The organism is Candidatus Saccharibacteria bacterium oral taxon 955 (assembly GCA_010202265.1).
Lineage (GTDB): Bacteria > Patescibacteriota > Saccharimonadia > Saccharimonadales > Saccharimonadaceae > Saccharimonas.
This window is the reverse complement of sequence record CP047918.1, coordinates 1-115,343: the sequence shown is the minus strand read 5'-3', so window position 1 is coordinate 115,343 and position 115,343 is coordinate 1. Positions and strand designations below refer to the sequence as shown.

Below are 115,343 nucleotides of genomic sequence, written 5' to 3'. Positions count from 1 at the left end.
AACATAACGCTTGTTCTTATCATTTTCTGGCAATGGTACGTTGTTTTTACCACAATATATATGAAGTTCCTCAATGCTCATTGACTCAAATTTCGTACGACGCTCATCATTTTTAGCACCAGGAGGAAACTGATATTCATACACTACAGAATTAATATACAAACCCGTCCCACCCACGAGAAATGGTATATGATTACGCGATCGAATTTCTCTTATTTTTTTCATGGTATAAGCCTGAAACTCTGCGACCGTAAACCTTTGGCCAGGATCAACCAAATCGATACCCCAATGTGCGACGCCCTCCATCTCCGCCTCTAGAGGTTTCGCCGTTCCGATAGTAAGACCACGAAAGATAGCCCTGGAGTCTGCGGAAATGATCTCACCGCCGAACTTTTTTGCTAACTTTATCGCGAGGCTAGTCTTACCACTAGCGGTTGGACCAGCGATTACGACAAGAGGAGGTTCGGTCGCCATCTCCGCCTCTCAAAGTCTGATACTCGCCATTTTTCATCACACATAATCCCATCCTGCTCCAGCAGCTGCTTCTGAACACCCTGCCCGCCCGGAAAACCAATCGCCAACCCGCCTCTTGAATTAACCAGCCTATGCCAGGGCAACTCTACTGGTCCGCCGTGTGCAATATCACCCACACGCCGCGCCGCATGCGGGCATCCAACCATAGCCGCCAAGTCACCGTAAGTCGTCACTTTATCATCCGGCAACTGTGCCATAAGGAAGTATATCTTGTCCCTCAATTTAAATCCCCCTTATATAATCAGCCAGTCTTTCAATCGCAATCTGCTCTTCGCCCCCACGCGTACGGACACTGACAACACGCGCCTGTTTGTCTTTTGGTCCAACAATAATTTGTGTTGGTATTTTTACAGCAATCGCCTCACGAATCTTCTTACCAATAGACTCATTTCGTAAATCTGTAGTAAATCTTACTTCGTTATATTTTACCGGACTCATAAGCACTACCTCTGATAAAATAGTTGTTATTTCATCTACATAGTCAAAGACTGTGTTATTTATCGTCAAGATGCGCACCTGTTCTGGGGCCGCCCAGAATGGGAACCAGCCACCCGTATGCTCAATAAATACACTCAAAAAACGCTCAATCGAACCAAGCAAGGCACAATGAATCATTACAGGTGTTGTAAAGCTACCATCGCTCTCAGCATACTCCAGACCAAACCGCTGCGGCTGCACGAAGTCTAACTGCACTGTTGCAACCTGATGCTCGCGACCAATTGCATCGGTTGCCATAAAATCAATTTTTGGCCCATAAAAGGCTGCTTCACCCGCTTGCTCAAAATACTCTAAACCGACTTTTTCGACTGCCGTCTTTAGTTGACTTTGAGCCGAAGTCCACAGGTCCAGATCACCAAGATATGCGTCAGAATCGTCACGATAGCTCAGACGAACTCGCAGCTTCATATCAATAGTGCCGTATAGTTCCTGTGCGGCGGCTAGCAAATTATTGATCTCTTGTTCAATTTGGTCTGGACGACAAAAGACATGGCTGTCGTCCTGAGTCAACGATCGCACACGATTAAGCCCACCAAGCTCACCTGTCTTTTCATCACGATAATCAGTCGTCGTCTCCAAATAGCGCACCGGCATATCACGGTAACTACGCGGTTGCGAGGCAAAAATCTGTGTATGATGTGGGCAATTCATCGGCTTTAATGCCATTTCATCGCTAGTCTCCTGGCTTTTCACCAAAAACAGCTCTTCACCAAATTTTGCCCAATGTCCAGAGGTCTCATACAAATCTTTTTTAGTAATATGTGGCGTCCAGACCTTCTCGAAACCAAACTTCTGACGAAGTTGGTTGGAATATTGTGCTACAATGTCACGCAAAACAGTGCCACGTGGCGTAAACAGCGGCAGACCAACTCCAACCAGTTGCGAAGTAGTATAAAGATCAAGCTCTCGGCCAAGCTTACGGTGATCACGCTGCTTGGCTAACTCCAGTCGCTCCAGATACTTATCTAATTCTTCTTGACTAGCAAACGCCACGCCATACAGGCGCTGCATCTGCGGATTGTTCTCATTGCCACGCCAATAAGCACCCGCCACTCGCATCAACTTAAAAGCACCGACCTCTCTGGTGTTGGCCACGTGCGGGCCACGGCATAAATCACGAAAATCACCATTTGTGTAAAATGACACCTCGCTAAGTATACCATCACCCTCAGATATAGTGCCCATTTCGGCAGCATCCAAATCTTTGGCGACCGTAGTGCCAGCACGCTTAAGGTCATTTAGTAGCTCAGATTTATATGGCTGACCAGCCTGCTCTGCCCATGCAATCGCCTCATCAATCGGACATTTCTCACAAACAAAATCTTGCCCCTCGGCGATAATTCTCCGCATAGTTTTTTCAATTTTGCCAAAATTTTGTTCGCTGATTTTAGTATCACCAAGATCAATGTCATAATAAAATCCGTTTTCAACTACTGGTCCTACGCCAAATTTAGCCTCTGGCCACAGCCGTCGCACCGCTGCCGCCATAACGTGCGCCAAACTGTGACGCATTGCATATAATTGCTCGTCGCTCATGCTAATTCTCCTCCTTTACCAATGTGCCATTTTTACGAACGTACTTTCTTTCTCTGTTCTTCTCTATCTTAGCAACCAGCTCATTCTCCAGATCAACATTAAGCATCTTTGCTAATCCAAATAGATAAATCATGATATCGGCAATCTCCTCACCTAGGTCGGACTTCTTTTTACGCCAAGCATCAAAAGCCTCAGATACCTCACCCGTTAAAAGCATAAACTCAAGTGGAATATCTGTGGTATTAAAGCCTTTAGAAGCCTTGTTTGCCATAATCTCCTCTTGTAAGCGCTTAACGTCGAGCATATTATGTCTCCTCTTTGTAAATAATAAAAGCACGCATATTCGTAATACTTACGTGCGTGCCTCGGGCCTAATTAAATAGGCGGTTCCACCTTGGCTATTACTCTTATCCCAAGCAGTTAGCGTGTGCTCGCGACCGCAACCACGAAGCTCCGGGGGCGGTTAATCCCCATCACAGCTCTACTACATAGTAAACAATCGCCTCTGTTATTGCAATATCATACCCCGTTTGGTATGATGAGGTAGCCTAAATGGGGGCGATTAGCTCATTTGGCTAGAGCGCCACATTGACGTTGTGGAGGTGATAGGTTCGAATCCTATATCGCCCACCAAGCAAAGAAAGATCCGCTACGAGGGTCTTTTTTTGTACCGTCACCTCTGTTTGCGAGAGTTCTACCGGCTTTTCCACATGGTTTTTCAATAATTTTTCTGCAATCTTATTCATCTCATGATATAGTCCCCTACTACGGTCAGCATTGACAAATAATAGCGTTTGTGCTATTATGTGAACATGAGTAAAAGCACTCACAGCACAGCAAGAACCCGTAAGCCGTCAGCTCTTGAACGTTTTGGTCTGGCATTTGAGTATGACGTTACGTGGTCTCAAGCGCGTAAGTCTGTAAGAGAACGAACTATATAGCCATCCTTACTAGTCAAGAATAATGCTGTCTCCTATTTTTTGGAGACAGTTTTTTTAGCTTTTCTGTCGGCCTTGACCTTAGCCTTTGAGGCTAGCGTTGCCTTGTCAGTAACGTCAAACTTATCAAGGTAACGACCCAGCATTAGATGAGTCTGAGCGTTAAAAGCAGCTAGAGAGCTATAGCATATGGAAGTAACTGGCATCAAGAACCACTGGAGCACCATCCATACGGTTCGACGACGCTTATATCGAGTGGGGCGTGGTGGCAATAGCCTAAGCATTAGAAGGATTGTGATAAATATGCCTATCATCGCTACCTGCTGAATAGAGCTAACAACATTTGGCAATGAATGTGCAGTAATGTTTCTGGAGGCCTCTGGATTTATAATAAGTGGCACCCAACCCCCAAAGGTAATCAAAATGGCCATAGCTGCAAGCGTCACGTGGCTATCTACCAGCCGCATAAATCGAGCAAATCCCTCCCAAAACGGAACATTTCGCCGCTTCGTAAAGAGTCGCGTCGCGACATATGGTATATCTGAGACTCCATACGCCCATCTACGCAACTGCTTGAACTGGGTAATCAACGTCTTTTTGAGGGTATCCGCCATTACAGCATCCTGGTAGATGGGGACATGGATTGGCAGCACGCTGTAGTTGCCATTAAAACAAAAGTAACTCCTCCAATACTGGTGCCCGTCCTCAACAATACTACGCCTACTCCAAAAATCCATCTCTATAAGCGCATCGAGGGGCTGACTGTGGGCAGCAAAATTACGAAGCGTATGCGGACGCATACTGGAGATAATCGTCCAAAATGAATTACCTGTCGCAATCACACGCATTGGTGCAGGCGCATCCCATATATTACCAAGATACAAAGCGACGGGCTGATAAGAAAGATGTTTGCGATCAGGCTGTGCAATATACTCATATGCAACATAGTCAAAGTATGTCGGATGGGGCCGATTGTCGCTATCGAGAGTCGTAATGATCACACGGCTTGACTCAATCCCTTTAGCCCTACACCAACGAGAGAGCTCACGAGCTGCGTAAGTAATATTCGGTCCCTTTCCAACGACTTCATCCTTGAGGTCTTTTGGATGTTTCACGATTTGGAAAGTGTAAAATGTGTCAGCATACTCAGCCTGAAGCCGTTTAGCCGTCTCCTCGATAACAGCGCCGCCTCGCTCTTCGTATGCGAGATAGAGTATGATACGCGAATTATCATAGGTCGTATTTTTTACCGATTCTATAGTTGGTTGGATCACATCATAGGCCTCATTGTAGGCCGCAATAATAACTGCGTGATACAGCTCAGATGGTTTAGGATAACTTGCAGGACTAGCGGTAATTAGACGCAGATTCTCCTGATGCTGACGATAACCAAATTCTGTCGATTCAGCAGTTTGTAATCTAGAATAAGACTTCGTAGGGTTCTCGAGGTCTGTTAAGCGACCCCTCCAATCTATCTTCTGAGCCTTCACCAGATACGAATGCCCTCTAATAGTATGATAGGCTATACCAATCGACTTTACGAACGTCGTAATTATAAGCATGAGCAGATATATTGCTGCCCAAAGCGGATTCAATACAGATAAAATTACAAGAACCCTATCATCCCGTAGCTGATAATCGCTGGGATAATCTCAAAAAACGATACAATCGGCCCCGCCTACCGAGCGGAAGCTCAAGGTCTATCATGCGGCACGCCCAAGTGACATTACGGCAAGCGCATAGACTAATGCGACAATCAAGATGCCCATACCCAGCCAGCCAACAAGCATAGCCGTCTGACGACGATTAATATTAAACAATTTCAACATCAGAACTATGTGGCCCACAGCGACGACTACACCAAAAAGCACAAAAGTAAGCATATACTGCCAATGATCCTTATAAAAATGCGCCTCACCAAAAGCCGAGTAGCGCGTATATACCATGACGTCACTCTGGCGAATATTTAGCCCAACAACGAGACAGTATAATACACCCACCAGAACAATAACACTCATCAACACGAGCAGAGGGCGGTCAGTAAGTACCTTTTTAATCGATAGCTTTGTAGGCTCTTTATCCATATCAGTTCTCTTGGAGCCGCCTGCCGGGATTGAACCGGCGACCTACACGTTACGAATGTGTCGCTCTACCAACTGAGCTAAGGCGGCGCGTTTATATCTAGTAAAAGACACCCCCAATTATACCACTCACCTCGAGTAAATAAAACTCCTGGACCTGTTGATTATCTTTTAAAAAACTGCTAATATACGTGAAGCGTAGGCGCTCGTAGTGAAGCTGGTCTATCACGCCTCCCTGTCACGGAGGAGATCGCCGGTTCGAATCCGGTCGGGCGCGCCAAAATAAATTACTCACCAATCGGTGGGTTATTTATTTTAGTAATGTATCCCAATAGATCATGAAATGGTCAAGCCACACCAAGCCTACTGCTTAGATACAACTGATATGTACTCGTTAATCTTACCGGCTGACTTAAGCTTAGCAAAATCGCTATTAAATTTAGTTAGTGGTATATGTAGAAAAGCAAAGTTTACCTGAGTGTCTGATTTATCAATAACTGTAACGAAGTAGTAGCCATCATCGGTCGTGCTCTTAAGCGCCCCTGATGTTGCTCCTTTTTCTAATTTTGCAGCCTCCGACACTCTAAGCCCACCATATCTACTAGTTTTGTCTACCATACCACTTTGACCCACCACTAATTTTGCGCCTTTCATCCCCTTCATTTCTTCTGCCATCTTGGCAAAATCAGCCTTAGTAGATTCTAAAAGTTCAGTGGCCTTTTTTACTTGTGACGAGGCATCTTCATCAATAGCAAAAGCCACCTTATTCTTAAGGATTCCATTGCCTACAGAAAGACGATAATCAGGAACAGTCTGATCGTAGAGCATCTTTATAGAAGCGTCGTAGGTATCTTGCGAAACACGACCGTTAGCGGTATTTCTCTCTTGGTCAATAAAGTTATCAATATCGGCATCAGACACTGAAATATTATGCTTACGCGCAAGCTGCCGCGCATAAGCAACCTGTTCAGCTTTTTCCAATGATTGACGTTTTATATAGTCAAGTTGCGTTTTTCCATCCTTTGTATCTAATTTCACCTCTCCGTATTTTGAAAGATAATACTCCGACCCCCTGTACTGAACAAGATAGTCTCGATACGGAACATATTCGCCGTCTACCGACGCAACCGGCACTGGTAAAATACGCGTAATCCTATACATAAATGCGCTGGAGTTTTGCACCAGATAGAGTTGCCACCACCCAATAACCGCTAAAAGGACTAGAGCCGCAAGCGTCACCAATATAGCATTAATCACAAGACGATGCCTGGCATACTGAACTGGGTACTTAAACTTTCGTCCACCCGCCAGGATTCTCTCGCGGTGCTCAGCTACCGTTTCATTTATTATCCGAGACGGCGCCTCTTTCTCTTCTTTTTGCTTTCGACCCAATCTTTTAATTAATAATTTCTTTTTCATATAGCTCTTCCTGCGGCGCGTCTTTTGATGCATTGTGTACCGCATCTTGCAGTTTGTTATATATCTCACTCGGATGTTCGACCATGCGAATAATTAGGTCGCCGACAAATGTCTGGATTACGATTGTCCCAAACTTAAATACCTCACCACTAAATCCTGGGATATTATAGCTTATGTTTTGTATCTTTTCTAGACGCAGCTCAACCACGTCAGTCCCAAATAGACCCTTTTGTGTCACTTGTCGAATACGCTCTGTTGTCACAATATAAATCGTAAAATACCACATAATAAAGTGGTAAGAGAACAGCAACAAGCCAATAATAAGCCCGACAACCGGAATAAGGAATAACTCTAGTTTTGTCTGCCAAATAAGTGGCGGAATTGATCCAACAGCCAATGGTATAAGAAGTGAATAAAATCCCTTTCGCATCGCAATGATATGCCTACGAAAGACAAAGAGCAATTCTTCACCTTCATGTTGCCCCTTGAAATATTCTTTTACTTCAGCGTTTCTCATATTTCAACTTGGTACCCTGGGCAGGAGTCGAACCTGCAACCTTTTCCTTAGGACGGAACTGCTCTATCCAATTGAGCTACCAAGGCGCACCCTCGTCTCCCAGTATAACATAACAACCTCTGTTATCGGGTGAACTTTTCATTTAGGGTTGAGTAGTCATAGAGCTCATCGTCGCTAAACCAGTGATTAATCTCCTGCTCAGCCTCTTCTGGGTCGCCACTAGCGTGGATCAAATTTGGAATCCCCTTGCTCTCACCATCTGCATACCCAAAACTCATGTGAGAGTAGTCACCTCGTATAGTACCTGGTTGAGCACTTTTTGGCTCTGTAGTCCCTACGAGTTTTCGTACAAGCTCAACCGCCTCAACCCCCTCTAGTACCATTGCAATAACTGGCCCCTGAACCATCATTTTTAGAGTTACGTCAAACTTTTCTTGCCCACGACGAGTAATCATCTTGCCAATCTCTTCATAATGACGATAATAATGCTCTTTTGTTGGCGCGATCATCTTTGTTGCGATAATCTTTAGTCCAACTCGTTCAAACCGCGTAAGGATTTCCCCCACAATACCTCGCTGCACTGCATCCGGCTTAAAGACGATAAGGGTTTTTTCTACTTCGCATGTCATATATGACGCTCCTTTTGTTGCTCAATATTGTCATTGTACCAGAGTATGAACTATCAATATAGTGCACACATTTTTTGTCCATCTCCAGCCTATAAAAAAACCCATTTGCACGCTATCATAGAGGTATGGATATGTCGGAACTTATTATCGACTTTGTTGAGCACCTCGAGGTAGAGCAGGGTCGTTCTAGCAAGACGGCTGAAAACTACCGTCGTTACCTCGAGCGCTTTCTGGAATTTGCTGGAACCGATTTAACCGTAGATAAAATCACCCCCGAGCTCGTCAGAAAATTTCGCCTATGGCTAAACCGACAAGAAACCGATAGAGGAGATACGCTTACTACATTAACTCAAAGCTATCACCTAATCGCACTGAGAGGCTTCCTCAACTATTTAAGCAAACGTGAAATCATCAGCATGGCGCCAAATAAAATTGAGCTCCCCAAGATCCATCGTAAGCAGGTTACCTTCCTCCACGTAGATGAAATAGAGAGACTCACTGGAGCTATCCCAAATGATGATACTCTAGCTCATTTGAGAGACCGCGCTATAGTCGAATTACTATTTTCGAGTGGACTGCGCGTTTCAGAGCTAGCCGGCCTTGATAGAGACCATATCAACACAAAACGCCGAGAATTTACCGTGAGAGGCAAGGGTCAAAAAGATCGACCCGTATTTATTACTCAAACGGCAGCTGATCATATAGAAGCTTATCTATCCAAACGCCAGGACTCTCTTTCGCCACTATTCTTAAACCACAGTCGCAACAGCAGTATCGATACGTCCGGAAACTTCCGTAGACTATCGCCAAGAAGCATCCAGAGGATGGTAGAAAAATATGCTAAACTCGCAGGCATAACAAAACACGTCAGTCCCCATACGATGAGGCATAGCTTTGCCACAGACCTACTTATGAACGGTGCGGACATACGTAGTGTGCAAAATATGCTAGGCCACGCAGATATCAGCACTACCCAGGTTTATACTCATGTCACTGACGCTCATCTACGCGATGTATACAACCAGTTCCATTCAGACACAGCCACCGCCGACTAGTCTATGGTTGGTCATGATTGCAACCCGATCGATAATCCGCAACAGACGTGGTTACACTAAAGTTTTTACACAGGTTTTTTGTTATATCAACAGTAGCCCGTGGATAGATGTCAGCCGTCGACATAAACTCTGTGCGTACCTTAACTCGCCTGAATACATTTGAAGCTCGTCCTGTAGAGTCAATGATTGGTTGGACTCCGTCAAAGTTTGCGTTTATCAGTTGCACCTTATAGTCAGTGTCGCCATACATTGGAGAGATGCGCAGATAGGCAGTCTTCCCTGTTGTGACACCGTTAGGCTCTATCTGGTTCAATAACGATATCCTGGTTGAGCATACATAGAGAGCGGTAGGATCACACTTGACTTGCTGTAGCTCCGCAGTGGAGCTTGATTCACGCGCATCAAGAGAGAAGCTTAATGAATTAGATCCTGTTGTTGATGGAATCAAGAATAGGGTTCTACTACTAGTATCGGCGTCAAAGTCATCTACCTTAAAATTATGAATATCTCGCTGAATTAACTGCACTCGCAAAAGTGGAGGTGTTTGCTTTGCTGGATCGTTCCATCCACCATTTCCTGATAGCGGTGGAAGTAGTTTGTTTGATCGCAGGTTAACGGCACCTAATATGTCAGATTTTTGATACCAAGATACAGTTATCTCCGAGAATACAGCATCTGATTTGAGGGGTATTACCTCTGACTTATCAACCTGCACCTTACCAAGATAGTCAGGAGACTTTTGGTTTACGGTTACGCATGTATACGCCTGATCAAACCCTCCGCCAGCACCGCCCGATGTCTGCTTCAGCTTCACTTCGTAAGGCGACCCTGCTGGTGTACTAGCAACAACCCCCGCATCACTGACTGTTGTGCATTTTCCGCTATTCATAGCATTACACGCCGCACTTCCTGGCCCGGCTTCTAGACAAGCCTGAAGCACTCGTTTACCGTCCTCGACACCGGCAAGAGCTGAATCGTAGGCCCCTCTAGATAGTTCGCTATCAGTACTTCGATTTTGATCCTGGACAACAAGCCTCATGAAGCCAACCGTCACCGTTAGCAACAATAATACGCTAAATATTACAATAACTATCGCCGTTGCACCTCTTTCGTGGTATCGATTGCTATTCATGCTATGCGCTCCCTCCGACGCGTACTATCATATCAAAATCATTGACACTACAGTAATTAAAGTCAGACATTGCCGTACCGTTTGGCTTACACTGAACGTATCCGCCAGATGAGTCAAGCTGAGTTGTGTTTTTACCACTCGTACCAATCGTCATTTTTATCGAGTATAGACCATATTCTCCTGAATGAGCGACCGGACTAAAACTAACTGAATACGGAGCAACCTCCCTCCCCCCGACGGATAGTAGCTCAGTTGCTGTCATACTGCCCGGAATAACATTTGGGTATCGAAGAGTTGCGGCATCTTTTGCACACATTGTCGCCCCAGGGTCAACTACACGAGCCAGCCGTACAGGAGTTGCAGAACTTCCGGAACCAAATGTTATAACTGTATTAGCTGGCGCGGCCTCGCTATTAAGAAGGTCTGCCGTATTCCAAACGTATGAGACCGAGCCGAGACAAACTCGCCCACTCGTAGCAGAGCCTGCTCCTACAGTTATCTGCTGAGATATGATCGCTGCATCCGTTGCAAGCATATCTCGGCGCATCATATCCTCAATGTCACGCCAAGATTGATTCATCGCCTTGAGTGTTGAGCCCTTTACATACATATTCCCTGCTGTTAGTGTCAGCGTAATTATCGCAATGAGAAGTATCGCCAAAAATGCCAGCGCTATACTGAGCTCAATAATTGTAAAGCCTTGAGAACATTTATTTTTCATACAACCTCACAATCGTGCCCATTGTCATAGGCCTATCCATACCAACCGCACCCCAGCACGCGTGAATATAAAAATCATATGCTGTTATACCATTGGCCCCCTCCTCAGACTTAACCGCCTGCACCCACACCGCGTCGGACTTGGCGTTCGCATAATCAATCCGTGCATACGTGGTCGGGCTCCTAAATACCGTACTGTCTATACTACGCCTGGTAAAGGTTGTTGTGGTGGGGTCAGCACCAGGCGTTGGCTGAATAAAAAAGCCCTTGGATAGTTTTGAATCGGTTGGCACTGTCGGACACTCTCCCCCAAGATCCAAGCTCGCCGGTGATGTCGTCAGATTAGCTGGGTTAATTACCGACGCCCACGCCGTATTCTGTGTGTCGTGTACATACCGTAACATCTCAGCCTGCGTATCAATCTGTTGCCGTACGAGAGTAGACTCAAGATTGCGCTGAGTAATTGCAACGCCACTAGAAAGAATACTCATCGCTCCAACTGCCGCAAGAGTAAAAATTGCAAATGCCAACATCATTTCGATTATCGTGTCACCCCTCTGAGCACACCTCATTACACGCACTCCCCCGATCCTAGCATGCGAACCGCTGACGCATTTGCAGCACCTTTTTCAATCAGAATACCCATAGGACTGATACCCATGTTGATAATCCCTGCTGGATCTATACATAGCTTCAGATCTGCCTCGACCATACTATTTACATTAATAACCGCCTGAGTATTCGACGTATAGTAGGTGTGTACCCGACCAGATATTGGCGAACGAGCAATAAGCATAGTCAGCGCAAACGTGTTGACGTCCCCAGTTGGTGTTTTCAACTTAACATCAGACTCACCAGCTAAATCATAGGATGACACCTGATCACCCATTACTATACTAGCATCAGCAAAAACCTGTTTTGCAGGCTTTTGGTCTTCGTTAGGAAACTGGATAGGATCAGCAACATCGCGTCGCGCAATTGCTGGAAAACTATTAATCCTCTGGTGCTTAGCTCCGCTCAGATCGGTGTAGACCTCCGCCCTGAGAACTCGTCCAAGTATAAAGCAGTTACTAGTTGCTCGTCCGCTTCCGTTATCATCAAGCTTAACACCCCCGCTTGAACACGTATTGGTACTACTACGGTCGTTCTGTATAGCAGAAGTTAGTGAGTACTGCCCCTGAAAGTAGTCATGCACTTGATCGACCGCTGTATGATATTGCTCGTTGCGTAGCGCGGTTCCAATATTAACAAGTACGACAGCGACGACGAGACCGGTTATCGCTAACACAAGCATCGTCTCAATAATAGTAAACCCACGCCAGGTACCGTTCATATCTATCTGTGATTATAGCATAAGCCGTATCAGAGAAGTACTGCTTGTGTGAAAAAACCAGTTAATTACACCGCTACCCCACATCATCACTATAAATGTGGCCGCTATCAAGAATGGACCAAACGGAACGCGTGCATGACGACCTATTCGCTTTGCTGCCATAAGTGGTATCATCATGCAGCAGCCCAATACATTGGCTAGAAAGAGCGTAAGAAATGCCAACTCCCACTTGCCCAGAAAGAGTGCCAGCCCGAATCCAAGGATGCCGTCTCCAACCCCCACCCATCCAAATAGTGAGAATAACAAATATAGCCCTGAAAGCAATAAAAGCCCCCCTCCAGCAGACATAATGTTTATACCATGCTGTAAGCTAGCAATACAAAAGAACACAGCTCCAACGACAATCAGACTTATATTAAGCGAAAATGGCAGAAGCGACCACTTCGCGTCATAGATCAATAGAATAGTCATGAATACAAGCGCTATCAACCAGATCGAGAATAATCCAACATCAGCAACCGTCAAAAACTTATATGGCCAGTAGAAAAATGACAAGACAAATGCAGCCGCCAACCCAACCTCAGCCAAAAGCTCAGCTACACCTATAGGCTTTCGACAGTATCGACATTTTCCGCCCACCAAAATCCAACCCAAGATTGGCAAAAGATCGTACCAGGTAAGCTGGTGGTGACAATACAGACACTCTGAACGATCTCGGGAGACGGGTCGCAACAAGCCTTTTAGACGTTGATACTCTGACTCGTCTACAACCTCCCCATCTCTACGATCCACCTCCAGCTGACGAGCTCGTAACCGCCACACCTGAGCACAAGCAAAACTCCCAAAAAGAGATCCAAGTACCACAAGAACGATTGCGATAATTATACTCATCTATTTATGATATCAACCACAAGCATAAAAGAAAACCTCCACACTATTAGCGTGGAGGCTTTATAGAGTTAGTGACAAGTTTTTTAGCTTGCTTGACAGAAGAATGCCTGACCATTCTCCATCTGAACAACTGCCGCTGACTGGCGACTATTCGATTGTGGACCGAACGCTGTACTATCGGCGTTACAGCCATTCTTGGTGCTGAGAATAATAGTACTTGTAGTTGCGCCACCCGTCTGACCTGCACCGATTGCAGTATCCGTAATATCAACATCTGTCGTTGCGAGCTGGATCTTACCGTTAACGACGTTTGCATCTAGATACTTGGAGAACGCCTCTTCATCAGACGCCTTTGGACTCTGACCACGATGATTACTTTGCCATGTTGTTACAGCAGAAACGACTTTCTGCAGCTCTTGCTTGCGAGCCGCGTCACGCTGATTGCGCTGAAGGGCTGGGAGCGCAATAAAGACCATCAGGAATATCAGCGCTGCGATAGCAAGCACGAGAACAACCTCAATGATCGTAAACCCTTTTTGCTTAAGTTCCTGTTTGCTCATTATTGAAATTCCACCTTCCTTACATTTAGAGCTAACTACTTCTGTTTCATCATACCGCACATGCTTGCCGTATGTCCAGTGATTTTAGCGAATACCACCCACCAAGCTATATATAGGAAACAGGATTGCTCCCACCATACCGCCAGCGAATACCGCAAGAACCACCATCAGGACCGGTTCTATCGCCGTCGATATCGCCTTGATCTCCTCGTCAAGCTCATCTTCATACACTTGGGCCGTTTTGCCCATCATTTCGTCGATCTTACCCGACTGCTCGCCAATTTTAATCATCTGCGGCACCATCGGTAGAATATAGTCCTCAGGCTTAAGCGCAACCGAAAGAGCTTTCCCTCCTTTGACTTTTTCGGCCGCCCGATCAATACTCTTGCTGATTATGGTATTATTAACGCTCTCGCTACTAATTCTCATCATATCTAGCATCGCCACACCAGTAGAAAGTAGAGTTTGACCAGTGCGTGTAAATCGTGCCATATAGAGCTTACGAAACATACCATTAAACAGTGGTATATTTAGCTTTACCGTATCCTTTAGTTTGATCCCCGGCTCTGTCTTAAGATACTGACGGAGGAAATAACCACCAATTCCGAGACCAATGATCACGGCCCACCAGTAGCTTATCAAAAAACCAGCGACGCTAATCATCACCTGCGTCAGCATAGGTAATGTTTTGTGCATATCCTTATACAGCTTATCAACCTGCGGAACAACAGCGATAAGCATAAAAATCATCACTCCTACGATAACAAGAAGAACTATCATTGGGTAAACCATCGCTCCGCGAATCTTGCTCATCATCGCAGCGTCCTTCTCTTTCTGTGCAGCAACACGCTTGAGAGCCTCGTCTAGTGTCCCAGACGTCTCTCCGGCTGCAACAAGCGCTAAGACGACCTTGTCGAAGACATCAGGGTGCTTGCCAAAAGAATCAGAAAGAGTATGTCCGCCCTCTACCTCAGCAATAATCTCCTCAACCACTTGTTGCATCTTCTTGTTTGCTGTCTGCTCCAGAACTGTATGAAGACTCTGAGCCAACGGCAACCCTGCCCCAATCAACGTCGCCATCTGACGCAAGAACACAACCTTATCTTTGGTGGTAATTCGATTCGTGAGACGATTAAAGAAAGAGGCGTCTTCGTTAATTTCCCTAATATCCAGAGGCATCAGACCCTGTTCAATTAACACCTTTGCCGCCGATGATTCGCTATCGGCCTGCACCATTGATTTGACTGTCTCGTTGCTTGATTTATCTCGCGCTTCGTACGTAAACTTCTTCATACACCTATCCTCGCATCAATCGCTCAAACTCGGTCAAATCTACAGCAAACTCACGTGCGTTGTCATAGGTAATTGTTCCACTCTGTACGAGACTTACAAGTGTACGATCCATCGTCTGCATACCCTGATCAGCGCCTGTCTGAATAATCGCGTCAAGTTGGTGACTCTTCCCCTCACGGATCACATTTCTAACCGCAGGGTTAGCTATTAGGATTTCTGCCGCCACCACACGACCACCGCCAATAGCCGGCACAAGTCGCTGACTACAGATTGCCATCAAAATGTTAGCAAGCTGAGCACGGATCTGTGGCTGTTGATGCGGCGGAAATACGTCGATCATGCGGTCGATACTTTGCGCGGCAGAGTTAGTATGAAGCGTTGCAAACACGAGGTGTCCCGTCTCGGCAATCGTAATTGCTGCGCTGATCGTTTCAAGGTCACGCATCTCTCCGATCAGGACGACGTCAGGGTCTTGACGAAGGCTCGATCGAAGTGCTGCCGAAAAACTATAGGTATCATAATGCACCTCACGCTGAACTACCACTGATTTTTTTGATTTATGAGTAAACTCAATTGGATCCTCAATCGTAATTATATGTTGTGATTTTTCGGTATTAATCTTGTCCACGAGAGCGGCCAATGTTGTTGATTTACCGCTACCAGTCGGTCCGGTCACAAGAACTAAGCCACGTGGAAATTCAGCAAACGTCATCACAACAGGTGGCATACCCAATTCTGTCACCGACTTAATTTCATTTGGTATCAGGCGGAGTGCCGCCGCAAGATTACCTCGCTCGTGAAAAGCATTAACACGAAACCGGCCCAACGTTCCAAATGCAAAGCTAAAGTCAAACTCCTTGTCCTTTAGCAAGATCTGTTGTTGATCTTGGTCAAGAATAGCAAATATAAGCGTCTCAACCTGCTGTTCATCGAGCGGGTTGAACCCAACAACAGGCGTCAGCGTGCCATCGACACGGAGCATAGGCGGCAACCCAACCTGAATATGCAGGTCAGACGCACGCTTCTTGACGACTTCTTCTAGTAATACTTCGATTCTGAGCTGTTGTGGTTCCATGCCTTCCCCTTTTTCTTATGCCGTATCCGACGTTACGCGGTTAACCTCTTCGAGTGTAGTAATACCCTGAAGCGCTTTGAGATACCCATCCTGGCGCATCGTGATCATTCCCTGCTCGATCGCCTTGCGCTGAATCTCAGCACTAGTAGCGTGCGCAACGATCAAGGATTGGATCTCTTCGGTTACGTCCATGACCTCATAGAGTCCAGCGCGACCACTATATCCACGAGGCGTTGATGGAGTATCGTGACCCTTGACTAAAGTATAAGCGGTTTGCCCAGCAAGTGGCAAGTCCTTGTACCCCAGATCCGCCGAGACTTTTGCCACCTCTTCCTTAGTTTTTGGCAATAGATGACCGACTGTATCGAGAATGCTCTTTGTCTCAAGAGGCGTAGACCAGTACGTGTCACGCCTTGGTGCAACACGCCGAACCAACCTCTGGCCAATTATTGTATTTACTGTGCTAGCTATCAAAAACGGCTCTATCTCCATATCAAGTAGACGAGGTAACACTCCTGCTGCAGAGTTAGTGTGGAGCGTGCTGAACACTAGATGTCCAGTCAGAGCCGCCTGAACACCAAGGTTTGCCGTCTCTGCATCACGCATCTCCCCCACCATCACCACATCTGGGTCTTGACGAAGAATTGAGCGAAGTCCAGTGGCAAAAGTTAATCCAACCTCTGCGTTCACCTGGATCTGATTTACTCCATCCATCTTATATTCTACTGGATCTTCTAGGGTAACAATATTAACCGTATCGTCCTTTATCTCCTTGATGAGCGCATACAGACTAGTTGACTTACCGCTACCAGTTGGTCCGCTAGTCAAAATCATACCATTTGGCCTCTGGATACCCTTACGAATCGTCCGTAACGCCCTACCCGCATAACCCATTTGCTCAAGATCAAAAGTGTTGCCACTCTTATCCAAGAGGCGGATCACAACCTGCTCACCCCATACAACAGGACTAACCGCGACACGGAGATCAACCTCTTTTGCACTAACCTTAACGGCGAATTGCCCGTCCTGCGGAACACGGTGCTCGTCGATCTTGAGATTCGAGAGGATTTTAATACGGCTCACCAGCGCAGGCTCAATACTCTTTGGCAGCTGCATCACTTCACGAAGTACACCATCAATACGACAGCGTATCTTGAGTGCTTTTTCAAGCGGCTCAATATGGATATCGCTTGCACGCGACTTAACCGCATATTCGAGAATCGTGCTCAACGCCCGACTAATCGGCGAATCCTGAACGATCGTCTTGATATCGCTACTTTCAGATTTAATATCTTCTTGGGAAGCCTTTGCTGCAACATCGACGCTCGAAAGATCGGTCTTGTACTGATCGAGGACGTGTCGTACACCCGCCTCAGATGCCATAAACACCTTGAGCGGTCGCTGGATACGATTTGCTAGGTAATCAACCGCTTGGACATTGTTGGCATCGATCATCGCCACCGCAAGACGATTCTGCACCTCGGCGAGAGGCACCGCCATAAAACGCTCTGCTATATCAGACGGCAACAATGAGAGAATAGACTGATCAACGATTGTATTAGTAAGGTTGACATACGGAACACCAGACACCTGTGCGATACCATGCGTCAGCAGCTCATTATCGATTGTACCATCGTTAGTTAGTGTGGTGAGGAGTGGCGTTCCTTCCTTTTTTGAGAGTTCTGTAGCCTGCTTGATGGCATCAGCACTGACCAAACCCTCCTCTTGGAGGAGGGCGATGAGCTTTTGCTGAATACCATCGGTCATTAATGCCACAAGAGCACTCTCCTACTGGGCCGCCTGACCGCCACCAACTACCGTTTGAACCGTCGGGTTTATCGCATCACTTCGAAACACCGTCTTATCAGGCTCGTCAACTTTTGAATCGATCGGCTCTGCCGTCTTCACCTGCTGACCCTTTTCAGGCGGCTTGAGAAAGCTCAATTGGTTTGCGATAGCAAACGACAGCATAACTGACACACTAGCAATAAGGACGATCATTGCGATATCACTCTTTTTCATTATCGACCCCCTTTCTGAGCTGGAACTGTTTTTTGTCCCAGACTGACTTCTTTTGCAGGCTGATAGTATGCGTGACCCTTGATCGTTGCAAGGTATCGATCATCACCTCGCTCAATTACAACACTGTCGATATCAATCACACGTATAGACTTTTCAAAACGAACTAACATCTCCTTTATGGTGTTAGCTTTACTAGCTGACACCTGAAGATCAAAATTGATCTTACCACGATCCTTCGTGTCGGCATTATCCTCTGACTTTTCACCCTCAGGATCAACAGTCAATGACTCAACCGACAGGCCATCAATACCACTGAGCAAGCTTTGTTGCAGTGATGCGCCAAGTGCAAGCGGGTTTCTGTCGGCAGGAAGTGCGTCCAGTACAACCTGAAGAGCGTTCTCATCGCTATTTGCCTTTATGGAATTGAGAGAGGCGTTCGTCTCGAGCACTCCAACATTAGAAGTTAGCTCTTTAGCAACTTTATTATTTTTAGCAAGCGTATCGGCTGTCTTTGTCATCTCACCGACAACACGGCCCTTAAACTCTATCTGCCTAGCAAGAAATATTGCCACAACCGCACAGACCCCAACAACAGCAGACATCGCTGCAATCCAAATGAACATTGCTCGGCTTGAGTCGGAGATTGCCTTACGCTTAGGGCTCAAGATCTGTGACGGCATTACTTATCCTCCTTTTGCGATGTTGCTGGTGCACTAAACAGCGTATCAGGAACCCTAGATTTAGAGTCAGTCACATCAATTTTCGCATCTGGTGTTTTAATTTGTACATCTGACATCGTATTGTCGAACAGCCCCTCTGGATAGTTAAATACTATCGTGAAGCGAACCACTCGCTGTCCATCTGCGTCAAGTCCGTAGCTTGTATCCTGCAAAGTAACCTTGTCTGTAAGTGCCTGCTCTGACGGAGATACCCCCGTCTGCTGAGTCGGTCGTGATATTACCTTTGTATTAAGGATTGTTTTCCGTAGCACCTCAGTAGCTGTATAGCCTCCAGCCGTGGACCCCTCAAGCGTCAGACGGTGCTCAGCCGGATCGAGAGTTACCTTTGATAACTTTACGCTATTTGGTGCTGGTGGATTTATAGCTGCAATCGCGTCAAGCAACCTTGAGTTGATTGATTTCTTGTCATTAACTCCTGAAATTTGCTTTAGCTGATTCTGAATAGTCAGAGCAGCGTTGATATCTTTTGTCGCCGCTAGCTGCTTATACTCCCTATCGATACGCCCAGACGTTGCTGCTTCGTATACGGCCTGAGAGCCAAGAATAATCGCAAGCGCGAGCACGATACCGCCTGCCGCCATACCGGTAATAATAGAGCACGATATTGTGATATTGCGCATACGCTGTGCGCGAATCATCTCCTGCTTTACATCAGGAACAAGATTAATCTGAATCATTATTCCACACTCCTTTTTGCAAGACCAATTACGGTCGCAAACTCAGTGGCTACTGGACTAAGCTGCTTCCTATCGTTTTCAGACATCTGAATACTCTGCCATGGATCAGCTACGTGGACTGGCTTGCTGACTTTACCAGCTAGATAACTGTCAAATTGCGGTATCGTAGCAGCAAACCCCGCCAAAAATACACCGTCAATCGAGACACTTGGGTAGCGCGTCTCAAAGAACTTAATCGATTTTGTAATCTCGGCAGCAAAACTATCAAGTGTCGTCTCTAATGCACGCAGAACCTGCCCTTCTAGGCGATCTGAGGCTAAACCAAACTTTAGGATAAACTGACGCGCCTGATCTTCCTGAACGTTGAGGTTCGAAACCGTAGCCTTGACTAGCGAGTTGATTCCCGTTGGGATTGTACGGATAAGACGTGGCGAGTCTCCGTAGACGATCGCTATATCCGTTGACGACTCACCCATATCAAGTTGCAGTACAGCGCCGGCCATACCAGGAGACGTAAGTGCGCGCACCATTGCGATGGGATCTGGCTCTGCGGCAATAACATTAAACCCAAGCGCCTCAACTAACTCAAGCCTTTCCTCGCTGTATGTCCTAGAGACACTCGAGAGTAGCACCTCCTGCTGATTTTGGGCCCGTAGAGAACCTCCAAGCAATGCCCAATCTACCTTAGCGTCTTCGATCGACATAGGGATGTACTGTTCGATCTGGTACTTCATGGTTGCCCTCAGCTCAGCATCCGACGCCATAGGAACGTCAATAATCGTGGTGAAAGTCTTGCTTGACGGAAGACCAATTACTACGTTTTTTGACTTAATACCACTCTGACCAACAGCAGTCATGATCACTTCACCGACCTTACGTCGTGCCTCTTCGGAGTCGCTACTCGTAAGTTTACTATCTATAGGGGCATAGCCGTAGTGGTCGAGTGCCCACCCATTACCAGCTTTTTTGAGCTGCACGACACGGATCGCGTTCGTCCCGATGTCCAGTGCAAAGAAGTCGCCCATCCCTTTGAATATATTCATACTGCTTACCAGTATACATAAGCGCTATCAATATACGCAAGTGTTTTATAGCTAATAGCGTGGAGGAAGCTCTGTTATATACGCCGTTTGCCAAGCACCCCGTTTACGCACCAATTGATTTGCCCAAACATAACTCGAAGGGCGAAGCGTCATCCTCTCTGCCGCATCTTTACTCGTCGAATTATAGTACGTTCGATTCAGACGTAAGCGTGACGCCATTACCGGTCCGTTGGTCTTTAGCTGCTTGTTACACTGACTGACCGTGAGCGGAGGCGCGATATTACATGTCGCCAACTCCCCTCGAGCGATCATCCATGCGTCAACTCGCTGAACTGGCTCTGAGACTGTTATATTATTAGCGACTATTACCAGCTGAGGGATTTCGTTATCACCCTGGAGCGGATCTTGACTATAGACCATGTCTTTATCAATAGTTACGTTACCTGTAGTGTAAATTACTGTCGACCGCCTATAACTACCAATATCATGCTGTGGTGTATTGAGACGATTTCCTCCTATGCATGTATACGAGCCGAGTGCAGAGAGTGTAACATTTTGCGCACCCAAATTACACTGTTCAATAATATTTTTATTTGCTGGAGATGTAAAAAACTCCGCAGCTTTCGGTATCTTACCTACCGAACCAAAACACCCAAAACTCGGAGCACATGTCGGGGCAGTTGAGAAACTATTTGCAAAGGTTAGTCCGCTCCACGTTGACTGTGCAGCAGATGAGCCGTTAATAGCACCCGCAGCCGAAGAAAAACTATCGACTGCGCCAGGAGCAATTACACCATACTCACCCGTTGAGCCGCCAGCCGTTGACACCGATCCAACAATCTTCGACCGCGCATCGGCAGTATTAAAGAACCCGGAACCTACACGAGCATCATTCCCGATAACGTGCACCAACGGTATACGCTCGACACGCACGCAGTCCACTGAGCTGTGCTTCCATGTTGGATTTGCCGTTGAGCCTTTTTCGACAGACGTTACATAGCATACACGGGTACCCGCTGGGACATCTGGAGCGATCGTATTTGAAAGCACTTCAAGAGGAGTTGAACCAATATTAAATTGTGTTGAGCCGCTCTTAATAGTCGTACACGACCCAGGTTTTTCGCCAGTAATTTGTGTACACGGCTCGTCTGGAGACCCACCCATCGAGTAATTAGTTCCTGGCGCGACGTCAAAACGAGTTACGCGCCAATTAATTGAATCATCTGTTGCCGTAGGTCCAGCATTTTGCACCGAAGGCGTAACTGTAATTGCACTGCCAGACCCTTCTGGTACCGCATTCGGCGTAACAGCAATCCTCGGTGTCAGTGTAAAATTCTGTTTTAGAACAATCTTGATCTTTAGGTCGACTGAGTTAGTTGCGCATCGATTGATGTTTAGGTTACTTTTTGCCGCAGTTACGTCAGGGACTGTCCAGTCACACTTCTTCGTGGCCGCCCATTCATTGGCGCTATGATACCCAGAATAGCTCTTATAGTACATGCGTACTACGATCTGCCCTGATCGTGTAATTGGACCATCTGGGACATATCTGATCCTAGATGGTGTCGAGAGCCAATAGCGTGTTGAATCCTGACGAAGTGAAAATAAGTGTGAGCCAATGCCCCCTTCTATTCTTCCGCCATAAGTCGTCTGGCTCCTATCGATATCCAGGCCAACAATATACCGCCTAACAAACGTCTTTGACGGGTACATACAGCCTGACCCTAACCTATTTGGCCTACGGTCATTTGCATCACTGGCTGAACTTACCCAGCGCGACGAGTCATTAACTAGCCGAGAGCCAGTGATACTCGACGAACACCCTAGGTCACTAGCCACCAATGGCCCACAAAGAAACGTAACATTGTTAATCTGTAGAGGAATCTGAGAAGTACCATAGTCTACTGTCAGCGGAGTTGAGGCGTTGCCATAGCCGTCTCGTGAAAGCCACATACTTATAACATAGCTAGCCGCCCTGTTGATTTGAGTACGCAAGTTGTTTTCTCCGCGACCACGAAATGTTGCGTTTGGATAATTAGAAAGATGGCTACGACACCCCTGATCCCAGTTAACTGCTGTCTGAACACCATTTTCCAATGCACCCTCTACCTGAGCCGTAGAGAGTGCAGATATTGTTGCCGGTACAACGACAGCAGATGTGGCGCTAAGTGCGACAACTATTACAAACCTTCTAAATATAGAGTGCGTCATGGAGCTTCCTTGTCAACATCATCTAGGTCGTAACCGGTTGATTTAACACTGGTCTGAGATGATTGCTGCAACCTGACCGTCTCGCGAAGATCAGAAACATTTAGGGCCGGCGGTTTAAACAAGAGGCTGTACCTGCCACCTGCCGTCTGAAGTGCCTGGATACGATTTACTGCCCCTGCCGCTAAATCCAACTGCCCTGTCGCAATATAATATCGTGCGAGGATATACATACAGTTCTGGTCGTTCTCATGGCCTGATTTACCTTTAATTTCTGTCGATACCGCCCGCAGTACGTCGGCATTATACGGCTCGATCGCCGAGGAGGCTAGCTTTATTTGATCATTAGAGCAAACCGTAGCGAGTTGAATCTTTTCCGGCGTACTAGGCTCTTTAGTCTCGCTGCTCGACATTGGTTGGCGAAAAAATAAATACCAGACAAGACCCGCAACTACCACAAGCACCACAATCAGTGCTGATAATATTATGCCAACTCGTTTCTTTTTCATGTCTATAATTAGCATAAGCGACAATCCATCGATTGTAAAGTAACAGCTCCACTCTAGCGCGGTAGTGTCCTTCTCTGTTAAAATACTACAATGAGTTTAAGTATCGGAATCGTCGGCCTGCCAAATGTCGGCAAATCAACCCTATTCAACGCCCTGACACACAATGATATCCTTGCCGCTAACTATCCATTTGCGACTATCGAACCAAATACTGGCATTGTACCGGTTCCAGACGAACGATTATCGGTACTAGCAAAAATGTTCAATAGCGAAAAAATCACCTCCGCGACCGTTACTTTTGTGGATATCGCAGGCCTTGTTGCTGGTGCAAGCCAGGGCGAAGGCTTGGGTAATAAGTTTCTCGCGAACATTCGTCAATGTGATGCAATTATTCATATCGTTCGTGCATTTGAAAGTGATGATATCGTTCATGTAGAAAATAATATAGATCCAAAACGCGATATAGAAATTATAAACACCGAGCTTATTCTAGCCGACCTCCAGACGATCGAAACACGTCTAGCCAAACTTCAAAAAGAAGCAAAAGCTAACCCAAAAGCCAAGTTAGCACTTGAAAGCTTGTCTGAACTAAAGCAAGATCTAGAATCAGGCACCCCTGTAAATTTGAGTAAAAAAGTTGTTCAGGAGCATATATCAGACCTCCACCTCTTGACCGCAAAACCAGTCATCTATGTATTCAACGTAAATGAAGAAACTCTCGTAAACGAAGAGCGTAAACGAGAACTAAAAGCACTTGCTAGCGAATCTCACGCTCTCTTTATTTGTGCACAGCTCGAAGACGAACTAAAGGGATTAAATCCAAGCGACGCGATGGAGCTATTAGAAAGCTACGATATAGACGAGCCTGGACTGACTCAGATGATCCACGCTGCCTACGATATTCTGGGGCTCCAGAGCTACCTGACCGCTGGACAAAAAGAAGTTCGCGCCTGGACTATTCGCAAGGGCGCCACTGCCCCGCAGGCTGCTGGAGTTATACACACAGACTTTGAGAGAGGGTTTATCGCCGCGCAGGTCGTTGATTATTATGATCTGGTCACTGCAGGTTCAGAGTCAGCCGCAAAAGCTGCCGGTAAAGTCCGCACAGAGGGAAAAGATTACGTCATGCAACCAAACGACGTTGTAGAGTTCCGATTTAACGTCAGCAAGTAAGCTAATCTTTATTGTACAAATGAAAAGCCCCGGCTTGCTGGATATAGCCGGGGCAAAACTATGATGAGCCAGATCAGAACACTATCCAGCTTATCTGACTCATCTCTTATTGGTTGGGTTTACGGCACTACGACCATAAACCCAACCTTTGTGCCTAGTTGCCTGTTTTTGGCAACCCAGGCCTAGCCGAGTTCAGACTCGGCGTTACGGTCGGCGTCGGGGACGGCGTCGGATCTGGCGTCGGTGTCGGCTCCGGGGTTGGAGTCGGCGTCGGGGACGGCGTCGGATCTGGCGTCGGTGTCGGCTCCGGGGTTGGAGTCGGCGTCGGATCTGGCGTCGGTGTCGGCTCCGGGGTTGGAGTCGGCGTCGGGGACGGCGTCGGATCTGGCGTCGGTGTCGGCTCCGGGGTTGGAGTCGGCGTCGGATCTGGCGTCGGTGTCGGCTCCGGGGTTGGAGTCGGCGTCGGGGACGGCGGCAAGGGCGGACCGCAGTCGAGCAGTTCGCTCGACGTCATCGGCCGCGTTCCGATCTCCTCGGTGTACCGGGTATTTGCCCGGTCAAGAACCCAGCTTGAGCCGTTCCAGACGTAGGGCGTTTCTGCCCTCGTCCTCGTCCTCGTGACGAGTTGGACTTCACAGTCCCAACTTACGTCGTACCAATCGCTGTATTCCACCTCAGCCGGAGGCTGGGGTGAGATTGGCGGCGGCGTCGTTGGGGTTGCCGTCTTGCTTGCCGTAGGCGTCGCCGTCGCCCTCTTCGTGGGAGGGCATGACGGCTTAGCCTCTCTTGCGGAAACCTTGTCCTTAGACTCGGTCTCAGTCTTAGGCTTAGCAGGCTCCTTCACAGGAGCCTTAGCCTCGGCCTTCGCAGACTCCTTCACAGAGGTCTTAGCTTCGGACTTCACGGACTCCTTGACAGGAGTCTTGGACTCCCTTTCGGGGGCCTTGTCCTTGGTCTCGGCCTTAGCCTCAGCCTTCGCGGCCTCCTTGACAGGAGCCTTGTCTTTGGACTCGGCCTTAGCTTCAGACTTCGCTTCCTTCGCGGGAGCCTTAGCTTCGGCAGTTGCCGAAGTCGAACTCGGGGATTCCTCGGCTCCTGCGGGGACAACCCCAGCAGGAGAATGAAGAATGCGACAAAAGCCGCAATTACACCTCGCTTTGTCATTTCTCTCCTAAGAGATAAGTCGAGTTGTTAATAGCACTCGATCGAGTGCTATTACAACTCGAGAGCGTTCAACCGACCAGGATTGGTCGGCATCGTTATAATGATAACATACTTAGCGAAAACTTGCAAGTCCTAATCTATAAAATCGCTCCCGATTACCACTCGCCCCAGCAACCGCGCTATCAGCTTTATCAGTGATCACAAAATACTTCTTCGACCAAACTTCAAAATCACGAATAATCTGCCGCCTCACTGTGTCATTTTTGACCACACCGCTACTACCAAGCTGACCTCGACGAGCCTCAAACTGCGGCTTCACCATCGCTACAACTATGGTATGTCTATCAATAATTGTGGCAATGTGTGGCAAAATATCACGCAAACTAATAAACGATACGTCTATCACGACAATGTCTGGCGTATCTTTGGGGGTAAATTGTCTAATATCGGTCTTTTCGTATAGTTCAATCCGCTTATCGTTCCTGAGAGCTGGGTGTAGCTGATCGGTGCCTACATCAACTGCATACACTCTCTTGGCGCCGTGTTGTAATGCATAATCAGTAAAACCGCCCGTACTCGACCCCGCATCCAGGACGATTTTATCTGTAAAATCAAGCTTCAACAAGCGTGCGACACTAGCCAGCTTCAGTCCCGCTCGACTAACATATCGCTCGGGCGCATCAAGTACAATAGCCGCACCGTCAGAGACAAACGCTCCCGCCTTGCTAATCACGACACCGTTCACCCTTACTCGACCAAGCCGAATCCAGCTCTCGGCCTCGCTTCGTGTCCGCACCAGTCCACGCTCCGCCATCAACTTATCGAGACGTTGTTTCATATACCGATTATAACAGAGGTGGAATACTTCTAATAACAAAACATGGAAGCCAGAATTACTTCGGCCCCCAGGTTTCTTTGGATCGCGCCCTAGACACAACTACTTTTTACGTTCGCGATACGCTCCAGTTGCCGTGTCGACAGAGATAATATCACCAACCTCTATAAAAGCTGGTACTTTTACAACCTTGCCAGTCTCGAGAGTGGCGTCCTTTAGAACACTACTCGTTGTATCACCTTTTACCACATTCTCGGTATATGTTACCTCTAGGTATAAATTTTTTGGTAGCTCGACATTGATCACCTTGTCGTCAAACATTTGAAGCGCTAGCATGTCGCCTTCTTTTAGATAATCTGCCGCCTCATCGACGACATCCGCCGATAACTCAAACTGCTCAAAGCTCGTTGGATCCATAAAGAAGTAGGTCGATCCATCGTTATATAGGTACTGAACCTCTCGATTACTGACCTGCGCCACCTCAATCTTATCCTGACCCTTAAAGGTTTTCGGGATCACACTACCATTGATCAAGTTTTTGAGCTTGACGTTAACGATACTACCGCCACGACCCATGACTTTTTGGTTGTAGTCAATTACTCGATACGGCGCACCCTCTAGCTGGCAAATTACTCCTTTTTTGAGATCAGTTGGCTGATACATAGACTACCCCTGTGAGACAAACGGCATCAGTGCTAGGTGACGAGCGCGCTTAATGGCCACAGCAAGCTGTCGCTGTTGCTTTGCTGACAGACCAGTCTTTGCAATTGGCTCAATCTGTCCATAGCTATTTATGTAACGCTGAAGTGCTTTGACATCCTTATAATCAAAGTATGCTGGTGTATCTTTCCTAAATTTTCGCATATTATTCTCCTAAAATGGTATTTCTGATAAATCTATTGGCTTGTCATCAATATCCTCAATGACAACATCTTTGGTCTTATTTGCTGAGCTATCAGATGATGTTAGCGCACTGTAGTTACTGCCATCGCCACCACGTCCGCCACCTACAAAGTTGAAGTCTTCTACCACAACCTCTACAGCCTGGCGTTTGTTGCCGTCTTTGTCCTCGTAGCTACGCTGGTCCAGACGTCCGCTGACCAGAAGTGGCGAACCCTTACCAACATACTGAGCGATAATTTCGCCTGGCTTTCCCCAGGCCACACAGTTTATAAAACTCGTCTGGTCTTGCTGCGCGCCACTCTGATCACGCCAACTACGCGTAACTGCGAGACTAAAGTTTGCTACCGTCTGACCACTTTGAGTGGTGCGCATCTCGACATCTCGCGTTAAGTTACCCATCAGGATAACCTTGTTAAAACCCTTTGCCATATCCTTTTATTCGTCTGAGATTAATGTAGATACCCTTCTCTCAGACGCTCCTTTCTACCCCTTTAGTCGTCGTTAGCTCTTAGTCTTCTGACGTTTCATCGTCAGCGTCCGCGCTCTCGTCCGCCCGCTTCTTTGCATCAGCCAAGAGTGCACGACCCTTTTCATCTACCTTGACAAGCAGGTAGCGAATTACGTCGTCGGTGATATTTAGCATATTACTAATCTTGAGGGGCGCTTCAGCTGGTAACTTTACGTCCATCGCAACATAAACAGCGAAATCCTCACCTTTTATACGATAAGCGAGGCGCTTCTTGCCCCAATTATCCTCCGAGACGATCTCGCCGCCGTTGTCTTTGACTAGTTTACGTACTTTATCTAGTGGCGTCTCTAGATCTGCCTCTAGATCAGGATGAATAAGAACGGTTAGCTCATATTCCTTCATATAGAAACCTCCTTTGGAATCCGTATGGATGATTATGTTATTTCACATAATCTTAGGTTGATAACAGATATAATTATACGCTATTTAACTCGAGATGTCTAGTGTACAATGGAGGATATGCTAGTTGCTATCCAAGGCCAATCCGGCTCATTTCACGAACAAGTTGCCAAGCAATGGTATGGTACTTCGGTAGATATACTTCCCTGTACAACATTTAGCGATGTATTTGACGCCTACTCTTGCGGTGACGCCGATGCTATTGTCGCTGCAGTCGAAAACACGATCTACGGCAGTATCAACGAAGTCTACCAGCTAATTGAGGAATGTGATGCTCCCATTGTCGGCGAGGTAAAACTCACCGTCGACCAAATGCTTATCGCACAACCAGGAGCGAAACTATCTGACATAAAAGAGGTATACTCCCACCCTGTAGCCCTATCTCAGTGTCGGGCGTGGCTAAAAAAGCACCTACCCCAAGCCGAATTAATTGAATTTTTTGATACAGCCGGGGCTGTTGAGTTTATAAAAAATGAGGGCAACAAGCATATGTCGGCAATCGCAGGTGAGCAAGCCTCGAAACTTTATGACACGCAGATTCTGGCACGAAAAATCCAAGACGGCCAAGACAATATTACTCGATTTCTAATACTTGAACCACGAGCTACCGACCAGGACGCCTCACGAGCCTCGCTTGTCGTAACAACAAGCCACAAACCGGGTGCTCTAGTCGAGGTACTCCAGATATTTGCAGATGCGGGCGTTAATCTTGCAAAATTACAATCCCAACCAATCGTTGGTCAGCCATGGCGATACAAGTTCTTTATAGTTGTTGACTGCGCTGGAAAACCGCTCTACAGTCTCATCAAACAAATCGAAGAGAGCGACCACCAAGTCACTCTCTTAGGCGAATATCGCTCCTGCTAATCATCTGCACCTACAGATGACTCCCCATCGAGATCGTCCATACTGTGAATCAACACCTCTCGTGGGCGAGCGCCATCTGCTGGACCGATGATCCCCTGCTCCTCCATCTCCTCGACAATTCGAGCCGCCCGAGCGTATCCGACACGCAGCTTACGCTGAAGCAGACTAGTCGACGCCTTGCGACTCTCGAGCACCACCCTAACTGCGTCTTTGAACATATCATCGCCACCCTCGTGGTCAAAATTCATTACAACCCCGCCCTTACCGTTCAATTGAACTGGCTGGCTAACAATCTCGTCATTATAGTGTGGCGCAGACTGTATACGGAGATGATCGGTAATTTTGTTGACCTCACTGTCCATAACCCATGCACCCTGAATACGCTTTGGTTTCGGCATAGCTGCCGTTTTCATGAGCATATCACCTTGACCGAGCAATTTTTCCGCACCCGCCTGGTCGAGAATTGTCCTCGAGTCGACCTGTGAAGCCACCGTAAAGGCTATGCGCGCCGGAATATTTGCCTTAATCAAACCAGTAATAACATCAACCGACGGGCGCTGGGTCGCAAGCACCAGGTGAATACCCACCGCGCGCGCTTTCTGCGCAATACGCACAACCAAGGCCTCAACATCACGGGCAGCGACCATCATCAGATCAGATAGCTCATCGATAACAATTACGATGTACGGCATATGCCCCTCATCAACCTGCTGGATATTGCCGTCTTCATCCTCGACACCGACTGTCTTGTTCTTGACCTTTTCGTTGTAACTCTTGATATCGCGTACCTTTTCTTCAGCGAGCAAGCTATAACGACGCTCCATCTCATTGACCGCCCATTTCAGCGCACTGATAGTTTTTTCAGGCTCGACAATCACAGGCGTCAACAGGTGCGGAATATCCTGATACGGCGCCATCTCAACCTGCTTTGGGTCAACAAGGATAAGCTTCATGTCGCTTGGCGCATTGCGGTACAACAAACTACAGAGTAAGGTGTTGATCATCACCGACTTACCAGAGCCAGTCTGACCAGCTATCAATAGGTGTGGCATCTTGTTGAGCTCACCGACTACCGGTAGACCCGAAATGTCCTTACCTACTGCGAAAGACAACGGCTCATCAGCCTTACGCCACTCTGGTGAGTCTAGGATACCTCGAATACGTACATCAGCCGCTTTTTTATTTGGCACCTCTATACCAACTGCTTTTTGACCCGGAATTGGCGCTTCCATACGAAGCGAACTAGCCGCCAAGTTAAGTGCAATATTTGTCTCGAGAGCAGTTATACGACTCAGCTTGATACCGGCTGGCGGTTTAAGCGTATATTGTGTCACTTTTGGGCCAATATTCGCCCCCTCCATCTCCACATCAATACTAAACTCACGCAACGTATCCTGGATAATATGTGCGTTCTGCTGAATATCACCCGCGTCAGCTGGCGACTGCTTCTTCTCAAGTAGTTCAACGTTTGGAAACTTCCAGTTTGGATCGCTAACCGCTAACATTGCAGCCTTCTCCTCAGCGTCTTTATCTGGCTTAACGCTATTTTTGAGACTAGCAAGACGAGCTTTTTTGCGATCTTCAGGACTCAACGTAGGCACACCAGCATTAAGTTTAAAATCACTCATCGGCTTATCTGCTGTAGAAGCCTTACGCATCACCGTTACATTTGCCTCATCTTCAGATTTTTCACCACGACCAACCGCACGCTTTACCATCGACCCTACATCATCAAACGAAAGACGCAGCACGAACAGTAATGTAATCACAATTAGTAGCACATAGATAAACACACCAACTGGTACATTCACAAGGCCCGTCATGACGCCATTTAGCGCGTCTCCAATCACACCCCCTGTTGAATCTTTGTGTTCCTGACGAAATAGACCAAACAACCCACTAAACCAAATTATCAACAAAAGCGAAGCAAATTTCATGATGGCTGGTAGCTTGTTATTTTCTACCTTAAACACCTGGACGGCAACATAAATACTAATGACGGGTAGTACGTAAGTAGCCAAACCGATCACATCTAGCGACGCATCGCGCACCCAATTGAGAAATTGACCGCCACCACCAAACCAAGACACAATAAGCAGAATCGAAAATGCGATTAAAGTAATAGCTGCAACCTGCGACCAAAAGCCATTTGGCAATTCATGCTGCGGTACAGGCTGTTGTTTGCGAGAGTTTTTTCGGGAACGGGTAGTTTTCTTTTTTGCCATAATCTTATGTCTTATTGTACGCTGTTTTGTATCTGTTTAACAGGTTATGCTTTAATTATAGCACAAATTACAACAATACGCAATATTGCTTATGTCCGCTATTACTCGATCTATCTGTTAGATCATTCAGCGATACAAACCATCGACTAGTAGCTACGACCACCAAACTTGATACGTGGCTCGACCACTTCTGTGTCAGGAATTTGCTTACGCGGAAATTTACGATTTGACGGTGCTGGCATCAGTGGCGCCTCTACCTGTTCGGACTTATTTTGCTTTTGAGCATGTCCGCCCTTTTGCTGCCGAGACAAAACACCAATTTCATTGATCACTGGGATAACAATTGGTGTACGACGCGTTTGGTCGTAAAGGATATGAGTGACTTCGTCTTTGATCTCTTTTTTGATCACCTCTATATCATACTTACCACCAAAACTGCGTGCCGCCTTTTGTTTGAGGTAAGCGCGAATCATACCCATCAACTCTTCGCTATCACGTAGATAAATAAAACCACGCGAGATAATATCTGGACTTGTCAACAGACGGCCAGTTCCCCGCTGTACAGTCAAGACAACCACAAACATTCCCTCTTGGCTCATATGGATACGATCCTTTAGAACAACCTCGCTGACAACTTCACCAGCATCATCATACATCACGCCACCGGCTTGAACGCGTCCAATCTTTTTTCCACCCTCGTGATCAAACTCGATAACATCACCAGCGTCACAGACAAAAATATTTTTACGTGGTATACCGCACTCTTTCTCAGCCAACTCAGCGTTATGAACAAGCATGTGAAATTCACCATGGTTTGGGATATAGTATGTCGGATTAACGGCGTTGATCAGACGAATGTGATCATCATAGTATCCATGTCCCGACAGATGAAGCGGGCCAATCCCCGTTAGGTGTGTTTTACCATTTTGGATAATCTCACCACCCTCACGCATCAAGCCATCAACGGTGCGAACAACGTATTTTTCGTTACCTGGAATCGGATTACTACTAAATACAACAACATCACTACTCTTGATCTTGATAAATTTATGCGCACCAGAAGCCATACGATTCAGGACCGCCGAAAACTCACCCTGGCTACCAGTACAGACAATTGTAATCTTGCTATCTGGTAGTTTGACTATATCCTCCATCTTCACAACAGTATCTTTTGGCACCTTGATCGCGCCTGTACGTAAAGCGACCTCAAGGTTTTGGATCATACTATAGCCCGCAAAAGCAACCTTACGACCATGACGCTGAGCCTCCTCGAGAATTAACTGCATACGATGAAGTTGGCTCGAAAAGCTCGAGATGATGACGCGCGAGTTCGGAAACTTGTCCATAACCTCGCCCATTGAGTGCTGAATATCAAACTCACCGTGGGTGTGTGTGCCATCGGACTCACAGTTGGTTGATTCGTTGAGGAACACCAAGAAACCTTCTTTTTGCTGAATCTCTGTGATGCGCGGAAAATCAAATTTCTTGCCATCAACTGGATTCTCCTCGATACGCCAGTCACCCGAGCTGAGGATATTGCCAACTGGCGTACGGACAACTACCGCCGTGGAGTCTGGAATTGAATGGTTAACTCGAACCAGCTCTATGCTAAATGAATCACAAATTTGTACAATATCATGTGCCTCAGGGTTGAGCTCACGATAGTCAGGCTCAAAACTACCGTCCGTCTCCTCCATAGTTCGCTGTAGCATACCAAGTGTAAACTTCGATGCGTAGACTGGCGCTGGAATCTTCGGAATCAGATGGCGGAAAGCACCAATATGGTCTAGGTGTCCGTGAGTAAATACGTGGCCACGGATCCGATGCTTATTCTCCTCGAGCCAGGTTATATCAGGAGTAATATAGTTGATACCCGGGTAATCCGCACCTGGAAATAAAAAGCCCATATCGATTATCATGATGTCATTATCGTATTCGATTGCCGTCATGTTTTTACCGATACCCATCTCACCAACACCACCTATCGGAATGATTTTGAGCGTTGGGCGTGGTGCACGTGGCTTCTTTGGCTGATCCGCTAGACTAAATTGTCGACCATCATAGCCGTTATAGCGCGACTTATTGACTGGTACATTTATGATATGCTGACTCGCCTGCATATTAACACCTTCACTAGTGCGACGCTGCGCGCGAAAAACTTCACCTTTACGTGTTGTTGTCGCGTTTAGCACGGTGTTGTTAGACTTTTGCTTAGTTTGACTAGGCCGTTTGCTGGCATCATCGGCCTGCGGCTTCGCGAGACGTCGTTGTCCCATAAATTATATGTCTCCTTTGTTATTTAGTAAAAATAATTTCAAAAAATGAATTGAGTGGTAGTCAAAATTTAATAACGAGATAGCCTACCCCTCTTTATGTAGCCTCATTATAGCACAGATGATGGCTATCTGTCAATCTGAGCAATTATTTCCGGCATTCGTACAAAATCTTCGATCAGGATTTCACGCATGCTACCGTTATAAAGTGCGGCAGCCGGATGATATAGCGGCACAACAACCAGTGGACGATCCCCAAATTGAATCCGTTTTGGCTGACCATGAATCTGACTGATACGCTTACCTGGCAAAAAATACTCCATACTGTGGCGTCCAAGCGTTACGACTACCTTTGGGTTGATAATCTGCAACTGCTTGAGCAAGTAGGGCCAAAATACCGCCTTTTCATCATTCAGCGGATCACGGTTATTTGGTGGACGATATTTTACTATATTTGTGATATAGACATCATCGCGCTTCATACCCGCCTCAGATAGCATATGATCGAGAAACTTACCAGCCGCACCTACAAATGGCAATCCCTGCTCATCCTCACTTTTGCCTGGCGCCTCACCAATAAATACAATATCAGCATCAAGACTACCATCACCCATCACAAGTTGAGTAGCCTGAGAGCGTAATTCAGGGCACACATCTAGGTCGATCATTTTACGCCTAAGCGCTTCCATCTCGTCATATTTTGTCATTAAAAATTGCTCCTATACGTATTGTACAGGAGCAATTGGCATGAAACGAGAGCAACTACTGTTGATCAATCACCTTTACAAGTGCTTTGAGCTCGCCATCTAGTCCAAGGCTTTTCTGGTGCTCCTGGACGCTCGTAAGGTCGGTATCTTTTTCAAATGACTTAGCTTTGGCTATAAAAGCCTTATATTCAGCCTCAAACTTAGCCCGGTCATTAGCTTTATATGCCGCTTCCATATTTACGATCCGCTCACGCATTACACCGAAATACTCTCCGAGCTTCTTGCCTAGCTTTGCGACATCGGCATTAGACACCTTAGCGAGCTCTTTGGCATTCTCGCTACAAGGTCCTATTGCGGTGTCGTAGGCAGAAACCAACTTCCCAAGGTCATCAGTATCCATATTGCCAATTTTTTGTTTGTCACAACTAACAACCGCTTTGTGAAGCGCTGGAGCCGATTGCTCAAGTGTTGTAATGTTATCAACAAAACTCTTATTCTTTTTAACTAAAGTATCATACGCCGTCTTTATCTTGCCGTTTCGCATGGCACGCTCATGGGCAAGCTGATTTACGCCATCCTGATAATCGCGAAAGATTTTTTTGTAGGCCTCTTTTTTTTCTGTGATATCGTCGTCACTTGAGTCTGAGTCAGCTACCTCGTCCATATATTCTTTAGAAGCCTTGGCTACTTTATGGTATTTCTCAATCAGAGACTTCGTCTGCCCACTAGCGTGACGATAGTCAGCTGATGAAATATGGAAAAATACGAAATATACAACCACCGCGATTATCAATAGAAAACCAATCACACCTAGACTAATCAACAGAGCAATTAGTCCTTTATTCGTTTGTTTTGGAGTTTTTGGTGGCGCTACAACTACTTCATCTATCGAAGAGTCTGTCACTTCATCAGCTAGCTCTACCTCGCTAGTTTTTTCTTTATTTTTAGTCATGAGACCTCCTCACTAGTATTGGCAATTATGATTTACTTTGTAGGTATCTATATACAATCATAGCTTATATAGCAATATACCCCTCAGACAAAACGGGGTATATCGCTTATCTATTACTGATCCACACCTTTCATCGTTAGATTCAAACGCCCCTTCTCGTCTATTCCCGAGAGCTTGACTTTGACCATCTGCCCTTCTTTGATTACATCGGTCACCTTCTCAACACGCTTGTCAGAAAGCTGTGATATATGAAGCATACCATCGGTACCAGGCAAAATATTCACAAACGCACCGAAATCCTTGATAGTAACGACCTTACCAGTGTAAATCTTGCCAACTTCTGGCTCTTCGGTCAAACTACGAATCCAGTTGAGGGCTTTTTCGATCGTTTTGCCATCTGGTGACGCGACTGTGATCAGCCCATCATCTTTTATGTCAATCATCGCACCAGTCTCGGCAGTAATCTTATTGATCACCTCGCCACCCTTACCAATAACTGCACCAATCTTGTCTGGATTGATTTTTATTTTCTCAATTCTCGGCGCATACGGACTCAGCGTCTGACGTGGCTGTGGCAATACTGACAACATATGCTCCAATATATGCGCACGACCAGCTTTTGATTGCTCAATCGCTTGGCGCAAGACCGCCACAGGCAGACCATGAACCTTCATGTCCATCTGCATAGCCGTAACGCCCTTTTCTGTACCCGTAACCTTAAAGTCCATGTCACCCGCAAAGTCTTCGGCATCGGCAATATCAGATAGCACATAAGGTGTATTACCATCCATCATAAGCCCCATCGCGATACCACTCACCGGCCGTCTAAGAGGCACACCTGCATCCATCAAAGCCAAACACGAACTACAGGTAGCGGCCATACTGGTTGAGCCATTTTGACTCATAATCTCAGTGACACTACGGATTGCATACGGGAATTCCTCCTCGGTCGGAAGCACTGCGCTAAGTGCACGCTCCGCTAGATAGCCATGACCGATTTCACGACGACCCGGACTACCAATACGACCAGTCTCACCAACCGTATATGGTGGCGCATTGTAGTGATGCATATAACGACGCTCGTCGTCAGTACGCTCCATAGTATCGACTAATTGAGCATAACTGAGGGGTGCAAGCGTCACAATGTTCATACCCTGCGTAACACCGCGGGTAAACAGGCTCGAACCGTGTGTCCGCGGTAAAATACCAACTTCGGAACTGAGTGGACGTATTTCGGTAAGTTGACGACCATCAGGACGAATCCCCTCCTCAACAATACCCTTACGGACATCCTCATGAAGCGCCTTTGTAAATGCTTCATCGTATTCATCACGAAGCGACGCGTACTCCTCCTCGCCACCGTGTTTTTCCGCCATTTCTATGTGGTACGCCAAGCGAATTTCGTTAATCATTTCGTTACGTTCAGGATAAGCTTTGCGGATTACCGCCCCAAACTTACCTTCCACCCATACGTTTGCCTCTTTTTGAATATCTTCGTTTGGCAAAACAAGCGTATATTCACGCTCTTTTGGCGCCACCTTTTCTTTGAGCTCCTTTTGCAACTGTATTGCCGGCTGCATCATTTCATGCGCCCAGGCAATCGCGTCGACAATCACCTCCTCAGAAACTTCTTTGGCCCCAGCTTCTACCATCGTTATGCCTGATTCAATACCAGCCACAACTAGATCAAGATCACTCTCCTCGCGCTCTTCTGGTGTAAGAAATGCCCTAAACTCACCATTAACACGTCCTACGCGCAAGCCCGCAACTGGACCATCAAATGGCGTTCCAGTGAGCATCAGAGCGCTACTTGCCGCAATCATAGCAATCATGTCGGGTCGGAAACCTGGATCCATCGAGAGGACAGTAGAGACGACCTGAACCTCCTGGCGATAACCTTTCGGGAAAAGCGGGCGGATTGGGCGATCGATCAGGCGACCGATCAAAACCGCATCATCGCTTGGACGACCTTCTCGCTTGATGAAACGGCTACCGCTAATTTTGCCAGCAGCATAAAATTTCTCCTCATAATCAATTGATAGCGGAAAGTAGTCTAACACAACCGGCCTCGTACCAACGCTAGCGCTGCCAAGCACAACTGTATCACCGTACCGAACTAGCACCGATCCACTAGCGCGAAAGCCAACACGGTTGACTTCAATTGTCAGTGGTCTACCGCAAAGTTCAGTTTTGACACTAAAAATATCCTTACCATTAGGGTTGATAATACTCATAAATGAGCCTCCTTTTCGTTAGATCACCTACCTATTGGAGGTAAGTAACGGGTAGAGACGTCCATCTAGCGACGGAAACTTCTATCCACCACTTACCGCATGGCGATCACTTGTTATTATACCAAAAAACATCAGTCACGTCAGCGACGTCCTAGCGTATATATACGCCACTCTATGTAAAGATATACTCTATTACCTCATCGCCTCGATGACATAGAGTCTCAAGCCCATCAGCCTGAGTAAAATCTCCACCTATATAATCAACAGAATCCATCAGTCCTTTGATTATAGCATATTTTATAGTAATATGCAACTAGGTTGCCCGACGGCCAGCACCACACCGATACTTTTTTAGACCGACCTATCCTTGTACCAGTCAACAAACTTCCTATATGCATCACCATCGTCCTTCGCTCTGTTGTAGGCCTCAAACTCAGCCCTACTGAGCTGGGAAATGGGGACATCTAGACCACTTGGTATAAAAATCCTCCAGAGCGGGCCCCAGGCATCTTCACATTCAGTCTGATCTACTACATCTGCAATCTCACCCCAGTATGGATCATCACTAAATTCATACTGCCTACCGCTGTCATCAACAAATATCAAGTTACTAATAAAGTAAGCTCGGCGATCATCGTAACCCTGAAGTAACCTCACAAAACCTTCAGGTCCCAGCTTTTCGGTCATAGCCTTTTGATAGGGACCAGGAAAGCCATTGAGCGCGACAATCCTTAGCTCACTATCATCAACCACCAGCCGGCAACCAAGCCGACGATAGGCTTCTGTAGCCTTTGCCCGTGCAACCTCAAGTGCCGTATCAGCCTGAATCTCAATAATATCAAGCGACTGTCCGACTACCTCAACCCTAACGCCAGCAGAGTCTAGATATCTCTGTAAACTAGCGACTTTTCCAGAGTTAGAAGTCGCAAATATTAACTTATTCATGATGGTATTATATCGGTTATTTTATATATTTTACCGACAACCTCAACCTGATCTCCTACCCTTTTTCCCAATAAGACTGTCGCTATCGGTGTTTTTGAGCTTATCCACACTACACCATCACATTTTTGCCCAGCTACATGTGTCCAGTCTCCAGCAATTCTATAAGTTGCTCCGCTATCCAGCTTAACAATATCTCCCACGCCGACCACTCCGCGCTTCTTTTGCGGTGGCGCTAGAGTTGATAACCGAATAAGTGTCCTGAGACGACTAAGCTCCGCCCCATACATCGACTGTTTGTCGCGCACCGCCTCAAAGGGCGAATTATCGTGCCAAGTTTCGCTACTCTGAGTAAACGCATCGTTAAAGTCTGCCCCCAGATCTTGAATCATATTCTCAAGCGCGACAATCCGCTTTTTAGCATACGCACGATCCTCAGGCAATAAGTATATTTCCTGCATCATAAAATAGCTCCGCATTTAGTTATCATTAGAGAGTCATTGATCCGGCTCGTCCGGATGTGACGATTTAATACCAGTATAGCAGACCACCCCACACACCGACTACCCTCTTTTAGATCTGTTGTATATTGAGTTGAAAAATGCTATTGTTTATATACTGGTTAATTAGTATGTAAGCATTATACGGAGGGCGATATGCCCACCAAGCAGACAGAGAAAAACGCCAAAAAATCTGCTAACTCACATCGATTCAAAGACAAGCTAAAGTCTATCTTTAGCTTTTTGCGTGCCCACAAATGGTATGTTTTTGCGTTTGTGGTAGCCATTATTATCGTTACTAGCCTCGCCTACTTTATTTGTCGCACTAGCCTAGCGGTCAACGTCGTATACACAGCCCAAAATATTAAAGTTGATCAACCAGTTATTTTTAAGCTAACTCAACACATTCAGCCGATTGACACCTCAAAAATAACAATCTCACCAGCCATCGAAGGCTCGTGGAAATTTACTCAGACCAATATATCTGAGAATGCCACCTTAACATTTACTCCCCGAAAATACTTCAAGGAAGACACAACCTACAAGGTAACGGTTCATGACGCCAAACGATTACTTGGTCAGCCACTATCGCTACCCACGATATCGTTCACCACCGAAAAAGCACCTCAACTAGTTGACGCTGGTGTCCTGAGCTGGAAAGAAGGTCAGGTGGTCGCATCTGACACGTCTTTTTCCGTAACGCTCACCTCAGAAAACCGTCAACTTCGAAAGCTAGAACTTCGAACTACACCAGCCATCAACACTACTATGTCGATAAAAGATGACAAAGTATTCACCTGGAAACCAACCTCTATCCTGCCCCACAACACCGACATATCAATTGAGGTATACGACTCAAAAAATGATGAATCTCTCGTCAAAAAAACTATCCACACTGCACCCGAGCCGTCTATGACTTCGCCCACCACCAGAGGCAACATCGATCAACACGACAATATTCCGATCACTTTTGGCCAGGCAATTGACCAGTCAAGCGCGAACATCACATTTGACCTCCCTGGCAAGGGCAGTTGGCAAAACGAAACCACCTATGTATTTACTCCAGAAAACCTCACACCAAATACTACCTACCGCTTCTCGATCGCCAAGGGTCTGAGAAGTAAAGAAGGTGGAATCCTGCAAAACGACATCAGTGGAAGCTTCTCTACTATTGGACCAGTCACCGTAGTGGGCATGAGTCCGCGTGGCGGCAACGAACTTTCCCAGGCTAGTCAAACGATATCCTTTACTTTTAGCCGACCAGTTGACCACACCTCTGCAGAGCAAAGATTTTCCGTCTCATCTGGGCAAATTGTGGGTAAAGCATGGCGTGGGAACACACTACTTGTAACCGTCAATAACCTTGGCTTTCAGAAGCATATTACCGCAACGATGAGCGCAGGAGTTACCAATGCCAGTTTTGGAATACCGACCAATCAAGCTTATTCACTCAGCTTTACCACTGAGATTCGTACAGTCAAACTAGCCGTACCCGCCTTTCGTCAACAACATAAAGCCACCTGCACGGCAGCATCACTCAGAATGATACTTGCTTATCGAGGTATTAGTAGCGACGAAATAGGACTAGTCAACGCCATGGGATATAATCCTCGACCCGCCGATACAAGCACTGACCCGCCGACCTGGGACGACCCACAAACCATGTTTGTCGGTAGTATAGACGGCTCCATCGCTGACTGGACGGCCGCCGGCCCAGATGCACCACCTGTCGCCAGAGCGGCTCGTGCCTACGGTCGTAACGCCAGCTATGCCACCGGCATTACCAGTAGCTGGATCGCTCATCAGATACATAACGGCACGCCAGTCATCATGTTTGGCTCCTTTCGCGCGACGGGTAACGTCACCTGGAAAACTCCATCTGGCGCTACTCGTATCATGAATCAGACTGGTCACGCTACCGTAGTAATTGGAGTGAAAGGTGAACCTACGTCGCCACTTGGATTCTGGGTCAACGATCCGCTACGCGGAACCACTAGCTATTGGTCTAGGGGCGCAGTTGACGCTAATATTGCCCGCGACCCAGATCGCCAAGCAGTTTTGGTCTACTAAAAAACCGCCCCAACGGCGGTTTTTTATCGGCTATTTACGCAAGCCTAATTTCTCTAGCGTGGCCTTGTATGCCTCAAAGTCAGTCGTTTCAAGGTATTTGAGGAGCTTCTTTCGTCGCCCTACCATCTGAATCAGACCGCGTCGTGCCATATGGTCGTGCTTGTTGGTCTTGAGATGTTCAGTCACCTCTTTGATACGAGCCGTTAAAATTGATACCTGAGCCTGTGGGCTACCGACATCATTTTTGTTGACCTGAGTCAAAGCAATCGCTTTCGCTTTGTTATCCTTTGATATCATAGTCAGTAATTATACAAGGCTACCTCTAATATTTCAAGCCTAATACACGCCCACTATTTATCCGTGACCTAATCTCAAAGCTAGCTTACGTCTACCATGTCACCGTAAATGAATACTTGAGCTCTTCTCCAGCCCCAAGTATATCAGCGCGCGAGATATCCTCATCAAAGGAAAAACCACTCTGGCTCGGCTCGATACAGAGGTAATCTCCCAGCTGATCTGTCCATTGCGCCCACTGATTGAGCTCGTCTGATTTCAGGACTAGATCACGACTTGCCAACTTCAGCCGAACAGTATCTCCCGAGATAAACTGTGCCTCGCTAAATTTCGCTAGATCATCATGATAAACCCCGTTCACTTCCGGCGCTTTACCATCAAGACACCAGTATGGATGAAAGGCTGGCGCAACTTTTAGAGGTAAATCTCCTCCATTTTTTAGCCTTAATTGCGCCGTAAAGCCTCTCTCAAGCACTTTATAGGTTAAATATGATTCCATACTCATATATTCACCCACTCCAGCTAGAACAAGTTCTACAGACGTCTCAGACTGACTCTTTATCGCCCATTCGCTCGTTCGACCATAGCCATGTTGGCCAAGACCGCTCGCTCCACCAGGTCCAAAATTTGGAAGACAAACGTGTAGGCCGCCTCGAGTTTTTTCAGCACCGTCGGTCGTCGTTAGAGTCTGTTTTGGAAACAAAATATCACCAAACTCATCTGATAAACTAGTGACGTATCCACCATTGGTCGAAATCTTTAACATCGTTGAACCACTACAAAGCTTGATATCCATATACTCCTCCTTTTAGTTTGTTATTCCGAATTCTTCTAGCTGGCTTGCATCGTCAACGTCCCATTTACCTATTTTAGTCCGCCTTAACCCACTACAGTATGCACCAGTACCAAGCGCCTCACCGATATCAACTGCTAGACTACGGATATATGTACCGCTAGATACGTGTACGCGAATTTTTAATTCAGGATATACGTACGAAACTAGCTCAAGCGAATAAACCAACACCTTACGCTCTGGCATCTCAATCTCTCTGCCGTCACGCGCCAGCTTGTAAGCCCGCTGACCATCAATCTTAATCGCACTAAATATCGGTGGTCGCTGTCTAATTTCACCCGTAAACTTCTCTAAGACTCTCTCGACCTGCTCACGGGTTGGTACGATAACCTCAGGCTGATAAATATTTACCTCACCCTCTGGATCACCTGTTGTACTTGTCTGTCCGAGAGTAATTGTTGCCTCGTATACCTTATCTAACTTGGTGTAGTGGCCGGCATTACGACACTCCTTGCCCACGACAATAATCATCAGCCCTGTCGCAAATGGGTCAAGCGTACCTGTATGACCGACTTTAACTTTCTTACCTTCTTGCTTGCTAAGAACCCGACGAATACGTGCAACGACACCAAAACTAGTCATTCCCGACGGTTTATCAATGAACAGCACCTTATCCATGCGCTCATTGTAACAAATCCTCCAGCCTAAAAGAGCGTTATGACGTTACTCGGTTTCTACTGCCCGGGAATACGGAACTGCGACGGATCGGACGAGACCGCCTGCGCCTGAGGAACCGTGGCGTCAACTGGAGCCGGTGGCAGTACATCACCAAGCGTATCAGGAACTGAGGTTGTCGCTGGCGCTCCTCCGCCAGGAAGCGGTGGAAGTGTCGAGAAGTCAGGCATCGGTGGCAACGGCGGAAGTGGCGGTAGACCCGCTTGGGCAGTGTCACCAGGAGCTGGAGCCGTATTTAGTGCCGCATCAATTGCCGCCCGCGCTTCAGTATAGTCAGTGCGATTCTTAGCATCAATTTCAGCGAGCGTAGGTGCTGGTGCTACTGGTACAGTAGGCTGAACTGTTGCTCCGTGATCGGTTGGCGAAGTTTGGCTATTCTCGGCAAAAATATCACGAACCTTCGGCTCGGCATCCTGTTGCATGGCAGTCGTAGCATTTAACGGTGACTGAAATGCTGGTGCTGCTGACGTATATGGTGTGCCGTGTGTCAATATCGTACGGTTTCGGTCGTCTTCTATCTGTCGACGTTTATCCTCTTCGGCCTGCTCGGTTGTCGCGTTTAACGTTCCGCCAAGACTCGGTTCTTCTGCTTTTTCATCTGTTCGCACCTTTCGTAACTGATCTGTCGCTACAGCACCATGCACAACGGGCGGCATAACTGACGTAGGTACTGAACCGTCTGGACGCGCATTAGCGATATCTCTTTGGATAGCCTCAACTGACGGAACTTGAGGCAGTTGCTGAGACGCAGCCAGCTGTTCTACAAGCTTCGTCTCAGCTAGTTTTGCTGCATCCTCTTGCCTACTTGTTGCAATCTCACTGGTTCGACGCGCAAGCGCCTCTTCGGTGGTGTTGAGCGCCTCGTTAGACTTCTTTTCGCCGATCTTTCTAGTCACCTCGTCAAGTGAGCCTTCAGGTACATGAGAGATAGATAACGCGCCAATCGCTCCGTCAGACTCCTGCGCCTTTTTCTTTGGAGTCTTTTTTGGAGATTCTATTTTCTTGGATTCACCCTCTTTGAGTTCTCCATCCGACCCATCAGCAGATGAAGATATCTTATGCTCTTCTTCCAGTTTCGTTGCAATCAGCTGCTGATTTGCTCCAGCCGACATCAACTGTGCCGCAACCGTCATAACCTTTGAGGAGGTATTTGCATTTGAGAACCGATCGGTCGAAGCTACAATACCAGTCAAAAATGCAGTAGCAATCTGTTCATCAATAATATTTCTGTCGGTTTTTAGACTATCAGCCAACATATAGAGCATCTCGCTATAGCTACTGGCATTTTTATCAGCCCACTCAATTCCGCCAAGATTTGTCGGCTCACCCAAAGAGATAGCCGCAACGGTTGCATCATGGAGGATTCTGCCGTGACTTTCAAGCGCACGGTCAAGGTCGGCTTCGGTCTTCACACCAATCGCGAGAACCGTCTCAACGTTGTAATCCCCCTGGCTAAAATCAAGATCATTTTCATTGATTGTCGTACGATAAGGCGTGATAAAAATCTTCACCATATCGTCAACCACCTTGTATCGTAGGTGGTCGGCCTTTTCTTTATCGAGAGCAATAATAAAATCTCGCAGGCTATCGACTGTATTTTCGAACGTCTTTTCTGGATTCAAAAACTCTATAGCTGGCGGTATTTCACCGCTAAACACCGCCGTAGCGTGCTTGTTGAGCTTGTTAATTGCCAACGTAACACCAAGCGCAGCAGAAAGTTCATCAACTGATGGGTTGGTATTGACGGTAACAAGGATATTACTACTATCCTTAATCTTATCGACAATTTGCTTCACTACGTTTGATTCAGCCATGGTGGTTCCTGTTTTTGTTTCTATGAGACTCTGGGGTCACTATACCATAAGTAGTTTGCGTTCGTCAATAGATTTCTGCCACTTTACAAACAGGGGTATATAGGCTATAATCAACCGTTGACTAGAAATAGTAGGCTAATCACGAGGAAAAGGAAATTTATGCCAATCATTAAATCAGCTATCAAACGTATGAAGCAGACTGCCAAGCGTCGTGAGCGCAATATTGGCATCAAGCGCGACATCAAGACTGCAACAAAAGCGTTTATGGCAAAACCAACCGCCGAAGGTTTGAGTGCCGCTCAGAGCGAGCTTGACACCGCAGTCAAGAAGGGTCTTCTAAAAAAAGCAACTGCGAGCCGTCGCAAATCCAGCCTCGCAAAGGTTGCTAAAGAAGCTGGCGTTAAGCTCTCGGCAACCAAAAAGGCTACAAAACCAGTCGCTAAATCAACCTCAACCACCAAGACCAGCACCAAAAAGGCACCAGCAAAAAAAACTGCTACCACTAAAAAATAGTTTGTTTTTCAACTTTCAAAAAAACGCTCCCACAGCTACATCTGGGGAGCGTTTTTTATCGCAAACTAACGCCAAGCAAGAAACGTTCAATACCGTCCCACGGATCAAACTGCGACAGCTTCATACCAGCGTCAATATCAGCTACGAGTGTCGTGATACGGCGCAACTGACCATAGGTATACTCCCCCGCCAGTTTATGAAGTTTCTGGGCGACAAACGGATGAATACTTAGTTCAGCCGCCATCGTAGCCGACGAACTATCCCCTAAGCTCAACGTAACCAACTGCGCCCATTGTGTCGCAAGAAGCGCGAACACCCGATGAGGTGATTCATTTAGACGCAGTTCTGTTAGAAGAGACATCATACGCCCCGTGTCACGGCGTGTCGCAAATTGTAATAGATCAAAAACTGTATCTTGAGCCGCTGGGGGAAGCACTGTCGCAATCGCTTCGTCCGTCACCGAGTCAAGCAAATCTAATGATTTAACAGCTCGCGCCAACATATGCTGATCAATTTCTAGATAGCTCTCACCCTCAACCGCCACCCTAGACCGCTCTACCATATTTTTAATCTGAACAGACGATAACTTCACGCCCCGATCTTTTGCAAACTTTAAAAGCCACTCTTCGGCAAGCCCACGCTCTTTATCGCGCCATCGATTAGCCAAGATCACTGTCGCCGACTTTATGAGCAATTTATAAGACCTCGTTCGACGATCCAACTTTGATTCAATAAGTACGAGTGTCGTATCATCCGATACATCACACGCCCACTCAGCGAGCTTATCCCACAGTGGTTTTTGCGCCGATAACCCCGACACTACAACTAATCGCTTAGTATTAAATAGCATTCCGCCCCTAATAATATCCGCTAGATTATTCAGACTTAGCGTACTAGCATCAATTTGCTCATGCACCAACCCAAGCTTTTTTTCAAGCGTCACCACCTCCTGCTCTGCTCGATATGTATTATTTCCCAGGACAAGATAAATCATTGTTTCTATTTTTGCATAGGCTGACACACTGGGCAAACATGAGTACCACGACCGGCCACTTTGATTTTCTCAATAGCAACATCTGGATGAGACCGACATGCCTGCCCCTCGCGACGAAATACATTGGCAAAAGTGAGATAGCTCCCCTTGTTGCCTTCTGCGTCTATGTAGTTTCTGTCGGTGCTACCACCGTGCTCGATACTAAGCGTCATCACTGCCTTTATGTGAGTCAAGAGCTCAGTGAGTTGCCTATCTGACACATCACGAACACGTGTCGCTGGATGAATTTTGGCTAACCAGAGAGACTCGTCGGCGTAAATATTACCCACTCCCGCCAAAACAGTCTGATCGAGTATCGCTGCTTTCACTGTCGTACCATTGCGTCGCCGGATCCGCGGGATAAATTCCTTACTCGTAAATGAATCATCTAGCGGCTCTGGGCCAACCTTTCGCATAAAACTAATACTCGAGACCTCATCTGTCGGGATCAGCTTCATCCAGCCAAACTTACGTAAATCATTAAAATACAGCCTTGATCCATCAGTAAATTCGATATGCTCTCGAGTGGTGTTATCTGGCAGAGTATTGATAAACGAGTCACTCGGATGACCACCTCCCCACCGCTCACTACCCTGAAAAACCAGCTGCCCCGTCATCTTGAGATGCACAACAAGTGTATATTTACTAGATAAGTCGATGAGTAATACCTTTGCTCGTCGTGACACCGACGAAACCCTTGCGCCACATAAAAATTGTTCAACTGTGTTAGGGTCGTTTGGAAAGCTTTTTGGACTATCGTAATTACGAACGCTCGCTACCGTCTTACCAACGATGAGACGCCTTAATCCACGACAAATTGTTTCAACTTCTGGCAGTTCAGGCATAATTATTTAGTCTCTTGTAGTATTTTTGACATCATCTCTTTCGTATATGCATTAGTGATGTGTTGCACGCTCTGCATACCAGCAACCTCTGCACCCTCACAATTTTCTTCTAGATCATCAATCATCACACACTCCTCCGGCCTAAGCCCCATACGCTGCGCCATAATTCGAAATACTTCTGGATTTGGCTTTACGAGGTGTTCCTCGTACGACAAAAGGACAGCATCAAAAAGCTTGCTCCGCTCCTCAGGCGAGAAAAGCTCATCAAGCGTTCCGCTGGACACGTTACTCAACAAGCCAACCTTGTAGTGATCTCGCAGTGATTGAGAGTACGCTAAAAGCTCGCTGTTTCGCACATGACGTTCATCCAGAATCTCCCTGATTTCACCAGTCGTCCTACCAACAATTTCTGCGATTCCCTCGATATATTCTCGACCCGAAATAAATCCGTGGTCAGCCTGCTTGTTTAAGTCGCTAAGCTCCTGCTGATACTTGTCTGGACAAAGCTCTCGTATCGCATCAACGGCCCTGCCGTATAACACCCCAAAACAATCAAAAATAATACCACGTATCATATTTATAGTATACGTGGTATCTTGTTGCCTGGCTACTAGTAGATTTCGTTGAACTGCGACTTAAACTCTGGGATCTGGTTGACAAACAAAGCATGTATCTTGAGTGGGTCTGCTGCCATCGTACCTTTTGAGTCTCTACAACTAGTACTCCATATAGACTGATCAGCTGATCGATTATTCAGCGTTTCAAACATATATGCGATCCCCTCAGTCGCACAAACACCTCGAAAATCTGCATCTTTTGCCGCATGTGTCGCAGTAATATTAGCGTTATTTAGCGCATATACGAACTGCTCATAGGCTTGTTTATTATTACTATATTTCTTTGTATCTATAACGTCGTCCAGATAACCGGAATAAGTCACAAAAGTTCGCTCACTTGGACTAACCGTGATCTGGTAACTCTTGAACTTTTCATTAGCCACAATTGGCCCACGAATTGTCCAGCGGACACTACGACTTTCGTCTTGATTTAGTACCGAGTCTACAAGTGTTGGACCATTCTTTTTATCGCCATTCGACTGTTTATCACCACTAAATATCATACGACCCACCATAACCAAGCCTGCAATCACAAATGCGATAACAAGCACAGCTACAATCAGTGGAACAATCCGCGGTCCTGATCCTCTATACATACTAGCAATAATACCACATCAAACAATATTTGTCAATGAAATTACACCCTACACTCAACCTATACAATTTACTGTACGCTAGGCAAAATCCACTATGCCTCGTCTTGCGACGCGACAAACTCCTCTAGTTCGGCATCCATCTCATCAAGCATAGCGATCGCCGCCTTGATATCATTAGGAGAAAATAGTTGGCTCACCTCGCCAGATTCAGAGTCGTGGATAATCCCCTCAATATGCCCATCTCCATACTTACGGAGCAAAATACTGTCACGACGCTCATCAAAAATAGTTCCCGCCTGATGGCGTGGCACCATAACATCCAGACCATCTTTAGCCTGAAGCTTTTGCTCTGTGATTGTATTGGTTGGTGGCGCATGATGCGTCCCGTTGACAAAATCTACACGCACATCAATGCTATGTGGCCCGATATAGCAGTCGTACGTATAGGGGTGGATGCAGTCAATATAGTCTCCCCTCTCGTCAACTGGAGAAACATAAACTTGACCGACACCCTCGTCGTCAGTGCGCACTTTGTACATTGCACCCTCTCTATCCACAAAGCTTCCGTGATCATGCCAAAACACCTTTTCATCCGATACCCACTCACCTTTTTCAGCATCATAACGGTTCCCAAACGTGATTGAGAGCTCACCTCCTTTGAATTTATGGATATCGCCAGTGATAAACCGATCAAGGATATCTCGTCGTCGTGGATTACCTCGCACTTTTGCCGCCACCTCCATACAAGAAGCTAAATACGCCTGTTCCGCCTCATCCTGTCCGTAATCAACCTGTTCGCCGAGAGCGCAAACGCCCTCATGTGTCTGTTTCACGATAACGTTCCTTTGTATATCATTGGTCTTATATCTAGAGATATACTCTCTACCTGAAAAAAACGCAAGTGGTTTACTTACGAAGCACCGAAGCGTCCGTCATGCAGCCCGTGGTCACGGATAAGCTGATTAAGCTTTTCTCGCATTGGCTCAGGATCAACGAATCTCCAATCAGCAAGATCTCCAAATAAGTCAGGGAGAATACACAAAACAACAACCTCTACCTTTTTATCGCCATGGCCGTTACGTTCAACAATATAGCTGTCCCGATCGCCAATAAGTAGTTCCCGTTCTGTCAAACGCTTTTCGTGCACCAACTGCTCCATACGATGACGAAATGAGCTTGGTGTTTTGACATCTATATTAATGTATCGCCCCGACTCTGGATCTTGCACCTGCATATCAATCCCCAGTGCATCGTGAGTCCGGTCGGTCATGAACACATTAAACCCATACTCTTGAGCCGCCAGGTACACCGCAACCTCACGGGTCAGTCCACGAACTATCGCCGTCCATTGTTCTCCAGTAAAGCATGGTGCACCGACACGTTTACATATTCGATCCGCCGACTGTTTCATGCGCCCGCTAAACTGCACCCTCTCTGCATCATCCATAGCGAGAATTGTCGCAACTAACGTATCGTTAAAATCAATCAACTCGTAGAGTCGTTCTTGTTTGTTGGAGTAACCATTGGGAAATCGATCCATCTGTAGCTGGGCAAGGACAGCACACGGCACCTGTGCAAGTAGCGCCACTGCACCATCATGAGGCGACCCAGTTCGATCAAAGCGCTTTCTTAGTCTCGCAATATCTCCATCAAGCGCGTGTATCTCTGGGCGACGTTGTAAAAGCGACACTACCTCCTCTTCGACACAATCAAAAAAATCCGTACTACTGCACACAAACGCTACATCGACTGGTTGTGTCATATGTTTTTTATCGACCGCATAATCACGATGTCGAAAACGCTTATTGTGTCGACGGTATCGTGGACGAAAACGTCTCCAATGATGCTTAACTTTGTGAAACACGCGCTTTATAAGTCCTCGATATCAATTGCTATTTTCTTATATCTACTGTCAGTGTACCAAGCCTCATATATTTCCGCACGATAACGCCCTATCCCCGGTAGTGTAAGTATCTTTTGTGCCCTGGCGCGTGCATAGAAGCCAAACTCACCAAACACATCATCCTTTGCCGTAAATGCCATCAGCATCACCTCATTACTCCTATCGATCGCTCTACTGTGTGATGTTTTTAACTTACTAAACCACTCTATTTTTCCGCCCCGATAAGATTGGACACCTACAGGTACGGCCCAGGGTTTACCAACATCATCAATCACAGCAATCGTCACATGATTCAGCTGCTCAAGAAACCGCTTGATACTACGCGTGTCCCGTGCTGCCATAACCGCCCGACCCCCTCTCCGTTTCATCAAGCTGTCCAACCTCGTTCCATTCAACACGCTCATAGCTAGTCACTACCATCTGTGCAATACGCATCCCTGGCTCGACCACAAACGATTGGTCACTTGTGTTTAATAAAATTACTCCAATCTCACCACGATAATCAGCATCAATCGTGCCAACACCATTCGCCAGCGTGATACCAAATTTTGCCGCCATACCACTCCGGCCCCTGATTTGAGCCTCATATCCAACGGGGAGTGAAATTGCGATTCCAGTCGGAATAATCACGCGACCATGCGGTTCGATTTTGACCGGCTCATCAATTTGTGCCGTTAAATCCATACCCGCTGACTGCTCAGTCTGATAGGCCGGTTGACTGGCGTTTTTATGTAAAATCTTGATATCAACTTTCATGCACTCCCCCTATATGCTTACAGCTAAATCTCTATACAAGAAGACGGTTATTCACAACTCTACACCTCGCCCCAATTATTGCCAACATGAACATCAACCTTTAGACGAACACCGAGCTCGGGATAAATATTTTCCATAACGTCCACCAGCACAGCAGAGACTCTCTCTGCCATATTGCGTGGGCACTCAATCAATATACTGTCATGAATCTGCAATAGCTGGGCGCAGAGTGGAGGTTTAGGATCACTAGTACTCCCGTCTCTTTGAGCAGCCGGATCTTCTACTATAAGTCGCCCAAGTCTTTCATCGACTTTTAGCATTGCCAACTTCATTAAATCAGCCTCCGTACCCTGAATCGGCATATTTGCCGCTGCTCGCTCAGCGGCCGACCGAACAACAAAATTACTCGATTTTACATCTGGAGTCCAGCGACGACGACCAAACAGCGTTTCAACAAAACCATCATCATGAGCTTTTTTTATTGTGTCATCTAAATATTTACGAATACTGGCATGCACCTTGAAATATTCATTTATAAAGTGTTGCGCCTCACCAAACGTCATATTCGCCGCCGCCGCAAGACCATGCTGACTCATACCATAAAGTACACCAAAATTCACAACTTTTGCTCGCCTACGCTGTTCTTTCGTAACATCATCTAGCGGAACTTGGTATACTTCTGCCGCCGTTTTAGCATGGATATCGGCACCAGCATTAAAGTCATTTATCATCTTTTCATCTCTCGATAGCACCGCGGCCAGGCGTAGTTCAAACTGCGAATAGTCGGCACTCACAAACACGTTCCCCTCCTCGGGTACAAATGCGTCACGGATCTTTCGCCCCAGCTCGGTACGAATCGGGATATTCTGAAGATTTGGCTCAGTACTCGACAGTCGTCCCGTTGCAACTACATCTTGATTAAACGTAGTATGAATTCTCCCATTCTTATCAACCTGCTGGGGCAGTGTTTGGACATAGGTATTCTGTAACTTTGTCAACTCTCGAAATCGCTCAATCAGCTCGATAATCGGGTGCTGTCCACGAAGCTTATCTAGCTCTTTTTGCCCTGTACTATACCCCGTCTTGCCCTTTTTAATTCCAGTCGTAGGTAACTGCAATTTTGTAAACAACACTTCCGCGAGCTGAGCTGGGCTGGCAATATTAAACTCATAGCCCGCCATCATATACATTTGCTTCTCAATCTCGGCTATATCGGTTGTTAGTTTTGCATCCATATCAGCGAGCTTACTACTATCGAGCTTAATCCCTCGATACTCCATGCGTGCCAGAACTGGGATAAGCGGAAAATCCATGGTCCGTGCAACGTACGCAAGCTCAGGCAGAGCATCTAGCGCCTGTGACTGCTCGTCGTATAGCGCCCATATCGCGCTAATCGCAACTTTTGGATCAGTTATCTCCTCCATGCCAACAAGATCAGCGAGCTCGCGTGATTTTCTTAGAGGATTGAGCAAGAAAGATCCCTGCGCCGTGTCGTGACGAATCTCTGGTAAATTTGCACCATCGGCTAACAGTTGCTTTAGAAAGGTTTTTGTATCGTGCCCAACTATCGCTACCCGCGATAAGATATCAATCGCTTCGCTCCTTCGCAACTTAGCAACCTTACCGCGCTCATGACTGAGCCAAACATTACCCCCCTCTGACCAAATAACCAACTCTTTTGCCGTCATCAGTGTCTCTCTGGCATGATCCGGCACTTCTTTCGTTTCTTCAAAAGATCTAAGGCTTTGACTATAGTCATCAACATCCGAGCTACTACGCATATGCTCGGGAAGGTTACGAAGCAACGAACGAAATTCTAATTTGTTAAGTAGCTGTTTTAATTTTGTCGTATCGAGATCCGTCACGTCCATATCAGCAAGATCAAGTTCAACTGGAGCGTCAAACCATAGCTCAGCAACTTTTTTGCTCATCTTAGCCGACTCTTTGCCCGCCTCAAGTTTACGCCGAACACTATCTTTAATCTGCCAAAGGTTTTCGTAAATATTTTCTAACGTATCAAACTGCTGGAGCAATTGTACGGCGGTTTTTTCACCAACACCAGGCACGCCTGGGATATTATCGCTAGAGTCGCCTTTGAGCGCCTTTAGATCAAGAAACTGATCAACACGAATACCGTATTTAGCCGTAAAACTATCTGGATCAAATAGATCAATATTGGTTAATCCTTTTTTGAGGGCATAAACATGAGTTAACGGACCAACCGCTTGTAGTGCGTCAAGGTCACTGGTGATCAGGCAGGTTTCAATCCCCTGATCGCTAGCCTTTTTAGCAAGTGTAGCCATGATATCATCGGCTTCGTAGTCGTCGAGCTCGTATAACGGCCAGCTAAACGCATCTAGTAGCTCATGCAAAATTGGGATCTGAGCATAAAAATCTGCTGGTGCAGGTTTTCGTCCCGCTTTATATTCTGGATAAATCTCTAAACGTTTACGAATATTTGTTTTAGGCTTATCCCACGCCACACAGACATAATCTGGTTTCAGTTTTTTGAACAATTCGAGCGACAAAGCCGCAAACCCATACACTCCACCAGTTGGTGTACCGTCTGCCGTCGATAAATTTGGCATCGCATAATACCCGCGATAAAACACACTTTTCCCGTCAATAATTACCAACCGCTTCGTCATAGCTCTATTATAGACCATCTGATAAACTGATAGTATGACACAACATCACACTGAAAAGGCGCGTATTCTCGCCTTTGTTGGCTTAACAGGAAGCGGTAAATCAGAGGCGGTGAATTACGTCTGCAAAAAAGGATTTCCAAAAGTATACTTTGGAGGAGTCGTACTAAATGCGATGAAAGAAGCTGGCATCGAATGGACCGAGGCCAACGAGCGTCAGTTCCGTGAAGAAATTCGTGAACGTGAAGGGAAAGATTTTGTCGTCAAGCAAATCATCAAAGAGATTCATGACCTCATAGACGCAGGCCAAAGATATATTGTTGCCGACGGTCTCTACACCTGGACAGAGTACAAATTACTAAAACGTGAGTTTCCTGGTGAACTCACAGTGGTTGCCGTAGTAGCACCAAAGCGCCTACGGCATCACCGTCTCACATTAAGACCAGTTCGACCCCTGACAGTCGAGGAGGCCAGCTCGCGTGATTGGGCCGAGATAGAAAACCTAGAAAAAGGTGGCCCTATAGCTATTGCCGACCACTTCCTTTATAACGACAAAAATATCGACACCCTCGAGGAGAGAATTGATACACTGCTTAAAGATTTAAACTTTCAAGCGTAACAACCACGCCGTCCGCTCTCTACTCTATTCAGCAAAAAATACCGCACTTCATTTAGGTGCGGTATTTATAGTGAAGTAAACTACTTATTATTGTAGGTACTCGTAAAGCTTTTTTGCATCCTTATGTTTACGAAGTTTTGCAAGCGCTTTGGCCTCAATCTGACGAATACGCTCGCGAGTAACAGCAAACTCTTGCCCAACCTCTTCTAGGGTGTGGCTCTTGCCGTTCTCAAGACCAAAACGCATTTTTATAATCTTTTGCTCTCTTTCAGACAGAGCCGACAAAACACTCTGTACCTGCTCTTTTAGCAGCTGATTAGATGCTGATTCTTCGGGAGTTGCACTATCCTCATCCTCGATGAAATCACCCAGAACAGAATCTTCATCCTCACCATCACGACCAACGCCAGCATCCAGCGAACTGATATCCTGTTTAATTTTTATGACGTATTCGACCTTCTCTGGCTCCATCTCGAGTTCTTTTGCCAGCTCTTCGATGGTCGGCTCGCGATTAAGCTCTTGGGTCATGCGTCGCTGAGTGCGCAGTAATTTATTGATAGTCTCGACCATATGTACTGGAATTCGGATGGTTCTTGCCTGATCGGCGATTGCACGAGTAATTGCCTGACGTATCCACCAGGTGGCATAGGTGCTAAACTTAAATCCTTTTTCAGGATCAAACTTCTCTACTGCCCGCAATAGACCCGTGTGACCTTCTTGAATCAAATCCAGAAAATCTAGTCCGCGACCCGAGTACCGCTTAGCAATTGACACCACCAGGCGCATATTCGCCTCAGCCATCTTGTCCTTCGCCCGTTTATCACCAGCCACTACTCGCTGTGCCAGTGCCAGCTCTTCATCCGCAGAAAGAAGTGGAATCTTACCGATCTCACGAAGGTGGAGCCGAACCGAGTCATCGGATATGTCATCAAAATATTGTCCAGAATTAAGGACATCTTCTGGTGTATCCTCCTCTTCGTCCATTAGCTCACCGATCGCCGGTTCTTCAAAATCAGCAACATTCGCTTCTTCAAATTCTTCGTTTGGTCCTACAGGCGTTTGGTCATCGTTTGCCACGCGCTATCTCCTTGATAAGATTATTGAGCTCTACCCTGAGGGCGTCAGCTCGTGATTCATCACCAGCCACTTCCGCTTCACGGAGCTCATCAATTAATTTTCCTTGGGTTTGTTTCTTATGTTCGTGTTCTATCTGCCGTAGCAAACGAGCCATTTCATAATAGCGGTCATTACTATCCCACTCAGCGTATCGTTGCTCGGCACGCAATAGGACTATTTTTACATAGGTATCAAATTTCTGCAACTCTTTTGGAGTGTCTGCGAGAGGTGATCTAGCGTGATCCGCCATATACCGAGCTAGCGCTCGTCGCTCGTCGCCATGAAACATACAAGTATCTATATGTGCAAACAGTTCCCGACACGAGCTATCAACTACTGCAATTGCGAGGGCGTTGTCTTCATAAACAAACGTATCACCATCAGCCCGTCTTGTCGCCGCCTTTACCTCTTTCAACTTAGGTCGATCAACCTTCTTCTGTGTAAGTTTTGTATGAATCGACTCAAGTGACGCACCAGTCATATCAGCTATCTTACGCTCGTAATGATCCTGCTCGACAGGATCAGTTAGCGTGCGTACAACCCCCAGTCCTGCAGTCGTAAAAGCTCGCTTCCCATTAGCCGTCGTCATATCAACACGAGAGGCGTATTGTCTCAAAACCCAATCAACCGCTGGCTCTTTATTCGCAATGGCCTGTTTCCATAGCCGAGGATCGCGCTGGATTAGCTCATCTGGGTCTTTCGCTCCATCTGGTAAACTAATGATCGACAGCTCCACCCCCACCTGAGATGCAATCGCAATCGCTCGCTCACTCGCAGCAACCCCGGCCTTATCACCATCGTACGCCAAGCGAATATCTCCCGTCAGGCGTTTAATCGCCCGGATATGGTTCTCCGTCATCGCCGTACCCGCCGTAGCAACAACCGACCGAATACCTACCCGATGGCTACTCACTACATCGAGATTTCCCTCCACCACAACTACCACATCATCGGCCCGAATCGCTTCTTTTGCCTGAGACAGCGCGAAAATATGTCTACCTTTATCGTAAAGTAGCGTCTGGGGGGTGTTTAGGTATTTTGGCGCGTTAGGAATGTCGTCGATGATCCGTCCAGTAAACCCGACCACCTGTCCACTTTGGTCCATCAACGGCACCATCATCCTACCCCGAAATAAATCGCCTCCGTATCGATTCAACAAACCAGCTTCTGCTAGCTCCCTTTTGGTGAAGCCTTTTTTTGTGAGAGCGTTCATTAGTGCTGACCCGGTATCAGGAGCGTAACCGATTTGAAAATCAGCTACGACCTGTTTTGATAGCTTACGATGCTTAAAAACATACTCCATCGCATGATTATTGCGGAGAAGACATTGCTGATAATACGTTGCCGCTAGTTGATTCGCTTCGAGAAGTCGTTTCTTTTTTTCAGCTAACCGTTTTGACGCCCCCGACTCATAATCACTTAGCTCAACACCAGCTTTTCGTGCCAGCAGTTCAAGTGCGCCCCGAAAGTCAACCCCCTCAACCTCCATAACAAAAGCAAACACATCTCCACCCTTGTTGCTCGAAAAATCATGCCAAATATTTTTATCTGGGCTTACAAAAAAACTTGGGGTTTTTTCGCCACTAAACGGACTGAGACCCTTAAAGCTTCGCCCAGCACGCTTCAACTGCACATACTCGCCGATAACATCCTCAATATTGAGTCGCGCCCGCACCTCCTCCTTGGCATCCATAAGATTTATTATATCACTATTTACCTCTGTTATAGCTTGTGGTTAAATAGAGCTATATGAATCCACAAGAGCCGATGCAACCCCAGCAGCAACCTCAGCAACCGACATACGGCGGCATACCACCGATGACCCCACCAGCCCAGCCATCAAGCAGTATGTCGTCTCAACACACACCAATGCAGCCTATCGGCAGTCAATCACCGCAACCCGCATCACCTCAGATCGACTACCTGGGTGGTCCTTCTCGAGAAGATCGACATGAATACTCCATCGACTACCTAAACAAGATCGCCCCAAAAGAGCAGCGTAATATCAATAAATTTGCTGTCTTTGGATTAATTGGTGGCGTACTATTAACAGCTATTTTTGCCCTCATATTGATGACTCGCTCTGGTGGCCCGTCACCAAATGCTCAGCTACCGATCGTCGCCAGTCGCATCAATACACTTCAAGCCGTCACTGCAGAACAACAGCCACACCTCAACGTTAATCAGATTTCTGAAGCAAACGCCGCTCTCAGAACAACCCTCTCGACGATGAACACCGATATTACCGCAATCATGAAAGAGCGCAAGCTTAAAGCCGACAAAGATCTCACAGCCAAAGAAACTGCCTATCGTGAGAAGTTGTCAAAGTCCCTAAACGACTCTCACCAGCGTGGTACCCTCAACCGTACCTATACTAGCCAAATGAGATACGAGTTGACTCTGTTACGTAGCCAAGTGGTCACTCTCAAAAAAGCCGGCTCTACAGATGCGATCAAAAAACTCTGCAATAACGGCATAGAAAATATCGACCTTATTCTTAAATCATATGCGTCGTTCGACGCCTCAAAATCTTAACCTATTCAGTAACAAGTCGATAACTTAGCCTTGCCAGGTCTTTAATTTCATCATCACTCAACTGTCCGCTGCAGATGATAGTATTCCAGTGCTTCTTGTTGAGATGGTATCCTGGCAATACGGTTTCATACTTTTCTCGCAAGTGTTCACTAAGTTGTGGATCACATTTGAAGCTGACTCGAAGTGGCTTCGACCCCTCAGCAATTAGCGCAAACATCTTTTCTTTCTGACCGACCGCGTCCTTACGTCCAACTTTATAAACAGCCGTTTCTTGGCCAAATGGATAATCAAGCCATGTCCCAGGTAAGCTCAGTAAAAATGATTCTAGTTCTTTATGTGTCATATCTTATCCTATCGCCCCAGAAGCGCTTCACTTTGTTGACAAAAACAACCATTAGAGCCTATTACTTTGCATGCATCATCTTTAGATAATACTCAAGTTCTTTGATACTCCCACGGATATCATCAAGCGCTCGGTGTTCTCCAGGCTTAGCAAACTTTTTACCGAACTTCCCTTCCATGACCACTTTCCACGCACTAACATCGAGCATTCGATAGTGCAGACGTTTACTAACCTTCTTGAACCAAATATCAATAAACTTACGATCCTGGTGAATCGAATTGCCCGCAAGAAGAACTGGACCATCATCGAAATGCTCATCGATAAACGCCATCAGCTCACGCTCAACCATCGCTTTTGTCTTCTTGGTAGCTTTGTTTTGAGCAACTAGCTGAACTTTTGCCTCAGCACCCTCACCTTCCCAAAAAGACTTATTCATATCAAACCGTATCGCCAATTTCTTGCTACACCAGTGTATGGCGCCTTCATAAGTAGCGATCTCCTTGAGATTCCAGTCAGTTACGATTACTGCAAGCTCCAATGGATAGTCGTTGACTGGATCTATTCCCGTCATCTCCATATCCATCCAGAGAATCCTTTTTGGTTTAAACGCTGGTTTTACCATATCGACATTATACACCCTAGTACTCTGCGATATCGACACCTGGTGGCATACGACACGCACACTCACCCATCATTTTTATGGCTCGCTCATACGCTAGCTCACTTGGGGGTAGATCGGCAAAATCATCATCCTCGTAATAACGACCTGTCAAACGACGACCCTGGTTGACTAAATCAGCGATCGCGCTACCACGAAACTCAAAATCAGACTCATCCGCTAGGTACTTAGCGTGTTCAACTATTTTGTCATCTGACATATCACTATAGCCAACCTCTTCTAGAAACGCTCTAGATATATCAAATCCATACTGAAACGCCTTGTTGAGGGCCAGCGCCTCGTTAAACTCACCGCAATCAGACGGCATCGTAAAGCCCTCACAGCTACCTTTTCCATACTCTGATTGATAAATCACTGAGAATAGCTTTGCTTTCATAGATATTCGAGGACCAATACCTGTCGACCAGCCTTCGGATTCGTATTCGGTCGGACGAATAATCTTTTCCCTTAGATCACCAAGACACCGCTCAGTAGCAACGACCACGCCATCAACAACAAACACCTCGTTGACCGTCAAGTCTCGAGTCGCAAAATAAGCATCAACTTCAGTCTCCTGAACACCATGACCATGCCTATAGTCATCAGGCATGTATTTTTTACCTAACTGATCAAAATCTATATCATCAGGCGTCACGCCAGCGAGTGCAGCTAGGTCAACGTCACGAATCGACGCTTTCTCACCCAGTACCGCCGCCTGAAACAAAGCACGTGCCGAGCCGCCCACTACCGCTACACCCTTTGGTAAATCACCCAGCCCAATTTGCTCCATCATACCCTGCGGCACCCTATAGGCACAAAGTGGCATATCCTCGTATTGGCACTTCTGGTGGGCCTCTTGACCAATTACGTCATCGATCTCTTTATCACCAAGCTCTACTGCCTCTACCGCAGTAGGCTCAATTGTCGCGTAAAGATCGCGCGACTTCATATAAATTGGCAATGTTTCTAGTTTGTGATACATGGTTTACGGTGTGTTTATTTTTGTATTTATATACTTTCATATTAGCATAAACTTTATAAAAAGTCAAGAGGTATCACCTACCAGCACCTCCTCATACATAGTTAGTCAAAATCTACAGCTTATCTGGTGCAGAAATACCCAAAACGGTCAACCCGGCCTTTAGAATGTCGGCGTAAAGCGCTACCAAACTAGCCCGATGAGCTTCTTTTTTATCGCCAACTACACGATTTTTTTCATAGTACCGATTAAACTCCTGCGCCAGCTCAAATAGATAATTACATATATGATGTGGCTCAAGGTGCGCCACAGCCACGTTCATAACTTCATGATATTCACCAAGTTTATGCACCAGCGCCCTATCCTCGTCAAATAACTCTTCTGGTGTGGCAAATTTAACCTTAACATTCTCTAGAATCCGCCTAGCCCTAGCATGAGCATATTGCAAGTAGGGGCCACTATTACCTTGAAGACTTACGGTTTCTTCGAGGTCGAAATTAATATCACCACCCAACTTATACTTAGCAAATGCATACTTCACCGCTCCTAAAGCCACATCCTCACGTAGTTTCTCGTCATCAACGAGGTCTGCCACACGCTCTCGCACCGCTTCAATAACATCAGCTGCCCGCGACACATTTCCTAGCCTTGAACTCATTTTTTTACCATCAGCAAACCGAACTGTACCATTGGTGAGATGGGTCATCGTGCCAACCAACTCCGGCCGAAACAGCTCAGCCGCCGCATAGACTACTCGCATATATTCTTTTTGATCATTGCCGGTCAGTAGATAACGATGATCGAAATTATAATCCTGTTTTTCGAGCCAAATTACACCAATATCCTTGGTCTCATAGGTCGGCAGTCCTTTGCTAGTAACAAACACTCGAGTGTGTAGGTGTTTTGACTCATCACCTTCATAGACGATAGCACCATTTGACCTCTTCAAATTACCCTTCTCGAGCTGTTCGTCAATTACCTTCATACCGACTGGTGCCGTCTGACTTTCCGGGTAGTAGTGCTGGTTTTCTACCCGAATCATCTCATAAAAAGCCTTGAAATAATCAAAACTCCACTGCCGAGTAGTCCAGTAAATCTTAGCCAAGGGCGACTGATGGTCATCTGTCTTGTGAAAGTCGTAGATCGTCACATTTAGTTGATCAATCGTTGACTTCACGTCTATATCATCCTCATAAGCCCGCGCACCACGAACATAACACTGGCTAATCCAGCGTGCCCGGTCAAAAGCATTATCAGCGATTTCCGACAGCTTCTCTGGCGCTTCTCCGCCAAGCTCTTCACGCATACCCCATAAACATTTAGCAACATGCAGTCCGACATCGCCACCAAAGCTAGTCCGAGTCAGTTTAGCGCCACCGACTAGCATCAGATTTGATGCGATATCGCCAAAAATCGTCTGGTAGAGGTGTCCGGTATGCAACTCCTTGAAGGCGTTTGGGCAGCTATACTCAAAAACAATATTCATGCCGCTATAGGGACAAGCAGGCCGCTCACTAATCTGGCTAATAAGCGCCGAGTCGCTCAAGCGGAGATTGATAAAACCGGGACCAGCGACACTGACTTCAGTAATGCTATCCTCTTGACGCAACACTCCAGCAATCTGCTCAGCAATTTCTCGCGGGTTTTTGCTTAGTGGATTTGCAAGTTGCATCGCTACATTGGTCGCATAATCACCAAACTTTGGATCTGGACGTTCCAAGCGAACCAAAACATCGAGACCATAAGTTTCTTGAATAAGTAGTTTGATTCGTGTCGCTAAATTATCCATACCAGCCTATTCTAACAGAGGTGGTAAGGTTGAGCAACTTCCCTACTCTTCGGGCAAGAACTCTGCTGGATTATAGAGGGAGACGGGCGCCATACCTCGTGAGTGCGAATCTTGAAGCACTACACGAAGCATGTGCACATCATCCTCCGTTAGCGTGTCTTTGATTTCTGGTGTTTGTTTTTCTTCAGCCATACTTTGATTGTAGCATAAGCATTTTAACTTGTCAACTACACATCTAGTTTTGGTCTTGTGAAGCAAGCGAAGCCCTAATCAACCCCTGGAATAGTGGGTGAGGTCGAGTCGGACGGCTACGAAATTCTGGATGCGCCTGTGTGGCAATAAAAAACGGCGAATCGGGTGCCTCTACAAACTCAACCAGCTTACCATCTGGACTTGTTCCACTGACCACGAGCCCACCATGTTCGATTGACTCTTTGTATTTCTGATTCACTTCATAGCGATGTCGATGACGTTCAGTCACATCGCACTTACCATATAGGCGAGCCGCCAGCGAGCCTGCCGTGAGACGGGCTGGATAATCCCCGAGACGCAAAGTACCACCAGTCGACTCTTTGCCGGCTTGTCCCTCCATGATGTACACCACATCGTGCGGTGTCGTAGGGTTAAACTCAGTACTGTTGGCATCCGACAACCCCGCCTTGCGTGCAGAAGCAATAACCGCAACCTGAAGCCCTAAACAGATACCTAGGTATGGCTTATGATGATCGAGAGCATAGTGCGCAGATGCGATTTTCCCCTCAACACCTCGCTCACCGAAACCACCGGGTACCAGCAAACCGTCAACCGCCGAAAAGTCACTCTCTATTGCATGTTCAGCGTTGATCCATTTTACGGTCAAGCCAATATTTTCATGCCAAGCCGCTGATTTTAGTGCCTCTAGAACAGAGATGTAGGTATCTTCGTTATCCATATACTTTGCGACCAATCCAATTGTTACCGACCGCGTCTTTTCTGAGCCTTGACACTCTACCAAATCGACCCACTTAGTGATATTCGGCTTACAGTAGTTGCCAGTAAACTTCTCGAGAATTGGCAGTAATGTGCTTTCGGCAATTTTAACTGGGATCTTAAATACACTGTCGAGGTTCGGCATCATCAGCACTGCATCATCTGGCACACCACCAAACATCGCGACCTTACGACGGATACCCTCTGGTGCTGGTTTATCAGTTCGGACAACCACCACGTCAGGTACGATCCCAAAACCACGCAAATCACTCAATGCATTTTGGGCTGGTTTTGATTTAAACTCCTTGCTGGTATCGATAAACGGGACGTAGACAACGTGAACATAGAGCGCATTATCGCGTCCAACCTTGCGACCAAATTCACGAATTGCCTCTACAAAACTCAAACCCTCATAGTCTCCCACCGTACCGCCAATTTCGACAATATGAACATCACTTCCCTCACTAGCCTCACGAATCGCACGTTGAATCGAGCCCGTGAGGTGAGGGACCAGCTGGATAGTCTTGCCGCCAAACTTCCCCGCGCGCTCATCGGCAATTAGATCACGCAATAGCCTTCCGGATAGGGTCACATTTTTTTGCGTCAACTCAATATCGAGAAACCGCTCATAGTGGCCTAGGTCAAGATCTGTTTCTGCGCCATCCTTGGTCACGAAGCATTCTCCGTGCTCTGCTGGATTTAAAAGACCCGCATCTACATTTAGATACGGGTCGCATTTTTGAATAGAAACAGCGAGGCCCTTAGCCTGTAAAACGGCACCGATACTGGCAGCAGTAATTCCCTTACCTACCCCGAAAGGACACCCCCTGTCACGAATATAAATTTTGTCTGTTTACCCATAGATGATCGCTCTTCCATGGGATTTCATTATAGCACAAAAAATACAACATACGCTAGATATAGCGTGCTATGTTGTATTTTACACTCAACTGATAGTGTAAGTAGTCAAAAATACAACGAACACTATCGTTAATCATTCTGACTAACCTCGTAAACCGGCCTATTGTCCCCCGAAAATAGGCCGGCTCGCAGTTGATGGTTATTTGTCGTCTTTGTTGGTTTCGTTTTGGCCGTTGGCGATTTTCGCCTCAGCGTTCCCTGCATTTACCTCGTAGCTTGTATTTGTACTTTCAAAGAAATTCACAAGCTCGTACGTATCATTCGCTGCTGCCATCCATTTTGCTGGGTTGCTGACATTGTACTCAGGCTCAAAACCAAGCTCTTCGAGACGGCGATCAGTTAGGTACTTGACGTACTGGTTAATATAGTCTGCGTTTAGACCGAGGATACCATTTGGCAACAGAACCTTGTTGTACTCCTCTTCCATCGCCACAGCGTCTAGAATCATCTGACGGATCTCGGCCGCAAACTCTGGGTCCTGAAGGTCCTCGTTTTCTTCAATTGTAGTCAGAATGAGGTTGATCCCGAACTTGAGATGGAGACTCTCGTCGCGAACAATCCAGTCTATCAAAGAACCAAAGTTGCGTAGGAGATTTCTCTGTCGGAAACTAAGTGCCACCATAAATCCAGAATAGAACCAGATTCCCTCAAGGATGATATTATAAGCGATCAGGTTGCGAATAAAATCCTTCTTACCTTCGGTGGTAGTGATATCCATCGTATCTTCGGTCATGCGCTTGATAAATTTGGTCTCAAACTCCTCTTTGCGCGCCATTACCGGCACGTCAATATGCGCACTATAAGCTGCATCGCGATCAATTGGGAAAGTATCAAGCACATACTCAAACGCCATGCAGTGGTTCGCCTCTTCCCACATCTGTTTTGCTAAATATAGATGCGTCTCAGCGGCGTTGACATATGGATAGACACCAAAGGCAAGCGCCTTATTTACAAGTAGCTCATTTGGGTTGAAGTAGCTCATCAGGAACGTTACCGCGTGACGCTCCTCGTCGCTCATTTTGTCCCAATCAGCTAGATCCTGTGCAAGCTGAATCTCGTTTGGAAACCACGTGTTTGCGACCGCCTGGTCATACAAATCCATCGCCCACTGGTATTTAATTGGTTTAAGCAGTAGTCCGTCCTGAACACCTGCACCCAAAATTCCTGCCATAATAACTCCTTTTATTTAATTATTTACGTTCTATAAGCCGAACAACTACTGACAGCCCTCGCACATCGTGAGGTCGGCTGGGTCTATCGGAGCCGCCACTTCGCCACGCTTTTTTGCTTCTTCGTTAGCCGTAGTTTGCGCCTGCTCCATTGCATCAGAAATAGCCTGTAACTTTTCTTCAAGCGTCATATTGTCATTGATAATGGTTGATGCGTTCATTAATCACCCCCTTTACTTAAACCTGCTTCTTGGCAAATCCAAAGCCTACTTTTTTGCCACTAGTTTTTGCGATATCTTCGGTTTTGTTCACTTTCACAGTACTTTGCTCTGCCTGATGCCGTGGCTTCATATGTAGGTAATAAGTTGTCTTGAGGCCGCGCTTCCAAGCCTCCATATAAACATGCTCCATGTCATCAATGCTACGACTCTCTAGGTACATATTACGGCTAATCGCCTGGTCAACCCACTTCTGCGCCCTGGCTGCCACCTCTATAAACGCAAGTGGTGACAACTGGAAACAGGTCTTGTATATATCTTTTAGCCTTTGCGGTACAACATCAATATTCGTAAGGTCACCCTGTTCGACTAGGAGCTGTTCTTTGACCTCATCCCAAAGGTTGAGTTCCTTAAGATCACGAACCAAATTAGCATTCACCTCGAGAAACTTACCGTTCAGAGTGCTGCGGCTAAATATCTGCCCAAACTGCGGATCTATGCCTGGAGTTGTTCCAGCAACATGAGCAATATTTGCAGTTGGCGCAATTGCCATTAGAGTTGCATTACGCATACCTTTTTTAACTTTTTTGCGAAGTGCCTCCCAATCTAGGCGCGCTTTGCGCGTAACATCAACACTGACGTTACGGTCTTTTCCTGAGTATCCAGCAGATCAATCGGAAGGATACCTCTGCTCCAACCGCTACCCTTGAAATCAGGATAACTACCTCTTGTTCGTGCGAGATTTGCCGACTCATCAATCGCATAGTAGCTGATAAACTCAGCTAGCTGATCAATCGTGTCATAAGCTTCTTCTGACTCATAGCTATAGCCAAGTTTTTCGACAATATCCGTAAAGCCCATAATACCAAGCCCCAGCGCACGAGTCGTATTAATCGAATTAAGAGCTTCTGGAATCGGCGTATCAGTTATATCACAGAGGTTATCGAGCTGACGAATTGCGCTACGAGTGGCACTCTCGAGTCGCTTCCAATCCCACTCCTTTGTGGTTATATCCAGGTGAGCGCTGAGGTTAATGCTGATGAGGTTACAGACTGATATGTTCTTGGCGTCGTTTGGAAGCGTGATCTCTGTACAGAGGTTTGACGAGTGAATCGTACTGACATTGTTGTTTAGCGCACGCAAATTGATTGAGTCTTTCCAAGTAATCCACGGGTGGCTCGAAGCCTGGAGACGAATTAATATCTGTCGCCACTGCTGACGAGCTGGTGTCTTTTCAAACGTCCGAAGCTTTCCAGCCTCCGCCATCTCGACATATTCGGCATATCGCTTACTAAACGCCTCGCCATATAATTCGGTCAAATCAGGCGTCTCGGCTGGGTCAAACATATACCAATCCTGCTCATTTTGAACACGCTTCATGAACTCATCTGATAGATAAACAGCGATATTTGCAAAACGCGTACGATAGTATGGGTCGCCGTTGTTTTCGCGTAGATCCATAAACTGTGGGAAATTTATATGCCAGTTTTCCATATAAAGAGCGGCAGCACCAGCTTTTTTACCCTTACGACTGACCGCAAAAAGCGCCGTATCAATCATTTTCATGAATGGCAGTGGACCAGTAGAGACTGTGTTGGTAGTCTTTACTGGACTACCAGCCGCACGAAGCTTAGTCATACTGATACCAATACCGCCCGTCCCTTAGCAATCCACATAGTGTCACGAATCGACTTGGCAATTGACTCCATATCATCTTCAACATCAATCACAAAACAGTTCGACAGCTGAGGGAAAGAGCCACCAGCGTTTACACGTGTTGAACCACCAGGTAGGTAGTCTAGCTTGCTCATATGCTCATAAAAATCTAGAGCAGTCGCTGTCGGATCTTTTTCGTTAAACGATAACCCCATCGCAATCCTCATATGTGTATATTGTGGAGTCTCAATCGGTTCACCGTTTTGTTTGCGTAGTGCATATCGATTTTTGTTAGTGATCACCCCAAGATACTTAGACAAATTGTCACGACTTGGGTCGAGCGCCTCGGCAAGTTTCTTTAGGTCAAATAGTTTCGTATCCGCCATACGCTTATCAAGCAGACCGTCTTTTACCGCTTGCTTCATATATGTAGGAAAATGCTTTGCGTGTAGTTTTTTGAGCTCAGCTTCATCCTTATAGTCACCAAGTATATTCTTGTAGATATTCTTTAATAGAAGTCTAGCAGCGATCGTATCAAAATCAGGATCATCCTTCACATTCTGAAGTGCCGTATGGATCACCGCCTCATCTAGCTGCTCGGTCGTAATTCCATCAAACAGTGTCAGCTGCAGCTCTGTTGCCACCTGAACAACCTTTGAAATTTGATCTGGCAACCCTTCGGACGCCCTTACCAAAGCGAGGTTTATCTTGTTTGCGTCAAATAACTCACGGGTACCGTCGCGTTTGACTACATGAATATCGCTCATCCTTTTTACCCCCTATTAATTTTATGTTTGGCAATGCCTCTTCTACCACAGCACCTCCCAAAAAATGTGCTTACAAGAAAACCGCCACTAGCGTGGTGAGTCTAGTTTCGCGATAATCTTGCAGTGGTGTCTATTTTTGTGAACTACTACATATGTAGCGTCTATATATAATCATAAACACTATATGTAGTGATTTCAAGTCATTTTATCGTGTATTTTTGACAATATACATCACGCCACCACCGAACCCTATACGACGCCCCTCTAGACCTATCCTGCTTAACCTTGGGTGTAGTATCATAAATAGTATGTCAGATATTATTACCATCAAAGATTTTGTTATGACATTTGGTAAAACTAAAGTCATCAACAACCTCTCATTTACAGTCAAACGCGGAGAAACCTTTGGTTTTCTCGGTAGCAACGGCTCTGGTAAAACCACTACTATCCGTGCTCTGCTGGGTATATATCCGCCGACAAGCGGTGAACTACTAATAGACGGTAAGCCATATTCTGTCTCTGGAGGCATAAAACTTGGCTACCTCCCCGAAGAACGTGGCCTATACAAAAAAGAGTCCGTGATTGATGTCATGATTTACTTTGGGCAATTAAAGGGTATGGCGCGCGATGAGGCCCTAAAAGAAGCGAAAGAGTTTCTGCGTAGGGTTAAGCTTGAGGATAAGGCAAATGTTCGTCTCGATAAACTTTCTGGCGGTCAACAACAAAAAATCCAGCTCGGCATTACCGTTATGAACGACCCTGAGCTATTGATCTTAGACGAGCCAACAAAAGGCTTCGACCCAGTCAACCGCAGATTGTTGATGGATATAATCGAGGAATACCAGCAAAAAGGCGCAACTGTTGTAATGATTACCCATCAGATGGAGGAGGTAGAACGTCTATGCGACCGCATTATCCTCCTCAAAGACGGTACGTCTTATGCCTACGGTACGGTAGCAGATGTCAAGAAAAAGTTTGGAGGTAAGTCACTTGATGACATTTTCCTAGAAGTATACGGCAGTGAAAATGATACAGAGGAGGCTCAACAAAATGCATAATCTAGGAACCGTTATACGATTCGAGGTCGTTCGTACACTTAAAAAGAAATCATTTTGGCTGATGGCTATCGGCTTTCCGCTTATGATGGTAGTTCTATTTGGCATTATCTTCATGTCAAATAAATCAACTAACGATGCTGTCAAGGACCTAGAGAAACAGCAATTCAGCTTGGCGATCACCGATGAGTCGCACCTCGTCAATCCCGACATGATCAAGTCTCTAAAGGCTACTACATACACGACAAAACAACAAGGAATTGAAGCTGTGAAGTCGGGTGCGATCGACGGGTACATCTACTACCCTGTCGACATAGCAAAACAGCCTGTTGAGGTCTATGGCAAAGACACTGGTATATTTAACAACGGTAGGTACGGGAGTGTTGCAAAGGCGCTAATCACCAACTCCGTACAAAGTACGGTTTCACCTCAGGTAAGCTCTGTGATTAAAGGTTCAACCCAAACAACCGTCACAACCTACCGTGATGGCAAGGTGTACGACCCGATGCAACAGATGATATTTCCAGCTATATTCCTAGTTCTTTTTTACCTGTTAATTGCCTTTTTTGGTAACCAGATGCTCGTCAGCACAACGGAAGAAAAAGAAAATCGTGTAATCGAGATGATTCTCACCTCTATAGAAGCGCGCACCCTTATTGTCGGAAAGATCATTTCCCTTGTTCTGCTTGCCCTTTTGCAGGGAATAATTATCGTGGCACCGGCGCTACTGGGCTACTTCTTGTTCCGCGAACAACTCCACCTGCCTGCGATTGACCTATCAAGCATCCCAGTCGACTGGACGCGTATTAGCGTCGGAGCGGTAATCTTTACGCTCAGCTTTCTATTGTTTACTGGCCTACTTGTCCTCATCGGCTCATCAGTACCAACTGCCAAAGAGGCGGGACAATTTATCGGCATAGTCTTTATGTTAATATTTGCACCACTCTACGCAGCCAGCCTATTCGTTTCTATGCCCGACAGTCCATTCGTCCATTTCATGAGCTTATTTCCGTTCACGGCACCGATTCCACTCCTACTGCGTAATGCGGTTGGCAACCTCTATACGTGGGAGATTTTACTAGCAATTCCTATCTTAATCACCTCTACTATAATCGTTCTCGCTCTGGCGGTACGCGCCTTTCGATACGGAGCACTTGAATACAACCAAAAGCTATCTCTCAGAAGTATACTTGGGCTACGGTAACCCAAGGTATAATTAGGCACCTATCACCGAGGGTAGTAATGCATGAAAAAAGTAGTTTTTATAGACTGGAGCAAGACCCTTTCCTATGGTTTATTTTGGGAACAGCTACAAGATAAAAAACACCCAAATAGCACCTACTGGTCAATCATAAGAAAATGGCTGTTTATAGATAATCGCGACCTACTAGACCCGTGGATGAGGGGAAAATTATCCACAAAAGAGGTGTTGGATCAAATGAACCGGGACACCGGTCTAGATCGCTCCCTACTTGAGCAGGAATTAAAGATAAGCTGTGAAAATATGCGCTTTTGCATCGACAACCTACCGCAAATCATCGCCAGGATTCAAAAACTAGGCATAAAGGTTGTTATTGCAACCGACAATATGGATACATTTTCCCGCTACACCGTACCCGCGATGAGTCTTAAGAAAATATTTGATGATATAATCGACTCTTGCCAAATAGGCTACCTAAAAGACGATAAGCTACCTAGCGATCAAATACTATTCTTTGACAAATACCTATCTGACCACGACTGGAGCTATCGAGACGCCATTTTACTAGACAACTCTCCAGACGAAACCGGCAAATATAAGCGACTTGGGTTTGAACGCATACTAATTGATGGTCCAGGCTCATTGCGTAGCGAGTTAGAGAAAATTGCTGACGCAAGCTAAATTTTCTACAGCCCCACCCGCTCTTTAGATAGCTATTCAGAAACAGCTAGTCCTCACGCTTACTGCACTGCCAGCCTTCGGTAAAGCAAGTTAGAGCCAGGGCAAGGCTGGTAATACGGTCTTGAGCCACCCCCGTACGCTCAGAAACAGCATCATGGAGTAAGTGCCAATCCAAAATACCGTCGTTCTCATCTAACACCTCTTCAATAGCTTGCGACACCTGTCCATCAAGCTTCGCGTCAGTAGGTAGAAAAACCTGATTACTAAGACCGAACAGCATAGGACACTCTCGTGTGAAAATCTCTCGCGACCTCTTGCTAGCTAAAATGTCTTTCATAGACCAACTCCTTTAATGTGATTTAAGTTCTCATCACTGGCTAAACTGCAGATGTAGACGTGAATCTACCTAATATTATCTACTGATTAGTCGATGAAGAGTTATTCTTCGAGTTCCTCGCCCAGTTCTCGACGCGCCTGACTAACCGCCAGATGAATAGTATCCCAGCTGGCTCTAGGAAACTCTTCTTCTGCGTCATAGCCTACATTGACATAGGTTACTGCATCAGGATACGTGCCATTAAACGCAGTCCGAGCAAACTCTAGAACCGTTTTATACCACCTCGCCTGCTCCTCAGTCTCTACCTCACACCTCTCACCCGCCTTTAACGGTTCTCTTTTTCCCATGTCACCTCCCCAAAAATTAAACAGCCCACCTATTATGCATCGCTCCATAATATCGGTCAATAAACCCATAAAACAAAAACTCTTAGGAGAGTACTATTCAAAAGTATAGTGTCTGATCACGACAAGAGCTACATAACTAAACCTCATGGCGGAGAGAGAGGGATTCGAACCCTCGGTACTCATTGCTGAGTACACACGCGTTCCAGGCATGCACCTTCAACCACTCGGTCACCTCTCCGTACACCACATATTATATCAATTTTCTAAACCCATGGCCCATCACTCTTGTGTTTATAATAGAAAAGTTGTATTTTATACATTTTATATCTGTTGCTTTATGCCATAACACCTGACTATAATAGATTAGACATGGCAAAGTCCACCACACCAACACCAGTCATTCATTTAAAAAAGCTCACCAAACAGTATGGACGCGGTGATGCCGCTCTTAACGCACTCGATGAAGTGACTCTCAAAATTGAGCAAGGTGAGTTTATCGCAGTAATGGGCCCCAGCGGGTGTGGCAAAACCACCCTTTTAAATATCATCGGCCTCTTAGATCGTGCTGATGAGGGAGAGTACCTCCTTAATGGTAAGCTTGTCCACCGCCTATCGAGTAAACAACAGGCAAAGGTGCGCTCAAATCAGATCGGTATCGTATTTCAAAGCTTCAACCTAATCAACCGCTTAACTATTCTAGAAAACGTCGCCCTCCCCCTCACATATAAAGGCCTCTCTCGTACCAAACGACTCGAGCGTGCGAGCAACATCCTAAAGACATTTCATCTCCAGGAGCGTGAATACTACATGCCCTGGCAACTATCAGGTGGCCAAATGCAACGTGTCGCAATCGCTCGTGCCCTCGTGAATGAGCCGAGCATAATCCTCGCCGACGAACCGACTGGCAACCTCGACTCTCGCAGTAGCCATGTAATCATGGAAGAACTGGCCGAGCTTCACAAAAAAGGTAACACCATCATAATGGTGACCCATAACCCCAACCTCACCAGCTACGCTAGTCGCGTTATCAATATGCTAGATGGGAAAATTGCCAGCGACACCCAAGTTCGCGCCAACACCAAGACTAGTGATAAATTAGTTAAAATCCCATTGAGCCATAAGCGTGCGCAGAAAAAGTCCGACAAACTAGAGAAAACGAAGAAAACTAAAGAAACCGTCAAAAAGACTGCTAAGAAAAATTCCAAAAGCGAGCAAACAGCAAAAAGTAAGCCTGCCAAAAAACGAACCACCAAAAAGACGACTAAAAAGGAAGCGAAATCATGACATTCATGTGGATTGATCATTTCGAAAATGCCTATCGTACACTAAAAAGTAACCGCGTCCGTACAATACTTACTGTGCTAGGAATTACTATAGGTATTGCTAGTGTTACCTGCATCCTAGCTATTAGTGGTGGCGTCAAGCAGATGATCGGTGGTCAGGTCGAAGCACTGGACGGTAGGATTGCTGTTATTCGTCCAAGCGTTCAGACGCGCGATCCAAACGCCCTAATAAACCCAATAATCCAGCAGACTTTTAGTGTTAGTACACTAACAGAAGCCGACATACAGGCGTTAACCGGCATGAAAAATCTTGATACGGTCGTCCCTCTCATGACTATAGACGGCTCACTTAAGACTGATCGAAAAACTGTCAAAGACAGCACAATCCTTGCGACCACGCCAAGCTTTACGAAAGTAACACACGTATCGATGAAAGCTGGTCAGTTTCTAGACGACGCCACCGACAGTACCACAGCTGTTATTGGCGAAGATTTATCGCTTGAGCTCTTTAACACTGATCGACCAATTGGCCAACTATTTACAATGCGTGGTCAGCAATTCACCGTAATTGGTGTGATGAAACGGTCAAATAATCCAATTAACTTCAATAACGTCGACCTTAACCGTGCCGTTATTGTTAACTTCGAGCGTGGTAAGCTATTTCACCAGGGAAGATCACAAATTCAACAGATTAACCTGCTCGCAAAGGACGCTTCTAATCTGGCTGAGCTAACTTCGCAGGCCAAGCAGAAACTGCTCTCTCAGCATCTCGACGAGGAAGACTTCTCGATCACTACCGGAGACGCCATTACTCGCCCAAGCAATCAACTATTTAATGCAATCACAGACGTAATGACTGCTATTGCCGCCATTTCACTCTTTGTCGGTGGCATTGGTATCATGAATATCATGCTTGTCGGGGTCGCCGAACGCACACGAGAGATCGGTATTCGTAAGGCGGTGGGCGCCAACCAATATAACATTACTGCTCAGTTTTTAATGGAATCGCTGATAATTAGCCTACTTGGCGGGTTGTTTGGATATATTCTCGGCTACGTAATGGCGTTCTCGGTCAGCGTATTTCTCTACTTTACGCCTGCATTTACCTGGCAGACCGCCGCTACAGCCTTTGCTATGGCGACTATTGTTGGCGTCGTTTTTGGAAGCTATCCAGCAATCAAAGCGGCTCGCAAAAACACCATCGTATCACTACGTCAATATCACTAGATAACGTAAGACGAGCTAAGCAAGCTCTTTTTTGAATTTCTCGATTAAATCAACCTGGGTTGGGTCGACACCATTGAGAATCGCAACATAAATACTGACAAAATCAGCCAATATAGAACCCCAGAGCATCTGCTTGAGTAGACTATCTCCTTCGATAGGCACGACTGTAGCTTTTGGACGACGGCCAGAAAGGAGCTTGTCGCTCAGTGAGAATCGTTTTAGTGTACGCGGATTCTCCAGTTCGCTCACGAGATCAAATACAGCAAATGGTTTTTCGACAGGATGACTTGTCCAGCCTAGAAATTCGTTATGATTAAATTCCGGTAGATAGTTCCAAAATGCAACATTTTTGGCATTTTCATTCCAGCTGATTTTCCACTTATAAGCAACCGGCGCCATCAAGCTACCCGCATAAAACACCGGCGTCTTACCAACGGCAATTAGCGCCAGCTGTTTGGCGTAATTTCGCTCGGTTGGCACTTCTTTGGCCCAAAGATCGCTTTCACTATGTAGCCACTGTTCAGCCTCAGCCAACTCGTCATATATCGACTGATGAACTAAACTAAACTCAACAAGAATCCTAAGCAGTGCCCTGAGGTTATAGATCATACCCATACGCGGCTGAGTATCATGAGGCATCTCAGCATACATCACTTCGTGTGCTTGTGCTATCTCTTTTACCTGACCGCCAGTGGCAATTGCCGCCATCTGACAACCGCGCTTAAGTGCCTCGTTCATGCAAGTAACTGTTTCCTCGGTATTACCGGAGTGACTACTGGCAATTACTAGAGTATTTTTACCCACATAAGCTGGTAGCTCGTAACCCTTTACTACCTCAAATGGAACCATTAGATCGCGTGCCAATAATACTTTGGCGACATCGGCAGCAAGCGCCGAACCGCCCATACCAGCCACAATCACACCGGCAATCTCACGTCCATCGTGCGTCGCATTGACAAGTTGACAGTCATATGAGACCTGCTTATATAGCGTCGCCGCTACATTGAGTGCTCCACTTACATCACGTTGTTTGATTACATTTGTATCGTCAAGCATATTCTACCTTTTCCCTTGCGTAGTATTCTCTATCCATGATACAGTATTTAGTAAGTAAGCATAAGTACAAAATCATTTAGAGGTGGGCATGGATATTCAATCGCAGACAACACAACCGATTAGCGATGACCAGGAGCTTGCAAAAGTTCTCGCTGGAGTCAACGCTGATATTGATGCAGATAGCAACAATCAAGACATAAACACTACCCCAGGAACGCCTCCGGTAGCGGCCCCTCCTGCCGATGACCCTATGGCAACGCCCATGCCAGCGCCAGCGACTGGTGTATCCGCCCCAGTAGCCCCACCGACTATTCCAGGAGAGCTTGATGGAGTCAAGCAAGAAGCTATCTCAGAGCTTCGTCCACTGGTAGACAAGCTCAACCTACCAGCCGAGGAAAAGTTCGACACCTACCTTTTGCTTATCCGTTCAACCGATGATCGTACCCTCATCGCACCTGCACACGAAGCGGCAAAAGCTATCGCCGATGAGGCACGGCGCGCTCAAGCCTTACTTGATATCATCAAAGAAATTGATTTTCTATCAGGAAACCAACCAACCGCCTAACCACTTCATGAGCTAACAAAAACCTCGACACTATCGAGGTTTTTATATACGCACAATCGATACATTACGCAGTCAGTATACAACAGTATTGACTTTTTATCATGTTTGTGCTTAAATGCAAGTATGTCACGAGAGCAAAAACTCCCCCCATACATCAGACCATCTGGCGAACGGGTAGACCGTAGCAACGAATACCGTCAACAAGGTATAGAATCTGCAAAAAAGCTATTAAGCGAGGTCTATGGAGATTCAGAAACACACTCTATCCGTAACCCAGAAGGGATACGTAGCGGAGCCGAACAACTACAGCTTGCCGGGGAAGCCGCACTCGAAGCTGGCAAGCCAGGAGAAGCAGCCTTCTTGTTATCAGTTGGCTATGTTACGGACTTTGTCGACGCTCAAGAACGGCTGATCGAGGCTCGTACAAAAGCTAAACGAGAACGACAAAACCATAGACACGTATCAGGCAAGACAAAAGATCAGATAAATTATAGCCGTCAAAAGGTACTTAGCTATAATGAGATACTCAAGGAGCGTCTAGACCTAAACCCCAAAACTCCGCTTGACTTTGTGGCTGGACAACTCGCGGCCTCTTACAAAATAATGAAAACTCTAAATGGCGAAAAGCCACAGGATGGAGCACGAGTATTCAAGCATGTGCTCGGCGCTGCTCGCGGCATGCGTGGTGAGCTTTCAGCCGAAGAAATAATCGGCAAGTACGAAGGCGTCGAGATCCACTATCATCTCACCGACAACCCAGAGGTTCGTCGCAAACTAGACGCAGCTGGCACAGACTATCTACTCACAGTCAGCCTATACGGACATGAGTTCGACTTACCCGTTGATGTCAAGGCTAATCGTAGTAAGACAGTTGATGACAAGGGGCGTGCAATTCCTGGCAAACTTTGGAATCAATGTATAGAAGAGGTTGACTATCCAAACAATGCGGCACGCCTAGATCCGAAAAGGTTGAGCAGTAAATACGGTCCTATGGAAGATGCTCTCATCAATCAGATTTGTCTACAATACCCTGGCGAACTTGAGGTGCTTGCTGCTAAACACGGCGACACTATAGATGACATTCACATCGATTAGTTTGCTACAATAGGGCTATGAGTATCCGATTTGCGAACCCAGACGAGATCGCGCGCTGGGACGAGCTCCTTACCAGCAACCCCGACGGAGGCAATGTCTTTCAGTCCACTGCTCTAGCTGAGACAAAACATCTCAGCGGCTGGATTCCACGATACCTGGTAATTGATAATATCACCGCAACCGTCCTCGAAAAATCTGTTTTTGGCCACGGTATTTATTGGTATTTTCCAAAAGGCCCTGGAGTTACTTGTACAGAAGAACTACTGTCTCTACTACCAGAACTAAAGCAATTTGCAAATGAACAGGGTGTGTTCGCCATAAAGCTCGAGCCAGAGATCCTCGAAACCGACGATACGCACGCCGCTTTTCGAGCTGCCGGACTAGTGCGAACGGCTCCAGTACAACCAAATAACTCGACGGTGATAATAGATCTTTCACCCGACCTAGATACAATCCTTGCAAATTTTAATCAAAAAGGACGCCACGCTCTCAAGCGCGCCGAAAGGGACGGTATCGTTACCGAAGCTGTCCCACTTACCGAGGAAAATATGCAAATCATGTTTGACATGCTTCGCAGCACTGCGATTGGTCGGTTTGAAGCCTCGCTTCGTGATTATCAGTATTATCGTACATTTTGGCAAAAATTTGCTAAAAACGACCACGGCAGTCTGTTTTTTGCCAGGTTTGACGGTAAGGTGGTTGCATCAGCATTTTGTATGTTCCTCGGCAAAAAAGGACTATATAAAGACGGTGCAAGTTTGCGCGAAAAAGTGACCTACGGGGCAAGCCATCTCTTACAGTGGGAGGTGATCAAGTGGATGAAAGCCCATGGAGTAGAGAGTTACGACCTATGTGGCGCACCGCACTCAAGCGCTATCAGAGATGACTCAAATCCGCTATATGGCATCGGCCGGTTTAAGACAAGTTTCAACAAGCACGTCACTGACTATGTCGGCTGTTATGATCTTGTAGTTAATCCAACCGTTTATAAGCGTTGGCAAAAATTTGGACTACGACTCGCTCTCAGCCTGTCTTGGCGACTCAAAAGGCAACAGTGGTTCTAGTCTCTCTGGGGCTATATGCTACCAGCACCTAATCATACTGGTCCACAACCGCTAGCTAATGCTTATCATTTAGGATTTCGCGAACAACATCTGAGTCATTCCACGGCTTTTTGTCTCCGTTGATGATCCGGTAGACTTCATGACCCATACCAGTGATTAGAACTGTATCTCCCTTAGTGGCAATACTGAGAGCTTTTTCAATCGCCTCACGACGATCCGCTACCTCGGTAGTTTTCATCGCTCCACCTCTAGCATCTTCGATTCCTTTGTAGATCATCTCACGAATTGCCTTTGGGTCTTCGTTGTAGCTCTCTTCGTCAGTCAGGAAGATTCGATCCGCCAGACAAGCGGCAATCCCGCCCATGACCGGTCTCTTAGCCTTGTCACGATCACCACAAGCACCAAAAACTAGAATGACTCGGTTTTTTGTAATCGCTCGGGCTGCTTGGAGTAATTTCTCTAGGCCATCTGGGGTATGCGCGTAATCAACAATAACGTCATACGGCAGACCCTCGACGACACGCTCAAACCGACCCGGTACCGCCTCTAGATTGGCTACCCCCTCTACAATATCGTTTAATTTGACACCCAAAAGATAGGCTGCAGCCACCGCGGCCGTCATGTTGTAGGCATTAAACTCGCCCGGTAAGTTTGTAGCAAGTTCAAGACGTGTCTGATGATCAATTGTCACCGTCACCTCTGTTCCCTTTCGGTACAACTTAACCTTGTCGATATGCGCCTCGCTATCAGGTAATTTGCCATAGGTAATCTTTTGGCCACCAGCGACAAACTTATCAAAATAATCAAACCATGCATCGTCACGGTTTAAGACAATATACTTTGGTTGACACGCAAATAACCTACCCTTGACCTCCGCGTACTCTTCCATCGTTCCATGATAGTCAAGATGATCCTGTGTCAGATTGGTCATAATCGCCATCTCGACTGGTACACCGTAAAGCTTGTGTTGATGAATCGCATGAGAAGGAAACTCCATAACAACGAAGTCAACCTTCTCTTGTTTTGCAGTTCGGAAAAACTGTTGCATTCGCGCTGTTGAGGCAACTGTCGCATTTAGATCATTACGCTTCGCCCTACCGGCCACTTCAATCGTTGCCGTGCTAAACATTGCAGTTTTATACCCAGCTTCCTTTAGTATCTCATTTAGATAGTTAACAGTCGTCGTCTTGCCATTCGTACCTGTAACGGCGATAACGCGCAAGTTACGTGCCGGGTGGCCATAACGAGTCGATAGTGCCTTTGCCCTTAGGAGGCGATATCGATTCTCGAGCGACGAAACCGTACTTTTTGGTAGCGCTTTTCTCACTCCCCTCACCAATGTTTGCTTCATATACCCATTTTAACACTCTTTATCCCTTAAAAAGTATGAAAAATATGGTATAATCTGCTATGCATGAAAGTTTTGGGAATCGAGTCTAGCTGCGACGAAACTGCCGCCTCGGTCGTTGAGGACGGTCGCCGTTTACTGTCTAATGTCGTAGTATCGCAAATTGATATCCACAAACACTATGGTGGCGTTGTCCCGGAGATTGCAGCTCGTAGTCACATTGAAGCCATTAATCCCGTCATCAACCAAGCAATTACAGATGCAAACTGTACGTGGGATGACATTGATGCAATTGCCGTCACCTACGCTCCCGGTCTAATCGGCTCGCTCCTGGTTGGCACACTTGCAGCCCGTACGCTAGCAATCCTACACAACAAGCCTCTCTATCCAGTCCATCACGTCGAGGCTCATGTCTATGCAAACTTTATCACTGAAGATGGTCGCCCAGAGAAGCTAGTCTCGTTAAAACCCCTAGAACTACCGTCTAAGCAACCAGCTTTTCCTATGCTTGCTCTAATCGTATCAGGTGGACACACTCAGCTCGTGTTGTTCCGCAGCCATGGCGACTATGAACTTCTCGGACAGACTCAAGATGATGCCGTCGGCGAAGCTTTTGATAAAGTTGCAAAAATCATCGGACTCCCCTACCCTGGCGGCGTATCAATTGACCGTACCGCACCGCTAGGTAACCCAAATGCATATCAGTTTCCCAAAGCTCGTCTAGATCATCCGTATAATTTTTCCTTCTCAGGCCTCAAGACGGCCGTTTTAAGGGCCGTTCAGGCAGAATGCGGTAAAGACCACACATTTCCATCTCACAAGCTTCCAGCGCTCTTAGACGAGGCTACACGCGATAATGTCTCCGCAAGTTTCCAGCGCGTAGCAGTTGACACTCTCGTCGACAAGACAGTTAAAGCATTTGAAAACTACCGGCCAGCCTCAGTAGTAATCGCTGGTGGCGTCGCCGCGTCAAGAAAACTACGCGAGGTGCTAAAGGAGCGCCTACCGATTGATATTGAGTACGCACCGATCAGCCTCTGCACTGATAATGCGGTGATGATTGCCGCCCTAGGCTATTACCACGCTATCGCTCATCCGCCTACCAACCCCTACGCCCTCGAGGTAATCCCGAGTATTTCTATGACAAAAACTGCCTGGTCAAAAAATGAGTAAACCAATCCACCTGAAATCACTCACTGATCCTCGACTAGCCGAAATGATAAAAAATGGCCAGATCGGAGTTATTCCAACTGATACAATCTATGGACTAGTCGGTGCGGCCACTAGCAAGACAGCAATCAAAAAACTCTACTCTCTAAAAACTCGGAAACGACAACCTGGCACTACTATCGCCGCTTCCATTCAACAGTTAAGCAGGCTCGGTTTCCCTAGCGACACGCTCACCCATGCTAGCAAGTACTGGCCAAATGCTATTAGTGTAGAAATGACAACAGATTTACTACCTGATTATCTAAAAGTATCACAAACCCACATGGCAGCTCGCATCCCAAGAGATCCAGTTATCCTCGCCCTCTTAGCCCAAACTGGACCCCTGATGACAACCAGCGCAAATACACCCCATGCGCCAACATCTCACACGATTAAAGAAGCTATAGCGTACTTTGGCAAAAAAGTGGATTTTTATGTTGACGCTGGCGACCTCGGCGATCGTCCCCCTTCAACAATCATCGGCTTTGATGAAAATAATCGGGTCATCGTCTACCGCGAAGGTGCAGTTAAACTCTAGCCCCTAACAAGCCGTTTGGCTTGACGAATAATCTTTTTTGCCAGAGGTAATCCCCTAGCCCATAATGCATATAACGATGATAGCGGGTAGTCATAGGTACCAACCAACATATCTTCATGACTAGCAAAACCCTGCTTGAACGTACTGACACCATCATTAAGTAGTCCATTCATATCATATCGACTAATCCCCCACTCTTTACAGGTACGGATAGAATGCCATTTAAGCATGTAATTAGCTCGCAATTGCTGTCCGCGCTCATTCATACCGCCATATAGCTCAAATGAAGTCGTTGCGCTGACAACAAGCCAGACGAAGGCAGTCGGTTTATCGCCTTCGTAGGTGGCAAAAATAACCGACGATTCACCGAGTTTTTCATGGACATCATAATAGTACTGGTCGTCGTGGAGAGGAAATTTTGCACGCTCAGCAGTTTGATGGTAGATATCAAGACACGCCCTTATGTCATCATGTCGCTTCACCTGTCGCACTACTAAGCCCTCGCGCTCTGATTTGCGGATATACTGTCTGGTCTTTTTTGTCATGGCTCCGAGAAGTGCTGACTCGTCATTATCGAGATCAAGGATTAGTGTCCGAGGGATCAAAATTGTATTCTTAGACGCCCGCCAACCCTCTGGCAACACAAGACTGTCGGTATCTGGTTCAATCGTCAATGCCACCCCAGGTAGATACTGTTTTACATAGCAAGTAATCGCACTTAGCACCCCCTGCTCCTCACCGGCGCGCCAAACTGGACCTCTCGGTATATAACAAATTCGCTTAAAGGCCCCTGGTAGTGGACGTACGAGAATCTGTGCACCGCCTACTACGGTGTTATCTGAATCATCCACACAAATTACTCTGTGAGTACTCCAGTTGTGCGCCGACTTCAACTCTCCCCAGCCCCACAACTGGAGCGGATGACCACCAAGGTCGTGTACTATCTCGTCCCACACACTAGGTTCGTCACATATTTTCCCTATAATCATAGCGTTATTATACCCTTTTTATAGGACAGACAACACAGCGACAATGTGGTATACTAGAGCTGAACACAAACACGTGGAAAAACAAAGGGAATAGGATCTGTATTAACTGTGGTATTTTTGCATGTGAAAATCCACGGAGGAATTTCCTATGCTACTTTTTTCGCGTGAAAATATAACCTTTAAGAAATCAAACTTTCATGAATCTAGCAAAAGCCTACACACCAAACGAATTTGAGCCAAACATTTACGCACTCTGGGAGCAATCAGGTGTATTTAATCCGACAGGGGAGGGCGAGCCGTATGCAATAATAATGCCACCACCAAACGCCAACGGCAACCTACACGTCGGCCACGCTCTTTCATTCAACCTTGAGGATATCCTTGTCCGATTCTACCGTATGAAGGGACGCGATGCGGTACTGATTCCCGGTGCTGATCATGCTGGCTTTGAGACATGGGTAGTTTACGAACGAGAGCTTGAAAAGCTTGGTAAAACCCGGTTTGACTTTAGTCGCGAACAGCTTTACAGCCAAGTCTGGGATTTTGTCGATCAAAAAAGGGGCGATATGGAACTACAGCTACGCGCCCTTGGGGTAGGTGCCAGCTGGGACAATCTCGTATTTACGCTTGATAAAAAAGTTATCAAGACTGTTTACAAGACGTTTAAAAAGCTGTGGGATGATGGACTTATCTATCGCGGTGAACGTATGGTTAATTACTGTACTGTTCATCAAACAAGCTTTTCAGACATCGAGGTGGAGCATAAAAATGAAAAAAGCAAGCTCTGGAAAATCGCTTACCCAACCCTAGATAAAGTAGGGGAGATAATCATAGCTACAACTCGTCCTGAGACCATGCTAGGCGACGTAGCGGTTGCCGTTCACCCAGACGACGTACGCTATAAAGATTTAATTGGCGCAAAGGTACAACTACCTCTAACCGATCGTGAGATTCCTATCATAGCTGATGAATACGTAGACATGGAGTACGGTACTGGAGCTGTCAAGATTACCCCAGCACACGATCCAAACGACTTTGAAATCGGTGAGCGCCACAACCTAGAACAAATTCAGGTAATCGGATTTGACGGAAAAATGATTAATGTTCCTCAACAATTCCTAGGTCTATCAGTCGAAGAGGCTCGCAAGAAGGTACTTTCTGCGCTCGAGCTCGGAGAGTATTGTCGTGGTGAATCAGATATAGAGCACGCGGTAGGACACTGCTACAAGTGTGGCAGTGTCATTGAACCTCTTATCAAAGACCAGTGGTTTATCAAGATGGACAATCTCGCCAAACGTGCGATCGAGACAATCAGGAGTGGTAAGATCACCTTTAGCCCAGAGAATAGGGGAGTGATACTGGCAAATTATCTAGAAGGTCTACGCGACTGGAATATTAGCCGTCAAATCCCATGGGGCATTCCAATCCCAGCTTTTCGTAACGAGAGTGACCCGAGTGATTGGATATACAACGAGCAGGTCGATCAAGAGCGTATTGTAGTTAATAACACAACATATATTCGCGAAGAGGATACTTTTGATACCTGGTTCTCAAGTGGTCAGTGGCCATTTATCACTACCGACGTCCTCGATAATGGACAACTAGCCCGCTTCTACCCAAGTGACGTCATGGAAACAGGTTTCGACATACTTGATCGCTGGGTAGCGCGTATGATCATGCTAGGTGAGTATATGACTGACCAAATTCCATTTAAACATGTATATCTTCACGGTATGGTGCTTGATGGACGCGGACAAAAGATGAGCAAATCAAAAGGAAATGTGATAAATCCGATGGAAGCAATCGCCGAATACGGCTCAGACGCTCTACGCATGGGAATAATCGCTAGCCGATCAGCCGCCCAGAGTCAGGCGTTTAGCACTGGAAAAGTTGTTGCTGGACGCAACTTCTGCAATAAGCTCTGGAATGTAGCGCGGTTTATCATTTCAAACGTTGGAGATATCGTACCAACAATCGACCCAAAACCAAAGTCTCTGGCTGACCACTGGATAGTTCACCGCCTCAATCAAGCTGCCGCTAAGATCGAAAAGCAGATCGCTGAATACCGTTTCGCCGAAGCGGCCGAAACTGTTTATCACATCGTTTGGGACGACGTGGCTGACTGGTATGTCGAGACTAGCAAGATCGAAAATCACGCCAGCATGAGCGCTTACGTGCTTGATACGATACTACGTTTGTCGCATCCATTTGCACCTTTTGTCACCGAAACAATCTGGCAAAGCCTAAACTGGCACGACAACCTACTGGCTGGGGATTCGTGGCCAACTCAAAAAGAGTGTAGCGAATTAGCAGCCGCAGAGTTTGGTCGTTTGAAGAAGCTTGTCAGCGAAGCTCGATACGTCATGAGCGAACTACCAGGTAATGAACGCTACAGTATCCTCTATATGGATGACTCTCTGGTCGAAGACAATGTGGAGCTAATTCAGAAACTAGCGCGTGCCAAATCAGTTGAGCGCGTAGACCAGCCACGTGGGCTTCGCCTAGCAACAAGTGGTCGTGACGCCTGGCTAGATCTCGACACCGAAACTCTCTATGAGCACCAGTCTAATCTCGAAAAGCGACTAGCAGAGACTCGCCAACACATGGCCACACTCGAGAGTCGCCTCGCAAACAAGAAGTACATCGAGAAGGCGCCGGCCGACCTGGTTGAGGAGTCACGCAAACAACTCACCAGCAAAAAGGCGCTTGTTGAGCGCCTTGAAGCTGAGCTAGTTGTCTTATCTGACACAAGTACTATCTAGTCGAGAATCGGTAGGTTAGCATTATCAAACGCATGACGACCAGCGCCAATCTCGATCTGACGAAGCGAGAGCTTGTTGGCGTCCTCTTTACGCGGCGGAACGCTCGGTGATTGGTACTGAAAACTATTGATCAGACTTTTCGCAGTATTGTGATCAGGGTGAGTATGAGCGTCGACTTCTACGACCGCCTTGATACGCTCCCCGAGGCTCTGATCTGTATCTGAAGCAGGTGCGCTACTTGTTGGTTGATCAAGTGCCGCCATTGTCGCTCTATCGACACGACCATCGTGCATAAACACACCCATGGCAGTTGCCAGGCTGATACCTGTCATAATTTTGTTTGCTATGTTTGCTAGTGTTTCCATATATTTTTGTATTACGTTATGTAACACTATTTAACTTAGCATAAACGTGATAAATTGTCAATAGTATGTCAATTTATATATACTGCGACTACTCGTGGTGATAGGGGTGTCCCGCATAAATCGCCTGCGCTCGATATAACTGCTCAACGAGAATCAGCCTAACTAGTTGGTGCGGAAAAACAAGTGGGGATAGTGACCAAACAAGATTAGCACGTTGCACAACCGTGTCGTCCACACCGTAAGCACCACCTATAATTATCGTTATCACTCGACCCGACCCCATTGCTTCAGTTAATGCACACGATAGAGCAGGGGAGTCGAGGAGTTTGCCACGTTCATCAAGCAGAATAACGTATTCGTCGTCTTTTATACGTGATAATATGCGTCCAGACTCTTCCTGACGCGCCTCCTGGCCCTTGCGAGCACTATGTGGTAAAAGTGTCCACTCGACCGACCATGAACCACCAAGGCGCTTAGAGTAGCGTTTTAGGCCATCGTCTATCCACGCCTCATGACGCTTGCCAATAGCAACGACCTTAATCATCAAAACGGAGCTTTTCCGCCACCTTTGCCAGAGCTTCGTGGTTAATAGGACTTTCGGTATCCTGAGGTTTTCTTATATCGTCCTCACTGGCGATCGGGATTAGGTGAATATGAGCATGCGGTACTCCATACCCCATCACCAGCGCACTAACTCGTGGCTCAGGTACTCGATCACGAATATGTACTGCTAGTTTTTTCGCTACACTCCAGAGGTGATTATACAAGCCATCATCAAGATCCCACAGATGATCTACCTGTTGCTTGGGTATAACCAAGGTGTGACCCTCAACCTGCGGATGTACGTCTAAAAAGGCTATCACCGTTTCGTCTTCGTAGATTTTGTGACAGGGAATTTCCCCTTTGATAATTTTTGTAAATATCGAATCTTCCATGAATCCAGTATACCGCACCACCAATATAGAGCTGGCTATGCTTGATGGGGTCAAAATAACATTATATATTTAGATACAGTCCTTATGAATTAGACATATAGGATGTTGTTTGATGTACACTACCCTTTGAAGGGGGCAAAATGAACGTGTGGAGTTTCCTGATTGCTGTGGTCGGGGTACTAACTTCGGCTGCCATTATCACCAAGGTTATTAGACGTCCCGAGCCTGGAATCGAAGGTGTGCTCCTGCGAGGAGGACACTTCAAACTAAACAGACAGTCTGATATACCACTAGAAAAGCGTGACGGTATTGATAACGCTAAGCTTTACCGAAATCACTTTCGGTTTGTAGCGTGGCCGCTATACGAGTTCCGGCCAGTATCGGTAACGGATCGGACGTACGATATAAGTATCCCGTTCGATTTCCTTGTCGGGGGTATCCGCAAAAACTTCGTAATTACGCTTCGGCCAACCTGGGGCGTAAAGCCAAGTGATCCAAACGGTATCAACTATGCCGCGAGAGCCGAAAAGAACGGTCGTAACGACATAGAGAGTCTCACGAAGGCCGTTTTTATTCGCGCCTTCAATATTCTCAAGAGGACGCCAGGTGTAACAATCTCCAACCTCGACGACGCTGACTACTTGTTTGAGAATATCAAGCACTTAGTAGCGGTTGCCGACGAGAAGGAACTGACCTATAGCCCTAACCGTTTTCCTCTGTCGCACTACGGGTGTGAGCTTCGTGGCTTGGCCTCATACTTAACTCGTAGCCCGATGCAGGTCTATAACGACGATGGACGCCCAGAGAGCGATAATATCGTTGTTATTGCGGCAGGAGAGGAGGATATCAGCATAAAGTGAGTCGGTGCAGTGTATGTCGGCCAGCACTACCCTAAAGTTTAGGGGTGGTGCTGGCCTAATTTTATTATCTGTTATAATCTGATATACGGCCACAGTGGAGAGGTGCAGGAGTGGTTGAACTGGCCGCTCTCGAAAAGCGGTGTACCGCAAGGTACCGAGGGTTCGAATCCCTCTCTCTCCGCCAAATAAAAAAGACTTCCATGTAAGAAGCCTTTTTTATTTGGTACACCCGATACGATTCGAACGTACGACCTCTTGCTCCGCAAGCAAACGCTCTATCCAGCTGAGCTACGGGTGCATACCTAACAGCGATTATATTACCATACTTAAGAGGTGATAGCAAGCACTAGAGTCGGAGCCGTTCCAGTAGTCGATCTATAAAATCTGGCTTTACTTCCTTCATTGGCAGCCTAGCTGCAAGCATGTCTACCAGCTGTTCACCGATCTCTTCGGGGAAGTAGATAGTTTGTCCGATCTGAAATCGCTTGCGTGGCACGAGCACTACCGAGTGATGGCGGTCGTGTCTGACAACACCAAAGGATTTAAACTGATTATACGAAAATAGACGATCATCCACATGGAGACCCTTTCTACTCAAGATGTAGTGAAGAGTTGTAGGTGGTCGTCGCACGTATATAATCAGTGCCACGGACATTACCGGCACAAGAATAGCAAATGTAATTGAACGAAAGACCAATAGAGCAACAGCAACCAATATCGCGGACACCGCCGCTACACCAACATACCAGAGGACATTGCGATCCTGATGTATATATTCTGTTCCCTCCCATCTTAATAGGGCAGTGTCGTCGTCGCTTTGAGAATTGTCATTTGAATTAAGCTGATCCGATTTATCCTGAGGGTCACTATCGGTCAGAGGCTTGTTACCATACTCCTGGTCATCAACTGCTTCGTACGGAGCTTGCGGAGTAGTTTCTCGTGGCTTCTGCCAGTCTCTGTTTGAATCCTGATCGGGTTGCATAATTAAATTATAGCATGAGTACTACCTGTGGGTATAAGGCGCTAATACATAGACCCTCTAGGCGGCATCAATGGTTAATTGAAAAATAGAGGTCCTATAGAACCTCTATTTTATTTGGCGGAGGAGGGGAGATTCGAACTCCCGCTGCAGGTCTCCCCACACTAACGATTTAGCAAACCGTCCCCTTCAGCCACTTGGGTACTCCTCCAAAATATACTAAGTGGACTCCCGTCAGTGTAGCACAAACTACACATCAAGTACAGAGGTACTAGCAGAGAGTAGTAATCCGTGTATACTAGAGTCAGAGATGTCAGCAAACAACCAAGAGGAGAATCTATGAAACGTTCGCTCAATCTACTTGTTATTGCAGCTACATTGGTTGCATCTGTTACCATAGTTGGTATTACTCAAGCATCAGCAGTTGGAACTATTGCCGATGGGGCGGTTTCAGCACGTGGCGCCCAACAGCCAGCTGACCTATTTGGTAATTCTGGCGTATTTTCAGAGATCAGTAGCGTTTTGCTATTTATAGTTGGTGCAATTGCTGTGATTATGATCGTGATCGGTGGTCTTCGCTACGTCATCTCTGGAGGTGACGCCTCGCAGGTTCAGGCGGCTAAAAATACGATTCTCTACGCTCTAGTAGGTATCATAATCGCGATTCTCGCTTACGCGGCAGTAAACTTTGTCATCAATAGTCTCATACCATCTGGCTCAGGGTCGGGCATCGGTACTAGATCTGGTTCATACGGCGCCTCGACGCGATAAAGTGTAGCCTCTATCGGTTATCTCATGCCTCCATCCGTCGTGTTGGAGGCATTTTATAATATCACTCCTCTCTTCCATAACTACACACTTGATATTGTGGACGGAAAATTCTCGTTTTTGGACGTTAGAATTGGTGAGCACATCTTTGTATATGTTCATGTATTTTTTACCGTCATACTCCCAGCTAGGCATTCGTCCATCGATATACACGGGGGTATTTGGCAGTTTCCATATAAAATATCCACCGATATTATATGAGTTAAAAACCGCTCCTTCACAAGGTCTATCTCGAAGCGCTTGGATAATTTTTTGTGGCTGACTAGACTCTGGGTCAACTTTAACGCCTTTTAGCGCATCGTACACTCCAGTCGCCATCACAAGCACAAAGACTACAGCAACTATCGATATAAGCCCATTGATTGGACGAAGTAGCTTGGAGGCTGCTGATCTATTGATCTTCATCTTTTTAAACGTTATTGACAACCAGCCTAAGGCAAAAAGACAAAATAGCGGTAGACTACGAATACTTGAAAAACTAGCAATGAGAAGTAGCGTCTCAAACGAAACTATCGCGCGCCACCACGGAGATACCGTCATAGCCCTGACACCAACCCATATTCCTACAACAGTAATCGCTGGTATCGTTAGCGCAAACGAACTCCACTCCTGAATGTTGGTGTGCAAATCGCTATCAACAAGCGTACGCCACACTTCTAGATACATACCAGGGCCATAAGGGGTGATAAACGTTACAAGAACCGAGGCAATCATAACACCTGCGATTATAAAAGAGTGTTCCTTGAAAGATTTCCATACGATGTAAGCAAGCCCCAACACAAACCCACCATGCATATTTGCCCAAAAAAGCATCAGTAGGGGAATCCACCACCACGCTCGACCTCTTCTGTGTAGTAAAATATACAAAATAGCACAGAAAAACACTGTCCACGTCATCGCCCTGACGCCAGAAAAACTTAACATGACGCAGGTAGAAATCAGCGTAACAATTGGTAGCGGGTTTTTACGCGACACCAACCATACTGAAGCTGTCCATAATGAAGCAAAAACAAAGCCCAACAACCAGTATCCACCGACCTGGTAGATGCTTGCTGATAAAACGTCAGCCAGCCACTCGTGATGTATCCAAGGAAAATCACGCGCAGTATAGGTAAATATATCGTGTGTCGGTATGCCGTGTTCCAAAATATAACGACCCGACTGCAGATGCCATCCAAAATCTGGATCAAGCGTCCCGAGAGCTTTAATTAGAAATAATATGAAAACCAGGGTATATACGACAACGTGTGGGGTAAAAAGAAAATGCACCCACCAGGCATATTTTGACTTTACTAGTGCCATACCTCCACTATACCAAGATGGTAGGTCGGTATGCGCTAATTTTAGACAAGAAAAAAGACCCTTCATTTTTTTAGGGCCACATTTCTTGGCGGAGAGGGCGAGATTCGAACTCGCGGTGAGTTGCCCCACGACGGTTTTCAAGACCGTTACCTTAAACCACTCGGTCACCTCTCCGTACACCAAGATATCATAGCAGGATTTTGTCTAATTTTCTATAGGTTGTCGAGAAACCACTAAACTCCATACCTCTGATGCACCCGCTTTTAGGAGCGCTTTAGCGGCGTGCTTCATCGTCGCTCCAGTAGTATATACATCATCAACCAATAGACACACCTCGCCATTTAAGCTAGTTGACGAAAATGCCTCAGAAGCCTGTTTTTCACGTTTTTTACGCGAGGAACCCTGCTGTACAGTATTTGTTCGTCGCGACAACACCGATCGATATAAAAGTCCTTTCTCTCTAGCTACCCGTCTAGCAATGCGTTCAGTATGACCGTAGCCACGAATCCTAACATGAGACGCAATAGTCGGAACAGGAACAACCACAACGTCAGACGGTAAATCCGGCAGAATTTGGCAGGATAAATCAGCTAATATATCACCAGCAGCTCGTGCGCGCTCAAACTTATAAACGTTAATCAGAGCCTCTAAACTACCGCTCCGCTCACCAACACACCAAGCTTTTGTGTATGGGGTAGGGCAGTTTTTACACAGCTGTTCAGACCCGCCCGCCGGACAAAGACAGGCAATACACTGCGAAAACGGCTCATTGATGATGTCGTATTTACAATATTCACATAAAAGTGCTCCAATTGCACCGCAAGAGCAACAGTAGTGGGGTGCGAGCAGGTCAATGAATGAAAATCTCATTGTATTTTTTACGTTTTGCTTATCGTGTTTGTTGCACTTCCCCATGTGCTTAGTTATAATGTACTCAGACTATTTGTCAAACTAGCCAATGAGAAAAGTGGAGGATATCATGGCACGTAAGCAAAATGACGATCTACTGATCGAAGACGAACTCGCTGCAGCGTTCCTAAATGACGACAGCCTGGCAGACGACTCATCTGTTGCTGCCCCACAACAAGACGCTAATGTAACTAACGATGCAAATTGGGAAGACTCAGAAGATGATTTTCCAGGTCAGCTCGCTGTTGATGTATATGAGACAGATGAACAGCTCATCATCAAAGCGCGAACTGCTGGTGTCAACAAAGAAGATCTCGATGTCAGCATTTCTGACGGCATTCTAACGATTAGCGGTACGTTGTCGAGTGGTGATGACAGCGCGGCGACCAACTGGCATATCCAGGAGTGTTACTGGGGAGAGTTTAGCCGAACCCTAGCGCTTCCTGTTGCCGTCAAAGAAGACGAGGTTGCAGCGGTCCTAAAGGACGGTGTTTTAACAATTACGTTTGCAAAGGTAAAACAAGAGCAAGCTAAAAAGATCACTATTCAATAAGTTCAATAATCAGTTTGCCTAAATGTAAGTAGCCGTATCTCTATGTGAACGGCTACTTTTTTGCCGTAAGCACTTAACGTAAACATATAAAAAACAACCGCTCCAAAAGGGGAGTGGTTGTTTTATCAGTATGTGACTTATTTTTCAGCAATAAACTGAACGATCACGAAGTTTACCACTGCATAAGCCAGAATTGCTACGATCAGACCAATAATGGCGTAGAGAATGGTATTCTTTGCGCTTGTCACAGCGGCACTATCGCCCTGAGAAACTGTATAGCGGACACCACCTATAATAAGCATGATGACTGATACAGCACCGATAATAAATAGCAGCACGTTTGTAATCGTCTGGAAAACACCACCTGTACCAAACAGATTAGCTGGCTGCTCTTCACCCTTGGCAGATTTGACACCATCAGTGATACTGAGGTTGTCGGCAAACACCGGGGCAGCACTTACACTGACAACCAGCGCGGGAACCGCCAACAAAGCAAGCAAATGCTTCTTAATATTCAATTTCATGTATCTATTCCTTTCTTTAGATAACCCTTAGTTTTAGTTATATCAGAATCCTAGGGATATGTTAACCCCTTTGAAGCTTAAAATTTCGCAACCACAAAGTTGACAATAGCATAAGCGGAGATAGCGACCAACAGTCCAATTACGGCATATAATATCGTGTTCTTTGCACCCGATACCGCTGACGCATCACCGTTAGAAGTCGTGTATTTGATACCACCTATCACGATCATAATCACTGCAATTGCGCCCAGAATAAAGAGGAGGGCATTAACAATCGTTTTTATGATAGAGCTCGCGCTCTTTTGGGTGCCAGATGAATTACCGCCCGCGGCATCTAGGCCCGACTTAACGCAGTCTTTTGGAGATGAGCACGCTGCAAAAGTCGGTGTCGCCGCACCAACTGTCAAAGTAAGCACTACAGTCATAATTGCCAGTATTATCTTTTTCATCTCGATCTATTCTCCTCTTTGTTATTTACCCAAAATATGTATTTACAAGTGCAACAATCGCCGCGGCACTTAGCGCCACAACAAGTCCTATCACCGAATAAAGTATCGTGTTTTTGGCTGTTGCCACCTTCGATGATTCTCCGCCAGAAGTGGCGTATTGAATACCACCAACAATAATCATAACCACCGCGACACCCGCAAGGATACTAAGCACTAAGGATATCGCCCCCCACACGCGCTTACCGCCAGTTGCGTAGTTTAAACTGTCGTCCTTGACTACGCCACAATCAATACCTGACTGACAGCCACCAAATACATTAACCGCACCAGCCGGTGCGCTGATAGATGTCGCTATGAATGATACCGCCAATACTAGTGCCACTAAGTATCGCTTCATCTTATAGACCCCCCAAAACAATTGCAGTAATCGAAAAGGCAAGAAGCACGACAATCAGGCCAACGACTGCTCCCATAATGGCATTTTTTGCCCGGGTTAGCTGCTGGGGGTTGCCACTAGATGTAACATAGAAAAACCCAGCGGCAATTATTACAACTACAGCAACCACGCCCGCCCAGAAATAAACTGGGTACATAATTGATCTTATTACTGTCTGGTCATTGCCCCCACCAGGCACAGGGATGCCAACATTTGATGCATTTAGTATTGTTGTTGCAAATCGTTCGTATATCATTTATTTCACTACTCCCGCAATTGCATTTACGATCGCAGCTGATAAAACCGCGATAACCAATCCGATCACAGCGTTAGCTATCGTCTTTTTCGCACTAGTCATACCGTCCGAGGATCCCGCGCTAGTCATATACTCAAAACCACCTTTGACAATAAAGAATACTGTCACATAAGCAGCAATAGTCAGTCCAGCCTGTACGATATTAAGTGCGATCATCATAACAAACGAGGTGATGTTTGCTGAACTTTTATTCTTGCCACCAGGGACCGTCACGGAGCAGTCGTCGCCATTGAGCAGTCCTCTATACCAGGGAACAATCCCAAACACAGCACGCTCTTTACTGACGCATTTAGCAGATGACTGTAGTGCTGAAGCTGTCTGCGGAGTAGCCGAAGCGCAACTGACGGCCAATACGAATACGGCAATAACACCAAATAGAACCTTCTTTATCATCCGATAATACCTCCCGGAATAAGCCAGTTAAGCACAAAGAAAAGAACCGCATAAACAAGTAGTCCGACCGCCGTCTCGGCAATCAGATTTTTTGCCTGGGTCACTTTATTTGAGTCAGACCCAGCACTTGAGTACAGAATGCCAGCGTACACAAAAACCCCTACCGCGACGACACCGACTAGACCAGTCAAAACATTTAGCACCAAGGTAAGGAGCTTGAAAATACCTGTTTTGGAGACGTCTCCAGTCGCTTTGTCGGTTCCTTCGCTCTTAGCGGAATCACACAACTCTTTTGGTAGAATCGCACAATTAAAGTCTGTCGCCATCGCAAGACTTGGTACACTCGCAAAGACGACTGATGAGATTAGGGCGCTGATAAGGAGTATTTTCTTCATCTTTTTCTCGTCATTTTATAGTGTACAGTTTGCGTCTCATATATGCAAAGATTTTTCGACAAATAAAGGGGTGAGAGCGATACTATAAGATTGACTTTTTTGCACGAAAGTGTTAGTATGGTAGGGATATGTGGGAACTGCGAAACAGTCTCTCGCGCGGTAGAATATCGCTGCGACGATTTTCACTGTTGGTCACCTCTGTTTTGATGGCCTTTTTCGTGGCAACCATAATGCCAGACGGGATCGCTTTTGCTGATGGCGCAACCCGTTCTGGAGATGATCTCGTATACCAGGGTAGAACATTTACTCCTGCGCCTCAAGAAGTTATTGACTCTATCAAACCTGCTGGCGCACCCGCTAATACTTCAGGCTACTATGTGCAAGATCAGCAAGGCGGCAAAGCACACTTTATCTACACGGCTGGCCCTGGCGCCGAAGCGAAAAAAGGTTTTTACGTCAGCTACGACTTTACGCCACCAAAAAACTTCACCAACCCATCCGCACCTGTTGATATTGAAATCACTGAGGGCGCTGCTACTACAGATGGACCAACGTCAAATTGCGCCGATAGCGTTACCGCCGGTATTGGCTGGATAGTTTGTCCAGTGACAACATTCCTCGCAAAAGGTATGGATATGTTATACAACATCATCTCTGGCTTTATGGCTGTTACTACGGTCACCAACGACACGTCATCATCGCTCTATAAACTCTGGTCAATTGTCCGCGACATCGCCAACATATGCTTTGTGATAGCCTTTTTAGTGATTGTTTACTCTCAAATCACCAGTGTTGGAATCAGTAATTACGGTATAAAAAACATGCTACCGCGTCTGATTATTGCGGCAATCTTGGTCAATGTATCGTATTGGATTTGCGCATTAGCCGTTGACGCCTCGAATATTCTTGGCTCCTCAATTCACAACCTATTTACCGCGATTATGGACAAGATTAATACTGGATCGCAGTATAACAACGTCACCGTCCCATCTTGGGAGATTATCACCGCTGCGGTGCTGTCTGGCGGTGCACTTACCGCAGGTATCGGTATCGCAATCGCCGCCCATACCTTTACTGGTGCGATATTCCTACTGATCCCGTTTCTCGTTGGGGTTATCTTGGCAGCACTGGTTGCATTGATAATCTTGGCAGCTCGCCAAGCGCTTATTACCTGTTTGGTGATTGTTTCTCCACTCGCTATGGTGGCCTATCTGCTACCAAATACTGAGAAATTATTTGAAAAATGGCGGTCAGCCATGATGACACTACTGCTACTGTTTCCGATCTTTTCTGTCATATTTAGCGGCGCTCAACTAGCCGGTCTAGCAATTATCCAAAATGCTGGAGGTAGTATACTGACGATTATCCTTGGTATGGCCGTACAGGTTGCACCAATTGTCGTGACACCTATGCTTGTCAAATTTAGTGGAGGCGTCATAAGCAAGATTGCTGGTATCGTCAACAATCCAAACAAAGGTCTAATTGACCGTACACGAAACTGGTCACAAGGCATGGCCGAGGAGCGCAAAAACAAGGTTCTTGCAGGGCAAACCAAACACTTCAACGGTCGCCTCAGGAAGCTACATGCAGCCACGCGAGCACTCGATAATCGTCGCCGTTATAGAGATGGTAGACGTAAGTCATACGAGGCAAGAGCCGATAACCGCTTTGCTGCCACAAAGTACGGTCAAGCGGTCGAAGCCATGAACCGAGATGCAGCAAACGATAAGCAGCGAATTGAAAACCACTTTGCAGATTCTGCACGTGGTCGACAGCTTGAGCTTCAGGCACGACACCTGGGCGCACATAAACAGGAGATTGAAAACAGCCTCCTTCGCAGCGAAAACGGTAAGCGCCTCACTGAGAGACAGCACCTTGCCGAGATTGACAAAACGCGCGTCAGTAATGAATTTGAGCAAAGTCAATATGGGCAACGAGTTGATCGAGCGAAACGTGTTGCCGAGTCGCAGAAAAAGCGTATCGAAAACACCCATCAAGCAAACTGGGACACTGCTATCCAAACTGACCCTGGTCTAAAGGAGCTTGAACTAAGCGTCAAAGCTAGCGAAGTAAAATCCGTTCTAGCCAAGGGTCAGGTCGATGCTATGCACGCCGAAATACTCGCCAAGGGAGGAGAGAGTGAACATGTCCTCAATCTACGAGGGGTTAGTGCCGACACCCAAGAGAGGATCATCAATATCGCTCGTGATATAAAGAAAGATGGTTTCGATGCCCAACTAACTGCATCTGTAAAGGCAATGGCCGAACGTCAAGCTGCCGAAAACAAGGCTGCGATACTCAAAGAGACCGCTAAAGCGCTTGATGGCGGGCCAGGTAAGGTTCACGTCATCACCGATGCTAACGGCCGAACCAAGAATGTCGTTGAGTATGCCGCGGGTATTAAAGAAGAAGTTGGTAAACGCTCTGTTGTTGCTCAAGCCCGCTCAGAGAGCTCAAAATTCACTATTGATGACGTTAAGAATATCGAATCAACTCTCGATTACGATATCTCCTCAAACCCTGTTAAGCTCCACGAGCGATTTATGTCAGCCAAAACTGATGCTGAGCGCGTCGCCTACACCAGTATCATGGCGAAGCGTGGTGCGCCTGGGGCTCTCAATCTTCGTGAGATGGCCACCGAAATGGACCGTCGCTTCAGCCAGGGTCTGATTGACCGTACGGCACTAAACGACTATAAAGAACTTGTCCTAGCACAAAACCCAAGTATCATGAACATTGGTAAGGACCTCGAGTTCTACTTCACAAATGCTTCTTATGGGCTTGACGATCCAGATCCAACACTTGCCGGCAAGATCAAGACATTTAGTGAGATTGCTAACGCAGCTAGTACATGGGGCAACCTGTCTGCTGATGCCTTCTCGCGCATGAATATTATAAATCAGATGCAGGGACTTCGTATCTTGGCCCACAAAAGTCCAGCCAAGTATCGTACATTGGTTGAGAACCTCAAACGTAGTCCATCGGCAATGGCAAATATGAAAGACGATGTTGTCCAGGCGATCAAGCGTAGTCCAGATGATCCTTATTGGTTCAAAGATAAATTTAATGTACCATCCCGCGACGAGCTGACAGAGTTTGAGCAACATGTCCTGTTTGAATCGCCACGCACCGAATTTAACGAGCGCGATGGATACACCCAAGATGCAGATTACTGGAAGAAGAAATATGAAAGTCAGGTCGCTAAGACCGAAAAGATGTTCAAGGACGCCCGAGCACGCGGTATAGACTATAGCACCGTTCCCGAACACAAACCTACAGATTAAAACTAGTGTTGACAAAAAAAATAATTTTTGCTGTAATGTAGCCACAATTGGTTTTTAGCTGATATAAAGGAGAACAGCTGATGTCAAACCGAGGAGAGAGGTTAAACCAAGCGCATAAACCTATCAGAGAGCGCATAAAAGAGGCGGGCATAAAAGTAGCAACTATTTTTGCGATCGGCGCTACCGCCATCGGAATCACTAGTTGCGCACCAGATCGTGTAGGCGCAAAAGAGCAACCAACTGCCAGCGCACCGTCTACGACAGGTGCTGGGGAGATAGACCCGTCGCCAAGCAACCCAGTACCAACCACCAGCGCCACGGACACATTTCCAGCACCCGAAATAACATATCCAAAAATAGAGCCGTCTTATTTTAACGGTGAAGTAGATCGACAATTACTAGAAAAATACGTAGCAACCGTCGATAAATATCCTACAACCAAAGACGCGGTAAATGCTCTATTTGCTGGACCAACTTTAGAGGATAAAACCGGCGTATACAATAAACTTATGTATGAAGTAGGTCTAGACGGAGTGAGGACCAAGCCTGTTCCTGTCCCTCAAGAAGCGATTATTGCACTCTACGGTCCAGAGCCCAAAGACGGCTACCCAGAGAGCGTTCGGAAATCTATAGACGCATGGAACGAGAAGTATGCAGATTTCCGTAGCGCATACTACTCCTCGGGAGGAAAAACCCCATACGATGATATAGGCTGGAGCGACAATCCGTTTAGGTGCCTCTACGCGCTCAACGTATATAGTCACAACAACAGTAGCCCTATGTACGAACACGGTAGCGCTGCCGGAGAGTTTACACAGCACTGCGAAGGAGGGGGGTATCTCATTGACCACGAAAGTTCAAACTGGACTATGCGAGAAGTTTTCGTTATGGATAGGTACTACCTAGATACCGGAACCGGTAAAGAAGTCAAGATTACCGGTAATGGTAAGGAGAAAGAGGAGGCTAAGGGCTCTATAGTAGAAGCCTGGCGCATCATTGAAGTTCGCGACGTCGAAGAGATCAAGAAAAAATAACTCTTACGTCGTTAAGCTACACAAAGAGCGTACCCTAAAGGTACGCTCTTTGATTTAATCACGAGCAATGTATAATGATATTATCATGCTTATGCAACGGTGGAAAAGAAGTCGATATTTATATATTTTGGGAATAGCCATAGCCTCGCTGGTAGCGAGTAGTATATCGCCAATTATACCCACCGCTCTAGCCGATACACTGACACCAGCTCGTGTCAATTTCGAAGATAAAAATCTACCGTTTGTGCGCATCAATCGAACCGTCATTAAGGTTGGAGAAGCGTTTTTCTACTCTGACGACCCTACCAGAGAGGAGAACAATAGCTATACCGCCGTCGGACTCGATTGTCCTGCAAAACTAACCTATAACCACGAAACTGTCAGTTCTGAGGGGGGTAGCGACTCTACATCCTCGTGGACAATTAAATGGCAACGCGCTCTCGAATCTCAGAGTGGCTGTAACTCAGCTGATGTTACAACCAAGAGAAATGATGACCCGAAAAATAACGGTGAGGATCAGCGGTACTACACAGTATTTTACTTCTCAAAAGACGGCAAGATTAATAGCGTTCTCCACAATAACTCAACAACCTTCACGATGAAGGGTCAATTCAACGCAAACGACACGTACGTCGAGGATGGCAAGCAACCAATTGATTGCCCATCGATCATTAGAAACTCCGGAGATAGGTGGGCGTATATACCGATGCACAAGGTTGATAAAGCCGAAAATGGCTCTGACCAATACGCCTCTTTGATGAGCAAGATTACTGGTGTTGCTAAAGGCGATTTCGCTTGCAACCCCGTAGGCAACGGCCCCGATAAAGACGCAGCTATGACACGTTTTGGACTACCGGGAAGCTACTACGATCGGGGAATAACCAGTAAGAACGACGTGTCAAGCAATTTCGGCTTTAGTGGCGCCGATCTCCATGGCGCACTTCTCAAGGGCGGCGTTCCATATGATTACGCAGAAGGAATCTCTGCTAACGGAAGATATGAGGGTGGTAAAAAAGTAGGTAATGGAAAAGGCGTACAAACTGACGGTGAAGGGAGTAGTGAGGGTAAGACTACCTGCGCCGTAGAGGGTATTGGATGGATTGTCTGTCCAGTTCTAACTTTCCTAGGAGGAATCACCGACAATGCATATAACATCATTAGTGATGCATTCCTAACACTCGACACCGACCTCATCTCAACGAGTGGCGACACCTACACCGCCTGGAAGGCATTCAGAAATATTGCCAACGTCGTATTTGTTATCGTGTTTATCATCATCATTTACTCGCAAATTACGTCAGCTGGGATTACAAACTATGGCATAAAGAAAATGCTACCACGATTAATTGTTGGAGCTATCCTCGTTAACGTGTCTTTCTTCCTGTGTCAGCTAGCAGTTGATATCAGTCAAATCATTGGCTACAACGTCAAGGCTCTGTTTGATACCATAAACAATGCTACAGCGGGTACTGCAGCTGGAAGCGGGCAGTGGTCAACAATCGGACAGGGACTAACCTGGACAGCTATATTCGCCACCGCACTCGTCACGGCCGTCTTAGTTGCGCTTTCTATCTCTATACCGGTTGTTCTCGCATCGCTGTTCGCTGTCTTGATGATTGTGTTGATACTGATGGGACGAAAGGCTATCATTATCCTCCTAGTAATCTTGTCACCAATCGCCTTTGTTGCATACCTCCTACCAAATACAGAAAAGTGGTTTAAGAAGTGGTGGGATATGTTTTCTACGCTTCTCATGCTATTTCCTATCATCGGCCTCGTATTCGGTGCTAGTAAGCTAGCTGGCAACATACTTGCGAAAGCCTCTTCTGGCGACATTCTGCTCCAGGTAACCGCCATGGGTGTCGCCACCATACCATTCTTTGTTGTTCCAAACCTTCTAAAGGGTGCTCTTGCGGCCGCCGGATCTATCGGCGCCAAGCTGCAAGGACTGACCAACGCAGCCGGTAAACAAATCGGTAGTGCGGCTAAAAATAAATCACGTCTTGGTACAGCGATGCAAGATATTAGCAAATACCGTGAACAAAAACGCGCAATTAAGTATGCTCGTGGCAGAGGAGGCGGTATGATTGGCGCTATCGGACGACGTATTGGCGGAAAAGAATACGAACAGAAAGTTCGACTACGCGCCAACACCCTCGAGAACGAAGAGTACGAAAACGACGTCAAAGCAGCAGATCAAATGCTTCTCAGTAGATCGTATGCCGACAAACAACGTATCGCCTCTGGCGAAATAGACGCCTCAGAGGCAGAACGTGATGCGGCGGTTCGATTCATCATATCAAACGGAAACTTCAACGAACGTCGAGATGTTCTTGCTTCAGCAGCCACTATGACCGATAGACAACGCCGCTCAGCAGTCAACGGTGCACGTGCCAAAGGAGATACTGGTGTATACGGAAGTAAAACTCTTGGTGATATTGAAGAGGGGCGATTTACGACTGTACCAGAAGGCCAGCAGGCCAATAGTCAGCATATCAACAATCAATTGAACGCTGGTGCTGTTGACCGTATCGAAAAAGGTGAAGCGGCTCCAGAAACCTTTACCCGCGATTCATACACTGCCGAGTATATGGCTAATCGCTCAAAGAGCGCTAGTGCAGACGCTCAACAGAGGTTTGCAAGTTCACTTTCAAGCTACGCATCAACTGATCAGGGGCAGAAGATACCTACTGCAGTTCGACAACACATCAACTCAGTTGCTGGAAACACCCCTACCGCCAATACCCCACAAAACCAACCTACTCCGCAGCCTCAGTCTGCGCCACCTATTCAGTCGATACCTCAATCTCACCCACAGCAAACACAAACACCACCAACTCAAGTCACCGCTCCACAACCTCAGTCTGCGCCACCAGCTCAAACTTCTACGCGACCAGCCTCTTCTCGGTCATCACAGTCAACCACTAATACGCCATTAGGTTCTCCAAAGAGAGTTGATCACGAGGGTATAGCATTTGAAAAGGCTGATAGTGGACTTTATGTACCGCGAGGTAAATAACTAGATGGCAGTCTACAAAGTTGCTCAAGACGTTGAGGCCGATGACAAACTTCTCGGTCCGTTTAGCTTCCGTCAGTTTGTCTATTTGATCATCGTCGCCATCTCGCTTGGTCTTGCCTGGGGACTCTCTCAGTTGTTTATCGCGCTTGCGATTATCCCGCTACCGATAACCATCTTGTTTGGCGCTCTAGCGCTTCCTCTACGCAAAGATCAACCTATGGAGGTGTATCTTGCCGCCATCGTGTCCTACTACCTAAAGCCTCGTAAACGACTGTGGATACCAGACGGTATTGAGTCTCTCGTAGAAATTACGGCACCAAAAGTTATCGAGGTACAGCGCGCAAAAGACATCACTCAGGTGGAGGCAGAGAAGCGACTATCCTACTTAGCAAATATTGCTGACACCGAAGGATGGGCGATTCGTCACGCCGCCAAACCGTTTAACGAAAGTCCTCTTGTATCTGATGTCTATAATGACGCTCAGCGTGCCGAAGATATACTCGACACAGATGGCAACGTGTCTCGATCACTTGACATGATGCTTGATCAATCTGATGAACGCCACCGACAAGAGGTTGTTGCCCGTATGCACCAAGCGTTTACTACTCCGCCAGAAAACCTAGCTGATACACATATGCCGCCTACACAGCACACCTCAGGGCATCCTACACACCAATCAAACGTCTCTCCACAATTTAATCCATATCCAACGATACGCCAATCTGTTATCCAGCCACTTACGCCGAGTGGTCAGTCGCCAGTTGATCCAAATATACCACCGAACAACACTCAACCACACCAAACTCAACAAACCGACTCTCTGACTAGCGATAATCCTTCGTCAAGCACTAGCAAGAAAGCGGTTTCACCTGATATAATTAACCTTGCAAACAACCCTGATTTATCAATCGAAACGATTCAGCGAGAGGCTAATCGTATTCAAGAGAAGGAGGACGAGGGCGAAGTCTTTATCTCGCTTCACTAGATAATATCGGGTTAGTGACAATATTAGGGAGGGGTGAGTGCCACCAAATACTCAAACAGGTCCAGTATTACAACCTCAGCCGATGCAACCAACATCTGGCGTTATTGGCAGTGGTCCAGAGCAACAATTCACGCCACCTACACAACCCGGCACTACTCCAGAGCAAACCCAGCAACAACAAACTCAGCAAAAGAAGGTAAACTCTACCCAAAATAGCCTACTTTTGTCGGAACTTCGTGACAGTATGGTTATTATGGCCGATGGCAGTTTTCGTGCAGTGATTGCCTGTAAATCGATCAACTTCGACCTAATGAGCTCACGAGAACGAGAGGGTGTAGAGTTTAGCTACCAAAACTTCCTAAATGCTCTGTATTTTCCAATCCAGATATTTATACGTTCACAACGGGTTGATATCGGCCCATACCTTGATCGCCTCGAAGAGGTTCGCCGAGGCCAGGACAATATGCTACTTAATGTTCTGATGGATGATTATATCGACTTTATCGACGCTCTGGCCCAAGAAGCAAATATTATGGACAAAAGTTTTTTTGTAGTTGTGCCGTTTTTCCCAAGCGGTGATATGAGTAATGTTGTCGAACAAGGAAAGGGTTTTTTGAGCAGTATGTTCGGTGGTGGCAAAAAAGCCAACACTGTAACTAGAATAGATAAAGTGACTTACGAAAAAGCAAAAGACGAAATCAAAAATCGTGTTGATGCGGTAATTAACGGCCTACTTCAGGTGGGCGTACAAGCCGTTCAACTCAACACTAAACAGTTAGGAGAGCTGTATTACAACATCTACAACCCTGACACTGCTGTTCGTGAGCCACTTGGCGACTTCGAGCGCGTCACTTCAACCTATATTCGCAAAGCACCCTCACCTGAATCCGGATCTGCACCGCAAACACCGCTACCGCCATCAATGGGAGGAGTAATCTAGTGGCAAAGAAAAAGAAACTCGATCCAATTGATATCGCCGCCCAGCAACGGGCGCGCGAGCAAGCAGAGGTTGAGCAAGCCTTTTTAAAGGGCATGACAACCCTGCGTGACCTCATCGCACCAAGTAGCCTCGAGATTCACTCTAGCCACTTCCGTATCGGTACAAAATACGGCCGAACCCTCTACATATACGGCTACCCACGCGAGCTTTATACTGGATGGCTTTCTGGACTAATTAACATCGACCAGGTGATCGATATTAGTATGTTTGTCTATCCGGTGGAGACTGAAGTTGTCCTCAATAACCTGCGCAAAAAAGTAACTCAACTTGAGGCTGACATGGCTATCAACGCCGAAAAGGGTAAAACTCGTGACCCAGGCAAGGAAGCTGCTCTCGCTGATGCCGAGGAACTGCGCGATCAGCTTCAGGTCGGTGCAGAACGATTCTTCCGCTACGGGCTATATGTGACTATTTATGCAGATAGTCTCGAGGAACTAAGCTTTGTACAACACAGTATAGAGACCTTATTTGGTCAACAACTAGTATACTCAAAAACCGCCTCAAGCCAGCAAGAGCAGGGCTTGAACAGTACAATTCCTCAAATGTCAGACCAGCTCCAGATCCGCCGAAATATGAATACTGGCGCAATTTCTACTAGCTTTCCGTTTACCAGTGCTGATCTGACTCAGGAAAAAGGAGTTTTGTACGGCATCAACATGCACAACAACGGTCTGGTTATTTTTGACCGCTTCTCACTAGAAAACGCCAATATGGTTGTCTTTGCAAAATCAGGTGCTGGTAAGTCTTTCACAGTCAAGCTCGAGGCACTCCGTAGTATGATGACCGGTTCTGATATTCTGATTATTGACCCAGAAAATGAGTATCAGAAATTATCTGACGCGGTTGGTGGCAGTTATATCCGCCTCAGTCTCAGTAGCGACACGCGAATTAATCCATTTGACCTACCGCGCGTTATCGATAGCGACGAGGCAGACGATGCACTGCGTGCCAACCTCGTAACTCTCCATGGTCTACTACGTCTAATGCTTGGAGGTACTACCGCCGGAGGACAGCTTTCGGTTGGACTTTCACCAGCCGAAGAAGCCGACCTAGATCAAGGACTTATCGACACCTACGCTCGTGCCGGAATCACCAGCGACCCGCTGACGCATAACTCAATTCCACCAACCATGGGCGATCTATATGACACCCTCCTCCATATGGGTGGCACAGGACCTCAGCTTGCACAACGGCTTCGTAAGTACACAACTGGAACATTTGCTGGTATATTCTCTCAGCAAAGCAACATTGACATCGACAACACCATGGTTGTGTTTAACATTCGCGACCTCGAGGATGAACTCAGGCCAGTCGCTATGTATATTGTGCTATCGCACATCTGGAATATCACTCGTACAATCCAAAAAAAGCGAATGTTAATCGTTGACGAGGCCTGGCAATTGATGAAGTATGACGACTCAGCAAACTTCTTATTTAGCCTCGCAAAGCGCGCTCGTAAATACTACCTCGGCCTAACTACCATCACCCAGGACGTTGAAGACTTTATGGGCAGCAAGATGGGTCGGGCGATTGTCGCTAACTCATCTATGCAACTACTTCTCAAGCAGTCAACTAGCGCGGTCGATGTGTTAGCTGACGTATTCAAACTTACTGAGGAGGAAAGAAAGCGACTTTCAAACTTCCCAGTAGGGCAGGGTCTATTCTTTGCCGGCCAAAATCATGTTCACATCCAGATTGTAGCTAGCGAGACAGAGCAAGGTCTAATCACAACTAATCCACAGACAGCGCTACAACAACAAGCTCAACAAGCAAATAGCTACGGAGGCGGACGATAGGTTATGGCGGTGCGCGTCGATGACCCTCGCGATATTCAGGGCGCATACGAGGACCGTTTTAAAAACGCAGACGATCTACGTTCAGCTGAAAACCAGAGCAGCGACTCGTACGACGACGCCAACCACCAACAAGACCGATCAGAAAAACAACCTGAGGACATATCAAACTCTATTCGAAACAAAGAAGAATCCGCCAATAGTGGATATATCAATAATTTTACCGGTGGCAAAAAAACTAAAAATAGATTTTCGGCAAAAAACCTCAAAAAAGCAGGTCCTATTGGACTTATCATAACGGTTATGCTCAGTGTCGCTGGTGTCGTTAGTTTCTTTGGTGGTCCAGGTATGCTGGTAGTTAATTTCGTAGAGGTACTAACCGAAAAATTTAACTATCAATTAGGTAGCATAGAGTCTCGTCATCAAAAAATTGTTAAAGCCAAGCTAAAGAACACAACAACTGGCGTCTGTAGCGTCGTCAATATTCGCTGTAAGTACGCGACCTTCTCGGACAAAGAGCTCAAAAACCTCAAAAAGGCCGGTTTTGAGGTAGACGTAGATAGCAAAACAAAGATAACTGGGCGAAATAAGATTAACAGCTTGAAATTACCAGGAGGAGAAGCGATCACCGCTGAAAATTTCTCTTCGGAGATGAAAAAGAACTCCAAGTTTAATGCTGCGATGAAGCAGGCATACAGCATGAAGTTTTCAAGCATGTCCGACAAGGTGTTTCACAAGGTGGCCAAGAAATTTGGAGTTAGCAAAAAAGCACCGTTTGAAGATGGAGTCGATGATAAAAAACGCAAGCTAACGATAGAAGAGAACACCAAGAGCGGTAAAGTTGACACTACAGCCGCCAAAGTTTGTGACGAGGGTAACTGTAGTGATGAAGAAAAGAAACGGCAATCCGAGGCAAACGGACGCGCAAAAGAAGCCCAAGACCTAACTGAGGGAAGTGCAAAATCAGGCTCTAATCTCGCTGACAATGTTATCGAGGACAATGCCGAGGCTATCGCAAAAGGTGCCGCTAAAAGTGCTTCGGGAACGGCTGCAAAAACGGCCCTTAGTGCCGTAAAAATTACTGGACCTATTGATAATGCATGTATGGTATACGGTTGGGTAAAGACGATTAGCTATGTCGCCAAAACACTACGACACGCCCAAATGATACGCTACGCGATGACATTCCTAACTACAGCCAGTATGATCAAGGCGGGTACCGCCAAACCCGATGACGTACGATATCTAGGTGAAATACTCACAAAAGTCGTCGTAAACGGCGACGGCGTTAGAAGTAAATCCGCTACAGACTCTTTCGGTTTCCGATACGCTGCATATGGAGATTCTGGTATCGATGCCAAAGCTTCAACCGCTGTCGCAGGAGCAAACTTTGGCGGTAAGATTCAAGGGACTATCGACTATATCTTGTCACAGCTCGGCAGCCGACGCGCCGCCGACGAGACATGCCATCTACTCGCAAATCCTATAGTTCAAGTTGGATCACTTGTCGCCGGTGCCGTATCATTCTTCTTTGGGGTAGGAGAAGCAAAATTAACATTCCAATTAGCGATGGCTCCACTGATTGCAGTCGCCAGTGCAATCCTGCCGGCAATGATCGGCGATCTACTAGCCGGCAGACTTGTCGACGACAAAACATACGGTGAAAGATCCGGCAATCTCATCACATCTGGAACAGGTGGTATGCTATCAAAAGTTGCCGGGTTCGGCGGTAACAGTATCTTGAAAAAAGATGAAGCAAGAGCATATATGCAAGTTCAACGAGAGGCCGTCCTTAGTTATGCCGAGTATGACCGCCAACGCCTCAGCCCATTTGATATATCGAGTCCAAACACCTTCCTGGGAAGCATTTATACTCAATTCCTGCCTTACGTATACTCAGGATCAACACCAATGAACATACTTTCAAGCTTTTCATCAATCGTGTCAAAAACAGCAAAAAACTTTGTCTCTCCGCCAATTCATGCCGCAACCAAAGAATCATACAGTGAGTGCAGCGACCCCTACTACAAGGAGCTAGGCATTGCAACCGATCCTTTCTGTAACCCTGTGGTCGGCATTCCACCTCAATATCTGAGCGCAGAGCCAGAAGCCGTCATCGACCGCCTCACCAAAGAACATAATGCAATTGATGAAAATAGCGGAAACCCGTCAAGCCAGGAATATAAGGATTTTGTCAAAAACTGTATTGAGCGTGACGACCCATTTGGCGCCTCACAAGCTGACGAGGTTGACAAGAGTAGCGACTGCTTTATAGACAGCCAGTTTAAGGCCGACATGTATGTTCACTACGTAGATCAACGCGCCAATGATATTGGCGAAAATGATCTGCCATCGTCAGCCGCCGCATCAACAGATTCGTCCTCATCTGGTGACGGTAGTGAAGGTGGTGCGTCTGGCGGCGAGAGTAGCCAACCAAGCAGAGACGGTTGGTCGCTACCAATTGAGAATGGTCGCAAGACGTCGCTGATGTGGCACCAGCAAGGCTCAAAAGGCCTCCATAAGGGTATCGATTTTCCTGCACCAGTCGGCACGCCAGTTACCGCTGCTCATGACGGTAAGGTTACTATGGTTCGCAACATGGGGTCGTGTGGCTGGGCGACCGCAATCACAGCCGAAGGGATACCTGGCATATGGCACGCCTATCAACACATGGACCCAACTGTCAAAGAGGGCGACACCGTAAAGCGCGGTCAAAGAATCGGTGCTGTAGGGAAGTTTTGCGGGACTGGACACCACCTGCACTTTAGTATAGAAACAGCTAGTCGTGTAAGCGCCTACGCTGACTCTGGGTCAAAAGACACCTCCAAAGATCCAAAAGGATATATACCGCTATGAAACGTTTGATTATCAGTCTCGGAATATTTATAGCTATCGTTATAGCTGGAGTAATCCTAATGCAAACAATCGGCCCGTGGCGACATAGGAGCATCAATGACTATAGCGACACCGAGATTGCAACATCAATCAAGAATCGACTATCAAAAGACGGATCGACGATCAACACCGAAAATGTGTCTATACAGAAAAAAGAACCTTATCTTGACACGTGGCTCATTACTAAAGTTCAATTTGACAACGAACCAGCGGAGAGCGAGTCTCGTCTAATGGTCTGTGTGTTTAATATCAAAGACCGAATACTTCAGTTAATTGCCTATTCAGGCGATGGATTTTCGGCCGACTCCTTTCCTAGTGATGCACCAGATGCCCTTTTAGAGAAAGCGAACCAACCATGAAACAGATCTTAAAGCTTTGTGCATACTTCTCAATAACTATCCTAATAGCGTTCACTCAAACGGTGCCTGTTCGCGCGCTTGATCAACGATTTTACGCGGGTAACGACATACTATACTACGACCCAGACGCGAAAGATCCATGTGTCACTTCGACAGCCGGATCAGCGGTTAGTGGCAACAGTAACGTCGCGAAGATGTGGAATTACCTCACCGGCAAGGGCCTGACAGGCGAGCAGGCAGCTGGCATCCTGGGAAATATTCAAGAAGAAAGCGAATTTAGCCCGTTTCGTCATGAAACAGGCAAACCGTGGGAAGCTGGCGGGTACGGTATTGTTCAATGGACAGACACTCGCCGTACTGAGATTGTCAATAAAATGAATGCTGCGATGCCTGATTTAATGCAAAAATACTATAAAGAAGAGTACGGAAAAGCGGCCTCTGCCTCAAAAGGATACGTACCAGACGGTATAGATGTCGATGTCAATGATAAGTTTCTCACATTTCAACTTGACTTTCTCTATCAAGAAAGCACGACTAGAAAAGTTAGGCCAGGAATTGGAGCTCCGAGCGGTATCACCGAATGGGAGGCGATTAAGTCATCAAAAACCATCAAAGATGCCTCAAATATCTGGCTTCTTAGTTTTGAGAGACCAAAAGACCAAAGCGCGGCCCACCAAGACAAGCGCGCAGCCAACGGAGAAAAGATATTTGAGGATATGAAAAACCTTCCGCAAACTTCGATTGACTCACAGGGCAACAATACTGGCCCACCTGCTTCAACAGGTCCGCCGTCACATGCGGGAGTTACATACCTAGGTAAAAGTGTCGGCAATATCCCAGCCGAAGGTAAATCTATTGGTGCTTCAACATTTGGTGGTGAATGGTCCGCGAGACTGAATCGATGGGTCAGCACCAATAATAAACAAGGTGTCGAACCAGGCTTCTCATCTGACGACAATGGCGAAGGAAACACCCCTAAGGGTATAGCTGGTAGCGCTGGATACGCTGAGCTATCGACGGGAAGGTTAACATTTAACTCCCTAGGGAAGCTTCCAAACTTTACAAAACTTGAGATATCGTACAACGGAAAAAGTATCATCGCCGAAAAACGAGATGTTGGACAAGGACAGCCTGGCAATAAGGCTGGCGGAAAAACTATCGATATCGACCTCTGGTGGGAGGCGGCAAAATTACTCGATTTCAAGGGTGGTAACGGTGTCGTCCATGTTCGTCCAGTCACAGATAGTACGCCAACAACACCAGTTAGTGGCGCTGCAACAACAAGCACGACAACAACTACCGCGGTAAATAAGGGTGTTATTTTCTTGGACCCTGGTCATGGTGGTGCTATATCGAGATACACTGACGAAAAATCTGGGCTTGTTGCGGCCGAAACCTATAGCACACCCGAGACCGAGAATATGCTAAAAGTCGCAAATCGCGTCAAAACTGAGCTTGAAAAAAATGGATTTACAGTAGTCCTATCCCGAACTACAGACACCCAAAAGCTAACCGCCCGCGAACGTGCAGAAGCGGCCATTGCCGCAAAAGCCGCAATTGGCATCAGTCTCCACTCAAACGAGTCCGTCAACCAAGCTTGGGCACAACGCGAGGGTGCATATCGTCAGTATCAGGATAAAAGAGTGGCTTTCTCAAACAAGACAACCGCCGCCAAAAGTCAGCAGTACAATGCCGCAATCGCAAAAGCTCGTGCCGCCGCCGAGGGTCGAGAAGTTGGATTGGACGAGAATGGATCACAGCAAAAGAGCATATTTAACCGTGAAAGCGTAGCTTCAAAAGGAGATATTCCGCTCGTTTCGCTATTTGCTGAAACTATACCGTGGTCGTATAACGAGTTCGCTCACGGCTCTGACGGCAAGATGGACGAGGGAGAAATCGCAAGATACACTAAGGGAATTGTTGATGGCGTTGTTGCCGCTAACCCTGCGGGCGCAGGCGCTACATCGGGGGGTTGCCCTGAAGATTCATCATCCTTTGCCGGTGGAGATCTTTCCGCTACCACATTAGCTTATGCCTGGCCGACCTACAAAGGTAAAGGTGGTGACGCGACCAAGGCTAAGCCGGAATACGAAGCAGCCGTTGCCGAAGCACAGAAACTCGGTCAATATGTTGGTGGCACGATAAGCACGTGTGGAAAAAGAACTCTAAGCGACGGCGTCGACTGTGGAGGGTTTGTTACTCGACTAGTCGTCAATAGTGGCTGGGAACCTCACTACAACTACGACGCAAAAGGCGGACCGACAGACACCCAAGAGAAGTGGTTGAGAGAAAACTGGCAGAGACTAGGGAAGGGTAGTGAGATAGACACTGGCACGTTAAAACCTGGCGATGTAGCGATGCTTCCTGGTCATACATTCATCTACGTTGGAGATATTCCAGGATTCTCGTCAAAGATCGCCTCCGCCTCACTTTGCGAGCGTGCACCAGTCGCCGGACGAGAGAGTTTGACCAAATCAGATACAACATGGTACAGAAAGAAGTAGGGTATGGATAACGTACATAAAACAAAGATAGCCATCGCCATAGTAGCACTTGCTTTTATCGGAATTATCGTCTGGTCAATTATCCAAATACACCAAGCCGACGGCAAGGTAGCGATCAGGATTATTAAAGCACCGGCTGACGCAACAGTTAAGATTGATGGTAAAAACCACGGGGGAGATACCGTATACCTTGAACCAGGCTCGCACTCATACGTAATCTCACGCCCAGAGTTTAAAACAGTGGCCGGCAAGATAACAGTGCGAAAAGACGCAGCTGGGCAAACAATTACTGGTGTTCTATCACCAGTCAGCGACGCTGGCCAGACGATCTACAAGAACCGACGCCGAGACTTTTCTGCGGCCGAAAGCCAGGCCGGTAAGGCTGCTGTAGAGAGAGGCGAGGAGCAATCAGATGCCAATCCTATTATTCGACTACTTCCATACTCAAACCTCCTGTTTACGATCGGTTATCGTGCCGATCCAGAAGACCCAACAGAGAAAGCCATCATTATAGAGATTGACGCTCCACCAACTTACCGTGACGCCGCTATTACACAGATATCAGCCTGGGGATACAACCCAGCTGAGTATAAAATTCACTTCAAAAATGAGGAGAATCCATTCAAATGAGAAAACTGCTCATCCCAGCCGTTATCCTTGTTATAACTTCTGCCGTCATATGGGGTTTATACGAATTTCTTCAGTACAAAGACGTGACCTTTAATCTGTCGGACAACATATCAAAAGTTGAGATCTACATCAAAGATGAGAACGCCGAAGAAAAGCCAGTAATCGCAACCGTCACCAAAGATAAACCTACCGTTAAACTACGTGTTGGCTCGTATGAATATACCCCATCGGGAGATAAAATCTCAAAAAAGCCTGTTAATTTTAGTGTTAAAAATACAGAGTCTATTACGGTTGACCCAAGCTATTCTGAGTCGTATCTAGATTCAATTGCAAAAAATGAGTTATCTGCCCTTTCTCAAGCTCTCACTGCTAAATACCCAAGCCAGATGCAACGTTTTCAGGCGAATAATACGAAGTTATTTAGCAAAGGAGAATGGGCTGGCGTGCTACTCACCCCTGTAAATATGGACCCATCGAGTCCAGGTGGATACTACCGCGTGCTTGCTCAAAAAAAATCAGGATCGTGGGAGATAGTCAGTACTCCAGAAATAGTTCTCACAAAGTACAATACACCAAACATACCGATCGATATACTAACAAGTGTTAATAATATCGCCATCCGCTAATCCGCGAGATAGATATGGGCGATACCTTCTCGCCCGATAGTATGAGTAGATGTAATAATTATCTGAAGACCGTCTAGTTCCTTGAGCAGATTATTTTGACGAACCTCATCAAGCTCACCAAATACATCATCAAGGAGAATCACTGGATCAACCTCATCATTAGCTCGCACGATATCAACCTCTCGGTACTTGAGGGCAAGGATCAGTGTGCGAACCTCTCCACGCGATGCGACCTCTTCGGCAGGTCGATCGTTTAAACGTATCTCTAAGTCGTGTCGATGTGGACCGACAGAGGTATGTTGCGCACATTGGTCACGAGCAAGGCTATGTTCATAGGCGTGAAGCAACTGTTGACTAGAGGCTCTATATCCAGTGTACTCAAGTCGCACATGATCATTATTACCCGATATGTCCCGATAATAAGCTTGAATAGACTGATTTAATTTGTTGATATAATCACAACGAGCATTGATGATATATGTCCCTGCGTCACTTAAAATAACGTTCCAAGAAAATAGCGTTTCGTTTGTTGTTTCTGTGTATTTTAGCAGCTTGTTGCGCTGAGCAAGGGCACGCTCATATCGCCTCAGCTGTCGTGCGTAAGTCGGGTCATACTGAGAAAGGAAGGTATCTAGATATTTTCTCCTGCGAGACGGTGAACCGTCCACTAAGCGAAGATCATCAGGAGTAAATAAAACGACAGGTCGACGAAATTGTCGTGGAAGTCTCAATGACTTCCTGTCTTCAACTAAAAAATATTTTCGCTTATACTCATTTACACCATAGACTGACGTAACCTCGTAACTATCTGTCTCTATATCGATGCGATACCATGGTTTGCCATTTTTGAGAATATCTTTATCAGTCCCTCGAAAAGAAGAGCCTCTCAGAGCGATATAGATCGCCTCTAAAATTGCTGTTTTACCAGTACCGTTATTACCGTAAATCACGGTAATCGGGCTATCAAACGAAACCGTCTCATCGGAGTGATTACGGAAGTTCTGAAGTCTAAGCGACCTAATGTTCATACTAGCTCTTTAGTGGCATAATAATGTGCGTATAGTTTGGATTTTTCTCGACAGAGGTGAGGACACAGGGGGAGAGTTTTCCGCTAAACCTAAATTCAATTACTTCACCATCAAGGACACCAAGCGCTTCACTAATATAGCGTGAGTTAAGTGTAACCTGCCCGCTAGTAGTGATCTTTGCATCAGCGCTAGAGGTGTTTTCCCCTAATTCACTAGCAATAGAGTGAATGCTCAACTGCTGAGTATCGGCGTCCGCCGTGAGCGTGATACTACCTCCAGACTCACGCGCAAACAACCCAGCAATCTTAACAATACGCGCAAATTCATCCGACCTCAGCTGGATTGAGGTTTCGGATTCTTTCGGAATCAGCTGACGGTAGTCTGGGTAATTGCCGTCAATCAAGCGACTCGTAATCTCAGCACTACCAACCCGAAAACGAACTTGTGTATCATCAAACAACACCTCAATCTCATCAACTCCATCTGTAATCGTACGTAGCACTTCCTGTAGGCTAGACGTAGGCACAATTGCGGCGATCTCACTTTTTGTCTTAACAAGACGGCGCTCTGCCAGCCTATACCCATCGGTTCCCGCTAAGTACAATTCTCCGTCGATTGAATGCCAATAAACACCCGTCAGAACAGGTCGCGTTACATCGCTACTTGTTGTAATAATCGTTTGATTTACCGCCTGTTTAAAATCAGTAACCGAAATTGTATAAGCAACCGCCTCTTTTTCGTCGATGGATGGTAGTTCTGGAAACTCCGAAGAGTCAACACCGCTCATAATCGATGAGAAATTGCCCGACGTAAGTGTCATAGATGTTCCTTTTGTAGATATATCCACAGTTCCTTTCGGGAGGCTTGAAATAAACTCACTTACTAGTTTAGCTGGGAGCGTAAGTGACCCTTGCTTTGATACTTTTGCGCCAATATAATAAGTTGCCGCAATCTCTAGATTGGTCGCTGCAACTAATAGGCGAGTGCCTTCTGTGCGTAAAAGGATATTGCCAAGAATCGGTAGGCCCGCCCTGTTGCTCGCAACACGACCAACGGCACTAAGTGCACGAGCGAGATTATCTTGAGTGACAGACAGTTCCATAATAGTTATTATTCTCCTTTTTAGATTTATGATGAGTAGTTATAGGTACTGTGGATGGTGGGGATAAATCGACTTTTTACAGATGTGGATCTGGGTATTTTTCGTGTGGATATTGTCGCGGATATGGATGTGTCTTTCTTGTGTGAATGTCGGTACTTTTCCGCTGCTAAAGCATAGTTTATGTATGTCGACGAGTGTGCTGTGGATGAGTGAACACAACTTTTACGGGCATATATACGCAAGTTGAACACAGAATTTCCACAAGGACTAGGCATACAGTTTCTCCCGGATTTCAGCGACCTGTTCGCGAATGAGAAAGTCGAGTTTGATCGATCGTTCAATTTTTTCTATCGAATGGATTGCTGTTGTGTGGTCTTTGCGACCTAGCTCCTGGGCAATACGAGGGAAGCTGAGATGAAGTTCGCTTCTTAGTAAGTACATCGCAATCTGGCGTGGCACGACAATATGTTTATCGCGTCGATTACCACATATTTCTTTTATATCTATCTGGAAATGACGGGCAGTTTTTTCGATAACCTGCTTGGCCGTGATATGTTGCGGGCGAGACTGGCGAATATTACCTAACAGTCCTTCGGCAGTTGAAGCGTCTGGCGAGATACCACGCATTTCGGCGTAGGCGAGAAGTTGATTTAAGGCACCCTCAAGCTCGCGGACATTTGTTTTGATGTTTTTTGCTAGATATTCGACGGTGTCACGCTCAAGTGTGACGCCGGATAGTCCCGCTTTTGTCTCGACAATCGCACAGCGCGTTTCAAAGTCGGGCATCTGGATATCAATCGCCATACCCCATTCGAATCGACTGCGAAGACGTTCCGTAAGAGTTGGGATACTGCGCGGTGGCTTATCCGAGCCGATAATAATCTGCTTGTTGGCTTGGTGCAGGGCATTGAATGTGTGAAAGAACTCCTCCTGAGTTTTCTCTTTGCCAGCGATAAACTGCATGTCGTCGATAATTAGGACGTCAACATTACGATATTTATCAGAAAAACCAGTTTTCTTGAAGCGGATACTCTCGAGAAATTCCTTGACAAAAGTTTCGGAGCTAAGGTAGGCGACTTTTGCTGAGCTGTCGTTCTTTATGACTTCATTGCCTACCGCCTGAAGAAGGTGGGTCTTACCGAGTCCAACGCCACCATATATGAATAGCGGGTTATATTTTACTCCTGGATTTGCAGCTACCGCTTGACACGCTGTGTAGGCGAGGTCGTTTGATGAGCCGACTATAAATGAATCGAATGTGTAGCGTGGGTTAAGGGTTGTAGCAGGAGCGGGTTGCGAGCGAGAGACGAGTTCACTGGCGCGATTTTGAATTTCGTTTACGCCTGTAGTTTCTCGACTGATGACGCGCTTTTTTGCTGATTTGACCTCGTAGCAAATATTTTCTGCGTTCACTCCATTACGCTTCAAAACGTCTTTGATTTGATCGTTAAATTTCTTCTCGAACTGACTTTTTGCAAAGATGTTTGCAACACCAATCGTGACAGACGAGTCGCTGTAGTCTATGAGCTCAGTGTTCTTGAACCATGTCTCAAAGTTTCCATGGGAGACCGATAGCTCAATCTCACCGAGAACACTCTGCCACAATGCGTTATGCAC

108 protein-coding genes, 9 tRNA genes and 5 pseudogenes (1 of these 122 running past the window's edge) are annotated in these 115,343 nt (G+C 46.5%); 35 read left to right on the top strand and 87 right to left on the bottom strand.

The annotated features are described in order from the left end of the window. The 4 genes in view from GWK75_00610 to GWK75_00595 are tightly spaced (at most 25 nt apart) and all read right to left on the bottom strand, a layout consistent with a single transcriptional unit that may run on beyond the window. Positions 1-474 carry the 5' portion of a tRNA (adenosine(37)-N6)-dimethylallyltransferase MiaA gene (locus tag GWK75_00610; protein QHU90972.1) on the bottom strand. The gene continues 408 nt to the left of window position 1, outside the view, so only the first 474 of its 882 coding nucleotides appear in the window; it begins with the start codon at positions 472-474; its stop codon lies beyond the left edge, outside the window. Then, positions 447-731, bottom strand: coding sequence for a cysteine methyltransferase (locus GWK75_00605; GenBank protein QHU90971.1), 285 nt, complete (start codon positions 729-731; stop codon positions 447-449). The genes GWK75_00610 and GWK75_00605 overlap by 28 nt, the downstream gene beginning before the upstream one ends. A 25-nt stretch (positions 732-756) precedes the next feature. After that, the gene (gene thrS, locus GWK75_00600; protein ID QHU90970.1) at positions 757-2,568 is read right to left on the bottom strand and encodes a threonine--tRNA ligase; all 1,812 of its coding nucleotides are present in this window, start codon (positions 2,566-2,568) and stop codon (positions 757-759) included. A 1-nt stretch (position 2,569) separates the two neighbouring features. After that, complete coding sequence (locus tag GWK75_00595; GenBank protein ID QHU91696.1) at positions 2,570-2,839, bottom strand: hypothetical protein; 270 nt, start codon at positions 2,837-2,839, stop codon at positions 2,570-2,572. Positions 2,840-3,124: 285 nt separating this feature from the next. Here GWK75_00595 and GWK75_00590 point away from each other — a divergent pair. Beyond that, a tRNA-Val gene (locus GWK75_00590) sits at positions 3,125-3,201 on the top strand. Positions 3,202-3,541: 340 nt separating this feature from the next. Here GWK75_00590 and GWK75_00585 read toward each other — a convergent pair. The 3 genes and pseudogenes from GWK75_00585 to GWK75_00575 form a co-directional block, all read right to left on the bottom strand. Further along, a pseudogene (locus GWK75_00585) lies at positions 3,542-5,213 on the bottom strand (hypothetical protein). After that, a complete protein-coding gene (locus GWK75_00580) occupies positions 5,210-5,590 on the bottom strand; it encodes a hypothetical protein (protein ID QHU90969.1) in 381 nt (126 codons plus the stop codon). The pseudogene GWK75_00585 and the gene GWK75_00580 overlap by 4 nt, the downstream one beginning before the upstream one ends. A gap of 11 nt (positions 5,591-5,601) precedes the next feature. Next, positions 5,602-5,677 (bottom strand) — tRNA-Thr (locus tag GWK75_00575). A gap of 112 nt (positions 5,678-5,789) precedes the next feature. On the opposite strand from GWK75_00575, the gene GWK75_00570 reads away from it, so the two are divergent. Next, a tRNA-Asp gene (locus GWK75_00570) sits at positions 5,790-5,867 on the top strand. 83 nt (positions 5,868-5,950) lie between these two features. On the opposite strand, the gene GWK75_00565 is transcribed toward GWK75_00570, so the two are convergent. From GWK75_00565 to GWK75_00550, 4 genes are all read right to left on the bottom strand, one after another. After that, positions 5,951-7,006 (bottom strand): hypothetical protein, encoded by a 1,056-nt coding sequence (locus tag GWK75_00565; protein QHU90968.1) that lies wholly within the window; start codon positions 7,004-7,006, stop codon positions 5,951-5,953. Continuing rightward, entirely contained in the window at positions 6,984-7,523 is a 540-nt protein-coding gene (locus tag GWK75_00560) for a PH domain-containing protein (GenBank protein QHU90967.1), read from the bottom strand. Before GWK75_00560 ends, GWK75_00565 begins: the two co-directional genes overlap by 23 nt. Before the next feature lie 9 nt (positions 7,524-7,532). Further along, positions 7,533-7,609, bottom strand: a tRNA-Arg gene (locus GWK75_00555). 36 nt (positions 7,610-7,645) lie between these two features. After that, positions 7,646-8,152, bottom strand: a complete 507-nt coding sequence (locus tag GWK75_00550) for a nucleoside-diphosphate kinase (protein ID QHU90966.1) — start codon at positions 8,150-8,152, stop codon at positions 7,646-7,648. 125 nt (positions 8,153-8,277) lie between these two features. On the opposite strand from GWK75_00550, the gene GWK75_00545 reads away from it, so the two are divergent. Next, positions 8,278-9,207, top strand: coding sequence for a tyrosine-type recombinase/integrase (locus GWK75_00545; protein QHU90965.1), 930 nt, complete (start codon positions 8,278-8,280; stop codon positions 9,205-9,207). A gap of 1 nt (position 9,208) precedes the next feature. Here GWK75_00545 and GWK75_00540 read toward each other — a convergent pair whose 3' ends face one another. The 15 genes from GWK75_00540 to GWK75_00470 all read right to left on the bottom strand — a co-directional run bounded on the left by GWK75_00540 (position 9,209) and on the right by GWK75_00470 (position 23,410). Beyond that, on the bottom strand, positions 9,209-10,339 hold the full coding sequence (locus GWK75_00540) for a hypothetical protein (protein QHU90964.1): 1,131 nt from the start codon (positions 10,337-10,339) through the stop codon (positions 9,209-9,211). A 1-nt stretch (position 10,340) separates the two neighbouring features. Beyond that, positions 10,341-11,060, bottom strand: a complete 720-nt coding sequence (locus GWK75_00535) for a hypothetical protein (protein ID QHU90963.1) — start codon at positions 11,058-11,060, stop codon at positions 10,341-10,343. Then, a complete protein-coding gene (locus GWK75_00530; protein ID QHU90962.1) occupies positions 11,050-11,631 on the bottom strand; it encodes a hypothetical protein in 582 nt (193 codons plus the stop codon). Before GWK75_00530 ends, GWK75_00535 begins: the two co-directional genes overlap by 11 nt. After that, positions 11,631-12,392: a hypothetical protein gene (locus GWK75_00525; GenBank protein ID QHU90961.1), complete on the bottom strand. Its 762-nt coding sequence runs from the start codon at positions 12,390-12,392 to the stop codon at positions 11,631-11,633. The genes GWK75_00530 and GWK75_00525 overlap by 1 nt, the downstream gene beginning before the upstream one ends. Before the next feature lie 12 nt (positions 12,393-12,404). Further along, positions 12,405-13,283 (bottom strand): hypothetical protein, encoded by an 879-nt coding sequence (locus GWK75_00520; protein QHU90960.1) that lies wholly within the window; start codon positions 13,281-13,283, stop codon positions 12,405-12,407. Positions 13,284-13,366: 83 nt separating this feature from the next. Then, positions 13,367-13,843, bottom strand: coding sequence for a prepilin-type N-terminal cleavage/methylation domain-containing protein (locus GWK75_00515; protein QHU90959.1), 477 nt, complete (start codon positions 13,841-13,843; stop codon positions 13,367-13,369). Between the two features lie 84 nt (positions 13,844-13,927). Continuing rightward, positions 13,928-15,136 (bottom strand): type II secretion system F family protein, encoded by a 1,209-nt coding sequence (locus GWK75_00510; GenBank protein QHU90958.1) that lies wholly within the window; start codon positions 15,134-15,136, stop codon positions 13,928-13,930. Positions 15,137-15,140: 4 nt separating this feature from the next. Further along, on the bottom strand, positions 15,141-16,211 hold the full coding sequence (locus GWK75_00505; GenBank protein QHU90957.1) for a PilT/PilU family type 4a pilus ATPase: 1,071 nt from the start codon (positions 16,209-16,211) through the stop codon (positions 15,141-15,143). Positions 16,212-16,226: 15 nt separating this feature from the next. Then, positions 16,227-17,987, bottom strand: a complete 1,761-nt coding sequence (locus GWK75_00500) for a type II/IV secretion system protein (GenBank protein QHU90956.1) — start codon at positions 17,985-17,987, stop codon at positions 16,227-16,229. Positions 17,988-17,999: 12 nt separating this feature from the next. Next, positions 18,000-18,233 (bottom strand): hypothetical protein, encoded by a 234-nt coding sequence (locus tag GWK75_00495; GenBank protein QHU90955.1) that lies wholly within the window; start codon positions 18,231-18,233, stop codon positions 18,000-18,002. After that, complete coding sequence (locus tag GWK75_00490; protein QHU90954.1) at positions 18,233-18,913, bottom strand: hypothetical protein; 681 nt, start codon at positions 18,911-18,913, stop codon at positions 18,233-18,235. The genes GWK75_00495 and GWK75_00490 overlap by 1 nt, the downstream gene beginning before the upstream one ends. Next, positions 18,913-19,650: a hypothetical protein gene (locus GWK75_00485; protein ID QHU90953.1), complete on the bottom strand. Its 738-nt coding sequence runs from the start codon at positions 19,648-19,650 to the stop codon at positions 18,913-18,915. The genes GWK75_00490 and GWK75_00485 overlap by 1 nt, the downstream gene beginning before the upstream one ends. Next, on the bottom strand, positions 19,650-20,693 hold the full coding sequence (pilM, locus tag GWK75_00480; GenBank protein ID QHU90952.1) for a type IV pilus assembly protein PilM: 1,044 nt from the start codon (positions 20,691-20,693) through the stop codon (positions 19,650-19,652). Before pilM ends, GWK75_00485 begins: the two co-directional genes overlap by 1 nt. A gap of 51 nt (positions 20,694-20,744) precedes the next feature. Continuing rightward, a complete protein-coding gene (locus tag GWK75_00475; GenBank protein ID QHU90951.1) occupies positions 20,745-22,904 on the bottom strand; it encodes a hypothetical protein in 2,160 nt (719 codons plus the stop codon). Next, entirely contained in the window at positions 22,901-23,410 is a 510-nt protein-coding gene (locus GWK75_00470) for a hypothetical protein (protein ID QHU90950.1), read from the bottom strand. The genes GWK75_00475 and GWK75_00470 overlap by 4 nt, the downstream gene beginning before the upstream one ends. A 90-nt stretch (positions 23,411-23,500) precedes the next feature. Here GWK75_00470 and ychF point away from each other — a divergent pair, with 90 nt between their 5' ends. After that, positions 23,501-24,583 (top strand): redox-regulated ATPase YchF, encoded by a 1,083-nt coding sequence (gene ychF / locus GWK75_00465; protein QHU90949.1) that lies wholly within the window; start codon positions 23,501-23,503, stop codon positions 24,581-24,583. 154 nt (positions 24,584-24,737) lie between these two features. Here ychF and GWK75_00460 read toward each other — a convergent pair. The 6 genes and pseudogenes from GWK75_00460 to rpsF all read right to left on the bottom strand — a co-directional run bounded on the left by GWK75_00460 (position 24,738) and on the right by rpsF (position 28,356). Continuing rightward, a pseudogene (locus GWK75_00460) lies at positions 24,738-25,055 on the bottom strand (type VI secretion system tip protein VgrG). Between the two features lie 804 nt (positions 25,056-25,859). Further along, on the bottom strand, positions 25,860-26,585 hold the full coding sequence (locus GWK75_00455) for a TlyA family rRNA (cytidine-2'-O)-methyltransferase (GenBank protein QHU90948.1): 726 nt from the start codon (positions 26,583-26,585) through the stop codon (positions 25,860-25,862). Between the two features lie 99 nt (positions 26,586-26,684). Beyond that, positions 26,685-27,245, bottom strand: coding sequence for an elongation factor P (gene efp / locus GWK75_00450; protein ID QHU90947.1), 561 nt, complete (start codon positions 27,243-27,245; stop codon positions 26,685-26,687). Between the two features lie 3 nt (positions 27,246-27,248). After that, the gene (gene rpsR / locus GWK75_00445) at positions 27,249-27,446 is read right to left on the bottom strand and encodes a 30S ribosomal protein S18 (protein QHU90946.1); all 198 of its coding nucleotides are present in this window, start codon (positions 27,444-27,446) and stop codon (positions 27,249-27,251) included. 9 nt (positions 27,447-27,455) lie between these two features. After that, positions 27,456-27,914 (bottom strand): single-stranded DNA-binding protein, encoded by a 459-nt coding sequence (ssb, locus tag GWK75_00440; GenBank protein QHU90945.1) that lies wholly within the window; start codon positions 27,912-27,914, stop codon positions 27,456-27,458. Between the two features lie 79 nt (positions 27,915-27,993). Then, complete coding sequence (gene rpsF, locus GWK75_00435) at positions 27,994-28,356, bottom strand: 30S ribosomal protein S6 (GenBank protein QHU90944.1); 363 nt, start codon at positions 28,354-28,356, stop codon at positions 27,994-27,996. 117 nt (positions 28,357-28,473) lie between these two features. Here rpsF and GWK75_00430 point away from each other — a divergent pair, with 117 nt between their 5' ends. After that, complete coding sequence (locus GWK75_00430; protein QHU90943.1) at positions 28,474-29,280, top strand: ACT domain-containing protein; 807 nt, start codon at positions 28,474-28,476, stop codon at positions 29,278-29,280. Here GWK75_00430 and GWK75_00425 read toward each other — a convergent pair. From GWK75_00425 to GWK75_00395, 7 genes are all read right to left on the bottom strand, one after another. Next, positions 29,277-31,505 (bottom strand): DUF87 domain-containing protein, encoded by a 2,229-nt coding sequence (locus GWK75_00425; protein ID QHU90942.1) that lies wholly within the window; start codon positions 31,503-31,505, stop codon positions 29,277-29,279. The genes GWK75_00430 and GWK75_00425 overlap by 4 nt on opposite strands. A gap of 146 nt (positions 31,506-31,651) precedes the next feature. Then, the gene (locus GWK75_00420; protein ID QHU90941.1) at positions 31,652-33,781 is read right to left on the bottom strand and encodes an RNase J family beta-CASP ribonuclease; all 2,130 of its coding nucleotides are present in this window, start codon (positions 33,779-33,781) and stop codon (positions 31,652-31,654) included. A gap of 125 nt (positions 33,782-33,906) precedes the next feature. Next, on the bottom strand, positions 33,907-34,485 hold the full coding sequence (locus GWK75_00415) for a uracil-DNA glycosylase (protein QHU90940.1): 579 nt from the start codon (positions 34,483-34,485) through the stop codon (positions 33,907-33,909). A gap of 55 nt (positions 34,486-34,540) precedes the next feature. Continuing rightward, entirely contained in the window at positions 34,541-35,437 is an 897-nt protein-coding gene (locus tag GWK75_00410) for a hypothetical protein (protein ID QHU90939.1), read from the bottom strand. A 113-nt stretch (positions 35,438-35,550) separates the two neighbouring features. Next, entirely contained in the window at positions 35,551-37,671 is a 2,121-nt protein-coding gene (gene pnp / locus GWK75_00405; protein ID QHU90938.1) for a polyribonucleotide nucleotidyltransferase, read from the bottom strand. 351 nt (positions 37,672-38,022) lie between these two features. Then, positions 38,023-38,616: a hypothetical protein gene (locus GWK75_00400; GenBank protein ID QHU90937.1), complete on the bottom strand. Its 594-nt coding sequence runs from the start codon at positions 38,614-38,616 to the stop codon at positions 38,023-38,025. Beyond that, entirely contained in the window at positions 38,613-39,077 is a 465-nt protein-coding gene (locus GWK75_00395; GenBank protein ID QHU90936.1) for a hypothetical protein, read from the bottom strand. The genes GWK75_00400 and GWK75_00395 overlap by 4 nt, the downstream gene beginning before the upstream one ends. A 192-nt stretch (positions 39,078-39,269) precedes the next feature. Between GWK75_00395 and GWK75_00390 the strand changes: the two genes are divergently transcribed. Beyond that, on the top strand, positions 39,270-41,183 hold the full coding sequence (locus tag GWK75_00390; GenBank protein QHU90935.1) for a hypothetical protein: 1,914 nt from the start codon (positions 39,270-39,272) through the stop codon (positions 41,181-41,183). Between the two features lie 30 nt (positions 41,184-41,213). Here GWK75_00390 and rpsO read toward each other — a convergent pair whose 3' ends face one another. From rpsO to GWK75_00370, 4 genes are all read right to left on the bottom strand, one after another. Beyond that, on the bottom strand, positions 41,214-41,480 hold the full coding sequence (gene rpsO, locus GWK75_00385) for a 30S ribosomal protein S15 (protein ID QHU90934.1): 267 nt from the start codon (positions 41,478-41,480) through the stop codon (positions 41,214-41,216). A 91-nt stretch (positions 41,481-41,571) separates the two neighbouring features. After that, positions 41,572-42,273: a hypothetical protein gene (locus GWK75_00380; GenBank protein ID QHU90933.1), complete on the bottom strand. Its 702-nt coding sequence runs from the start codon at positions 42,271-42,273 to the stop codon at positions 41,572-41,574. Between the two features lie 12 nt (positions 42,274-42,285). Continuing rightward, positions 42,286-42,948 (bottom strand): tRNA pseudouridine(55) synthase TruB, encoded by a 663-nt coding sequence (gene truB / locus GWK75_00375; protein ID QHU90932.1) that lies wholly within the window; start codon positions 42,946-42,948, stop codon positions 42,286-42,288. Between the two features lie 56 nt (positions 42,949-43,004). Then, the gene (locus GWK75_00370; protein ID QHU90931.1) at positions 43,005-44,819 is read right to left on the bottom strand and encodes a hypothetical protein; all 1,815 of its coding nucleotides are present in this window, start codon (positions 44,817-44,819) and stop codon (positions 43,005-43,007) included. Positions 44,820-44,978: 159 nt separating this feature from the next. Between GWK75_00370 and rpsT the strand changes: the two genes are divergently transcribed. Further along, entirely contained in the window at positions 44,979-45,332 is a 354-nt protein-coding gene (rpsT, locus tag GWK75_00365; protein ID QHU90930.1) for a 30S ribosomal protein S20, read from the top strand. Positions 45,333-45,387: 55 nt separating this feature from the next. On the opposite strand, the gene GWK75_00360 is transcribed toward rpsT, so the two are convergent. The 9 genes from GWK75_00360 to polA all read right to left on the bottom strand — a co-directional run bounded on the left by GWK75_00360 (position 45,388) and on the right by polA (position 53,730). Then, the gene (locus GWK75_00360) at positions 45,388-46,326 is read right to left on the bottom strand and encodes a hypothetical protein (GenBank protein QHU90929.1); all 939 of its coding nucleotides are present in this window, start codon (positions 46,324-46,326) and stop codon (positions 45,388-45,390) included. A gap of 5 nt (positions 46,327-46,331) precedes the next feature. After that, positions 46,332-47,210: a bifunctional DNA-formamidopyrimidine glycosylase/DNA-(apurinic or apyrimidinic site) lyase gene (gene mutM / locus GWK75_00355; protein QHU90928.1), complete on the bottom strand. Its 879-nt coding sequence runs from the start codon at positions 47,208-47,210 to the stop codon at positions 46,332-46,334. Positions 47,211-47,212: 2 nt separating this feature from the next. Further along, positions 47,213-47,785, bottom strand: coding sequence for an HAD-IA family hydrolase (locus GWK75_00350; GenBank protein ID QHU90927.1), 573 nt, complete (start codon positions 47,783-47,785; stop codon positions 47,213-47,215). A 35-nt stretch (positions 47,786-47,820) separates the two neighbouring features. Beyond that, on the bottom strand, positions 47,821-48,423 hold the full coding sequence (locus GWK75_00345; GenBank protein ID QHU90926.1) for a hypothetical protein: 603 nt from the start codon (positions 48,421-48,423) through the stop codon (positions 47,821-47,823). 92 nt (positions 48,424-48,515) lie between these two features. Further along, the gene (locus tag GWK75_00340; protein QHU90925.1) at positions 48,516-49,256 is read right to left on the bottom strand and encodes a hypothetical protein; all 741 of its coding nucleotides are present in this window, start codon (positions 49,254-49,256) and stop codon (positions 48,516-48,518) included. 77 nt (positions 49,257-49,333) lie between these two features. After that, on the bottom strand, positions 49,334-50,287 hold the full coding sequence (locus GWK75_00335) for a hypothetical protein (protein QHU90924.1): 954 nt from the start codon (positions 50,285-50,287) through the stop codon (positions 49,334-49,336). A 5-nt stretch (positions 50,288-50,292) separates the two neighbouring features. Beyond that, positions 50,293-50,667: a hypothetical protein gene (locus tag GWK75_00330; protein QHU90923.1), complete on the bottom strand. Its 375-nt coding sequence runs from the start codon at positions 50,665-50,667 to the stop codon at positions 50,293-50,295. Continuing rightward, the gene (locus GWK75_00325) at positions 50,645-51,082 is read right to left on the bottom strand and encodes a dUTP diphosphatase (GenBank protein ID QHU90922.1); all 438 of its coding nucleotides are present in this window, start codon (positions 51,080-51,082) and stop codon (positions 50,645-50,647) included. Before GWK75_00325 ends, GWK75_00330 begins: the two co-directional genes overlap by 23 nt. A gap of 59 nt (positions 51,083-51,141) precedes the next feature. After that, positions 51,142-53,730: a DNA polymerase I gene (gene polA / locus GWK75_00320; GenBank protein QHU90921.1), complete on the bottom strand. Its 2,589-nt coding sequence runs from the start codon at positions 53,728-53,730 to the stop codon at positions 51,142-51,144. Positions 53,731-53,764: 34 nt separating this feature from the next. Here polA and GWK75_00315 point away from each other — a divergent pair, with 34 nt between their 5' ends. After that, positions 53,765-54,346, top strand: coding sequence for an AAA family ATPase (locus GWK75_00315; GenBank protein QHU90920.1), 582 nt, complete (start codon positions 53,765-53,767; stop codon positions 54,344-54,346). 87 nt (positions 54,347-54,433) lie between these two features. Here GWK75_00315 and rpoD read toward each other — a convergent pair. Then, positions 54,434-55,360, bottom strand: a pseudogene (gene rpoD, locus GWK75_00310) (RNA polymerase sigma factor RpoD). A gap of 49 nt (positions 55,361-55,409) precedes the next feature. After that, positions 55,410-57,155: a DNA primase gene (locus tag GWK75_00305; GenBank protein QHU90919.1), complete on the bottom strand. Its 1,746-nt coding sequence runs from the start codon at positions 57,153-57,155 to the stop codon at positions 55,410-55,412. Positions 57,156-57,211: 56 nt separating this feature from the next. Between GWK75_00305 and GWK75_00300 the strand changes: the two genes are divergently transcribed. Beyond that, positions 57,212-57,997: a hypothetical protein gene (locus GWK75_00300; GenBank protein QHU90918.1), complete on the top strand. Its 786-nt coding sequence runs from the start codon at positions 57,212-57,214 to the stop codon at positions 57,995-57,997. 1 nt (position 57,998) lies between these two features. On the opposite strand, the gene GWK75_00295 is transcribed toward GWK75_00300, so the two are convergent. The 9 genes and pseudogenes from GWK75_00295 to GWK75_00255 form a co-directional block, all read right to left on the bottom strand. Then, positions 57,999-58,340: an MmcQ/YjbR family DNA-binding protein gene (locus GWK75_00295; protein ID QHU90917.1), complete on the bottom strand. Its 342-nt coding sequence runs from the start codon at positions 58,338-58,340 to the stop codon at positions 57,999-58,001. Positions 58,341-58,401: 61 nt separating this feature from the next. Continuing rightward, the gene (locus GWK75_00290) at positions 58,402-58,962 is read right to left on the bottom strand and encodes an oligoribonuclease (GenBank protein ID QHU90916.1); all 561 of its coding nucleotides are present in this window, start codon (positions 58,960-58,962) and stop codon (positions 58,402-58,404) included. Between the two features lie 16 nt (positions 58,963-58,978). Next, the gene (locus tag GWK75_00285) at positions 58,979-59,980 is read right to left on the bottom strand and encodes a hypothetical protein (GenBank protein ID QHU90915.1); all 1,002 of its coding nucleotides are present in this window, start codon (positions 59,978-59,980) and stop codon (positions 58,979-58,981) included. A 112-nt stretch (positions 59,981-60,092) separates the two neighbouring features. Continuing rightward, positions 60,093-61,766 carry an arginine--tRNA ligase gene (argS, locus tag GWK75_00280; GenBank protein QHU90914.1) on the bottom strand — a complete coding sequence of 558 codons (1,674 nt, stop codon included), beginning with the start codon at positions 61,764-61,766 and terminating at the stop codon, positions 60,093-60,095. 42 nt (positions 61,767-61,808) lie between these two features. Then, entirely contained in the window at positions 61,809-61,958 is a 150-nt protein-coding gene (locus GWK75_00275; protein QHU90913.1) for a hypothetical protein, read from the bottom strand. A gap of 43 nt (positions 61,959-62,001) precedes the next feature. Next, positions 62,002-63,573, bottom strand: a complete 1,572-nt coding sequence (locus GWK75_00270) for a CTP synthase (protein QHU91695.1) — start codon at positions 63,571-63,573, stop codon at positions 62,002-62,004. Positions 63,574-63,795: 222 nt separating this feature from the next. After that, a complete protein-coding gene (locus tag GWK75_00265; GenBank protein ID QHU90912.1) occupies positions 63,796-64,827 on the bottom strand; it encodes a ribonucleotide-diphosphate reductase subunit beta in 1,032 nt (343 codons plus the stop codon). Between the two features lie 45 nt (positions 64,828-64,872). Continuing rightward, entirely contained in the window at positions 64,873-65,046 is a 174-nt protein-coding gene (locus GWK75_00260; GenBank protein ID QHU90911.1) for a hypothetical protein, read from the bottom strand. Between the two features lie 16 nt (positions 65,047-65,062). Next, a pseudogene (locus GWK75_00255) lies at positions 65,063-67,466 on the bottom strand (ribonucleoside-diphosphate reductase subunit alpha). Positions 67,467-67,774: 308 nt separating this feature from the next. Between GWK75_00255 and GWK75_00250 the strand changes: the two are divergent. Genes GWK75_00250 through GWK75_00240 form a run of 3 tightly spaced genes read left to right on the top strand, consistent with a single transcriptional unit; the run spans position 67,775 to position 70,403 of the window. Beyond that, positions 67,775-68,524: an ATP-binding cassette domain-containing protein gene (locus GWK75_00250; GenBank protein QHU90910.1), complete on the top strand. Its 750-nt coding sequence runs from the start codon at positions 67,775-67,777 to the stop codon at positions 68,522-68,524. Further along, positions 68,517-69,725: an ABC transporter permease gene (locus GWK75_00245; protein QHU90909.1), complete on the top strand. Its 1,209-nt coding sequence runs from the start codon at positions 68,517-68,519 to the stop codon at positions 69,723-69,725. The genes GWK75_00250 and GWK75_00245 overlap by 8 nt, the downstream gene beginning before the upstream one ends. 42 nt (positions 69,726-69,767) lie before the next feature. Next, on the top strand, positions 69,768-70,403 hold the full coding sequence (locus GWK75_00240; protein QHU90908.1) for a hypothetical protein: 636 nt from the start codon (positions 69,768-69,770) through the stop codon (positions 70,401-70,403). A gap of 46 nt (positions 70,404-70,449) precedes the next feature. Here the strand turns inward: GWK75_00240 and GWK75_00235 are convergent, their stop codons facing one another. The 3 genes from GWK75_00235 to GWK75_00225 all read right to left on the bottom strand — a co-directional run bounded on the left by GWK75_00235 (position 70,450) and on the right by GWK75_00225 (position 71,325). Further along, positions 70,450-70,740 carry a hypothetical protein gene (locus GWK75_00235; GenBank protein QHU90907.1) on the bottom strand — a complete coding sequence of 97 codons (291 nt, stop codon included), beginning with the start codon at positions 70,738-70,740 and terminating at the stop codon, positions 70,450-70,452. A 101-nt stretch (positions 70,741-70,841) separates the two neighbouring features. Continuing rightward, on the bottom strand, positions 70,842-71,087 hold the full coding sequence (locus GWK75_00230) for a hypothetical protein (protein QHU90906.1): 246 nt from the start codon (positions 71,085-71,087) through the stop codon (positions 70,842-70,844). A 146-nt stretch (positions 71,088-71,233) separates the two neighbouring features. Continuing rightward, positions 71,234-71,325: transfer RNA gene (locus GWK75_00225), tRNA-Ser, on the bottom strand. A gap of 131 nt (positions 71,326-71,456) precedes the next feature. Between GWK75_00225 and GWK75_00220 the strand changes: the two genes are divergently transcribed. Together GWK75_00220 and GWK75_00215 are read left to right on the top strand one after the other, a co-directional pair. Continuing rightward, complete coding sequence (locus tag GWK75_00220; protein QHU90905.1) at positions 71,457-72,371, top strand: ATP-binding cassette domain-containing protein; 915 nt, start codon at positions 71,457-71,459, stop codon at positions 72,369-72,371. Continuing rightward, a complete protein-coding gene (locus tag GWK75_00215; protein QHU90904.1) occupies positions 72,368-73,597 on the top strand; it encodes an FtsX-like permease family protein in 1,230 nt (409 codons plus the stop codon). The genes GWK75_00220 and GWK75_00215 overlap by 4 nt, the downstream gene beginning before the upstream one ends. Positions 73,598-73,612: 15 nt before the next feature. Here the strand turns inward: GWK75_00215 and GWK75_00210 are convergent, their stop codons facing one another. Next, positions 73,613-74,653, bottom strand: a complete 1,041-nt coding sequence (locus tag GWK75_00210; protein ID QHU90903.1) for an SIS domain-containing protein — start codon at positions 74,651-74,653, stop codon at positions 73,613-73,615. Between the two features lie 88 nt (positions 74,654-74,741). On the opposite strand from GWK75_00210, the gene GWK75_00205 reads away from it, so the two are divergent. From GWK75_00205 to GWK75_00195, 3 genes are all read left to right on the top strand, one after another. Further along, positions 74,742-75,218, top strand: coding sequence for a hypothetical protein (locus GWK75_00205; GenBank protein QHU90902.1), 477 nt, complete (start codon positions 74,742-74,744; stop codon positions 75,216-75,218). Positions 75,219-75,341: 123 nt separating this feature from the next. Next, positions 75,342-76,313, top strand: a complete 972-nt coding sequence (locus tag GWK75_00200) for a hypothetical protein (protein QHU90901.1) — start codon at positions 75,342-75,344, stop codon at positions 76,311-76,313. Between the two features lie 17 nt (positions 76,314-76,330). Beyond that, entirely contained in the window at positions 76,331-77,377 is a 1,047-nt protein-coding gene (locus tag GWK75_00195) for a peptidoglycan bridge formation glycyltransferase FemA/FemB family protein (protein ID QHU90900.1), read from the top strand. A 55-nt stretch (positions 77,378-77,432) separates the two neighbouring features. Here the strand turns inward: GWK75_00195 and GWK75_00190 are convergent, their stop codons facing one another. Then, positions 77,433-78,728, bottom strand: a complete 1,296-nt coding sequence (locus tag GWK75_00190) for a UDP-N-acetylmuramoyl-L-alanyl-D-glutamate--2,6-diaminopimelate ligase (GenBank protein QHU90899.1) — start codon at positions 78,726-78,728, stop codon at positions 77,433-77,435. Between the two features lie 63 nt (positions 78,729-78,791). Here GWK75_00190 and tsaD point away from each other — a divergent pair, with 63 nt between their 5' ends. After that, the gene (tsaD, locus tag GWK75_00185; protein ID QHU90898.1) at positions 78,792-79,898 is read left to right on the top strand and encodes a tRNA (adenosine(37)-N6)-threonylcarbamoyltransferase complex transferase subunit TsaD; all 1,107 of its coding nucleotides are present in this window, start codon (positions 78,792-78,794) and stop codon (positions 79,896-79,898) included. Next, on the top strand, positions 79,891-80,472 hold the full coding sequence (locus tag GWK75_00180) for a hypothetical protein (GenBank protein ID QHU90897.1): 582 nt from the start codon (positions 79,891-79,893) through the stop codon (positions 80,470-80,472). Before tsaD ends, GWK75_00180 begins: the two co-directional genes overlap by 8 nt. On the opposite strand, the gene GWK75_00175 is transcribed toward GWK75_00180, so the two are convergent. Then, entirely contained in the window at positions 80,469-81,461 is a 993-nt protein-coding gene (locus tag GWK75_00175) for a peptidoglycan bridge formation glycyltransferase FemA/FemB family protein (protein QHU90896.1), read from the bottom strand. The genes GWK75_00180 and GWK75_00175 overlap by 4 nt on opposite strands. A 197-nt stretch (positions 81,462-81,658) precedes the next feature. Between GWK75_00175 and GWK75_00170 the strand changes: the two genes are divergently transcribed. Beyond that, complete coding sequence (locus GWK75_00170) at positions 81,659-84,223, top strand: valine--tRNA ligase (GenBank protein QHU90895.1); 2,565 nt, start codon at positions 81,659-81,661, stop codon at positions 84,221-84,223. On the opposite strand, the gene GWK75_00165 is transcribed toward GWK75_00170, so the two are convergent. The 3 genes from GWK75_00165 to GWK75_00155 all read right to left on the bottom strand — a co-directional run bounded on the left by GWK75_00165 (position 84,220) and on the right by GWK75_00155 (position 85,523). Next, the gene (locus GWK75_00165; GenBank protein QHU90894.1) at positions 84,220-84,588 is read right to left on the bottom strand and encodes a hypothetical protein; all 369 of its coding nucleotides are present in this window, start codon (positions 84,586-84,588) and stop codon (positions 84,220-84,222) included. The genes GWK75_00170 and GWK75_00165 overlap by 4 nt on opposite strands. A gap of 88 nt (positions 84,589-84,676) precedes the next feature. Further along, the gene (gene rlmH, locus GWK75_00160; protein ID QHU90893.1) at positions 84,677-85,132 is read right to left on the bottom strand and encodes a 23S rRNA (pseudouridine(1915)-N(3))-methyltransferase RlmH; all 456 of its coding nucleotides are present in this window, start codon (positions 85,130-85,132) and stop codon (positions 84,677-84,679) included. Continuing rightward, positions 85,125-85,523, bottom strand: coding sequence for an HIT domain-containing protein (locus GWK75_00155; GenBank protein ID QHU90892.1), 399 nt, complete (start codon positions 85,521-85,523; stop codon positions 85,125-85,127). The genes rlmH and GWK75_00155 overlap by 8 nt, the downstream gene beginning before the upstream one ends. 140 nt (positions 85,524-85,663) lie before the next feature. On the opposite strand from GWK75_00155, the gene GWK75_00150 reads away from it, so the two are divergent. Then, a complete protein-coding gene (locus GWK75_00150; protein ID QHU90891.1) occupies positions 85,664-86,383 on the top strand; it encodes a hypothetical protein in 720 nt (239 codons plus the stop codon). A gap of 96 nt (positions 86,384-86,479) precedes the next feature. After that, positions 86,480-86,567, top strand: a tRNA-Ser gene (locus tag GWK75_00145). Positions 86,568-86,604: 37 nt separating this feature from the next. Here GWK75_00145 and GWK75_00140 read toward each other — a convergent pair. The 3 genes from GWK75_00140 to GWK75_00130 all read right to left on the bottom strand — a co-directional run bounded on the left by GWK75_00140 (position 86,605) and on the right by GWK75_00130 (position 87,573). Further along, a tRNA-Arg gene (locus GWK75_00140) sits at positions 86,605-86,681 on the bottom strand. 48 nt (positions 86,682-86,729) lie between these two features. Further along, positions 86,730-87,365, bottom strand: a complete 636-nt coding sequence (locus GWK75_00135; GenBank protein ID QHU90890.1) for a hypothetical protein — start codon at positions 87,363-87,365, stop codon at positions 86,730-86,732. A 115-nt stretch (positions 87,366-87,480) separates the two neighbouring features. Next, positions 87,481-87,573 (bottom strand) — tRNA-Ser (locus GWK75_00130). A gap of 128 nt (positions 87,574-87,701) precedes the next feature. Between GWK75_00130 and GWK75_00125 the strand changes: the two genes are divergently transcribed. Then, a complete protein-coding gene (locus tag GWK75_00125) occupies positions 87,702-88,133 on the top strand; it encodes a hypothetical protein (GenBank protein ID QHU90889.1) in 432 nt (143 codons plus the stop codon). Here GWK75_00125 and GWK75_00120 read toward each other — a convergent pair. From GWK75_00120 to GWK75_00110, 3 genes are all read right to left on the bottom strand, one after another. Further along, positions 88,110-89,492 carry a hypothetical protein gene (locus tag GWK75_00120; GenBank protein ID QHU90888.1) on the bottom strand — a complete coding sequence of 461 codons (1,383 nt, stop codon included), beginning with the start codon at positions 89,490-89,492 and terminating at the stop codon, positions 88,110-88,112. The two genes, GWK75_00125 and GWK75_00120, sit on opposite strands and share 24 nt — an antisense overlap. Positions 89,493-89,578: 86 nt before the next feature. Further along, a tRNA-Ser gene (locus GWK75_00115) sits at positions 89,579-89,666 on the bottom strand. Between the two features lie 30 nt (positions 89,667-89,696). Continuing rightward, complete coding sequence (locus GWK75_00110) at positions 89,697-90,362, bottom strand: hypothetical protein (GenBank protein ID QHU90887.1); 666 nt, start codon at positions 90,360-90,362, stop codon at positions 89,697-89,699. 97 nt (positions 90,363-90,459) lie between these two features. Here GWK75_00110 and GWK75_00105 point away from each other — a divergent pair, with 97 nt between their 5' ends. Continuing rightward, on the top strand, positions 90,460-90,954 hold the full coding sequence (locus GWK75_00105) for an Hsp20 family protein (GenBank protein QHU91694.1): 495 nt from the start codon (positions 90,460-90,462) through the stop codon (positions 90,952-90,954). A 137-nt stretch (positions 90,955-91,091) separates the two neighbouring features. Here the strand turns inward: GWK75_00105 and GWK75_00100 are convergent, their stop codons facing one another. The 6 genes from GWK75_00100 to GWK75_00075 form a co-directional block, all read right to left on the bottom strand. Beyond that, positions 91,092-91,478, bottom strand: coding sequence for a hypothetical protein (locus GWK75_00100; GenBank protein ID QHU90886.1), 387 nt, complete (start codon positions 91,476-91,478; stop codon positions 91,092-91,094). 77 nt (positions 91,479-91,555) lie between these two features. Further along, the gene (locus GWK75_00095) at positions 91,556-91,927 is read right to left on the bottom strand and encodes a hypothetical protein (GenBank protein ID QHU90885.1); all 372 of its coding nucleotides are present in this window, start codon (positions 91,925-91,927) and stop codon (positions 91,556-91,558) included. Between the two features lie 25 nt (positions 91,928-91,952). Continuing rightward, positions 91,953-92,324 (bottom strand): hypothetical protein, encoded by a 372-nt coding sequence (locus GWK75_00090; GenBank protein ID QHU90884.1) that lies wholly within the window; start codon positions 92,322-92,324, stop codon positions 91,953-91,955. A 1-nt stretch (position 92,325) separates the two neighbouring features. Continuing rightward, positions 92,326-92,619, bottom strand: coding sequence for a hypothetical protein (locus GWK75_00085; GenBank protein ID QHU90883.1), 294 nt, complete (start codon positions 92,617-92,619; stop codon positions 92,326-92,328). After that, entirely contained in the window at positions 92,620-93,072 is a 453-nt protein-coding gene (locus tag GWK75_00080) for a hypothetical protein (protein ID QHU90882.1), read from the bottom strand. Further along, positions 93,069-93,467, bottom strand: coding sequence for a hypothetical protein (locus tag GWK75_00075; protein ID QHU90881.1), 399 nt, complete (start codon positions 93,465-93,467; stop codon positions 93,069-93,071). Before GWK75_00075 ends, GWK75_00080 begins: the two co-directional genes overlap by 4 nt. A 128-nt stretch (positions 93,468-93,595) precedes the next feature. Here GWK75_00075 and GWK75_00070 point away from each other — a divergent pair, with 128 nt between their 5' ends. The 11 genes and pseudogenes from GWK75_00070 to GWK75_00020 all read left to right on the top strand — a co-directional run bounded on the left by GWK75_00070 (position 93,596) and on the right by GWK75_00020 (position 111,596). Continuing rightward, complete coding sequence (locus GWK75_00070) at positions 93,596-96,751, top strand: hypothetical protein (GenBank protein QHU90880.1); 3,156 nt, start codon at positions 93,596-93,598, stop codon at positions 96,749-96,751. 80 nt (positions 96,752-96,831) lie between these two features. Continuing rightward, positions 96,832-97,785 carry a hypothetical protein gene (locus GWK75_00065; GenBank protein QHU90879.1) on the top strand — a complete coding sequence of 318 codons (954 nt, stop codon included), beginning with the start codon at positions 96,832-96,834 and terminating at the stop codon, positions 97,783-97,785. Between the two features lie 85 nt (positions 97,786-97,870). After that, the gene (locus GWK75_00060) at positions 97,871-100,804 is read left to right on the top strand and encodes a hypothetical protein (protein QHU90878.1); all 2,934 of its coding nucleotides are present in this window, start codon (positions 97,871-97,873) and stop codon (positions 100,802-100,804) included. Positions 100,805-100,808: 4 nt separating this feature from the next. Next, the gene (locus GWK75_00055) at positions 100,809-101,789 is read left to right on the top strand and encodes a hypothetical protein (GenBank protein QHU90877.1); all 981 of its coding nucleotides are present in this window, start codon (positions 100,809-100,811) and stop codon (positions 101,787-101,789) included. Between the two features lie 37 nt (positions 101,790-101,826). Then, positions 101,827-102,660 (top strand): annotated as a pseudogene (locus tag GWK75_00050) (hypothetical protein). A gap of 68 nt (positions 102,661-102,728) precedes the next feature. Beyond that, on the top strand, positions 102,729-104,585 hold the full coding sequence (locus GWK75_00045) for a DUF87 domain-containing protein (GenBank protein ID QHU90876.1): 1,857 nt from the start codon (positions 102,729-102,731) through the stop codon (positions 104,583-104,585). A 3-nt stretch (positions 104,586-104,588) separates the two neighbouring features. Continuing rightward, on the top strand, positions 104,589-107,438 hold the full coding sequence (locus GWK75_00040; protein ID QHU90875.1) for a peptidoglycan DD-metalloendopeptidase family protein: 2,850 nt from the start codon (positions 104,589-104,591) through the stop codon (positions 107,436-107,438). Further along, a complete protein-coding gene (locus tag GWK75_00035) occupies positions 107,435-107,836 on the top strand; it encodes a hypothetical protein (protein QHU90874.1) in 402 nt (133 codons plus the stop codon). Before GWK75_00040 ends, GWK75_00035 begins: the two co-directional genes overlap by 4 nt. Beyond that, positions 107,833-110,340, top strand: a complete 2,508-nt coding sequence (locus GWK75_00030; protein ID QHU90873.1) for a hypothetical protein — start codon at positions 107,833-107,835, stop codon at positions 110,338-110,340. Before GWK75_00035 ends, GWK75_00030 begins: the two co-directional genes overlap by 4 nt. 3 nt (positions 110,341-110,343) lie before the next feature. Then, entirely contained in the window at positions 110,344-110,970 is a 627-nt protein-coding gene (locus tag GWK75_00025) for a PEGA domain-containing protein (protein QHU90872.1), read from the top strand. Continuing rightward, positions 110,967-111,596, top strand: coding sequence for a hypothetical protein (locus tag GWK75_00020; protein ID QHU90871.1), 630 nt, complete (start codon positions 110,967-110,969; stop codon positions 111,594-111,596). The genes GWK75_00025 and GWK75_00020 overlap by 4 nt, the downstream gene beginning before the upstream one ends. Here GWK75_00020 and recF read toward each other — a convergent pair. The 3 genes from recF to dnaA all read right to left on the bottom strand — a co-directional run bounded on the left by recF (position 111,593) and on the right by dnaA (position 115,343). Continuing rightward, positions 111,593-112,624, bottom strand: a complete 1,032-nt coding sequence (recF, locus tag GWK75_00015; protein ID QHU90870.1) for a DNA replication and repair protein RecF — start codon at positions 112,622-112,624, stop codon at positions 111,593-111,595. The genes GWK75_00020 and recF overlap by 4 nt on opposite strands. Position 112,625: 1 nt before the next feature. Then, complete coding sequence (gene dnaN / locus GWK75_00010; GenBank protein QHU90869.1) at positions 112,626-113,726, bottom strand: DNA polymerase III subunit beta; 1,101 nt, start codon at positions 113,724-113,726, stop codon at positions 112,626-112,628. 267 nt (positions 113,727-113,993) lie between these two features. Further along, positions 113,994-115,343, bottom strand: a complete 1,350-nt coding sequence (dnaA, locus tag GWK75_00005) for a chromosomal replication initiator protein DnaA (GenBank protein QHU90868.1) — start codon at positions 115,341-115,343, stop codon at positions 113,994-113,996.

Excerpts from the sequence above, each read along its gene's own strand:
- GWK75_00150 (QHU90891.1), top strand. The coding sequence starts at position 85,664 with ATGAACGTGTGGAGTTTCCTGATTGCTGTGGTCGGGGTACTAACTTCG.
- GWK75_00345 (QHU90926.1), bottom strand. The coding sequence starts at position 48,423 with ATGTATAGAGGATCAGGACCGCGGATTGTTCCACTGATTGTAGCTGTG.
- GWK75_00370 (QHU90931.1), bottom strand. The coding sequence starts at position 44,819 with ATGGCTGAATCAAACGTAGTGAAGCAAATTGTCGATAAGATTAAGGAT.
- GWK75_00120 (QHU90888.1), bottom strand. The coding sequence starts at position 89,492 with ATGGCACTAGTAAAGTCAAAATATGCCTGGTGGGTGCATTTTCTTTTT.
- rpsF (QHU90944.1), bottom strand. The coding sequence starts at position 28,356 with ATGAAGGAATATGAGCTAACCGTTCTTATTCATCCTGATCTAGAGGCA.
- GWK75_00230 (QHU90906.1), bottom strand. The coding sequence starts at position 71,087 with ATGGGAAAAAGAGAACCGTTAAAGGCGGGTGAGAGGTGTGAGGTAGAG.
- GWK75_00550 (QHU90966.1), bottom strand. The coding sequence starts at position 8,152 with ATGACATGCGAAGTAGAAAAAACCCTTATCGTCTTTAAGCCGGATGCA.
- GWK75_00455 (QHU90948.1), bottom strand. The coding sequence starts at position 26,585 with ATGAAACAACGTCTCGATAAGTTGATGGCGGAGCGTGGACTGGTGCGG.
- GWK75_00060 (QHU90878.1), top strand. The coding sequence starts at position 97,871 with ATGCTTATGCAACGGTGGAAAAGAAGTCGATATTTATATATTTTGGGA.
- GWK75_00205 (QHU90902.1), top strand. The coding sequence starts at position 74,742 with ATGGATATTCAATCGCAGACAACACAACCGATTAGCGATGACCAGGAG.
- GWK75_00210 (QHU90903.1), bottom strand. The coding sequence starts at position 74,653 with ATGCTTGACGATACAAATGTAATCAAACAACGTGATGTAAGTGGAGCA.
- GWK75_00295 (QHU90917.1), bottom strand. The coding sequence starts at position 58,340 with ATGACACATAAAGAACTAGAATCATTTTTACTGAGCTTACCTGGGACA.
- GWK75_00605 (QHU90971.1), bottom strand. The coding sequence starts at position 731 with ATGGCACAGTTGCCGGATGATAAAGTGACGACTTACGGTGACTTGGCG.
- pnp (QHU90938.1), bottom strand. The coding sequence starts at position 37,671 with ATGAGTATTATCAACCCTAATGGTAAGGATATTTTTAGTGTCAAAACT.
- thrS (QHU90970.1), bottom strand. The coding sequence starts at position 2,568 with ATGAGCGACGAGCAATTATATGCAATGCGTCACAGTTTGGCGCACGTT.
- GWK75_00135 (QHU90890.1), bottom strand. The coding sequence starts at position 87,365 with ATGCAACCCGATCAGGATTCAAACAGAGACTGGCAGAAGCCACGAGAA.
- GWK75_00195 (QHU90900.1), top strand. The coding sequence starts at position 76,331 with ATGAGTATCCGATTTGCGAACCCAGACGAGATCGCGCGCTGGGACGAG.
- GWK75_00535 (QHU90963.1), bottom strand. The coding sequence starts at position 11,060 with ATGAAAAATAAATGTTCTCAAGGCTTTACAATTATTGAGCTCAGTATA.
- GWK75_00030 (QHU90873.1), top strand. The coding sequence starts at position 107,833 with ATGAAACAGATCTTAAAGCTTTGTGCATACTTCTCAATAACTATCCTA.
- GWK75_00390 (QHU90935.1), top strand. The coding sequence starts at position 39,270 with ATGCCCACCAAGCAGACAGAGAAAAACGCCAAAAAATCTGCTAACTCA.
- GWK75_00560 (QHU90967.1), bottom strand. The coding sequence starts at position 7,523 with ATGAGAAACGCTGAAGTAAAAGAATATTTCAAGGGGCAACATGAAGGT.
- GWK75_00485 (QHU90953.1), bottom strand. The coding sequence starts at position 19,650 with ATGATTCAGATTAATCTTGTTCCTGATGTAAAGCAGGAGATGATTCGC.
- GWK75_00180 (QHU90897.1), top strand. The coding sequence starts at position 79,891 with ATGAGTAAACCAATCCACCTGAAATCACTCACTGATCCTCGACTAGCC.
- GWK75_00520 (QHU90960.1), bottom strand. The coding sequence starts at position 13,283 with ATGAGTATAATTATCGCAATCGTTCTTGTGGTACTTGGATCTCTTTTT.
- pilM (QHU90952.1), bottom strand. The coding sequence starts at position 20,693 with ATGAATATATTCAAAGGGATGGGCGACTTCTTTGCACTGGACATCGGG.
- GWK75_00125 (QHU90889.1), top strand. The coding sequence starts at position 87,702 with ATGAAACGTTCGCTCAATCTACTTGTTATTGCAGCTACATTGGTTGCA.
- ssb (QHU90945.1), bottom strand. The coding sequence starts at position 27,914 with ATGGCAAAGGGTTTTAACAAGGTTATCCTGATGGGTAACTTAACGCGA.
- rpsT (QHU90930.1), top strand. The coding sequence starts at position 44,979 with ATGCCAATCATTAAATCAGCTATCAAACGTATGAAGCAGACTGCCAAG.
- GWK75_00260 (QHU90911.1), bottom strand. The coding sequence starts at position 65,046 with ATGAACGCATCAACCATTATCAATGACAATATGACGCTTGAAGAAAAG.
- GWK75_00250 (QHU90910.1), top strand. The coding sequence starts at position 67,775 with ATGTCAGATATTATTACCATCAAAGATTTTGTTATGACATTTGGTAAA.
- GWK75_00400 (QHU90937.1), bottom strand. The coding sequence starts at position 38,616 with ATGAATAAGTTAATATTTGCGACTTCTAACTCTGGAAAAGTCGCTAGT.
- GWK75_00425 (QHU90942.1), bottom strand. The coding sequence starts at position 31,505 with ATGGCAAAAAAGAAAACTACCCGTTCCCGAAAAAACTCTCGCAAACAA.
- GWK75_00420 (QHU90941.1), bottom strand. The coding sequence starts at position 33,781 with ATGGGACAACGACGTCTCGCGAAGCCGCAGGCCGATGATGCCAGCAAA.
- GWK75_00040 (QHU90875.1), top strand. The coding sequence starts at position 104,589 with ATGGCGGTGCGCGTCGATGACCCTCGCGATATTCAGGGCGCATACGAG.
- GWK75_00190 (QHU90899.1), bottom strand. The coding sequence starts at position 78,728 with ATGAAGCAAACATTGGTGAGGGGAGTGAGAAAAGCGCTACCAAAAAGT.
- GWK75_00525 (QHU90961.1), bottom strand. The coding sequence starts at position 12,392 with ATGAACGGTACCTGGCGTGGGTTTACTATTATTGAGACGATGCTTGTG.
- GWK75_00235 (QHU90907.1), bottom strand. The coding sequence starts at position 70,740 with ATGAAAGACATTTTAGCTAGCAAGAGGTCGCGAGAGATTTTCACACGA.
- rpsO (QHU90934.1), bottom strand. The coding sequence starts at position 41,480 with ATGATATCAAAGGATAACAAAGCGAAAGCGATTGCTTTGACTCAGGTC.
- GWK75_00090 (QHU90884.1), bottom strand. The coding sequence starts at position 92,324 with ATGAAGCGATACTTAGTGGCACTAGTATTGGCGGTATCATTCATAGCG.
- GWK75_00475 (QHU90951.1), bottom strand. The coding sequence starts at position 22,904 with ATGACGCACTCTATATTTAGAAGGTTTGTAATAGTTGTCGCACTTAGC.
- GWK75_00070 (QHU90880.1), top strand. The coding sequence starts at position 93,596 with ATGTGGGAACTGCGAAACAGTCTCTCGCGCGGTAGAATATCGCTGCGA.
- GWK75_00510 (QHU90958.1), bottom strand. The coding sequence starts at position 15,136 with ATGAAGAAGTTTACGTACGAAGCGCGAGATAAATCAAGCAACGAGACA.
- GWK75_00545 (QHU90965.1), top strand. The coding sequence starts at position 8,278 with ATGGATATGTCGGAACTTATTATCGACTTTGTTGAGCACCTCGAGGTA.
- GWK75_00175 (QHU90896.1), bottom strand. The coding sequence starts at position 81,461 with ATGATTATAGGGAAAATATGTGACGAACCTAGTGTGTGGGACGAGATA.
- GWK75_00020 (QHU90871.1), top strand. The coding sequence starts at position 110,967 with ATGAGAAAACTGCTCATCCCAGCCGTTATCCTTGTTATAACTTCTGCC.
- GWK75_00065 (QHU90879.1), top strand. The coding sequence starts at position 96,832 with ATGTCAAACCGAGGAGAGAGGTTAAACCAAGCGCATAAACCTATCAGA.
- GWK75_00515 (QHU90959.1), bottom strand. The coding sequence starts at position 13,843 with ATGAGCAAACAGGAACTTAAGCAAAAAGGGTTTACGATCATTGAGGTT.
- GWK75_00215 (QHU90904.1), top strand. The coding sequence starts at position 72,368 with ATGACATTCATGTGGATTGATCATTTCGAAAATGCCTATCGTACACTA.
- GWK75_00305 (QHU90919.1), bottom strand. The coding sequence starts at position 57,155 with ATGGATGCCAAGGAGGAGGTGCGGGCGCGACTCAATATTGAGGATGTT.
- recF (QHU90870.1), bottom strand. The coding sequence starts at position 112,624 with ATGAACATTAGGTCGCTTAGACTTCAGAACTTCCGTAATCACTCCGAT.
- mutM (QHU90928.1), bottom strand. The coding sequence starts at position 47,210 with ATGCCTGAACTGCCAGAAGTTGAAACAATTTGTCGTGGATTAAGGCGT.
- GWK75_00245 (QHU90909.1), top strand. The coding sequence starts at position 68,517 with ATGCATAATCTAGGAACCGTTATACGATTCGAGGTCGTTCGTACACTT.
- argS (QHU90914.1), bottom strand. The coding sequence starts at position 61,766 with ATGGATAATTTAGCGACACGAATCAAACTACTTATTCAAGAAACTTAT.
- GWK75_00495 (QHU90955.1), bottom strand. The coding sequence starts at position 18,233 with ATGAAAAAGAGTGATATCGCAATGATCGTCCTTATTGCTAGTGTGTCA.
- GWK75_00085 (QHU90883.1), bottom strand. The coding sequence starts at position 92,619 with ATGATATACGAACGATTTGCAACAACAATACTAAATGCATCAAATGTT.
- GWK75_00025 (QHU90872.1), top strand. The coding sequence starts at position 110,344 with ATGGATAACGTACATAAAACAAAGATAGCCATCGCCATAGTAGCACTT.
- GWK75_00300 (QHU90918.1), top strand. The coding sequence starts at position 57,212 with ATGAATCCACAAGAGCCGATGCAACCCCAGCAGCAACCTCAGCAACCG.
- GWK75_00315 (QHU90920.1), top strand. The coding sequence starts at position 53,765 with ATGACACAACATCACACTGAAAAGGCGCGTATTCTCGCCTTTGTTGGC.
- GWK75_00080 (QHU90882.1), bottom strand. The coding sequence starts at position 93,072 with ATGATAAAGAAGGTTCTATTTGGTGTTATTGCCGTATTCGTATTGGCC.
- GWK75_00580 (QHU90969.1), bottom strand. The coding sequence starts at position 5,590 with ATGGATAAAGAGCCTACAAAGCTATCGATTAAAAAGGTACTTACTGAC.
- GWK75_00430 (QHU90943.1), top strand. The coding sequence starts at position 28,474 with ATGCTAGTTGCTATCCAAGGCCAATCCGGCTCATTTCACGAACAAGTT.
- GWK75_00470 (QHU90950.1), bottom strand. The coding sequence starts at position 23,410 with ATGAAAAAGAAACGAGTTGGCATAATATTATCAGCACTGATTGTGGTG.
- GWK75_00265 (QHU90912.1), bottom strand. The coding sequence starts at position 64,827 with ATGGCAGGAATTTTGGGTGCAGGTGTTCAGGACGGACTACTGCTTAAA.
- GWK75_00155 (QHU90892.1), bottom strand. The coding sequence starts at position 85,523 with ATGGAAGATTCGATATTTACAAAAATTATCAAAGGGGAAATTCCCTGT.
- GWK75_00415 (QHU90940.1), bottom strand. The coding sequence starts at position 34,485 with ATGACAAAATATGACGAGATGGAAGCGCTTAGGCGTAAAATGATCGAC.
- GWK75_00490 (QHU90954.1), bottom strand. The coding sequence starts at position 18,913 with ATGCCGTCACAGATCTTGAGCCCTAAGCGTAAGGCAATCTCCGACTCA.
- rpsR (QHU90946.1), bottom strand. The coding sequence starts at position 27,446 with ATGCGAAAATTTAGGAAAGATACACCAGCATACTTTGATTATAAGGAT.
- GWK75_00170 (QHU90895.1), top strand. The coding sequence starts at position 81,659 with ATGAATCTAGCAAAAGCCTACACACCAAACGAATTTGAGCCAAACATT.
- GWK75_00200 (QHU90901.1), top strand. The coding sequence starts at position 75,342 with ATGTCACGAGAGCAAAAACTCCCCCCATACATCAGACCATCTGGCGAA.
- GWK75_00165 (QHU90894.1), bottom strand. The coding sequence starts at position 84,588 with ATGGAAACACTAGCAAACATAGCAAACAAAATTATGACAGGTATCAGC.
- GWK75_00595 (QHU91696.1), bottom strand. The coding sequence starts at position 2,839 with ATGGCAAACAAGGCTTCTAAAGGCTTTAATACCACAGATATTCCACTT.
- GWK75_00380 (QHU90933.1), bottom strand. The coding sequence starts at position 42,273 with ATGGATATCAAGCTTTGTAGTGGTTCAACGATGTTAAAGATTTCGACC.
- GWK75_00410 (QHU90939.1), bottom strand. The coding sequence starts at position 35,437 with ATGACTAAAAATAAAGAAAAAACTAGCGAGGTAGAGCTAGCTGATGAA.
- GWK75_00285 (QHU90915.1), bottom strand. The coding sequence starts at position 59,980 with ATGTATCACAAACTAGAAACATTGCCAATTTATATGAAGTCGCGCGAT.
- ychF (QHU90949.1), top strand. The coding sequence starts at position 23,501 with ATGAGTTTAAGTATCGGAATCGTCGGCCTGCCAAATGTCGGCAAATCA.
- GWK75_00110 (QHU90887.1), bottom strand. The coding sequence starts at position 90,362 with ATGAGATTTTCATTCATTGACCTGCTCGCACCCCACTACTGTTGCTCT.
- GWK75_00505 (QHU90957.1), bottom strand. The coding sequence starts at position 16,211 with ATGGAACCACAACAGCTCAGAATCGAAGTATTACTAGAAGAAGTCGTC.
- tsaD (QHU90898.1), top strand. The coding sequence starts at position 78,792 with ATGAAAGTTTTGGGAATCGAGTCTAGCTGCGACGAAACTGCCGCCTCG.
- polA (QHU90921.1), bottom strand. The coding sequence starts at position 53,730 with ATGACGAAGCGGTTGGTAATTATTGACGGGAAAAGTGTGTTTTATCGC.
- GWK75_00035 (QHU90874.1), top strand. The coding sequence starts at position 107,435 with ATGAAACGTTTGATTATCAGTCTCGGAATATTTATAGCTATCGTTATA.
- GWK75_00330 (QHU90923.1), bottom strand. The coding sequence starts at position 50,667 with ATGGCAGCACGGGACACGCGTAGTATCAAGCGGTTTCTTGAGCAGCTG.
- truB (QHU90932.1), bottom strand. The coding sequence starts at position 42,948 with ATGGATAAGGTGCTGTTCATTGATAAACCGTCGGGAATGACTAGTTTT.
- GWK75_00275 (QHU90913.1), bottom strand. The coding sequence starts at position 61,958 with ATGGCTGAAGAAAAACAAACACCAGAAATCAAAGACACGCTAACGGAG.
- rlmH (QHU90893.1), bottom strand. The coding sequence starts at position 85,132 with ATGATTAAGGTCGTTGCTATTGGCAAGCGTCATGAGGCGTGGATAGAC.
- GWK75_00220 (QHU90905.1), top strand. The coding sequence starts at position 71,457 with ATGGCAAAGTCCACCACACCAACACCAGTCATTCATTTAAAAAAGCTC.
- GWK75_00325 (QHU90922.1), bottom strand. The coding sequence starts at position 51,082 with ATGAAAGTTGATATCAAGATTTTACATAAAAACGCCAGTCAACCGGCC.
- GWK75_00530 (QHU90962.1), bottom strand. The coding sequence starts at position 11,631 with ATGAGGTGTGCTCAGAGGGGTGACACGATAATCGAAATGATGTTGGCA.
- GWK75_00055 (QHU90877.1), top strand. The coding sequence starts at position 100,809 with ATGGCAGTCTACAAAGTTGCTCAAGACGTTGAGGCCGATGACAAACTT.
- GWK75_00100 (QHU90886.1), bottom strand. The coding sequence starts at position 91,478 with ATGAAATTGAATATTAAGAAGCATTTGCTTGCTTTGTTGGCGGTTCCC.
- GWK75_00540 (QHU90964.1), bottom strand. The coding sequence starts at position 10,339 with ATGAATAGCAATCGATACCACGAAAGAGGTGCAACGGCGATAGTTATT.
- GWK75_00075 (QHU90881.1), bottom strand. The coding sequence starts at position 93,467 with ATGAAGAAAATACTCCTTATCAGCGCCCTAATCTCATCAGTCGTCTTT.
- efp (QHU90947.1), bottom strand. The coding sequence starts at position 27,245 with ATGTATCAGCCAACTGATCTCAAAAAAGGAGTAATTTGCCAGCTAGAG.
- GWK75_00290 (QHU90916.1), bottom strand. The coding sequence starts at position 58,962 with ATGGTAAAACCAGCGTTTAAACCAAAAAGGATTCTCTGGATGGATATG.
- GWK75_00395 (QHU90936.1), bottom strand. The coding sequence starts at position 39,077 with ATGATGCAGGAAATATACTTATTGCCTGAGGATCGTGCGTATGCTAAA.
- GWK75_00095 (QHU90885.1), bottom strand. The coding sequence starts at position 91,927 with ATGAAAAAGATAATACTGGCAATTATGACTGTAGTGCTTACTTTGACA.
- dnaN (QHU90869.1), bottom strand. The coding sequence starts at position 113,726 with ATGGAACTGTCTGTCACTCAAGATAATCTCGCTCGTGCACTTAGTGCC.
- GWK75_00565 (QHU90968.1), bottom strand. The coding sequence starts at position 7,006 with ATGAAAAAGAAATTATTAATTAAAAGATTGGGTCGAAAGCAAAAAGAA.
- GWK75_00240 (QHU90908.1), top strand. The coding sequence starts at position 69,768 with ATGAAAAAAGTAGTTTTTATAGACTGGAGCAAGACCCTTTCCTATGGT.
- GWK75_00350 (QHU90927.1), bottom strand. The coding sequence starts at position 47,785 with ATGATACGTGGTATTATTTTTGATTGTTTTGGGGTGTTATACGGCAGG.
- GWK75_00360 (QHU90929.1), bottom strand. The coding sequence starts at position 46,326 with ATGATTTATCTTGTCCTGGGAAATAATACATATCGAGCAGAGCAGGAG.